At 31.4% G+C, this 110,839-nt stretch carries 149 protein-coding genes, 1 tRNA gene and 1 pseudogene (2 of these 151 running past the window's edge); 81 read left to right on the forward strand and 70 right to left on the reverse strand.

The features are described from left to right. Both EW14_RS06040 and EW14_RS06045 read left to right on the forward strand, forming a co-directional pair. A protein-coding gene (locus EW14_RS06040) for a NarK family nitrate/nitrite MFS transporter (RefSeq protein ID WP_042850610.1) crosses the window boundary here: on the forward strand, positions 1–979 show its 3' portion. 575 nt of this gene lie to the left of the window's left edge; only the last 979 of its 1,554 coding nucleotides appear in the window; its start codon lies off the left edge, out of view; the stop codon is at positions 977–979. Between the two features lie 35 nt (positions 980–1,014). Continuing rightward, on the forward strand, positions 1,015–3,126 hold the full coding sequence (locus tag EW14_RS06045) for a molybdopterin oxidoreductase family protein (RefSeq protein WP_052044735.1): 2,112 nt from the start codon (positions 1,015–1,017) through the stop codon (positions 3,124–3,126). Positions 3,127–3,135: 9 nt separating this feature from the next. On the opposite strand, the gene EW14_RS06050 is transcribed toward EW14_RS06045, so the two are convergent. Continuing rightward, on the reverse strand, positions 3,136–3,597 hold the full coding sequence (locus EW14_RS06050) for a nitrate reductase associated protein (protein ID WP_042850611.1): 462 nt from the start codon (positions 3,595–3,597) through the stop codon (positions 3,136–3,138). 107 nt (positions 3,598–3,704) lie between these two features. Between EW14_RS06050 and moaC the strand changes: the two genes are divergently transcribed. After that, positions 3,705–4,184 (forward strand): cyclic pyranopterin monophosphate synthase MoaC, encoded by a 480-nt coding sequence (gene moaC, locus EW14_RS06055; RefSeq protein ID WP_197049552.1) that lies wholly within the window; start codon positions 3,705–3,707, stop codon positions 4,182–4,184. 12 nt (positions 4,185–4,196) lie between these two features. After that, positions 4,197–5,459, forward strand: a complete 1,263-nt coding sequence (locus tag EW14_RS06060) for a molybdopterin molybdotransferase MoeA (RefSeq protein ID WP_042850614.1) — start codon at positions 4,197–4,199, stop codon at positions 5,457–5,459. On the opposite strand, the gene EW14_RS06065 is transcribed toward EW14_RS06060, so the two are convergent. Further along, complete coding sequence (locus tag EW14_RS06065) at positions 5,454–5,906, reverse strand: molybdenum cofactor biosynthesis protein MoaE (protein ID WP_052044736.1); 453 nt, start codon at positions 5,904–5,906, stop codon at positions 5,454–5,456. The genes EW14_RS06060 and EW14_RS06065 overlap by 6 nt on opposite strands. Continuing rightward, positions 5,899–6,150 carry a MoaD/ThiS family protein gene (locus EW14_RS06070; RefSeq protein WP_042850615.1) on the reverse strand — a complete coding sequence of 84 codons (252 nt, stop codon included), beginning with the start codon at positions 6,148–6,150 and terminating at the stop codon, positions 5,899–5,901. The genes EW14_RS06065 and EW14_RS06070 overlap by 8 nt, the downstream gene beginning before the upstream one ends. A 50-nt stretch (positions 6,151–6,200) precedes the next feature. Here EW14_RS06070 and moaB point away from each other — a divergent pair, with 50 nt between their 5' ends. Then, positions 6,201–6,680, forward strand: coding sequence for a molybdenum cofactor biosynthesis protein B (gene moaB / locus EW14_RS06075; protein ID WP_255347388.1), 480 nt, complete (start codon positions 6,201–6,203; stop codon positions 6,678–6,680). Positions 6,681–6,689: 9 nt separating this feature from the next. Here moaB and EW14_RS06080 read toward each other — a convergent pair whose 3' ends face one another. From EW14_RS06080 to EW14_RS06095, 4 genes are all read right to left on the reverse strand, one after another. Further along, positions 6,690–7,418 (reverse strand): hypothetical protein, encoded by a 729-nt coding sequence (locus EW14_RS06080; RefSeq protein WP_042850617.1) that lies wholly within the window; start codon positions 7,416–7,418, stop codon positions 6,690–6,692. A 10-nt stretch (positions 7,419–7,428) separates the two neighbouring features. Further along, positions 7,429–8,952, reverse strand: a complete 1,524-nt coding sequence (locus EW14_RS06085; protein ID WP_042850618.1) for a ferredoxin--nitrite reductase — start codon at positions 8,950–8,952, stop codon at positions 7,429–7,431. A 152-nt stretch (positions 8,953–9,104) separates the two neighbouring features. Then, positions 9,105–10,379, reverse strand: a complete 1,275-nt coding sequence (locus EW14_RS06090) for a hypothetical protein (protein WP_052044737.1) — start codon at positions 10,377–10,379, stop codon at positions 9,105–9,107. Between the two features lie 477 nt (positions 10,380–10,856). Beyond that, positions 10,857–11,174 carry a helix-turn-helix transcriptional regulator gene (locus EW14_RS06095; RefSeq protein ID WP_042850619.1) on the reverse strand — a complete coding sequence of 106 codons (318 nt, stop codon included), beginning with the start codon at positions 11,172–11,174 and terminating at the stop codon, positions 10,857–10,859. A 114-nt stretch (positions 11,175–11,288) separates the two neighbouring features. On the opposite strand from EW14_RS06095, the gene EW14_RS06100 reads away from it, so the two are divergent. Both EW14_RS06100 and arsJ read left to right on the forward strand, forming a co-directional pair. Next, positions 11,289–12,317, forward strand: coding sequence for an ArsJ-associated glyceraldehyde-3-phosphate dehydrogenase (locus tag EW14_RS06100; RefSeq protein WP_042850620.1), 1,029 nt, complete (start codon positions 11,289–11,291; stop codon positions 12,315–12,317). A gap of 5 nt (positions 12,318–12,322) precedes the next feature. Next, positions 12,323–13,579 (forward strand): organoarsenical effux MFS transporter ArsJ, encoded by a 1,257-nt coding sequence (gene arsJ, locus EW14_RS06105; protein ID WP_042850621.1) that lies wholly within the window; start codon positions 12,323–12,325, stop codon positions 13,577–13,579. On the opposite strand, the gene pstS is transcribed toward arsJ, so the two are convergent. Further along, complete coding sequence (gene pstS, locus EW14_RS06110) at positions 13,547–14,518, reverse strand: phosphate ABC transporter substrate-binding protein PstS (RefSeq protein ID WP_042850622.1); 972 nt, start codon at positions 14,516–14,518, stop codon at positions 13,547–13,549. The genes arsJ and pstS overlap by 33 nt on opposite strands. 719 nt (positions 14,519–15,237) lie before the next feature. On the opposite strand from pstS, the gene EW14_RS06115 reads away from it, so the two are divergent. From EW14_RS06115 to EW14_RS10085, 4 genes are all read left to right on the forward strand, one after another. Beyond that, complete coding sequence (locus EW14_RS06115; RefSeq protein ID WP_225866623.1) at positions 15,238–15,504, forward strand: hypothetical protein; 267 nt, start codon at positions 15,238–15,240, stop codon at positions 15,502–15,504. Between the two features lie 387 nt (positions 15,505–15,891). Further along, entirely contained in the window at positions 15,892–16,140 is a 249-nt protein-coding gene (locus tag EW14_RS06120) for a hypothetical protein (protein ID WP_042850623.1), read from the forward strand. Positions 16,141–16,291: 151 nt separating this feature from the next. Next, positions 16,292–16,432, forward strand: coding sequence for a hypothetical protein (locus EW14_RS10080; RefSeq protein ID WP_156095669.1), 141 nt, complete (start codon positions 16,292–16,294; stop codon positions 16,430–16,432). Positions 16,433–16,505: 73 nt separating this feature from the next. Continuing rightward, positions 16,506–16,655: a hypothetical protein gene (locus tag EW14_RS10085; protein ID WP_156095670.1), complete on the forward strand. Its 150-nt coding sequence runs from the start codon at positions 16,506–16,508 to the stop codon at positions 16,653–16,655. A gap of 886 nt (positions 16,656–17,541) precedes the next feature. On the opposite strand, the gene EW14_RS09740 is transcribed toward EW14_RS10085, so the two are convergent. Both EW14_RS09740 and EW14_RS06130 read right to left on the reverse strand, forming a co-directional pair. Next, on the reverse strand, positions 17,542–18,402 hold the full coding sequence (locus tag EW14_RS09740) for a hypothetical protein (RefSeq protein ID WP_052044738.1): 861 nt from the start codon (positions 18,400–18,402) through the stop codon (positions 17,542–17,544). Between the two features lie 261 nt (positions 18,403–18,663). Next, a complete protein-coding gene (locus tag EW14_RS06130; RefSeq protein WP_042850624.1) occupies positions 18,664–19,128 on the reverse strand; it encodes a hypothetical protein in 465 nt (154 codons plus the stop codon). Positions 19,129–19,574: 446 nt separating this feature from the next. Between EW14_RS06130 and EW14_RS10615 the strand changes: the two genes are divergently transcribed. Next, positions 19,575–19,697, forward strand: coding sequence for a hypothetical protein (locus tag EW14_RS10615; RefSeq protein WP_255347389.1), 123 nt, complete (start codon positions 19,575–19,577; stop codon positions 19,695–19,697). 44 nt (positions 19,698–19,741) lie between these two features. Here EW14_RS10615 and EW14_RS06135 read toward each other — a convergent pair whose 3' ends face one another. Next, a complete protein-coding gene (locus tag EW14_RS06135; protein WP_042850625.1) occupies positions 19,742–20,119 on the reverse strand; it encodes a DsrE family protein in 378 nt (125 codons plus the stop codon). Between the two features lie 150 nt (positions 20,120–20,269). Between EW14_RS06135 and EW14_RS06140 the strand changes: the two genes are divergently transcribed. Beyond that, a complete protein-coding gene (locus EW14_RS06140; protein WP_042850626.1) occupies positions 20,270–20,635 on the forward strand; it encodes a DUF1330 domain-containing protein in 366 nt (121 codons plus the stop codon). A 395-nt stretch (positions 20,636–21,030) separates the two neighbouring features. Next, on the forward strand, positions 21,031–21,348 hold the full coding sequence (locus tag EW14_RS06145; RefSeq protein ID WP_042850627.1) for a hypothetical protein: 318 nt from the start codon (positions 21,031–21,033) through the stop codon (positions 21,346–21,348). Between the two features lie 225 nt (positions 21,349–21,573). Here EW14_RS06145 and EW14_RS06150 read toward each other — a convergent pair whose 3' ends face one another. From EW14_RS06150 to psbF, 4 genes are all read right to left on the reverse strand, one after another. Then, positions 21,574–21,789, reverse strand: a complete 216-nt coding sequence (locus tag EW14_RS06150; RefSeq protein WP_042850628.1) for a hypothetical protein — start codon at positions 21,787–21,789, stop codon at positions 21,574–21,576. Positions 21,790–22,067: 278 nt separating this feature from the next. Further along, on the reverse strand, positions 22,068–22,481 hold the full coding sequence (locus EW14_RS06155) for a hypothetical protein (RefSeq protein ID WP_042850629.1): 414 nt from the start codon (positions 22,479–22,481) through the stop codon (positions 22,068–22,070). 601 nt (positions 22,482–23,082) lie between these two features. Further along, positions 23,083–23,268, reverse strand: coding sequence for a hypothetical protein (locus EW14_RS06160; protein ID WP_042850630.1), 186 nt, complete (start codon positions 23,266–23,268; stop codon positions 23,083–23,085). Between the two features lie 12 nt (positions 23,269–23,280). Next, complete coding sequence (gene psbF / locus EW14_RS09875; protein ID WP_071840804.1) at positions 23,281–23,577, reverse strand: cytochrome b559 subunit beta, long form; 297 nt, start codon at positions 23,575–23,577, stop codon at positions 23,281–23,283. A gap of 220 nt (positions 23,578–23,797) precedes the next feature. Between psbF and EW14_RS06170 the strand changes: the two genes are divergently transcribed. Next, on the forward strand, positions 23,798–24,166 hold the full coding sequence (locus EW14_RS06170) for a hypothetical protein (protein WP_042850631.1): 369 nt from the start codon (positions 23,798–23,800) through the stop codon (positions 24,164–24,166). A 413-nt stretch (positions 24,167–24,579) separates the two neighbouring features. Here EW14_RS06170 and EW14_RS06175 read toward each other — a convergent pair whose 3' ends face one another. From EW14_RS06175 to EW14_RS06185, 5 genes are all read right to left on the reverse strand, one after another. Then, entirely contained in the window at positions 24,580–24,747 is a 168-nt protein-coding gene (locus tag EW14_RS06175; RefSeq protein WP_042850632.1) for a hypothetical protein, read from the reverse strand. 230 nt (positions 24,748–24,977) lie between these two features. Further along, the gene (locus tag EW14_RS10335; protein WP_197049553.1) at positions 24,978–25,154 is read right to left on the reverse strand and encodes a hypothetical protein; all 177 of its coding nucleotides are present in this window, start codon (positions 25,152–25,154) and stop codon (positions 24,978–24,980) included. Next, positions 25,155–25,304: a hypothetical protein gene (locus tag EW14_RS10340; protein WP_197049554.1), complete on the reverse strand. Its 150-nt coding sequence runs from the start codon at positions 25,302–25,304 to the stop codon at positions 25,155–25,157. 141 nt (positions 25,305–25,445) lie between these two features. Then, positions 25,446–25,709, reverse strand: a complete 264-nt coding sequence (locus EW14_RS06180; RefSeq protein ID WP_042850633.1) for a hypothetical protein — start codon at positions 25,707–25,709, stop codon at positions 25,446–25,448. A 51-nt stretch (positions 25,710–25,760) separates the two neighbouring features. Next, on the reverse strand, positions 25,761–26,033 hold the full coding sequence (locus EW14_RS06185) for a DUF3303 domain-containing protein (protein WP_019480434.1): 273 nt from the start codon (positions 26,031–26,033) through the stop codon (positions 25,761–25,763). A gap of 439 nt (positions 26,034–26,472) precedes the next feature. On the opposite strand from EW14_RS06185, the gene EW14_RS10345 reads away from it, so the two are divergent. The 3 genes from EW14_RS10345 (at position 26,473) to EW14_RS10350 (ending at position 27,276) form a co-directional block, all read left to right on the forward strand. Further along, on the forward strand, positions 26,473–26,727 hold the full coding sequence (locus tag EW14_RS10345; RefSeq protein ID WP_042850635.1) for a high light inducible protein: 255 nt from the start codon (positions 26,473–26,475) through the stop codon (positions 26,725–26,727). Further along, positions 26,728–26,955 (forward strand): hypothetical protein, encoded by a 228-nt coding sequence (locus tag EW14_RS06195; RefSeq protein ID WP_042850636.1) that lies wholly within the window; start codon positions 26,728–26,730, stop codon positions 26,953–26,955. It abuts the gene before it with no gap. Positions 26,956–27,057: 102 nt separating this feature from the next. Next, a complete protein-coding gene (locus EW14_RS10350; RefSeq protein ID WP_042850637.1) occupies positions 27,058–27,276 on the forward strand; it encodes a hypothetical protein in 219 nt (72 codons plus the stop codon). 60 nt (positions 27,277–27,336) lie between these two features. Here the strand turns inward: EW14_RS10350 and EW14_RS06205 are convergent, their stop codons facing one another. The 3 genes from EW14_RS06205 to EW14_RS06215 all read right to left on the reverse strand — a co-directional run bounded on the left by EW14_RS06205 (position 27,337) and on the right by EW14_RS06215 (position 29,127). Further along, positions 27,337–28,059 (reverse strand): pseudouridine synthase, encoded by a 723-nt coding sequence (locus EW14_RS06205; protein WP_042850638.1) that lies wholly within the window; start codon positions 28,057–28,059, stop codon positions 27,337–27,339. A 139-nt stretch (positions 28,060–28,198) separates the two neighbouring features. After that, positions 28,199–28,456, reverse strand: a complete 258-nt coding sequence (locus EW14_RS06210; RefSeq protein ID WP_042851332.1) for a DUF1651 domain-containing protein — start codon at positions 28,454–28,456, stop codon at positions 28,199–28,201. 32 nt (positions 28,457–28,488) lie between these two features. Next, positions 28,489–29,127 (reverse strand): SOS response-associated peptidase, encoded by a 639-nt coding sequence (locus EW14_RS06215; RefSeq protein WP_042850640.1) that lies wholly within the window; start codon positions 29,125–29,127, stop codon positions 28,489–28,491. Between the two features lie 191 nt (positions 29,128–29,318). Here EW14_RS06215 and EW14_RS10355 point away from each other — a divergent pair, with 191 nt between their 5' ends. The 3 genes from EW14_RS10355 (at position 29,319) to EW14_RS10360 (ending at position 30,076) form a co-directional block, all read left to right on the forward strand. Next, positions 29,319–29,462, forward strand: coding sequence for a hypothetical protein (locus EW14_RS10355; protein ID WP_197049555.1), 144 nt, complete (start codon positions 29,319–29,321; stop codon positions 29,460–29,462). Positions 29,463–29,714: 252 nt separating this feature from the next. Further along, positions 29,715–29,900: a hypothetical protein gene (locus tag EW14_RS09880; protein WP_071840805.1), complete on the forward strand. Its 186-nt coding sequence runs from the start codon at positions 29,715–29,717 to the stop codon at positions 29,898–29,900. Between the two features lie 11 nt (positions 29,901–29,911). Then, the gene (locus tag EW14_RS10360; RefSeq protein ID WP_197049556.1) at positions 29,912–30,076 is read left to right on the forward strand and encodes a hypothetical protein; all 165 of its coding nucleotides are present in this window, start codon (positions 29,912–29,914) and stop codon (positions 30,074–30,076) included. Between the two features lie 283 nt (positions 30,077–30,359). On the opposite strand, the gene EW14_RS06220 is transcribed toward EW14_RS10360, so the two are convergent. Beyond that, positions 30,360–30,674, reverse strand: a complete 315-nt coding sequence (locus tag EW14_RS06220) for a DUF3303 domain-containing protein (protein WP_042850641.1) — start codon at positions 30,672–30,674, stop codon at positions 30,360–30,362. Between the two features lie 294 nt (positions 30,675–30,968). Here EW14_RS06220 and EW14_RS06225 point away from each other — a divergent pair, with 294 nt between their 5' ends. The 6 genes from EW14_RS06225 (at position 30,969) to EW14_RS06240 (ending at position 33,151) form a co-directional block, all read left to right on the forward strand. Further along, on the forward strand, positions 30,969–31,244 hold the full coding sequence (locus EW14_RS06225) for a DUF1651 domain-containing protein (RefSeq protein ID WP_042850642.1): 276 nt from the start codon (positions 30,969–30,971) through the stop codon (positions 31,242–31,244). Positions 31,245–31,317: 73 nt separating this feature from the next. Further along, on the forward strand, positions 31,318–31,485 hold the full coding sequence (locus EW14_RS10365) for a hypothetical protein (RefSeq protein ID WP_197049557.1): 168 nt from the start codon (positions 31,318–31,320) through the stop codon (positions 31,483–31,485). Between the two features lie 694 nt (positions 31,486–32,179). Further along, the gene (locus EW14_RS10370) at positions 32,180–32,323 is read left to right on the forward strand and encodes a hypothetical protein (RefSeq protein WP_197049558.1); all 144 of its coding nucleotides are present in this window, start codon (positions 32,180–32,182) and stop codon (positions 32,321–32,323) included. Between the two features lie 112 nt (positions 32,324–32,435). Continuing rightward, entirely contained in the window at positions 32,436–32,666 is a 231-nt protein-coding gene (locus tag EW14_RS06230; protein WP_042850643.1) for a hypothetical protein, read from the forward strand. 2 nt (positions 32,667–32,668) lie between these two features. Then, on the forward strand, positions 32,669–32,890 hold the full coding sequence (locus EW14_RS10560; RefSeq protein ID WP_225866624.1) for a DUF3721 domain-containing protein: 222 nt from the start codon (positions 32,669–32,671) through the stop codon (positions 32,888–32,890). Next, a complete protein-coding gene (locus tag EW14_RS06240) occupies positions 32,891–33,151 on the forward strand; it encodes a hypothetical protein (protein ID WP_025979844.1) in 261 nt (86 codons plus the stop codon). Positions 33,152–33,179: 28 nt separating this feature from the next. Here the strand turns inward: EW14_RS06240 and EW14_RS06245 are convergent, their stop codons facing one another. From EW14_RS06245 to EW14_RS06265, 8 genes are all read right to left on the reverse strand, one after another. Continuing rightward, positions 33,180–33,377 (reverse strand): DUF2839 family protein, encoded by a 198-nt coding sequence (locus tag EW14_RS06245; RefSeq protein WP_042850646.1) that lies wholly within the window; start codon positions 33,375–33,377, stop codon positions 33,180–33,182. A gap of 106 nt (positions 33,378–33,483) precedes the next feature. Next, positions 33,484–33,630 carry a hypothetical protein gene (locus EW14_RS10375; RefSeq protein WP_197049559.1) on the reverse strand — a complete coding sequence of 49 codons (147 nt, stop codon included), beginning with the start codon at positions 33,628–33,630 and terminating at the stop codon, positions 33,484–33,486. A gap of 155 nt (positions 33,631–33,785) precedes the next feature. Further along, positions 33,786–34,076 (reverse strand): hypothetical protein, encoded by a 291-nt coding sequence (locus EW14_RS06250; RefSeq protein WP_042850647.1) that lies wholly within the window; start codon positions 34,074–34,076, stop codon positions 33,786–33,788. A gap of 193 nt (positions 34,077–34,269) precedes the next feature. Further along, complete coding sequence (locus EW14_RS10380) at positions 34,270–34,440, reverse strand: hypothetical protein (RefSeq protein WP_197049560.1); 171 nt, start codon at positions 34,438–34,440, stop codon at positions 34,270–34,272. Between the two features lie 189 nt (positions 34,441–34,629). Further along, the gene (locus EW14_RS06255; protein ID WP_042850648.1) at positions 34,630–34,905 is read right to left on the reverse strand and encodes a hypothetical protein; all 276 of its coding nucleotides are present in this window, start codon (positions 34,903–34,905) and stop codon (positions 34,630–34,632) included. 367 nt (positions 34,906–35,272) lie between these two features. Continuing rightward, entirely contained in the window at positions 35,273–35,407 is a 135-nt protein-coding gene (locus EW14_RS10620; protein WP_255347390.1) for a hypothetical protein, read from the reverse strand. 183 nt (positions 35,408–35,590) lie between these two features. Next, positions 35,591–35,833, reverse strand: coding sequence for a DUF2839 family protein (locus tag EW14_RS06260; RefSeq protein WP_081925743.1), 243 nt, complete (start codon positions 35,831–35,833; stop codon positions 35,591–35,593). Then, on the reverse strand, positions 35,809–36,039 hold the full coding sequence (locus EW14_RS06265; RefSeq protein ID WP_042850650.1) for a hypothetical protein: 231 nt from the start codon (positions 36,037–36,039) through the stop codon (positions 35,809–35,811). The genes EW14_RS06260 and EW14_RS06265 overlap by 25 nt, the downstream gene beginning before the upstream one ends. Positions 36,040–36,189: 150 nt before the next feature. Between EW14_RS06265 and EW14_RS10625 the strand changes: the two genes are divergently transcribed. Then, positions 36,190–36,315, forward strand: a complete 126-nt coding sequence (locus EW14_RS10625) for a hypothetical protein (protein WP_011863239.1) — start codon at positions 36,190–36,192, stop codon at positions 36,313–36,315. 224 nt (positions 36,316–36,539) lie between these two features. Here EW14_RS10625 and EW14_RS06275 read toward each other — a convergent pair whose 3' ends face one another. The 4 genes from EW14_RS06275 to EW14_RS06290 form a co-directional block, all read right to left on the reverse strand. Continuing rightward, complete coding sequence (locus EW14_RS06275) at positions 36,540–37,844, reverse strand: NRAMP family divalent metal transporter (protein WP_042850652.1); 1,305 nt, start codon at positions 37,842–37,844, stop codon at positions 36,540–36,542. Positions 37,845–38,213: 369 nt separating this feature from the next. After that, positions 38,214–38,570: a hypothetical protein gene (locus EW14_RS06280; RefSeq protein ID WP_042851335.1), complete on the reverse strand. Its 357-nt coding sequence runs from the start codon at positions 38,568–38,570 to the stop codon at positions 38,214–38,216. A gap of 75 nt (positions 38,571–38,645) precedes the next feature. Beyond that, on the reverse strand, positions 38,646–38,945 hold the full coding sequence (locus tag EW14_RS06285) for a hypothetical protein (RefSeq protein ID WP_042850653.1): 300 nt from the start codon (positions 38,943–38,945) through the stop codon (positions 38,646–38,648). Positions 38,946–38,961: 16 nt separating this feature from the next. Further along, a complete protein-coding gene (locus EW14_RS06290) occupies positions 38,962–39,243 on the reverse strand; it encodes a DUF3764 family protein (RefSeq protein ID WP_042850654.1) in 282 nt (93 codons plus the stop codon). Positions 39,244–39,378: 135 nt separating this feature from the next. On the opposite strand from EW14_RS06290, the gene EW14_RS06295 reads away from it, so the two are divergent. Continuing rightward, positions 39,379–40,722, forward strand: coding sequence for a sodium-dependent transporter (locus EW14_RS06295; RefSeq protein WP_011818723.1), 1,344 nt, complete (start codon positions 39,379–39,381; stop codon positions 40,720–40,722). Positions 40,723–40,887: 165 nt separating this feature from the next. Continuing rightward, entirely contained in the window at positions 40,888–42,591 is a 1,704-nt protein-coding gene (locus EW14_RS06300) for a protein adenylyltransferase SelO family protein (RefSeq protein ID WP_042850655.1), read from the forward strand. A gap of 42 nt (positions 42,592–42,633) precedes the next feature. On the opposite strand, the gene EW14_RS06305 is transcribed toward EW14_RS06300, so the two are convergent. The 3 genes from EW14_RS06305 to EW14_RS06310 form a co-directional block, all read right to left on the reverse strand. After that, entirely contained in the window at positions 42,634–43,056 is a 423-nt protein-coding gene (locus EW14_RS06305) for a cupin domain-containing protein (RefSeq protein WP_042850656.1), read from the reverse strand. 53 nt (positions 43,057–43,109) lie between these two features. Beyond that, positions 43,110–43,271 carry a hypothetical protein gene (locus EW14_RS10385; RefSeq protein WP_197049561.1) on the reverse strand — a complete coding sequence of 54 codons (162 nt, stop codon included), beginning with the start codon at positions 43,269–43,271 and terminating at the stop codon, positions 43,110–43,112. A 73-nt stretch (positions 43,272–43,344) separates the two neighbouring features. After that, the gene (locus tag EW14_RS06310; RefSeq protein ID WP_042850657.1) at positions 43,345–43,527 is read right to left on the reverse strand and encodes a hypothetical protein; all 183 of its coding nucleotides are present in this window, start codon (positions 43,525–43,527) and stop codon (positions 43,345–43,347) included. Between the two features lie 149 nt (positions 43,528–43,676). Here EW14_RS06310 and EW14_RS06315 point away from each other — a divergent pair, with 149 nt between their 5' ends. The 4 genes from EW14_RS06315 to EW14_RS06330 all read left to right on the forward strand — a co-directional run bounded on the left by EW14_RS06315 (position 43,677) and on the right by EW14_RS06330 (position 45,395). Continuing rightward, positions 43,677–43,946 carry a DUF1651 domain-containing protein gene (locus EW14_RS06315; protein ID WP_042850658.1) on the forward strand — a complete coding sequence of 90 codons (270 nt, stop codon included), beginning with the start codon at positions 43,677–43,679 and terminating at the stop codon, positions 43,944–43,946. 117 nt (positions 43,947–44,063) lie between these two features. After that, positions 44,064–44,354, forward strand: a complete 291-nt coding sequence (locus EW14_RS06320; protein WP_042850659.1) for a hypothetical protein — start codon at positions 44,064–44,066, stop codon at positions 44,352–44,354. Beyond that, entirely contained in the window at positions 44,335–44,661 is a 327-nt protein-coding gene (locus EW14_RS06325; protein WP_225866625.1) for a heat-labile enterotoxin alpha chain, read from the forward strand. The genes EW14_RS06320 and EW14_RS06325 overlap by 20 nt, the downstream gene beginning before the upstream one ends. Further along, on the forward strand, positions 44,658–45,395 hold the full coding sequence (locus tag EW14_RS06330) for a type 1 glutamine amidotransferase (RefSeq protein WP_081925745.1): 738 nt from the start codon (positions 44,658–44,660) through the stop codon (positions 45,393–45,395). Before EW14_RS06325 ends, EW14_RS06330 begins: the two co-directional genes overlap by 4 nt. Positions 45,396–45,468: 73 nt before the next feature. Here EW14_RS06330 and EW14_RS06335 read toward each other — a convergent pair whose 3' ends face one another. Further along, entirely contained in the window at positions 45,469–45,597 is a 129-nt protein-coding gene (locus EW14_RS06335; protein WP_011863249.1) for a high light inducible protein, read from the reverse strand. A gap of 304 nt (positions 45,598–45,901) precedes the next feature. Here EW14_RS06335 and EW14_RS06340 point away from each other — a divergent pair, with 304 nt between their 5' ends. The 4 genes and pseudogenes from EW14_RS06340 (at position 45,902) to EW14_RS06355 (ending at position 46,713) form a co-directional block, all read left to right on the forward strand. After that, positions 45,902–46,108: a high light inducible protein gene (locus EW14_RS06340; RefSeq protein ID WP_011376777.1), complete on the forward strand. Its 207-nt coding sequence runs from the start codon at positions 45,902–45,904 to the stop codon at positions 46,106–46,108. Next, on the forward strand, positions 46,108–46,368 hold the full coding sequence (locus EW14_RS06345; RefSeq protein ID WP_002805301.1) for a chlorophyll a/b-binding protein: 261 nt from the start codon (positions 46,108–46,110) through the stop codon (positions 46,366–46,368). Before EW14_RS06340 ends, EW14_RS06345 begins: the two co-directional genes overlap by 1 nt. A gap of 56 nt (positions 46,369–46,424) precedes the next feature. Beyond that, positions 46,425–46,532 (forward strand): annotated as a pseudogene (locus EW14_RS06350) (chlorophyll a/b-binding protein); the annotation flags it as partial. 1 nt (position 46,533) lies between these two features. Continuing rightward, positions 46,534–46,713, forward strand: coding sequence for a hypothetical protein (locus EW14_RS06355; RefSeq protein ID WP_025961322.1), 180 nt, complete (start codon positions 46,534–46,536; stop codon positions 46,711–46,713). A 786-nt stretch (positions 46,714–47,499) separates the two neighbouring features. On the opposite strand, the gene EW14_RS06370 is transcribed toward EW14_RS06355, so the two are convergent. Beyond that, positions 47,500–47,784 (reverse strand): hypothetical protein, encoded by a 285-nt coding sequence (locus EW14_RS06370; protein WP_042850662.1) that lies wholly within the window; start codon positions 47,782–47,784, stop codon positions 47,500–47,502. A 161-nt stretch (positions 47,785–47,945) separates the two neighbouring features. Here EW14_RS06370 and EW14_RS10100 point away from each other — a divergent pair, with 161 nt between their 5' ends. Continuing rightward, positions 47,946–48,089, forward strand: coding sequence for a hypothetical protein (locus EW14_RS10100; protein ID WP_011863263.1), 144 nt, complete (start codon positions 47,946–47,948; stop codon positions 48,087–48,089). A gap of 166 nt (positions 48,090–48,255) precedes the next feature. Here EW14_RS10100 and ychF read toward each other — a convergent pair whose 3' ends face one another. Beyond that, on the reverse strand, positions 48,256–49,347 hold the full coding sequence (gene ychF, locus EW14_RS06375) for a redox-regulated ATPase YchF (protein ID WP_042850663.1): 1,092 nt from the start codon (positions 49,345–49,347) through the stop codon (positions 48,256–48,258). 144 nt (positions 49,348–49,491) lie between these two features. Here ychF and EW14_RS06380 point away from each other — a divergent pair, with 144 nt between their 5' ends. The 5 genes from EW14_RS06380 (at position 49,492) to EW14_RS06400 (ending at position 56,639) form a co-directional block, all read left to right on the forward strand. Next, complete coding sequence (locus EW14_RS06380; RefSeq protein WP_042850664.1) at positions 49,492–50,553, forward strand: efflux RND transporter periplasmic adaptor subunit; 1,062 nt, start codon at positions 49,492–49,494, stop codon at positions 50,551–50,553. After that, complete coding sequence (gene polA / locus EW14_RS06385) at positions 50,550–53,486, forward strand: DNA polymerase I (protein ID WP_042850665.1); 2,937 nt, start codon at positions 50,550–50,552, stop codon at positions 53,484–53,486. Before EW14_RS06380 ends, polA begins: the two co-directional genes overlap by 4 nt. A gap of 24 nt (positions 53,487–53,510) precedes the next feature. After that, complete coding sequence (gene cysS / locus EW14_RS06390; protein WP_042850666.1) at positions 53,511–54,980, forward strand: cysteine--tRNA ligase; 1,470 nt, start codon at positions 53,511–53,513, stop codon at positions 54,978–54,980. Positions 54,981–55,062: 82 nt separating this feature from the next. Next, entirely contained in the window at positions 55,063–56,292 is a 1,230-nt protein-coding gene (locus EW14_RS06395; RefSeq protein WP_042850667.1) for a 1-deoxy-D-xylulose-5-phosphate reductoisomerase, read from the forward strand. Between the two features lie 2 nt (positions 56,293–56,294). Further along, positions 56,295–56,639 (forward strand): ferredoxin, encoded by a 345-nt coding sequence (locus tag EW14_RS06400; protein ID WP_042850668.1) that lies wholly within the window; start codon positions 56,295–56,297, stop codon positions 56,637–56,639. Here EW14_RS06400 and EW14_RS06405 read toward each other — a convergent pair. From EW14_RS06405 to EW14_RS06420, 4 genes are read right to left on the reverse strand one after another with little or no spacing between them, the layout of a single operon-like run. Next, complete coding sequence (locus tag EW14_RS06405) at positions 56,626–57,714, reverse strand: alpha/beta fold hydrolase (RefSeq protein WP_042850670.1); 1,089 nt, start codon at positions 57,712–57,714, stop codon at positions 56,626–56,628. The two genes, EW14_RS06400 and EW14_RS06405, sit on opposite strands and share 14 nt — an antisense overlap. Beyond that, positions 57,695–59,134, reverse strand: a complete 1,440-nt coding sequence (locus EW14_RS06410; protein WP_042850671.1) for an NAD(P)(+) transhydrogenase (Re/Si-specific) subunit beta — start codon at positions 59,132–59,134, stop codon at positions 57,695–57,697. Before EW14_RS06410 ends, EW14_RS06405 begins: the two co-directional genes overlap by 20 nt. 8 nt (positions 59,135–59,142) lie before the next feature. After that, positions 59,143–59,436, reverse strand: a complete 294-nt coding sequence (locus EW14_RS06415) for an NAD(P) transhydrogenase subunit alpha (RefSeq protein WP_011863273.1) — start codon at positions 59,434–59,436, stop codon at positions 59,143–59,145. Between the two features lie 12 nt (positions 59,437–59,448). Further along, positions 59,449–60,579, reverse strand: coding sequence for a Re/Si-specific NAD(P)(+) transhydrogenase subunit alpha (locus EW14_RS06420; protein WP_042850672.1), 1,131 nt, complete (start codon positions 60,577–60,579; stop codon positions 59,449–59,451). Positions 60,580–60,706: 127 nt separating this feature from the next. On the opposite strand from EW14_RS06420, the gene EW14_RS06425 reads away from it, so the two are divergent. The 3 genes from EW14_RS06425 to trxB all read left to right on the forward strand — a co-directional run bounded on the left by EW14_RS06425 (position 60,707) and on the right by trxB (position 63,120). Continuing rightward, positions 60,707–61,285 carry a hypothetical protein gene (locus tag EW14_RS06425; RefSeq protein ID WP_025894761.1) on the forward strand — a complete coding sequence of 193 codons (579 nt, stop codon included), beginning with the start codon at positions 60,707–60,709 and terminating at the stop codon, positions 61,283–61,285. A 154-nt stretch (positions 61,286–61,439) separates the two neighbouring features. Continuing rightward, positions 61,440–61,664 carry a hypothetical protein gene (locus tag EW14_RS06430; protein WP_025888753.1) on the forward strand — a complete coding sequence of 75 codons (225 nt, stop codon included), beginning with the start codon at positions 61,440–61,442 and terminating at the stop codon, positions 61,662–61,664. 79 nt (positions 61,665–61,743) lie between these two features. Then, the gene (trxB, locus tag EW14_RS06435; RefSeq protein ID WP_042850673.1) at positions 61,744–63,120 is read left to right on the forward strand and encodes a thioredoxin-disulfide reductase; all 1,377 of its coding nucleotides are present in this window, start codon (positions 61,744–61,746) and stop codon (positions 63,118–63,120) included. A 9-nt stretch (positions 63,121–63,129) separates the two neighbouring features. Here the strand turns inward: trxB and infA are convergent, their stop codons facing one another. The 4 genes from infA to petM form a co-directional block, all read right to left on the reverse strand. Then, on the reverse strand, positions 63,130–63,396 hold the full coding sequence (gene infA, locus EW14_RS06440; protein WP_042850674.1) for a translation initiation factor IF-1: 267 nt from the start codon (positions 63,394–63,396) through the stop codon (positions 63,130–63,132). Positions 63,397–63,487: 91 nt separating this feature from the next. Beyond that, entirely contained in the window at positions 63,488–63,700 is a 213-nt protein-coding gene (locus EW14_RS06445; protein WP_042850676.1) for a hypothetical protein, read from the reverse strand. Between the two features lie 54 nt (positions 63,701–63,754). Beyond that, positions 63,755–64,717, reverse strand: coding sequence for an NAD(P)H-binding protein (locus EW14_RS06450; protein ID WP_042850677.1), 963 nt, complete (start codon positions 64,715–64,717; stop codon positions 63,755–63,757). A 58-nt stretch (positions 64,718–64,775) separates the two neighbouring features. After that, the gene (gene petM / locus EW14_RS06455; protein ID WP_011132786.1) at positions 64,776–64,874 is read right to left on the reverse strand and encodes a cytochrome b6-f complex subunit PetM; all 99 of its coding nucleotides are present in this window, start codon (positions 64,872–64,874) and stop codon (positions 64,776–64,778) included. 93 nt (positions 64,875–64,967) lie between these two features. Between petM and EW14_RS06460 the strand changes: the two genes are divergently transcribed. Continuing rightward, entirely contained in the window at positions 64,968–65,912 is a 945-nt protein-coding gene (locus EW14_RS06460) for an alpha/beta fold hydrolase (protein WP_042850678.1), read from the forward strand. Positions 65,913–65,915: 3 nt separating this feature from the next. Continuing rightward, on the forward strand, positions 65,916–66,440 hold the full coding sequence (gene ilvN / locus EW14_RS06465; RefSeq protein ID WP_011818754.1) for an acetolactate synthase small subunit: 525 nt from the start codon (positions 65,916–65,918) through the stop codon (positions 66,438–66,440). Here ilvN and EW14_RS06470 read toward each other — a convergent pair. Both EW14_RS06470 and EW14_RS06475 read right to left on the reverse strand, forming a co-directional pair. Next, positions 66,437–67,048: a peptidylprolyl isomerase gene (locus tag EW14_RS06470; protein ID WP_369794265.1), complete on the reverse strand. Its 612-nt coding sequence runs from the start codon at positions 67,046–67,048 to the stop codon at positions 66,437–66,439. The genes ilvN and EW14_RS06470 overlap by 4 nt on opposite strands. Before the next feature lie 41 nt (positions 67,049–67,089). After that, positions 67,090–67,647 (reverse strand): photosystem I assembly protein Ycf4, encoded by a 558-nt coding sequence (locus EW14_RS06475; RefSeq protein WP_042850680.1) that lies wholly within the window; start codon positions 67,645–67,647, stop codon positions 67,090–67,092. 183 nt (positions 67,648–67,830) lie between these two features. Between EW14_RS06475 and psbD the strand changes: the two genes are divergently transcribed. Then, on the forward strand, positions 67,831–68,907 hold the full coding sequence (psbD, locus tag EW14_RS06480; protein ID WP_002807316.1) for a photosystem II D2 protein (photosystem q(a) protein): 1,077 nt from the start codon (positions 67,831–67,833) through the stop codon (positions 68,905–68,907). Continuing rightward, entirely contained in the window at positions 68,891–70,273 is a 1,383-nt protein-coding gene (psbC, locus tag EW14_RS06485) for a photosystem II reaction center protein CP43 (protein ID WP_011818757.1), read from the forward strand. The genes psbD and psbC overlap by 17 nt, the downstream gene beginning before the upstream one ends. A 60-nt stretch (positions 70,274–70,333) precedes the next feature. Here the strand turns inward: psbC and EW14_RS06490 are convergent, their stop codons facing one another. After that, the gene (locus tag EW14_RS06490) at positions 70,334–70,945 is read right to left on the reverse strand and encodes a nucleoside triphosphate pyrophosphatase (protein ID WP_042850681.1); all 612 of its coding nucleotides are present in this window, start codon (positions 70,943–70,945) and stop codon (positions 70,334–70,336) included. Between the two features lie 66 nt (positions 70,946–71,011). Between EW14_RS06490 and EW14_RS06495 the strand changes: the two genes are divergently transcribed. Together EW14_RS06495 and EW14_RS06500 are read left to right on the forward strand one after the other, a co-directional pair. Beyond that, positions 71,012–72,541 (forward strand): cobyric acid synthase, encoded by a 1,530-nt coding sequence (locus tag EW14_RS06495; protein WP_042850682.1) that lies wholly within the window; start codon positions 71,012–71,014, stop codon positions 72,539–72,541. Beyond that, positions 72,538–72,789 carry a 2Fe-2S iron-sulfur cluster binding domain-containing protein gene (locus tag EW14_RS06500; RefSeq protein WP_042850683.1) on the forward strand — a complete coding sequence of 84 codons (252 nt, stop codon included), beginning with the start codon at positions 72,538–72,540 and terminating at the stop codon, positions 72,787–72,789. Before EW14_RS06495 ends, EW14_RS06500 begins: the two co-directional genes overlap by 4 nt. Before the next feature lie 5 nt (positions 72,790–72,794). On the opposite strand, the gene EW14_RS06505 is transcribed toward EW14_RS06500, so the two are convergent. Next, the gene (locus tag EW14_RS06505; protein ID WP_225866626.1) at positions 72,795–74,570 is read right to left on the reverse strand and encodes a hypothetical protein; all 1,776 of its coding nucleotides are present in this window, start codon (positions 74,568–74,570) and stop codon (positions 72,795–72,797) included. A gap of 337 nt (positions 74,571–74,907) precedes the next feature. Further along, positions 74,908–75,093, reverse strand: coding sequence for a hypothetical protein (locus tag EW14_RS06510; protein WP_042850685.1), 186 nt, complete (start codon positions 75,091–75,093; stop codon positions 74,908–74,910). A 307-nt stretch (positions 75,094–75,400) separates the two neighbouring features. Between EW14_RS06510 and EW14_RS06515 the strand changes: the two genes are divergently transcribed. After that, entirely contained in the window at positions 75,401–75,580 is a 180-nt protein-coding gene (locus EW14_RS06515) for a hypothetical protein (RefSeq protein ID WP_042850686.1), read from the forward strand. Continuing rightward, the gene (locus tag EW14_RS10390) at positions 75,577–75,747 is read left to right on the forward strand and encodes a hypothetical protein (RefSeq protein WP_197049562.1); all 171 of its coding nucleotides are present in this window, start codon (positions 75,577–75,579) and stop codon (positions 75,745–75,747) included. The genes EW14_RS06515 and EW14_RS10390 overlap by 4 nt, the downstream gene beginning before the upstream one ends. Before the next feature lie 70 nt (positions 75,748–75,817). On the opposite strand, the gene EW14_RS09745 is transcribed toward EW14_RS10390, so the two are convergent. Beyond that, positions 75,818–76,444, reverse strand: a complete 627-nt coding sequence (locus EW14_RS09745; protein WP_052044739.1) for a TIGR02466 family protein — start codon at positions 76,442–76,444, stop codon at positions 75,818–75,820. Positions 76,445–77,009: 565 nt separating this feature from the next. Continuing rightward, positions 77,010–79,340, reverse strand: coding sequence for a DEAD/DEAH box helicase family protein (locus EW14_RS06530; RefSeq protein ID WP_042850687.1), 2,331 nt, complete (start codon positions 79,338–79,340; stop codon positions 77,010–77,012). Positions 79,341–79,765: 425 nt separating this feature from the next. Between EW14_RS06530 and EW14_RS06535 the strand changes: the two genes are divergently transcribed. The 7 genes from EW14_RS06535 (at position 79,766) to EW14_RS06565 (ending at position 86,635) form a co-directional block, all read left to right on the forward strand. Beyond that, positions 79,766–80,116 (forward strand): hypothetical protein, encoded by a 351-nt coding sequence (locus EW14_RS06535; protein ID WP_042850688.1) that lies wholly within the window; start codon positions 79,766–79,768, stop codon positions 80,114–80,116. Further along, the gene (locus EW14_RS06540; RefSeq protein ID WP_042850689.1) at positions 80,116–80,667 is read left to right on the forward strand and encodes a hypothetical protein; all 552 of its coding nucleotides are present in this window, start codon (positions 80,116–80,118) and stop codon (positions 80,665–80,667) included. The genes EW14_RS06535 and EW14_RS06540 overlap by 1 nt, the downstream gene beginning before the upstream one ends. After that, complete coding sequence (locus EW14_RS06545) at positions 80,667–81,059, forward strand: hypothetical protein (protein ID WP_156095671.1); 393 nt, start codon at positions 80,667–80,669, stop codon at positions 81,057–81,059. Before EW14_RS06540 ends, EW14_RS06545 begins: the two co-directional genes overlap by 1 nt. Before the next feature lie 133 nt (positions 81,060–81,192). Further along, complete coding sequence (locus EW14_RS10630) at positions 81,193–83,445, forward strand: site-specific DNA-methyltransferase (protein WP_042850691.1); 2,253 nt, start codon at positions 81,193–81,195, stop codon at positions 83,443–83,445. Further along, on the forward strand, positions 83,445–86,087 hold the full coding sequence (locus tag EW14_RS06555; protein ID WP_042850692.1) for a DEAD/DEAH box helicase family protein: 2,643 nt from the start codon (positions 83,445–83,447) through the stop codon (positions 86,085–86,087). Before EW14_RS10630 ends, EW14_RS06555 begins: the two co-directional genes overlap by 1 nt. Positions 86,088–86,274: 187 nt before the next feature. Next, positions 86,275–86,436: a hypothetical protein gene (locus EW14_RS06560; protein WP_156095672.1), complete on the forward strand. Its 162-nt coding sequence runs from the start codon at positions 86,275–86,277 to the stop codon at positions 86,434–86,436. A gap of 7 nt (positions 86,437–86,443) precedes the next feature. Then, complete coding sequence (locus EW14_RS06565; protein ID WP_042850694.1) at positions 86,444–86,635, forward strand: hypothetical protein; 192 nt, start codon at positions 86,444–86,446, stop codon at positions 86,633–86,635. Between the two features lie 201 nt (positions 86,636–86,836). On the opposite strand, the gene EW14_RS06570 is transcribed toward EW14_RS06565, so the two are convergent. Further along, positions 86,837–86,921, reverse strand: a tRNA-Ser gene (locus EW14_RS06570). Positions 86,922–86,984: 63 nt separating this feature from the next. Beyond that, on the reverse strand, positions 86,985–88,007 hold the full coding sequence (locus EW14_RS06575) for an extracellular solute-binding protein (RefSeq protein ID WP_042850695.1): 1,023 nt from the start codon (positions 88,005–88,007) through the stop codon (positions 86,985–86,987). A 102-nt stretch (positions 88,008–88,109) separates the two neighbouring features. On the opposite strand from EW14_RS06575, the gene EW14_RS06580 reads away from it, so the two are divergent. Next, the gene (locus EW14_RS06580; RefSeq protein WP_042850696.1) at positions 88,110–88,775 is read left to right on the forward strand and encodes a Fe2+-dependent dioxygenase; all 666 of its coding nucleotides are present in this window, start codon (positions 88,110–88,112) and stop codon (positions 88,773–88,775) included. A gap of 73 nt (positions 88,776–88,848) precedes the next feature. Next, on the forward strand, positions 88,849–89,088 hold the full coding sequence (locus tag EW14_RS06585) for a hypothetical protein (protein ID WP_042850697.1): 240 nt from the start codon (positions 88,849–88,851) through the stop codon (positions 89,086–89,088). 63 nt (positions 89,089–89,151) lie between these two features. Here the strand turns inward: EW14_RS06585 and EW14_RS06590 are convergent, their stop codons facing one another. The 5 genes from EW14_RS06590 to EW14_RS10105 form a co-directional block, all read right to left on the reverse strand. After that, on the reverse strand, positions 89,152–90,471 hold the full coding sequence (locus EW14_RS06590) for an iron uptake porin (RefSeq protein WP_042850699.1): 1,320 nt from the start codon (positions 90,469–90,471) through the stop codon (positions 89,152–89,154). Positions 90,472–90,612: 141 nt separating this feature from the next. Continuing rightward, positions 90,613–91,482 (reverse strand): glycine--tRNA ligase subunit alpha, encoded by an 870-nt coding sequence (glyQ, locus tag EW14_RS06595; RefSeq protein ID WP_042850700.1) that lies wholly within the window; start codon positions 91,480–91,482, stop codon positions 90,613–90,615. 157 nt (positions 91,483–91,639) lie between these two features. Next, complete coding sequence (locus EW14_RS06600) at positions 91,640–92,026, reverse strand: DUF1824 family protein (RefSeq protein WP_042851340.1); 387 nt, start codon at positions 92,024–92,026, stop codon at positions 91,640–91,642. Between the two features lie 22 nt (positions 92,027–92,048). Further along, on the reverse strand, positions 92,049–92,381 hold the full coding sequence (locus EW14_RS06605; protein ID WP_042850701.1) for a phenylpyruvate tautomerase MIF-related protein: 333 nt from the start codon (positions 92,379–92,381) through the stop codon (positions 92,049–92,051). A gap of 2 nt (positions 92,382–92,383) precedes the next feature. Continuing rightward, positions 92,384–92,557: a hypothetical protein gene (locus EW14_RS10105; RefSeq protein ID WP_156095673.1), complete on the reverse strand. Its 174-nt coding sequence runs from the start codon at positions 92,555–92,557 to the stop codon at positions 92,384–92,386. Positions 92,558–92,707: 150 nt separating this feature from the next. Between EW14_RS10105 and EW14_RS06610 the strand changes: the two genes are divergently transcribed. After that, complete coding sequence (locus EW14_RS06610; protein ID WP_042850703.1) at positions 92,708–93,346, forward strand: methyltransferase domain-containing protein; 639 nt, start codon at positions 92,708–92,710, stop codon at positions 93,344–93,346. A 109-nt stretch (positions 93,347–93,455) separates the two neighbouring features. Then, entirely contained in the window at positions 93,456–93,701 is a 246-nt protein-coding gene (locus EW14_RS06615; RefSeq protein ID WP_002807817.1) for a hypothetical protein, read from the forward strand. Positions 93,702–93,705: 4 nt separating this feature from the next. Here the strand turns inward: EW14_RS06615 and EW14_RS06620 are convergent, their stop codons facing one another. The 3 genes from EW14_RS06620 to fldA all read right to left on the reverse strand — a co-directional run bounded on the left by EW14_RS06620 (position 93,706) and on the right by fldA (position 96,167). Next, positions 93,706–94,362, reverse strand: coding sequence for a DUF3386 family protein (locus EW14_RS06620; protein WP_042850704.1), 657 nt, complete (start codon positions 94,360–94,362; stop codon positions 93,706–93,708). 78 nt (positions 94,363–94,440) lie between these two features. Then, positions 94,441–95,499, reverse strand: coding sequence for a chlorophyll a/b binding light-harvesting protein (locus EW14_RS06625; RefSeq protein WP_025935256.1), 1,059 nt, complete (start codon positions 95,497–95,499; stop codon positions 94,441–94,443). Positions 95,500–95,642: 143 nt separating this feature from the next. Next, on the reverse strand, positions 95,643–96,167 hold the full coding sequence (gene fldA / locus EW14_RS06630; protein WP_042850707.1) for a flavodoxin FldA: 525 nt from the start codon (positions 96,165–96,167) through the stop codon (positions 95,643–95,645). 140 nt (positions 96,168–96,307) lie between these two features. Between fldA and EW14_RS06635 the strand changes: the two genes are divergently transcribed. From EW14_RS06635 to EW14_RS06655, 5 genes are all read left to right on the forward strand, one after another. Then, positions 96,308–97,042, forward strand: a complete 735-nt coding sequence (locus EW14_RS06635) for an AhpC/TSA family protein (RefSeq protein ID WP_042850708.1) — start codon at positions 96,308–96,310, stop codon at positions 97,040–97,042. A gap of 14 nt (positions 97,043–97,056) precedes the next feature. Next, positions 97,057–97,314, forward strand: a complete 258-nt coding sequence (locus EW14_RS06640; RefSeq protein ID WP_042850710.1) for a SemiSWEET family sugar transporter — start codon at positions 97,057–97,059, stop codon at positions 97,312–97,314. Between the two features lie 85 nt (positions 97,315–97,399). Further along, positions 97,400–97,624 carry a hypothetical protein gene (locus tag EW14_RS06645; RefSeq protein ID WP_042850711.1) on the forward strand — a complete coding sequence of 75 codons (225 nt, stop codon included), beginning with the start codon at positions 97,400–97,402 and terminating at the stop codon, positions 97,622–97,624. 204 nt (positions 97,625–97,828) lie between these two features. Then, positions 97,829–98,614: an AEC family transporter gene (locus EW14_RS06650; RefSeq protein ID WP_042850712.1), complete on the forward strand. Its 786-nt coding sequence runs from the start codon at positions 97,829–97,831 to the stop codon at positions 98,612–98,614. 90 nt (positions 98,615–98,704) lie between these two features. Continuing rightward, on the forward strand, positions 98,705–98,956 hold the full coding sequence (locus EW14_RS06655) for a hypothetical protein (RefSeq protein ID WP_042850713.1): 252 nt from the start codon (positions 98,705–98,707) through the stop codon (positions 98,954–98,956). Here EW14_RS06655 and EW14_RS06660 read toward each other — a convergent pair. The 3 genes from EW14_RS06660 to EW14_RS06670 are packed head-to-tail and all read right to left on the reverse strand — an operon-like array spanning position 98,953 to position 102,819. After that, a complete protein-coding gene (locus EW14_RS06660) occupies positions 98,953–100,758 on the reverse strand; it encodes a glycosyltransferase family 39 protein (RefSeq protein ID WP_042850714.1) in 1,806 nt (601 codons plus the stop codon). The two genes, EW14_RS06655 and EW14_RS06660, sit on opposite strands and share 4 nt — an antisense overlap. Positions 100,759–100,772: 14 nt before the next feature. Beyond that, a complete protein-coding gene (locus tag EW14_RS06665; RefSeq protein WP_042851342.1) occupies positions 100,773–101,849 on the reverse strand; it encodes a glycosyltransferase family 4 protein in 1,077 nt (358 codons plus the stop codon). 28 nt (positions 101,850–101,877) lie between these two features. Beyond that, a complete protein-coding gene (locus tag EW14_RS06670) occupies positions 101,878–102,819 on the reverse strand; it encodes a DMT family transporter (protein WP_042850715.1) in 942 nt (313 codons plus the stop codon). Positions 102,820–102,871: 52 nt separating this feature from the next. On the opposite strand from EW14_RS06670, the gene sppA reads away from it, so the two are divergent. From sppA to rseP, 10 genes are all read left to right on the forward strand, one after another. After that, positions 102,872–103,681, forward strand: coding sequence for a signal peptide peptidase SppA (gene sppA, locus EW14_RS06675; protein ID WP_042850716.1), 810 nt, complete (start codon positions 102,872–102,874; stop codon positions 103,679–103,681). 6 nt (positions 103,682–103,687) lie between these two features. Then, on the forward strand, positions 103,688–104,071 hold the full coding sequence (aroH, locus tag EW14_RS06680) for a chorismate mutase (protein ID WP_081925747.1): 384 nt from the start codon (positions 103,688–103,690) through the stop codon (positions 104,069–104,071). Positions 104,072–104,140: 69 nt separating this feature from the next. Then, a complete protein-coding gene (locus EW14_RS06685) occupies positions 104,141–104,719 on the forward strand; it encodes a DUF2808 domain-containing protein (protein WP_042850717.1) in 579 nt (192 codons plus the stop codon). A gap of 30 nt (positions 104,720–104,749) precedes the next feature. After that, on the forward strand, positions 104,750–104,887 hold the full coding sequence (rpmH, locus tag EW14_RS06690; protein ID WP_042850718.1) for a 50S ribosomal protein L34: 138 nt from the start codon (positions 104,750–104,752) through the stop codon (positions 104,885–104,887). Between the two features lie 12 nt (positions 104,888–104,899). Next, positions 104,900–105,286, forward strand: coding sequence for a ribonuclease P protein component (gene rnpA, locus EW14_RS06695; protein ID WP_042850720.1), 387 nt, complete (start codon positions 104,900–104,902; stop codon positions 105,284–105,286). Continuing rightward, positions 105,283–105,696 carry a PH domain-containing protein gene (locus EW14_RS06700; protein ID WP_042850721.1) on the forward strand — a complete coding sequence of 138 codons (414 nt, stop codon included), beginning with the start codon at positions 105,283–105,285 and terminating at the stop codon, positions 105,694–105,696. Before rnpA ends, EW14_RS06700 begins: the two co-directional genes overlap by 4 nt. 72 nt (positions 105,697–105,768) lie before the next feature. Continuing rightward, positions 105,769–106,911, forward strand: coding sequence for a membrane protein insertase YidC (yidC, locus tag EW14_RS06705; RefSeq protein WP_042850722.1), 1,143 nt, complete (start codon positions 105,769–105,771; stop codon positions 106,909–106,911). A 16-nt stretch (positions 106,912–106,927) separates the two neighbouring features. Next, positions 106,928–108,394, forward strand: coding sequence for an AAA family ATPase (locus EW14_RS06710; protein WP_042850723.1), 1,467 nt, complete (start codon positions 106,928–106,930; stop codon positions 108,392–108,394). Positions 108,395–108,510: 116 nt separating this feature from the next. Beyond that, positions 108,511–109,788, forward strand: coding sequence for a serine--tRNA ligase (serS, locus tag EW14_RS06715; protein WP_042850724.1), 1,278 nt, complete (start codon positions 108,511–108,513; stop codon positions 109,786–109,788). 9 nt (positions 109,789–109,797) lie between these two features. Next, positions 109,798–110,839, forward strand: partial view of an RIP metalloprotease RseP gene (gene rseP / locus EW14_RS06720; RefSeq protein WP_042850725.1) — the 5' portion only. 38 nt of this gene lie beyond the right edge of the window; 1,042 of the gene's 1,080 nt are visible here — the first part of the coding sequence; the start codon lies at positions 109,798–109,800; its stop codon lies off the right edge, out of view.

Consider the following 110,839-nt stretch of genomic DNA (forward strand, 5'->3'; position numbering starts at 1 on the left):
TTATGGAATTATTTATTTCTTTAGTGTGACTGACACACCTCCAGGAAAACCCTACCAAAGGCCTGCAAAAACAGCTGGTTTAGAAGTAACGAGTATAAGAGATTTCTGGGGTTTAATTGGAATGAATGTTCCATTCGCAGCAATTCTTTCAGTACTATGTTGGAGACTTCAGAAGGTAGGTTTTCTAACTTCTTCTACTTATCCAATAGCTTTGCTTGCAGTATTGGCTTGGTTTGTTTTTCAGACTTGGGGAATTGTAAGGACAAATATTGAATTGTTGAAAGGAACTAAAATTTACCCTAAAGAAGATAGATATGAATTCAAACAAGTAGCTATTTTGGAATTAACTTACATAGTAAATTTTGGTTCTGAATTGGCAGTAGTTTCTATGCTTCCTAGTTTCTTTGAATTTACTTTTGATTTACCTAAAGCTGTAGCTGGAATTTTGGCATCATGTTATGCATTTGTGAATTTAATAGCTAGACCTGCAGGAGGATTAATATCTGACAGAACAGGTAATAGAAAAAATACAATGGGATTCCTGACAATGGGATTAGGTTTTGGATATCTATTGATGTCTTTAATAAAACCTGGAACTTTTACAGGATCAGCAGGAATTCTTATGGCTGTATTTTTAACTATGCTCTGTTCATTTTTCGTTCAATCAGGAGAAGGTTCAACTTTTGCTTTAGTTCCCTTAGTTAAAAAAAGAGTAACAGGACAAATAGCTGGATTGGTTGGGGCTTATGGAAATGTTGGTGCGGTAACTTATCTAAATATTTATAGCCTTTTACCTTTATGGATGGGTGGAGGTAAAGATCCTTCTCCAGAAATAATTGCGGCTTCAAATAGTGCCTTCTTCCAAGTCTTAGGTATAGCAGGATTAATAGTTGGATTCTTCTGTTATTTCTTTTTAAAGGAACCTCAAGGATCATTCGCGGATGCTTATGAAGGCGAAAAAGCTGAAAATTACGTTTAACCAATAACTATTGAGATATTTATAAAAGAAATTTTATGAATTTTACTAAAAGTCAATGCCCATATTGCGGTGTTGGCTGTGGTTTAAAAATGAAGCCTAAAAGTTCTGTTTCTGATGATAAATGGTTAGTAAGTGGAGATAGGGATAGTCCTTCAACTCAAGGTAAATTGTGCGTAAAAGGAGCAACAGTTTGTGAGACCCTAAAAGATGGGAGATTAAAAGTACCACTTTACAGGGAAAATTTAAATAAAGAATTTAAAGAAATTTCCTGGGACGAATCATACGAAATTCTGAAAGAGAATATTTTGAGTTCTATAAAGAATTATGGACCTGATTCAATAGCTATGTATGGCTCAGGTCAATTTCATACTGAAGATTATTACGTAGCCCAAAAGCTTCTCAAGGGAGCAATAGGCACAAATAATTTTGATGCTAATTCAAGACTATGCATGAGCTCAGCAGTAGCTGGATATAACAGAAGTTTTGGCTCTGATGGCCCTCCTTGTTGTTATGAAGATATTGATCATTGCTCTTTAATTTTATTAATAGGGACAAATACTGCAGAATGTCATCCCGTTCTTTTTGATCGAATTAAAAAACGTAAAAGAAACGTAAATGATAATTTAAAAGTAATAGTAATCGATCCAAGAGAAACAGAAACTTCATCCATAGCAGATTTTTACTTACAAATTTCTTCTGGAACAGATCTTTTTTTATTAATTGGGATTGCGAATTATCTTTATAAGAATCAATTAACTGATCAAAATTTCATTGATAAGTCGACCGAAAGCTATTTTGATTTTGTAAAACATATACAAAAATGGGATTTAATAAAAATAAGTGAAATTTGCAATATATCCGAGAAAACAATTATTGATATTGCAAAATTATGGGGAGAAAGTAAAAATGTTTTAAGTCTCTGGTCGATGGGTTTGAATCAAAGGCAAGAGGGTACAGCAGCAGTAAATGGGCTAATAAATCTTCATCTAATGACAGGCCAAATAGGCAAAGAAGGTTCTGGTCCTTTTTCCTTGACTGGCCAACCAAACGCTATGGGGGGGAGAGAAGCTGGTGGACTATCGCACCTTCTTCCAGGATATAGGTTTGTAAAAAATAAAATAGATAGGAATGAAATTGAAAAAATATGGGGGTTCCCTGAGGGAAAGATATCTGCAAAACAGGGTCTATCTGCATTTGAACAAATAGAAGCTATAAAAAAAGGATCTGTGAAAATTTGGTGGATTGCAGCTACAAACCCTTTGGTTAGCATGCCTAATTTAAACTTTGTAAAAAAAGCACTTTCAAAATGTCCTTTAATTATCCTCAACGAATCTTATGAACAAAGTGAATCAATTAAATATGCTCATCTAGTATTGCCCGCGGCTCAATGGAGCGAAAAAGATGGTGTTATGACAAATTCAGAAAGAAGAGTAACCCTTTGCCCATCTTTCAGAGAATCGAATAAAAATTCAAAACCAGATTGGCAAATATTTGCTGAATTAGGACAGAAGATAGGCTATTTCAAACAATTTGAATATGAATCTTCATCTGAAGTTTATGATGAATTTTTAAAAACGACTACAAAAAGATTATGCGATATGAGCGGATTATCATATCAATTATTAAAAAATCATGGTCCTCAACAATGGCCTTATCCTAAAGGCAGCGTACCTAGTAAATCTTCAAAAAGATTATATGAAGATGGTCATTTCCCAACTGAGACTGGCAAAGCAAATTTTTGTATTGATGATCCTATAGGGTTGGCTGAACCCCCTTCAGATGAGTACCCACTAATTTTGACAATTGGAAGATATCTAAGTCAATGGCATACAATGACAAGAACTTCTAAAGTTCAAAAACTTACAAAAAAGAATCCAGAACCGTTATTGGAAATTAATTCTAAAGATGCTTTATCTTTAAAAATCAAAAATGATGAAATAGTAAAAATTAAATCCAAAAGAGGGGAAGTTCAAGCAAAAGTTCAGATTACTGACAAAATTAAAGCAGGTACAGTTTTTTTACCAATGCATTGGGGTTTTAGTCAAAAAAATATGTGTGAAGTAAACTCTTTGATGCATGAGAAGTCATGCCCGATATCAAAACAACCAGAATTAAAAGCATGTGCAGTAATAATTGTTCCAAACTAGGCAAGAATCTTATTTTAGAATCTCATCAAATGCTCTATCCAAATTGTTGTGTTCATGACTGGGTCTAACTAATTTGCAAAAAGCAAATCTATCTAGTTCGTTTAAATTGCTCCATTTTTCAACAGAAATATTAATTCCCCTTGCTAGTGCCGATTTTAGAACTTGGTCAGGAACTTTATTTTTATTTTGCCAAGGTTGATTAATTGAAATTTCTATTTCTTTTGCTTCTCCATATTTTGAATTGGATGTAATTTCTTTCAAAAAAATTTTTAAATCAAAAAGATCGTTTTTTGAATCTGGCCAATCAACTATCTTATTTTTTTCAATTAAATTAAAATCTTGCCAATGAGTAAGTTTTAATTTAATTCCAATTAAATCAAGTTTCCTTCTTACACATAAAGGAATGCATCTTAAATCTTTAATAAAATCATCCTCGAAATTAAAATAATGATTTGATTGACTGTTAACCAAAATTAAATTGATATTTTATTAATAAATTAATGCTAAGTATAAAAAATTGATATTAGCTTTATTAAAAATTTTATTTTTTGTATTATTGAATAAATTGCTTAATGGAAATGGATAAATCTTTAACTCATATTAATGAAAGGGGAGAAATGAACATAGTTGATATTTCAGATAAAGTAGAAACTAAAAGAGAGGCTTTAGCAGAAGGATATATTAATTTAAACAAAGAAATATTAGAAAAAATAAAAAATGAAAAAATTAAAAAAGGTGATATTTTTGCAGCGGCTAGATTTTCTGCAATAAATGGTGCAAAAAAAACCTCAGAACTTATTCCTCTCTGTCATAATTTATCATTGAATAAAATCACAATTGATTTTGAAATTTGTGAATCAATGAAAGCAATTAAAATTATTGCTTTTTGCAAATCTCATTCGAAAACAGGTGTTGAGATGGAGGCTCTTACATCAGTTTCAATTGGTCTTCTCACTCTATATGACATGCTTAAAGCTTTAGATCCTTTTATGACTATTGATAATATTCGCCTTTTAGAAAAAAAAGGTGGTAAGAATGGAATATTAAAAAGAAGTTAAGTACTCACAATAATGGGAATTGATATAAATAATCAGGGTCTTTATTTAAATGACGCTATTAAAAAAATCTTGGAAGAGATAGATACTTTAATAGTGAATAATGAAATTTTACATAAGGAAGAGATCAATTTAGACGAAGCACTTGGAAAAGTTTCTATGGAGGAAATCTTATCTGAGGAAGATATACCAGGTTATAGATCATCAGTTATGGATGGATATGCGCTAGGAGAATCAACTAAAGGGAATAAATGGAAAATTGTCGGAGAGTCTTTTCCCGGGAAGCCATTTAATGAACTTCTTAAAAAAGGTGAAGCTGTAACGATTAGTACAGGTTCATTTGTGCCAGATAATTGTTTTTATGTGATACCTCAAGAACAAGTTTCTTTAGAACTTTTAAACGGAAATGAGTATATTCTTAAAAAAGAAAAATCATTTAATAACTCTTGGATTAGAGAAAAAAATGATCAAGTATTTAAAGGTGAAATATTAATCAAGAAAGGGGTAAAGATTACACCTGGGATTTTAAGCAAATTAGCAAGTTGTGGGATAAAAACTATAAAAGTGAGCAAAATTTCTAAATTAGGTTTACTAATTACTGGAGATGAACTTATCAAATCAGGGACTGCAAGAAAGAAAGGAGAAATATGGGAAAGTAATAGCATTTTGATAAAATCAATCTCAAAAAATCTTGGATTTGAAATTAATGAAATTCATATAGAAAAAGATAATTATCAAAATATTAAAAATTCTCTTAGAAATATTTCTGAATTTAACGATGTGGTTATTTCAGTTGGTGGGATATCAGTTGGTAAAAAAGATTTTTTAAAAGATATTATTAACGAGATAGGAGAAATTAAATTTTGGAAACTATTTTTAAAGCCAGGAAAACCCTTTGCTTTTGGATTGATAAATAAAAAAATTCCTTATTTTGGATTACCGGGGAATCCCGTTTCGGCAGCTATTACGTTTATCCAACTTGTGTGGCCCGCGCTTCAGAAACTTGAAGGCATTACTAATATTGAATTCCCTCTTAGGATTAAGGTTAAGCTGAATTCTGATTTGAAAAGAAGAAAAGGGAGACCAGAATTACTTAGAGGAAAACTTATTGTTAATGAAGAAGGTGAATTGATTGCAGATATTTCTGAAGAACAATCCTCATCAAAGATTAGTTCAATATCTAATTCGGATTTATTAATAGAAATACCTTCTGAAATTGATTTTTGTCAAAAAGGAAATTTATTATGGGCACAACTTTTAAAAAATAATTTTTTATAATTTAAATCCTAATTCAGTATTCTTTTTTACCCATGAGGATCCTTTTAAAGTCCATTCTTTTTTCCAAAAAGGAACTTTGTATTTTGTAAATTCAAGTATTTCTTGGAGATATTTATTTGCAATGCCTCTATGATTTGCACTTACTGCTATTAAAATAATAGGTTCGTTAGGGTAAATGAAACCTATTCTGTGTAAGAGAAAAATACATAAATCGTCCTGTTTTTCTGAAATTTTCATTAAATATCTTTTAATATAATTTTCGGTCATTCCTTTATAATGAACAATTTCTAGTTTCTTTAAATCATTTCCAAATTGATCAAAAGGCCTTACTCTTCCAATAAAAAGTGAGTTTGCTGAATTTTTATTGACCTTCTCCCAAAGTTCGAATTCTTTATAAGGATTAAAAGTTTCTTCTAGGATTCTAAATTTTATTCTTAAATTATCCACCGGTAAACATTGGCATAAATGCCACCTCATCATTTGGATTAATCTTCGCATCCATATCTGTAATTTCTTGATTAATAGAAACGATAATATTATCTTGAGGTAATTTAGAATTAATTAACTTCCATACAGAAAAAACCTTCATTTGAGAGCCTTCAATTGTAAGAAATTTTTCATTCCAACCTAGATCTTCAGCGATACTAGATAATAAAACCACCTTAATTTTGTTAGATTTTTCACTTTCCATCTATAGTGATCTAGTAACTAATGGTTTAATTTTAAGTGGTTTCTATAGCTTTGCTTACTGTTTCTGATACTCGTAACACAAAAAATGATGAGAGTGGAAATTATCTACTTCAAGAGGCTGAGAAATCAGGACACAATATCGTTGATAAGAAAATTTGCAAAGATGATATTTATTTAATTAGAAAATATATAAGCGATTGGATCTCAGATCCAAATATTGATGTAATTATCACAACAGGTGGTACAGGAATTACAGCTAGGGACGTTACTCCTGAAGCTATTAGACCTTTATTAGATAAAGAGATTGATGGTTTTGGGGAAACTTTTAGATTTTTATCATTTAAAAAGATAGGAACTAGTACTTTACAAAGTAGGTGTATTGCAGGATCTGCAAATGATAAGTTTTTATTCGTTTTACCTGGATCTAAGGATGCTGTGATGACAGGTTGGCAAGATATAATTTCTTATCAACTTAATGAAAATACAAAACCTTGTAATTTAATAAATCTCATTGATAAGTTAAAAAAATAATTCTCTAGTTTATTTATTTATTAGAAATTGATTTGAGATCAATTTTTGATTTTTTATGCATTTAAGTAGAGAAGGATCTTTTATTTCATTTTCTAATTTTGATAATTTTTCAAAACTATTATCATTCCAAATACTCCCTAAAGAAAAAATTGCATATTTAGCGATTTCTAATTCTTTATTTAGAGAATATTTATAGAGCAATTTACAAACTATTTCGCTTTCTCTTCTTTTTAAGATTGAGATTATCTTGTAGTTGATTTTGAAATTATCGTAAATTTTTATTTGATCAATAAAAGATAATAATTTTTCATCAGTTAATTGATGAGCTTTGAAATGAAGAATATTAAGACCTGCAATCCAAAAATCTGTTTCGCAAATATCGAATATTTCTCTAATTAATTGAAGTTCAATTTCTCCTCCCCAGGGCTCTAAAGCATTAATTATATGAATATTTAACTTATTATTTTGATAAAGATTTTTTAGTAAAAGATCTTTTGCATTTTTTTTATTTGTTAATTTAAGGGCCTCAATTAATTCAACTTTAAGGCCAAATTTTTTTATCATCTTTTCAAGTAAAAAATATCCTTTCTTTTCTTGCATACCTATCTTTTCCGCAATAACTTTACGAATCTCAAAAGATAATTCCAATGAATAGTAGGAAAATAGAATATCAAGATCTAATTTTTTTGAACCTAATCCATTTAAAACTTCTAATATTTCAGATTCACTTTTGCTCATTAATATATTTTTAGGTTTTTAACTTTGCATTAAATTTGTTGATTAAAATTTCTTTGATTAAATTATAAATTTCATGTTTACTAACTTTTTTAAATTCGGTTTCACCTAAAGTTTGCAGGTGATCTTGTCTTCCTCCAATACTGACATTATATCCATCCTCAGTTCCACCTCCCTCTTTTTTTACCTTTGTGCCGGTCATGCCAATACCACCCATATGAGCTTGTCCACAATTATTTGGACATCCTGTCCAATGGATTTTAACCTCCTCTGATAATTCAAGTTCTCGATCTAATTTTTCAGAAATATTTCTTGCTATATCTTTGGTATTTGCAAGAGCAAAACTACAATAACTACTCCCTGTGCATGAAACAGTACTCGCTGAAAAATGGGATGGATTTAATTTGAATTTTTTAATAATTTCTTCATTAGCAAATTCTTCTAAAATGTTATCTTTCAGGCCAACAATAATTAGATTTTGATCTTCGGTTAGTCTTACTTCACTTTGTCCATATTTTTCACTTAATCTTGCAATTTCTTGTATATCTTCTACACATAATCTTCCTACAGGAATATGTAATCCAGCAAAGTAAAGATTGTTTTGTTTTTGTTTATTAATCCCAAATAAACTTCTTTGTTTTTCGTTGAAAATTGAGCCTGGATCGTTCGACAAAGTTCCAAATTTTTCTTCTACAAGTTTTCTAAATTTTTCAATACCTATAGAGTTTAAATAATATCTGAATCTTCCTTTATTTCTGAGAAATCTATCTCCATTATCTCGCCAAAGGGAAGTAATAATTCCAGTTATTTTACATATATCTTTTTCTTCTACCCAGACATCTAGAGGTATAGCATAAGCATTTAAAGTTGCTGATAAAATTCCTCCTACCCAGACACCAAAGCCTAATATTCCATTTTTAAAAACAGGATGAAAGATAAGATCATTATGTAGAAGAAAATTATCTTTTGCTCCGGCAACTGCAGTATTCCACTTCCTGGGTAAATTGGAGAATTCGGGGTTGCCATTACCAGAATTTGTTAAGTAATCTTCTAATTCAGAAGTATATTTTCTTGTATCAATAATTTCTTCAGGATCAATTCCCGCTAGTGGATTGCCAGTTACATTTCTTGGATTATCCATTCCAGACTGAACGGATGTAATATCAACCTCTCTAAGTCTTTTAATAATATCTGGTAGATCATTTATCAAAACTCCCCTTAATTGAATATTTTGCCTAGTTGTTATATCTGCAGAACCGTCTTCTCCGTATCTAGCAACTATTGAAGCGATTACTCTCAACTGATTAGAGTTTAAAATTCCATTGGGAACTCTAAGCCTCATCATAAATCTTCCAGGAGTTTTTGGTCTCCAAAAAAGGCCATACCACTTTAAGCGCATTTGCAAATCTACTTCATCCATCTCTTCCCACCCTTTAAGAGCATAATCATCTAATTCTTCAAAAATTTTCAGACCATCTTTTTCCGCCTTTTGCTTTTCAATCTTATTTAATTTTTTATCATTTAAATAATATTGCATATTTATTTTTTAATCAGATTATTTTCCCTAGATTTGGGGGGATAAAATGTATCCTATTATACGAATTTCTATAAATATTTTTTATTTTTAAAAATCTATTTCTTTCATAAACAATTTAGTTCATTTACTCTAATAATTGTAATGTTCTAGAATTAATTTTTAACTTTTCCCACCTTGTTTTCTGATTTCCTGATAACAGAATCAAAAGCGTTCTCTAAATCTTTTGTATTAAATCTTGAATAACTTTTTAAATGAGTTTCAAGATCATGTCCCATTGCATCTGCTATTTGTTTTGGTGATCTATAAGTGCCATTTTTATTGATCCTATTATGAGCAACATAGGCGTATCTATGCCGGAAAGAATAAGGTGTGCATTCTTGCCCCTCAACTTCAGCTTCCTTGCAAATTGACAACCAAACATTCTTAGGACTTCTATCTCTTAACTGTTTGCCTAACCTATCTGCGCCTTGTCCTTTGGATATTTGAGGAAGAAGTTCTCCAGCAGCAAACCTTTGCTGCAAAGTAAGGCACCATTCAAAAGGATTTCCATCTATATCCAAAACAAATAAAGGAAATAATCTTCTTCCATTTATCTTTGAATTCGATTTCTTATAAGTAGTCCAAAGTTCTGTTTTATTATTTTTTAGAACTAAATATCTAAGTTCCTCAGGCCTCAATCCATATACGGCACAAAGCTGAGTTGCAAATTGCCATTTTGCTGCATGCTCATTATCTGCAAACGCATCAACCAATCTTCCAATTTGGGAATCTGTTAATGGATAACCTACTCTCTTTTCTGTAGTTACTTCTTCTTCAGCTTTATTAAAAACTGGTGGTCTCCAATATGATGGAAAATCTTCTCTTTCTACGCACCAATTTAAGAATCTATTAAAAGCTAATCTCATATGTCTTCGCATGGTTGTGCCTTTAGCCCAACCTCTTTTTTCTAAATTTTTACCATGTTGATATTCATTACTGACTTTATCCCATAATCTTTTCCCATTTTGAGGTCTTGCTTTTGATCTCTTTACGTAAAAGAGAATTGCTGTAATTACAGGAAGGTGCTTCCTTTTCCATGTATTTTCTTGGATGGTATGTTTATTAGAGTTTCTGTAATTTTCGAGAGCCGTATCCCAGTTCAGCTCGAATTTAGATGATGATTTCTGTGAAATATCAAAAGCAGCTTTTAAAGAAATATTGGATTTATAGTTTTCATAAGTATCAGCAGCATTTTGTATGAGCTTAAGAGCCTCAACCCATTGATCTTCTTGCCATTTGTATGGAAGGTTTATTGATAAAAATCCTGATGCTTTTTTCCCATATAAAACACGAATATTTCCTCTATCAGGTTGAACAGTCCATCCAGTTCCAACAGAGACTTTAATTGCTCTTCTAAATACTTTTATCCAAGAGTTAGTTTCTACCACAAAGCGTCCGAGTGCTCCTCTTTTATTCTACGCAAATCCGTAGAAATATAACCTTACTTAGGCAAAAGTGTGCAGTCTCGTGCAGTCTTATGCAGTACATGATTGAAGTTATAGCTGAGATAACAGAGTCTCACTAATTGCGTGTTAGTGCTTTGGGAGCACTAGGTCGCAGGTTCGAATCCTGTCGCCCCGACCATTTAAAAACCAAGTCATACTAGCGAGTCTCCCAACTCGCTTTTTTATTTCTCATTTGTCTTAAAAACACAAATAGCGATTAAATAGCGATTATTTGTATAGCCTTGTATAACTTTGTCCAGTTAATCGCTAACCATCACTAGGTTTATTAAACCTTTAAATAAATAAAATAATCAATAAAGTACCAATACTGAAAATTAAACTCCAACCCTGAGAATTAATTTTCAATTTAAAAATTATTTATATGTAATGAGTAAAAAACCTAAATAGGTTAAAAACCATTTATTCACAAGACCTTTTACTTGATGATGACTGAATTAAATTACCCATCCAATTTTTAATATCTGATAATACTTCCAAATCTAATTTATAGTAAACCCATCTACCTTCTTGTCTATCAGAGATAAGACCTGAATCCTTAAGGATTTTTATATGATAGGAAATTTTAGATTGAGATAATCCAGTTACTTTAACTATGTCGCAAACACATATCTCTCCACCCATCATTAATTCAAGAATATTTATTCTAATCGGATCTGAGAGGGACTCCATTATCCCAATAAATTGATCACTATCAATCTTTTTAAGTTGTTCTAACAAAATCAAAAGATCATTAACTTTTTAAATACTAACCTAAAAAATTTAATTACACATATCAAGAATTATTGATATATCAATTATTTTTGATATATTATATTAGGTTTTGAAATATCTATGAAAATTGGAATTAACGGATTTGGAAGAATTGGTAGGTTAGTTTTAAGAATTTTATGGGAAAGAAAAGATATTGAAATAACTCATATAAATGAAATTAATGGGGATTCTTTAACTGCATCTCATTTACTAGAGTTTGATTCTGTTCATGGTAAATGGAATAAAAAAATAGCTTCGAATGACAACGAAATAATAATTGAAGATAAAAAAATTTCCTTTACATCAATAAAGAACTATCTTGATGTTCCATGGAATAAATCTTCGGTTGATCTTGTTTTGGAATGTACGGGTAAAAACAAAGCTCCTAAAGAATTAAATCCATACTTTGATTCTCTTGGAATAAAAAAAGTAATAGTTGCTTGTCCTGTGAAAGGAATTGTGGGAGGGGAACAAGCACTTAATATTGTTTATGGAATTAATCAAGCCCTTTATAAACCTGAAAAACATAAATTAATTACAGCAGCATCCTGTACTACAAATTGCTTGGCTCCCATCGTAAAAGTTGTTAATGAAAATTTCTCAATTAAACATGGGGTTATAACAACTATTCATGACGTTACAAATACACAATCTCCAGTAGATTTTTACAAAAGTGACTTAAGAAGAGCAAGAGGATGCATGCAAAGCTTAATACCTACTACAACTGGATCAGCTAATGCGATTGCTGAAATTTTCCCTGAATTAGAAGGAAAACTAAATGGTCATGCAGTAAGGGTTCCACTTCTAAACGCCTCATTAACCGATATAGTTTTTGAATTAAATAAGGAAGTAACTGAAGAGCAAGTAAATAATGAATTTAAAAAAGCATCTGAAACATACTTAAAAGGTATTCTTGGATACGAGGAGAGACCCTTAGTATCCGCTGATTACTTAAATGACTGTAGAAGTTCAATAATTGATGGACTTTCAACCATGGTTGTAAATTCTAATTTATTAAAGATTTATGCCTGGTATGACAATGAGTGGGGTTATAGTTGCAGGCTTGCAGATCTTACTTCTTATGTAATTGAGAAAGAAAATAAATTTTAGTTTTTATGAAGTTATCTAGCCTTCAACAATATAGTGTCGTTACCGCAAACTATTGGGCATTTACGCTTACTGACGGTGCATTGAGAATACTAGTTGTTGGTCATTTTCATGAACTTGGTTATTCAACTCTGCAAATAGCTTTACTTTTTCTTTTCTATGAATTTTTTGGAATAATTACAAATCTTTTTGGAGGATGGATAGGGGCAAGATATGGCTTGAGACTTACTTTATGGATAGGAACGATTCTGCAAATTCTTGCTCTTTTCATGCTGATTCCAGTCAAAGAGAATTGGTCAATAATCTTTAGCGTCTCATACGTTATGTTAGCCCAAGCACTTAGTGGGGTAGCAAAAGATTTAAATAAAATGAGTGCAAAAAGTGCAGTTAAATCAATAGTTCCAGATTCAGAAGAGAATAATCAAAATAGTCAAAAACAATTATTTAAGTGGGTTTCAATTTTAACAGGATCTAAAAATGCACTTAAGGGTGTTGGTTTCTTCCTAGGGGGTCTCTTATACAAGCTATTGGGCTTTAATAATGCAGTTGGAATAATGGGTTTAGGTCTATGCTTCGCATTCTTTTTAACTTTATGTCTTCCTAAAGATTCAGGGAAAATGAAAAGAAAGCCAATTTTTAAAGACCTTTATTCAAAGTCTAAAGGTATTAATATTCTTTCAAGTGCAAGGTTTTTTTTATTTGGAGCAAGAGATGTCTGGTTTGTAGTAGCTCTTCCAGTATTTTTAGACATTTCTTTTGGATGGGATTATTTAAAAATAGGGCTGTTCTTGGGTGGATGGATAATAATCTATGGTTTCTTTCAAGTATTAGCTCCATTACTTAGAAAAGTATGGGGGAAAAATAATAGCCCAACAAAAACTACCGTTCAATTTTGGGGACTTATCTTGACGGTTATACCTTTATTTATTGCAGGAGCATTAAACGGTGATAAATCATTAGGTCCTGTAATTGTTATTGGATTAATAATATTCGGCTTTATTTTTGCAATGAATTCATCTACTCATTCCTACTTGATTTTGGCTTATTCAGATAATGAGAAAGTAAGTTTAAATGTTGGTTATTACTATATGGCTAATGCAGCAGGAAGATTATTTGGAACCCTACTATCGGGCTTATTATTTATGCTCGGTAAAAATGCCACTATTGGTATGCAGTATTGTTTATATACTTCATCAATTTTGATTTTTATTGCTTGGCTTACTAGTTCTAAATTACCTTCCTATTCTTCCAACAGCTTCAATTGATTTTTTTAAAATTTCACCTTTTAAGGGAACGAAACCCAAGGCAGGAGCTTTATCTTGGTATTCATCGCTGAGCAATTTATAGAATGTATCTTGAATTGCCTTAGTATTCCTTCCATTACCTGTTTCATAAGCAAGTATCCAAGTTAAGGTTGCTATTGGATAAGCTCCTTTAGCAGTGGGGTTTGGATTTTTACCAGCCAAGTTCTTATCAAGAGTTATTCCATTTAAAGCTATCGCGCCTGATTCAGTATTTGGAGTAACAAATTCACCAGAAAGATTTTGAAGTGCAGCAGCCTTAACCTTACCTTTAATGTATGACTGGTTTACATAACCAATTGCACCTGGAGTATTTTGAATAACACCTGCAACACCAGAATTTCCTTTTGCGCCAACTCCCGAAGGCCATTTAACAGATTTACCAGTACCTAAATTCCAGGTCTTAGAGAAAGCCTCCATAGAATTTGTAAAAGCTTTAGTCGTGCCTGAGCCATCAGAACGATGGGCCCAAGTTAATTTACCTGACTTACATCCTAATTCCTTCCAATTTTTAATCATTCCCATTGCTACTTGAACAGCTTGTTCTTGTGTTAGTTTCAAGTCGCAATCATAGTTATATCCAAACGCAATTGTTCCACCCACCATCGGTATTTGAACAAGTCCTCTTTTAACTTTCTCTATATCAGAAACTTTCATTGGATCGTCAGAGGCTCCAAAATTAACAGTTTCGTCTATGAAAGCTTTTCTTCCAGATCCAGAACCTACTGCTTGATAATTAACTCTAGGGCCTCCAGATTTAGCTAAGTCAAAAAACCACCTGGTATAAATTTTCGAAGGAAATGATGCACCAGCTCCACTCAATCTTTTTGAAGCCATCGCAGATGGAGAAAGTATTAATGAAATTGCAGAAGATAAAATGAGAGTTTTTTTGAAAATACTCATTAGCCAATTAGATTGAAAACAATTTATTTATAGCATCAAACAAAAAGCGAAATACAAACATTAAGAAATACATCAAAATATTTTGATATAATCAATAATTATTGATATATACGACCTGTTCGCTCTTTTTAAACGCTTATTACTTGCATAAAAAAGAGGGTTTTATCCCTCTATATTGGATCGACTGTCAATCAATGATATTTTACAGCTCCTAAAGCACTAGGTCTTTGGTTAGCGATTATTTAGCGATTAATTGTATACCTAAGGATAATTTTGTATAACTTTGGCCTATTTTTAAGACTCGTAATTTTGTAGATATAGCAACTAACAAGCTATAGCCTGACTTGTTTATTTAACCCACTGTCTCAAATTGGAGGGCGGGTGCTTTGGGAGCACTAGGTCGCAGGTTCGAATCCTGTCGCCCCGATCAGTTATAGCAGTAGTTCTTGGATATTTGTTAGTAATCTCAAATGAGAAAGGAGCGCTAGAAGGAGCGCTAGTATCTTCGAAGATTTTGAAAAGGTGCTTAATTTCTTACTTATAAGTATTGAGTAATGCAATATAAATTCCCAACAATACTAATATTGCTACACCTAAACCAATAACTGTATTTGGTTGATTATTCCAAAGCCCCTGAAAATATTCCATGAAAAATTTACTCTTTACCTAAGAAGACTATAGAAAATAATTGTGGAGAAATTGAAAAGGATGACGAAGCAATGGGAAAGTCAATAAAAGATTTAACTTTGTCTTATATGGACAAACTAGGTGTGCTTTGGGATGATAAAAAAAAGGAAAAAAATTTGATTACTAAATTGGATGATACCTCTTGGCAGAAAGAGTTCTTGGAGATGAAGTCACATTCAACTTCAGATGTAAGACTTCTAATGCAAGGTGCAAAAGGATTCAGAGATGCTTGGCATTTAGGTTCTCTGCATGAGGAATACAAAATCATGAAACGTCGAGAGCACCAACAACAGCAGTAACTAAATAACGAAGACCAAAACACAAAAAATCAAATTAAGAATAAAGCTTAAGGTTTTAGAAGTAAATTTTATAAACAAAAAAAGGGCGTTAGATTCGCCCTCAATAAAAAAGCGTGATAATCCCCATCACCCAACCTTTTAAAGATACTAGAACTACATATAGTGTTTGTAAGTAACAAAAATTACCTATCGATGGGGTTGTTTGTTCCTTTTTAATTTGTCATGATAGAAATCCCCATCATCCAGGCTCGCAAGGGTCTTTTTTTTTTGCCTGTCATAACAAATATGTGAAGGATTCAAAAAGTAACATAATAACAGTCTCAGTAGATACACAAAAATTCCATCACAAAGTATTAGGATAGCTTTACTTAAGTTACGGTATTCAATATGTCACTAAAAAATCAAACTAATGGTATTTATCCTTGGGATTATCAAATAGGAGATGATAATTTCCAATTAGAGCCTTGGATTCTAGAGAAAGGAAAAGAATATGTGTCTATTGAGAAAAATATAGATAACAAAGGGTTTTTTTATTTACAAAAGAATGCTGAGAAACGTCTTTCTCTCAACGCCATACAAATAAAATCGACGTATAACCATTTGATGAATTTTGGATATAAGTTGCGAATTAGCTAGTTCTGATTTTTAAAACTAAATTTTAGCGGTATTTAACTTTGGTTTTACAAAATCAAATAAGAATAAGAAATGATTTATAGGTGTTGAATCAAAAACTAATAATTTGTTTTAAATAATAAAAATCTATTATTAAGTTATTAATTTACAAAAAATGGAAATAACTTTTAAAGAAGATACCTCATTAGGCTTAGAGTCCTACGATGATTTAGGTTTTAATTCTGAAGAAGAGCTTCAATTAGAAATTTCAAAACTTATTAAAATTAGACCTGAATTTGAAAATAATCTAAATTAAATTTCATAATCGAGTGTAATTCAATAAAAAGTTAAAAGGAAAATTAATAGCTATTAATAAATAAAGGATATTAATGCACCTAAAAATAAATATAAATTTTTTAGAAAAATATTTAGCAAATTTTGTAAATGATATTGAATATAAGAGGATTACAAAAAAATTAAAAGAATATGATTTAATGGCGGACGTTGATGATCAAAGATTTCATCATTTTTGTTCTTAAATTTTAGTGTATGGTCGAGATTGAAAAATATCATTTTTACTACCTAGTTAATATTAGGAACTAGGTCGTTGAGGGGAGCGCTAGGGGGAGCGCTAAGTTCTATAAACATCTTGTATGATCTTCGAAGATTTAGCAATAAGCTGTCTCAAACTCGTTCCACTCTCTACAATTAGTTAAGACTATAACTAAAGTCTCAAGGTTTTCTTAAAAATAACGCCCAGTGCTTTGGGAGCACTAGGTCGCAGGTTCGAATCCTATCGCCCCGATTCAGTTATAGCAGTAAGTCTCAGCTAATAATAATTTTCCCTCAAAAAAGCGTTCCCTCATATTTCCCTCAAATGGGTTATTGGTATCACTAGCTTTGTAAGGTTCCCTCAAATAATACAGTTGTTTTCTAAATATATATATGTAGTATTAAGTCAGTTAAGTCTGTCATGGACTTAATCTTCCCCTAGAAGAATCTCTATCCAGTTCGGCCTGTGGTCAGAAAAAGAGCAGTGATGGTTGAGAGCCTGAAACTAATCGAGTACTGGAAACGTGGTTGTGAGTCTCTACTCAGAAGAGACAATAAGGATAAGTTAACGTAGCTTGTCAGACCACATTCTGAGAATCAAATTATTGATTCAAAAACAGAGATTGGAAGCGTACTAAATGACCTGTTCACGCTCTTACGGAGTTGGTCATACGAGTTGTCGGGCTAGGGGAATTGGTGAACCACAATCTGCAAACTGTGTTCATCAAAGAAATGACAGAACTTTTTTCGGAGTGGGCTACAACTCGACAATTAGAGCCAATTATAGGAATTAGGGAAAAAACTTTATATCGTTCGAGACAATTAGGTGTATAGGAGTTAGATAGACATTACCGCATACAAAATCCTCTGATTTTAAAGTTTATTGATTGTATACTGACACTGCAATATTACCCTATACTTTTTAGGTAGAGTTCCTTTATGGTATCCATAAGTATCCTCAAAAAATCCTGTACCTTTTTTGCCAGTTAATACTTCTTCCTTATTAGGATACCTTTTGTGAACATTTTTATAGCTTAACCTACGTCTTATAGATTTATATATGCTTTTGTCATTAAGACTTTTTTTTATATAGCTATGGGGACCAGAATTTTCATCTACATCATTCAAGTATACAAATAGTTTTAAAAATTTATAGTCATCTATATCATAATGATAACCATAGAGATTTTCTCCAGAAGTATCCTTATCCGTAGGCAATGAAATCCAAATCACACAATTTTCAATTTTTGGCTCAACCCCCAAATATGCTTTTGCTATTTCTAGAATCTGTTCGTCAAAGATAATTTCTTCAACCTCTTTAATAAACTTATTTGGCGAAAATAATCGATATTGTAAAACATCTTTTAAATAATTCCCAGACATTATTTCATTATAGGTAAATTCCTGATTTCCTATATTTGGTTTAAATTTTAAAGTTGATAACTTTTCTAATATTTTGTTTATATGATCTTCACTAATTAAGAATTTATTAGATAAACCATCATTAATAAGGTTGTTTAGAATTTCTTTTTTTGAAATAGAATTATCATTTAATTTACAATAAGAAAAATTTCTAATATTAGAAGTCAAACATCTTTTTGCATATTTTTTGGCTAAATAGTTTTTAACTGGCAAAATTCTTCCTAGGAAACGTAACTTAAGATTTTTAGAATATCTTATTTCATCAAAAAAAATTTCTTTTAGACCTCTTATTAAATCAGATTTTATTTCCATATAAAAAAAACTAAAATTAAATTCAATAATTAATTAAAAATAGAAATCAATAAATTCTGAGGTAAATAAATTAATTACTTCTAATTCAAATCATATCACACATAAATTAGGCCACTTTTTCCCTTAAAAGTCCTGATATAGCAATAAGTCTCAATTATAGCCTTGTTATTGCGGGTTCTTTGGGAGCACTAGGTCGCAGGTTCGAATCCTGCCGCCCGGATTTAGTTATAGCAGTAAGTCTCAGCTAATAATAATTTTCCCTCAAAAAGCAAATTCATTGAATTTAGTTGCTTTAAATTGCTTATCTTTCCAAAACTGTCTTGATTTACTTTTTAGTGTCATTTCACTGAGAATATTACCTTCTATCTTGTAAGCATCTTCACGTCTGCCATATATTTTATCCTTATGAATAAATTTTGTTTTTAGAAAATTACCTTCATCATCTATTGATCCTGATATTGAGGCATTTTGCCAATTATTACATTGTTCATGAGTATTTTCTATTGATCCTGATAGTTGATTACCAACTATCCTAAGTATTATTTTTATTGGAACTTCTCTTGGACACACATAATTTCCTTGATATACAACCATATTCATCCTCATCATAAATTCTGATTTATAACTTCCATCTAATGTACTTTCCGCAGAAGCAGGGTTGCCGGAGTAGAAGTATAAAACCAAAACTAATTTGTAAAAAATACTTTTTAACGCTAAAAAAGACATTTCTTGATAAACCTATATAAATTATTTTACTTTTAACGGGAAAACAATCAATTAAATATTGATGTTTAGGAATTCTAAGTAAATATCCTTTCCCTCAAATTTCCCTAAAATTTTTAATAGTCCTAATTAGTCGATACTATTTTATCTAAATTAATTGCTATATCAATAAGTCTCAGTAATTATCCTATTTAAGCTGCTTCTTTGGGAGCACTAGGTCGCAGGTTCGAATCCTGTCGCCCCGACTCAATCAAAACCAATTCATACTAACGAGTTACCCAGACTCACTTTTTTATTGCAAAAATATGACCACTCGAAATGTGTTCAAATAGTGGTCAAATTTGATTGACAGTAGATCTAACCTCGACTCTACTTTTTTTAGATAAAGTACCTATATTTTGTTATTCATTTAAAGGTTATTATTTTGAGCAAATAACAGGATCAAAAAAATGATGAAACTTGCAATCATTTTCTTACCAATTGTCTTTGCACTTATATGGGCTCTATTTATTGGGTTAAGAATAAATAGAGTAGAAAATAGAGATGGAAAAAGAAAATTAATTAATTATTAATTGATTGACAGTCGATCTAAGATAAGGGGCAATAAGCTCATTTCTTAATAGCAAAGTACGCTATCCGCTTTAATTGATTCTTCAACTAGAACATCTGGCATAACAAACTCTGCAGTGTATCCATCTAGAAGCTTCTCATCGTAACCCCTAGATTTAGCTGACATTCCTGAGACATATATGGTAATTTTTGAATTCTTTAATTTTTGAAGATGTTCGTATAAATCTCCAGTACCTTGGCCAACTATTTCACCAGCTTTTTTGCAATTTAATATTTTTACTCCGTCTCCTGCAAGAAAAAGTGTTACTTTATGATCGTTTTTTTCTGCAGTAAGGGCAACCAATAAACCTAAAGTTATTTTATTTTTGGATTCTAAACCGCTGTAAATATGTACTAACACTGTATTGTCCGTAATGATAGACATTTAATCCTCTCCAATTTTTTATATCCTAAATAAAATCTATTTTCATTAGCTGTTTTTTTATGAAACGCTTACTACTTGCACTGCTGATAGTTAAAAATGACAGCCAACTTAGAGATAAACGTATACCATTTATAAAAATCAAAATCTTTAATGAAAAAAACTATTTTAACTGGTTTAATTGCTTGCATTGCTGGGCTTGCAATTGGTTATAAAGTCCCAAAAGACAAGAATGCTGGTTATGTAATGATTTCTGGCAGGATTACAAATCCAGAACAAGCAGGTAAATACTTTGAAGCAGTAAATGATGTTGTTGTTAAAGGTTGCGGAGCAAAAACACTATCAGTTGACTTCGAGACTGATATTAGAGAGGGATATGATGGTCCGTTTTCTGTGCTTTCAAAATTTCCAAGTAAACAAGCAGTTATTGATTGTTATGAAGGACCATATCAAGAATTAATTCCTTTAAGAAAAGGAGCTATAGATATGAATTTTAGAATAGTTGAAAGAAATAGATAAAAAAGAGCTAGGGATCCTTATCCTAAAAAAAGTGGTCAAAGAGTGGTCAAAAAGTGGTCAAATGTTGCTTAAATAGCCAGGACAAACAACGCAACACCACGCAAGAATCCAGATAATGCTTAAAACCTAGTGCTGGACTAGAGCTTTTAAGTGCTTTGGGAGCACTAGGTAGCAGGTTCGATTCCTTTCGCCCAACTTGCTTTTCAGCGATTAACTATTTTGAATTAGGGGAAAATTAAGGGCAATGACTTCCTTTTTAGTGGGTTTTCTTATGGTTTTTCCCTAGACTTTATAGAATTTCTTGAATTCTTTAAGATATAAAAACTGCCTTATGTAGATAATATAGAGATGGTTGCTATCCTTATTGGCAGATGGCTATTAAATATTGATATTTAATGTTGCGACTTCTTCCGTTACCGATTTTTATTTGCATTTTTCTATTCTCTTGGTGGAGATGTAAAAAAAATATTATCGCTAGTGATAAGCAACTAAAGCCTTGCATTGATTGGGCATATATAAAAAATTTAAATCTCCCACCAAAACCTTCATTTGTCGAATTTTATATTGTTTATGTTTCTTCTTTTTTTAAATTTCCCTTTGAGATAATTATTCAAAAACTACCTTTTGCAAAGAAAGTAAGATACTACGAAAGAGAAATGAAATTAATTTTTGATAAATGGAATTTAGAAAAAATTAAAAAAATAATTAACTAAATTATGGATAAAAAGAAAAATTATATGGAAGAAAAACTAGACGAAGCTCTAGATTAAGATTTTGATATTGATTGGGAAGTTTAAAACAAGAAACCCTTCCAGAAATTCCAACTACTGAAAGGGTTATTAAATCGACTCGCAACTATATAGAATCAATTTATGTCTTGCAGCAAACGTAGAGTGTGCTGACGAGGTTTGGCCTCAATTAATTTATAGCAAAAATTTTTAAACTCCCGCTACTTTTCCTTTCGCTTGTCTTTTTTTTAGAATTGCATAAGTTTGTGAAGCCCACTTTCGAGAAATATCAAATTCAGTATCTAAGTTTTCTTTAAGTAATTTGCCAAATTTAAATGCTTCTACGAAGCCTAGATAAATTATTACCAGCACCCCAGTTATTTTTACTGCAACAGCTGCTATCTTTTCAATTCTTTGATCTTGCATTTGAACTTATCCAAGTCCACTAAAAATACCAGTTGTAAGAAATTATGCAAATGTTTTTTTAAATTAAAAATAACTTCTAAAAATACTGGTTTTCTCACTAGCTAAGACCCACATCATATAGACCAAATTTTAAAACCTTATGGATAACTAGGTCGCAGGTTCGAATCCTGTCGCCCTGGCTCTTATCACCCAAGTAATAAAAAGGTATCCAAGCCTTTCTTTTTTATTATTTAAATTCTGCCGTCAATGATTGCGAACAAATTGCGGACAAAAGATGTCTAATTGAAAGGTGAGGTGTTATTAGCAGGTGCTATTAGCAGGATTTCAAAAACTATCCCAGTTAGGGCAATTGGGAGAACCCAAATACCAATAAATCTATGATCAAAGAATCTTAAATGATCTTCCCCCCTGAAAACACTTCGTAAAGAAGTAAATAGGGTTTCAGGTTGCTTATAAGATGGCACATTTTTAGAAGGAGAATATGGCCTAACAAAGGCGGAAGAAGCAGAAAACTTTGCAATTTTTCTTAGAAAATAAATAGGTAAAACCCATATAGCAACGAATCTTCCACCAAGCCACTGACGAGCATTAGGCAGAGCATACTCTTTTATAGATTTATTCTCTGGCATTCCAGATTCCAAATTCTTATAAATTTTTTCTAATGTAGATTCATTACTTGATTTATTGATCATTTGATTTTCAGAAAATTTTTTTACAAGAGGTGTAATAAATAAAAATATTCCTAACTACTAAAATAACTAAAACGTAGTTAGGAATATTTTCTTTGGCTAGGTTCATAAAGACGGAATCTATACCGTTGCAGATTCGCCAAATATCTACATATTATTTATAAATAAAAAACTCTTTTTTAAAAAGTAAATAATATACATAAGAAGGAATAATATTTAATAATTTAGAGTTTTAATTAAGAATTTAATTTACTATTCATGAATATTAAAAAAAATATTTAAACCTCATTTTCTAAGATTGCGAAAAAGAAAATGAGGTCAAAGGGAGGTTCTCATTACGAACCGCTTTATCAAAGCTAGCGGTTAGTAGATTGCCCTAATATCTACTTATATATTTATATAATGAGTTTTAAAATACAGGAAGATTAATTTTATACAAATAAGTGTTTAATATTTTATGTGATTATTGCTTAGGAAAAATTTATTAATGCACTGACTATAGTTATTGAAAGATAAAAAAATGCATAAAGAGAAAGTGCAAAAAATAAATATTGTTCTATTGGAATCATGAGAAGGTATTAATTTAATGGTAAGAAAAATTTGATTAATTTTTTGTTAAAAAGATATTCTCTAAAAAATAACTTTGTTCTATCGATTCATTTTTAAGAGAAATATTTTTTGGCAAATTATTATTCATAGAATTAAAAGCACCCCATTTTTTTAGCCAGAATAAAGCATAAAAAAATGCGATTAAAAATGGTGCTCCAACAATTAAAAATCTAATATCCATCAAAATTTCCTATTAATAAGATTTAAACTGCATTGCTAATATTGCTCCAAGGAAGAAAACGGTTGGAATCCCTAGGGCATTAACTGCTGCGGTTCTTACAGTAAATACTGGATAACCTTCTGCTGGTCTGCCAGTATCAGGAATTAATGCTGAATCTTCCCATACTTGATAATTTTTAAAAGGAACTACTCCCTTCTTTGGTAAACCTAGTGGCGTTAACCTAAATACATCCCACCTGCCTAACCAAAAGACTGTAAATATCCATGAAAATATTATTGGTGTAATAACAAGTAAAATCCTATAATCCATTTCAAAAAGTAAAAATAAACTTGATTATTATTTTGTCTTTTTTAATTAAATAAAAGAGTTGATCATTAACTAATATTTAGAAAAAAGCTCTTAATAACATTGTTTCTAATCATTAGTAACATCATGAAATGATTAATTGATTTAATTAAAGTATATTTTTTTGGATTGCGATATTTAGATATTTTTTTTGATGTAGATTTTAATTAATTAAAAAACAAATATGGAAACCTTTAGATTCTTACTTTTTGGTTTTGCAGGAGTTAGTGTAGTTTTTTGGGTTGCAATAATAGCTTTATGGCATGCATACATGTTCCCAAGATTCTTCAATGAAGATAAAGGTTTAAATTCTGTTATGAATCAAGAAATAAAAGTTTCAACAGACACAATTTTAGGCGGTTTGATTAACAGCAATAATTTCAGAAATAGAGATAAATATTCAATGAAAAGCTTGGTTATTGCAGACTTTTCATCTGCAAGTAATAATTTCAAACTAAATAAACTCTACACAACGGTGATGATTGGGGTTACTTTTGCAAGTTTCATTTTTCTCACTTATGGATTAAGCAGTTCAATAACAACGGTCAGTTAAATGGAATCTATATATGTAATTATTTTTATTACTTGTTTTGTTTATTTAATTTTTGACTCATTCAAAAATATAAATACAGAATAGATTGCTAATGTTTTTTGCCAGCTAATAAAATTTTTCTTCTTATATAAAAGAATACTAATGTAGTTATTATCATTATTGGTGGATGAAATGATATTGAATTTAGATATTCAAAGTAATCAAATGATTCCAAAATTTTTAATGGTAATTTACTAAAACTATATTTCATCTCTCAAATTCTTATTGATTTAAATAGATCAATATCTTGTATAAAATGCTAGTTAAATTTTTCTTAACTGATATTTTTCGGACAAACTTTATAACAAGTAATATGCGTTTAATTTATTATTCTCCTAATTCTGCATCAAAATCAATAGTAGTAATTGTTTCATTTAAAAGATAATATTTTCTTCTTCAAGTTTTTTCTTAAGTTCCATAGGCATATAAGCAATATCTTTCCTAATTGCATCAATGGCATCTTTATACTTTTTAGGTTCAGCTAAAAGCATTTTGATCAAATTGTATTGACTTTCGATTTCTTGTGAAGAAAATTTTCCCATAAAAAAAGAGGGTTAATTCCTCTATGTTAGATCGACTGTCAATCGTTAATAAATATAGACTGACAAAAAAACAAGAACCACCTCCAGAAATTCCAACTACCAAAGAGGAAATTAAATTGACACATATATAAAGTCAATCTATAACTTCAAGTAAACGAGGGGTTTACTCATTAAGGTTTGGCCTCATTTAATTTAAGCAAAAGAATATTAAATAAACTTATTTAAACTTTCTAATCAATGTCATAATCGTCATCAATATCTTTTTCATAAACCCTCGCAAGTTCTCTAAGTAAAATTTTTACTTCCATATCTGTAGCTCCAGATTCGTCTTGGAACTTGGTGCAAATTACCTTAAGTTCTTCATAAGCTTGCTCAATCAATATTGTTTTTTGATTTGGAATAGTCATTTAGTTTTTATTTACTACTTCTCCTCCATATTCTCTTGCTATTACATCTAAACATCTAAGAATATCTTTGTTATTCAATAGATCTGTTTGCTCTAAATAATTAAGAAGAGTTCTGATTTGTTCAATAGTATTTTCTTCTAATTCCTTCATTTATTTTCCTCCTCATTACTGATATTTATTTAGTAATTGATTATAAATTATAAACAATACTATTACTCCACTAATACCATAAATTACATGGGATGGGTCATGATGATTCTGCCAAAGCTCCTGTAAAAATACCATTAATAGTTAACTAACAAGCTCAATAGAATATACGGTATCCTTACAATTATTTTTTTTATCCCATTCCTTTGCAAAAGGAGATTCCATCTCTACTCCTAATTTTTCTAAGTCAGTACAATTCATTAACAAATGAGATTTGTGTTCATTGACTTTTACAAACTCATAATCAGTTACAAACTCCTTGCACATTTCTTCAAGAAATAATGTCGTTACATCATTTTTAAATTCTTCATATGTACAGCTAAAGGTTGAAATAATAAGAGTGTTCATAGAAAAAGGAGCTGATTGCCCCTTTATTTTAGATAGACTGTCAATCTCTTTCTATGAGTAGACTTTGGCAACTATTGGACCAGCTTCTTCATCAGTAAATACAGGTGTGGTTTCCCAATTGAGAAATTCACCCCATTCAGCGGCATGTTGATATATCGCTTTTGGATCATCAGTCTTTAAAACTATCCAACCCTCTAAAGAACCGGGTGCGTGATATCTTCCAATCATCTCAACTCCAGGATAATCTCCCCCACCACCAAGAAATTTTTCTGCACCTTTTTGATGATATCCGGCCTTAAATGACCAATGCTGAACATAAAGCATTTTATTTTTTAATTTTTATTGGCTTTCTATTACTAGCAAAAAAAATAATTACTGAAAATAAATAGTTATAGTTGCCCATTATTTTAAATCTACTTTCCAAAAACTATCCATGTCCGACCTAGTTAAAGGAGAGCACCATGCCGTATGGGGGGGGGTAGCTAAGATTATGTATAACTATATAGAAGTACGTACTTTATGCAATATGCAGTCTCAAACTTGTTCTACTAACGTCAATAAACTCTTGTTTTAGAAGTATTGGTTAATCTCAAATCAACAAAGGAGTGCTTTGGAAGCACTAGCTGGCAGGTTCGAATCCTTCTGCCCCGATTGACTTCTCAGTATTCTCAATGTTCCATTCAGCGATTAAAGAAAAAAATGCTTATTTAACCTATTTAGCCTTTTTATTTTTTAATATAGGTAAATTAAATTACTAATAATAATGAGTAAGTTTCAAGATAACTTTTCAAGCGAAAGTTTTTACCCAGATAGCAATTATTATCTTGACCAAGATAATACTCCTAAAAAGGACTCAATTTTAGAAGATCAAAAATCCAATATGGGTGGCAATTTTGAATGGCCAAATACCTATTGGTTTATTGCAGAAAGAACAAATGGAAGGCTTGCAATGATAGGTTTCATGGCTGTCATTATTAACTACACCTTATTTGGATGGATAGCTTATCCAATCCTTTAAATGAGTAATTTTAATTTTAACAATAATGGTGTAGATAAGTCTGGAACACATTGGCTTCAATATGCTGCGTTTGTTGTAACTGCATTTGCTATTTATTTTTTCTGGGCATTTTTCAATGATGCCAATTTCCATCAATTCTCTGTAAAAATATTCAAGTTCTGGAATTGTAATGGATATAACCCTTTGAGTTATTGCGTGATGCGTTGGAAAGTAGACTTTATTCCTTAAAAAAGTAATAGCTACTGGGTCTTACTAGTTGGTTAATTCAAATAAACCAAGAGTAAAAAGGTTTATTGAAAATACAAAAAACAAAGATCAATTTTTCAATTTATGTTTGTTGATTCTGTAAAAGTTACTTATATTTGTAGCAAAAAACCGCCTGTAATAACAACCAGAAAAGAAACGAGGAAGATTGGACAACAAAAAAGAGAGCTAGGGCTTCTAATCCTTAATAGGTTGTCAAATAATAGTCAATTACTAATTAATGGCGGTGCAAGTATAAAGCGTTTTATACTATTTAAGTTTTTTCTACCAAAGTTCAAAGTATAAATCTTACGTTTTTACTAGCAAATTTCTTTTAACTTCCCAGTTAATTTTATTAGTTTTTGATTAGTCATATGTTTTTGAGGAGTTTTCGAGTAATCCATTTAATTCTAGGATTTCTTCTTTACTAAGTTCTCTATATTCTCCTGTTGGCACGTCTAACTTAATATTCATAATTCTTACACGCTTTAATGATCGTACTTTATATCCTAAGGCCTCACACATTCTTCTAATCTGACGGTTAAGTCCCTGAGTCAGTATTATTTTGAAATTTCTTGGACCCAATTGTTTTACAAAACAACTTTTAGTTATTGTGTCTAATATTTCAACTCCATTACTCATGCTTGTAATAAAGTCGCTATTAATCGGACGATTAACTTTTACAATATATTCTTTTTCATGATTATTTCTTGCCCTGAGTATTTTATTTACGATATCTCCATCATTAGTTAAAAAAATCAATCCTTCACTTAGCTTATCTAATCTTCCGATGGGGAAAATTCTTTTAGGGTATTTAATGAAATCTATGACATTATTGGGTTCTACTTTTCTATCTGTTGTGCAAACAATTCCTAGAGGTTTATTAAAGGCTAAATATATGTTTTTTTGTCCCTTAAATTTTTCTATTTTTTGACCTTTAACTTCTACTCGATCACTAACTTGTACTTTAGTTCCAATTTCTGAAATTTTGCCATTAATGGTTACCTTTCCTTCTAGGATTAATCTATCAGCTTGTCTTCTAGAACAATAACCAACTTCACTTAAATATTTATTTATTCTGGTAGCCATTTTGGATGTTTCATTTTTATCTGCACTAAATAAAATAATTTACTAATCTCCTCATATTCTAGATCGGCTGTCAATTTTAGTTAGTATTCTCATCATTGAATTTCAGATTATTTTCATCAGTAATTTATACCGCGCAGATCTAACTCTTTTTTAAATTCCAATTTTTTTCAATTTTCCTCCATCCCTTAGAAAGTAATCTTTCATAAATTTCTCTAGCTAAATCTATTTCAACAGAAACTGTACTTGTCATTACTGGTTGTTTGTTTTCTAATCCCCCCACTATTTTTCCAGTATCTATAAACATATACTCAAAAACTCCATCAATACTCTTATCGTTTTTAATAAATCTTTTAACTTCTGACCTATTTGAATTAATCAACCAAAAAGATTTAGCCATTAATCTAACCTTGGAATTAGTAAGAGTTCCATTTAAAACAAACTCATTTGATCTGTTTCTTTTTTCTTTACATCCTCTACTAGCCAACCATCATGGGGCCAACTCATCGTAATTGCAAATAATCCTTTTAATTCATCTGCATTTTTAACTTGCTCTGTCCATTGTTCCTCATATCCATCAGGAACGATCACAGGCATGCGGTGATGTAAAGGCTTAATTAAATCATTTGGAATAGTAGTTAAAATGCAGCAACTCTCAAGTTCTGCTCCATCTGGGGAGATCCATTTACTCCAAATTCCTCCCAGCCAAAAAGTCTCATAATTCGCTTTTCGAACACGATATTTTTTTTCAAAAAAACCGCTCGCAGGTATTAGGCACCTTTTATGTTTCCAACTTCCTCTAAATAATTTTTTTTCTTCTACAGTTTCTGATCTTGCATTAAATGGTCTTGGTCTCTCTTTATCAAATGGGTCTCTCGCCCAAGGAGAAATAAAGCCCCATGTCATAAAAGTAGTTTTAATTCTTCCTTCGTTTTTAATTACAAGAACAGGATCATTAGGTCTTATTAGTTTTTGAGTCTCATATTTAGAATCAAGTCCACTTGGATAGTCTTGTTTCAAAACCGTTGGCAATTTTTCAAATTTAGTTTTCAGCTCAAATCTTCCGCACATTGGTTTTTAAAAAATTTTTTAAAACTCACTTACAAAAAAGAGCAAATTTACCTTATTTTAGATCTACTTTCAGTTTCTTCAAATAAAAATCAATTTTTTGATCTTAGAAATTTTTTATCTAAATAATTAAAAGAAAATATAGATATTGAAAAGCTTCCTCAAAATTAATTTGAATGTTTCAAAATTAAGTTATGACAGATCCTATTCTATATCTATCAATGTTATTGGGATTTGGAGGAGTTTATGTATTAATCTCTTCCTTCCATGATGATGACGATGATGATGATGGAGAAAAATATTTTTATAATCTCGAACACACCAATTTAGCAAGATAATTGATGTTTTTATTAAGCATTAGTTCTTAAGATAAAATTATTAACAAAATCAGTTTTCAATCAAAGATTATTTTACAGGAAGTAACTGAAATATTATGCCTCTTACAAGAAATACACTTGGTCATTATATTCATTTTTAAATTTAGTTGTAGGTCCTTTATCCGTATATATTTGTGCCTTAAACCGTACATTTTTATTAGTCGGTTGATGAGCATGCTTAGTTAGAACTAAGTGGTAACAGAAATAAATTAAATGCCTTCAACACCGATTAAATCTTGTAATAAATATGTGTTGAGTTACAAAGATTCATCAAATAATACACAACAGATTGGCTTTTATGCGCGAGATGCATATGATTGCCTGATGCTTGCGAGAGAATTCAACTCTTACGTACATGACAATCCAGGATCTGTAATGAGAATCCAACAAAAATTTTGAGGTAATTAATTATGAATTTAAAAAGAACACCATTTGCAGTTCAAGATAAAAATATAAGAGATCTTGATAATGCAAAAGATTTTCCAACAATCGCAGATTTAATGAGAGACCAAAAGGTTCCACAAGATAACGGAAATACGGTGCACCATAGAAGAGATTTAGACTCTCTAGGTTAGTTTAAGATAATAGCTAGTTGCTGATTTTCAAAAATTAACGATCATGACGAATATCATTTGCGTTTCATTCATAAGATTATATTTTTCTAAAGTTTTTTGAAGTTCTATAGGCATGTATGCAATATCTTTCTTTATTGCAATAAATACTCTATATACTTTTAAGGTTCAGCTAAAAGCATTTTATTGAATTATATTGGCTTTCAATTTCTTCAAAAGAATTTTTCCCAAAGAGCAGGTATTACCCTTTTATTTTAGACCAACAGTCATGCACTTAAAATATTAGCTATTTGTTATGGGCTGCTGCAATTTCTTTATGTACAGAAAGAAATTCTTTATCTGTTAGAACTGGAGTAACTTCAATTTCAACGCCAAAATTATCAACCCAGATACTACTCCATTTCCAAATGTTCTGATGGTTTGAAGATTCAACTATTGCCCAACCATTAGCTCCCTCAGGATTTACTACTCGATTAAGAACTTTAAACCCATCAAATTCATCACCTTCGCATCCTCCTTCTACAAAAACCGCAAAAGCTTCGGCTCCTTGTATATGACTTTCTTGATCTGGAAATTGCCAGTGAACGATGTAAGTTTGCATGAATAAAACTATTTTTTTAATTATTAATTATCGATTTTAAAAATTAAATAAAAAGTCTTTAAACACTAATTTAAAAAGGCCTAAGCCTAGAAGGAAAAAAAGCAAAAAAAAAGACTCTTACGAGCCTAGGTGATGGGGACTCCTATAATGACAAATTAAACAGAATCAAACAACCCCATCAATAGGTAATTTTAAATACTTACAAACACCATATGTAGTGCTAAGATTTTAAAAAGGCTGGGTGATGGGGATTATCCCGCTTTTTGATTGGGGCGAAGCTAACGCCCTTTTTTTATGGAAAAATTTACTTTAATCAATAAAGCCAAATCTAGGATAAAAGTATTTGAACCTTTTGAAGATAGTTCTAAGAACTCTTCTTCTAAGAACTCTTCTATGATTAATGCAATTTTAATCTCTTATGGGTGTGTTTTCAAACGATCTAGTAAGCCAGTCATGAAAGGCTCTAGAGTTGAATCTCTTGAAGAAGCAAGAAACGAATATAAAAAACTATTAGAGGAAGGGTGGTTAAAAACTTATAGATTCAATAGTTTTTTTAAAAAAAAATGGTGAATAGGTACTTTACCTAGAGTTTGACATTATTACAATTTAATTGCTAGATAAGCTTCAGAATGGAAGATTGAACATGAAAAAAAACATTTATTCAAATATCAAAGATTCAGATGCTTTGGAAAGTTTTTTTGAATGCATAACTTCTTGTAGCCTCAATAGTGAGGGAGTAGATTGCACAACAGCATGTTATGTAAAACATTTAGAACCAAACAATGTCGATTATCCTTTAAATTTTGCATAAGCAAAGCTTATTAATAATTGTTATATTTCATAAATGTTATTTCCTCCTCCTCAAGTTATTTTTGGTCTATTGTTTTTATCTATAGCAGTAGTTCTCATCTGGGATATAAGATATAATCCTTTTGGAGAAGACGAAGACGGTATTTAATCTTCAACTAGGAAGCTGATTTGTAGGTGGTGCTTGAAATCGCCGTTTCTTTCTTTTGAGTATTTTATAAGCAACTAAAGAGCCTAATAATAACAATGTAATGGCTATTGAATTAATCATATCAAGTAGTTTTATATATATAAAAACAAATATGTCCTAAAAATCAATGATAAATTTATTTTTCAAAAGTTAATAAATATGGACTAATTTTTAATATTTAGCTTTGACATTAGGGGGCCAAAACAACCAAGAAAAAATGCTTATTTGACCAAAAGTAATTTCTATGGAATAAGAATAAGTCACTTTTTCTTATTTCTCATTTGATATTGCAGAACAGCTTTTAGGTGTTGTACTTCTTTTTCTAAAGTCTCAATTCTTTTTTCTAGTTCTTCATTAGTTGCCATATTTTATAAAGATAATTAATTCATATTTATACTATTAAAAAAAGACTTTTTATTCATAGTAAATGTCTAATAAGTAATAGAACCTATTGATGTGAATAATCTCTCTAGATAAATTATGCAGAGTATAAATTTAGGGGTAATTTATGAGTGGAGATTATGAGACACTAGAAATAAATCAACCTAAAATTACATATCTTAAGAAAAGATCCGAAAATAATACAGAATGGTTAGATGAATTAATCAACCAAATTGAAGATATGAAAAACAATATATCCAAATCTGCTTAATGACAGAAAAAGAGTTGAAGGAATTAGAGAAATTTGCAAAAGAAAATGGATACAATGACGAGCTAAAAGATATATATTTAAGGGAAGTTATTGACAGAGATAAAGAATACGAATGAAATCTAATTTTCGACCAAACATTCGACTTGCTACAAACATTCTTTTAGTTATTGGTACTTTTGCAATTGCTTTAAAGATTACTCCAATAGCAAAGGTATATAAGGAAAAAAATTTATGTATTAAATATTTAAAACATCAAATAGATCGAGACAAACTTATCAAAAGACTAAAAATAGTTAAACAAGCAAACCCATCTAGTATTTGTGAATCTATCCTCAAAAGTTAAAAATGCGTATTATTCTTAAAAATTTTAAATTTTTTATTTTTTTATTTTTCTTATCTCTAAATTTAAATAATTATTCTCTTGCACATATGAGGGGTACATTTCTTTCTGAGGAGGAAGCTGAAAAAAGGGCTTTAGAAATTGGTTGCGAAGGAATACATAAGAATCAAGATAAATGGATGCCATGCAAAAACGAAAAAGAATTACATATCTATTTGAGGAAATAGATGGAAAAATTAAAAACAAATCAAAGAAAAATTCACAGAAAAATAACCGCAATTTCAGCAATCCCCTTACTAATTACTATTGTATCTGGGACTATTTATAGTATTCTTCAACCATTAGGAGTAGATGCTTTTTGGTTAATAAAATGGCATACCGGTAATTTTGGCATTATTAATTTGCAACCTTTTTACTCGATATTTCTTGGTATAGCTTCAATAATCTCAATAATATCTGGCGTTAAACTATTACAAAAAAAATCTTAGATATATTCAAAGCCAAGCCAAAATCTAACTAATTAATACTATTTGCGACCCCACTTACTAAGAAAATTATCGCTCCTAGCGCCATTGTTGCTACACCCATATAAGGGTATTTCTTAATTCTTGATTTAGTAATTGGAAGCCATGAAAGGTATCTATCAGATTTATTTAATTCATTTTTTTGACTAGGAGGTAATCCTAATTCTTCTCTTCTTTTAGCTTCGCCCATAATCTTAAATTTGTTTATGTTTCAATATTAAAAATTATGTTCTACACCTGCGAGTTAACTTTATTAAAAACAGAGGTCCTTTGTAGATAAACAAATTATTTTAAATTTATTTAACCTTCTTTAAATATAGATTCTTTGTATTTGCCTGATCTGATGTAAATAACAAAATTAATATAGTTCCAACTAGAAATGAAAAAATCATTGTCAAACCAACAACTTCAACCATTTCACTAGGAAGATAATTTAGAAACATTAATGAATAGATCTCTTATCTTAAACTTAGCAATTGTATTTTTTATGTAAAGTAAATATTACTCCTTAAATTTCGAAAAGAACTTTCAGAGACTTTTTAATCTTTATTTGTTTTTATTTGCAGGATAAATCTAGTTCTAACCGATCACAATTTTCTTACTTAGCTATTCCTATTTTCTTAAGCAATTTCAGGTAAGGCAACGCCCAATCACCAAAGGTAAAAGAGATTGTCGTATTTTTCGTAGTTGGAAATAATGTTTTAGAACGTGTAGAGACTAATTTAGAAAATATCTTAATAGTCTCTACTTCTAGATTATCCATATACAATTTTTTTTGAACAAATCGATCTTTCTTTTGGGGCAAAAAATTTTCTATAAACCATAAAACTTGATCTAAATTTGATTTATTGGGTACGGTTTTAATTTGTTTATTTTCCTTTTTAAACATATTTATTAACCTCTTAATTGCTGAATTAAATTTGCCATTTATATAATTTAAATCAATAGTAAAAGCATTAAAATTATGTTCTTTTTAATAATCGGTAAACGAAAAATAAATTAATAATTACGTTATTTTTATAAAAAAAAAAAAAAGAGAGGGATAAAACCCACTCTTAATTGATCAGTTTAAAAAAAAGAATTTAATTTTTTGATTCTTTCAATTGCATTTCTTTTTGTGTTTTCCTGATTCTTTCTTCAAAGACGGATCTTCTGTATGGAGTAACTTCACCACTTTTAGTAGCCAAAAGTTGGGCTTCATATAGCCTATTGGCTCTTATGATTTTTTCTCTTATTTGTAAGAGGTTATTCATGGTCTTTTGCAGTTAATGAGAATCCCGTTCCCTACTCCCATTTCATGCGTCCAGAGATATAAACTTGGATGAACGTAAATGAACAATAACATCTTTAAAAAAATTCTGCGAGAGTAATTTTTACTAAATTTTTCTCAAAAAAATAAATATTGCATAGATAGTATAAATAAGGTTTTAATATTTCCTAAATTAGGATAAGAAAATTGTTTGCGACCCATCATTATTATCCTGAATCACTATTTTTTTATTAGGGAAAATATCTGATAATATTCTCTTCAAATTTGAACTATCTGAATGAATTATATTACTCATATTTTTTGAATTAATTTTCCAATTTTCATCTACAAATAGTTCTTTATCATCGCCTTTTTCATTCTGAAGTGATGTTTTATTTAGAATCTTAAGTAACAGTTCTGAATCATAATTTTTAAATTCTTCAGGGCCCTCTTTAAAATTTTTAATCATTATTTAGAAATCTAATTTTCCTAAATCTTGCATAAGAAATTTGAAGAATACAAGGTATTAATTACCTAAAAATCTCTCTTAAGATAAAAAAATCTAGATGCAATTAAAATAATTTTCTTTAGAAAATTTAATTCCAAAATAGCTAAAGAATGATATTTAAAAAGATTAATTAATCATTTACACCATTTATTTACTTGTTAGGTTGCAATTAAGGGAATCAGAAAAGATGCCAAGAGTAATTAACAAAAAAATTAGACTTTTAAGATGGTTAAACTCAGGCATGATACTACCATTTATCATTATGGCTGCATCTTCATCAATCATTCTTTATGGTGTTTTATTTATCCTAATAAAATAGTTTTTTAATTTAAGCAGCTAATTTTTCCTCAGATTTAGACATAATTATTGCAGCTTTTTTTAATAAACTAACTACTTCTTTTCTTCCAACTGCATTATCAGCTTGACGCATTATTTCATAATAATTTTTATTTATTTTCTTCATAAATAGTTTTAATTTAATCTAAAATTACAACACCATATCATTGTGTCAACTGTAAATAATTCTCATATATTATTTCTTTGATTATTTTTTGCACAATAAAAAATTTCTCATTTATTATCCTTCAAGTTTTTTTAATTGATGATGCCAAAAAATCATAAATATCAAAATTAATAATCCTTTTAATTAAGCTATATTGAAGGATTTGAAAACATAAAATAAACCTCCGATTAGGATCAGTATCGCAGCTCCATAAAAAAGAAAAGGGATAATTGGATACTTATACAATGTAGTCCTTACTTTTTGTTGTATGGCTTTTTTATCAAGTTGAGGTAACTTTATATCTTCTGTTTTTTCTCTAGGCGGAATACCTAAATTTGTTCTTCTCTTTGCCTCTCCCATAATTAATACTGAGGAATTCCCATACATTTTAAATAATTTTTATCCGCTAAATCTAAAATTTGATTCCATTCTTCATGAGATGTTTCCAAATTATTTTTAAAATCTTTTTCGAATTTAAGAATACATCTTTTTTCTATATTTTCTGGAGAATTATAGTTTCTCAAAAAAGTAAAACTCAAATACGATAATGATGAAAAAACTATAAGTACTTTAGCGATTCTAAAATTATTCATATCTTAGATCCTATTTCCTTATAAATAAATTACTTTTTGGTTTTATAATTAATTGAATCTATTAAAAAAAATTATCAAATGATAAATTCGGTAAATTTTAACCTTTTGCCTATTCAGGATTTGGTTGTTTCAGGGTTAATAATCTTTATAATGTCCACGATTATTGCCAATATTTATGACCCATTATTGGGAATAACTTATGCATTTGGGAATATACTTACTCTTACTTTTTTGAGTTGGTTATACAAAGAGACTTGGAGTGATCCAAAGAAATAAATCAAATTCAAAAAAGATAAATAAAAAAACTACTTCTGTATTTTTAACTTTGAAGAATACTTTAAATTAACAATGAAAGTTGCAACAAGAGATAGTATCAAAAAAAATAATAAGCTCTCTAGAGTAGATTGAGGCATCACCATAATAAGTACCAAAAATAATACATTTCTACAAAAACGAATTCTGAAGAAAAATCAACCCTTTAATTATTTTTTATTTTCAAATTAATAAATCCCAATCCCAAAAAATGAATGTGCAATAAACAATAAACTAAATAATGTTAAGAAAATTAATCCTATCCAGCTTATTGTTTTTAGAAAAAATCCATATCTATTTTTAATTGGTACTAATTTGCTATTTATAGTATCCATTGCCATCCATGCAAATAAAGGTGCGGTTAGAAAGCTTCCAGTCATTGCAGCAAATACAAAATCTTTTACTCCTATACCTCCAGACCTTGCAATCAGCAAAGCTATTAATGATGCAAAGATATGTATAATCATCCAAATTTGAAATCTATTTCGCTCTGCATTGGAATCCATACGTCCAAAATCAGTCCCTCTCAATAAGCCTTGAATAGCAGAAATACTTCTTGGATATGCATCTAGACAAGTAATTGTAGTACTAAACATTGCGGCAAATGCTGCAGGTATTATGATCCATTTAGCCCAATTACCAATAGATTTAGTGTAAAGGAGTATTAACTTTTGAGCAAAGGAGACTCCACTTCCGGAAAGCATTCCATCGCCAGTACCATACATCGTTATTGCTCCAAGAGTAAGGAAGAAAATAGCCGTAACAACAGTTATTATGTAACCGAGATTAAAATCAAATTCTGCTTCACTGATATTTGGCCTATAATTTGAATCTTTCGCTCGAGAAAACATCCATAAAGAAGGCCAAACACATAACTCTACTGGGCAAGGCATCCATCCCATTAAAGGGATCAAAAAAGCTAAATTTTTTAACTTCCATGGGCTGATTTCTGGTTCAAAAAAACTCATATTTAATGACTCATTTATTGAACCTTTGAACAAAAGCGATAAAACTGCAAATAATGTTAATAAAGTTAGTAGAGATACTAAAATTTTTGAAATCCTATCAAGGGCTTTATATTTACCAAGAATTAATATCATTCCAGAAACAATCAGGATTCCTATAGACAAATCCATGGCTGGAAAAGCTGAGAAAAAGGGAATATTAGTTAAAAGGACACCAGAAACAAAACTTACAGCGGCTACAGTAAAAGTACCTGTAATTAGACTAACTATTAGAAATAAAGGAAGATATAAAGAATTCTGCTCTTTGAAACCTTCTAATAATGATTTACCAGTAGATGCTGTAAATCTAGTCCCAACCAATAAGAATGGATATTTTAAAAGATTAGTAAGAAGGATTAGGCCAACTAATGAAAATCCAAACCTTGCACCAGCAGTAGTTGATGACAATAAATGAGAACCCCCAATAGCCGCTCCAGCAAGCAAAATTCCTGGACCTAAACTTTTTTGTATTCCTTTTGTTAAATTCATGTCTTTAATCAAATGATTTAATTTAATTTTTGAGCCCTTCTAAACTTATTTTTTAATACTCTTTTTTTAAACACAAAATCAGATAATGAGTGAAAAATAAAAAGAATAATTAGTAATCCTATTCGAACTTTCATAAGATTTCTCCTTCAAATATGCTTTTATCAGATATTTATTTTGTATTCAACCTCTTTTCTCCATAAGATCCTCAAAAACCTATCTAAAACATCTAATTCCTTTTTATCAAAACTTTTTATTTTCTTTTTATTTTGTTTTTGCATAAATTATTACTTAAGTATTTCAACTTTAAACTGAGCTAAAAAACACACAATAAGCAAAACTTCTTAAAACTCAAGGTAGTTTGGATTGTTTTTAATTTGATATATATTTTTCTGCTCTTCTTAATGCTTTTATTGCACCTCTATAATCAAGATTTTTTAATTTTTCCTGACTTTTACGTTCCAACATTTTCACTATTTCATTTATCTTTATTGCATTAATTTTAAGTTTATGATCGAATATAAGATCAAATTTTGAGCAATACAAACTAGATAATTCTTTTCTATATTCTTGAATCATTTTTTCATCACAAGAATTAGATTTCAATATTGCATTAGCTTTAATTTTGTCTTCTAAAGCGCCTTTAAAATTTCCTCCTTTAAATTTATTTTCACTTGATCTAGTCAGCTTAATAAGATTTTCCAATATCAATCGCCCAGAATCTTCCATTTTTTTTTTTTCTAAATTCAAGACAATCCTATCAGCATAAAGAAAAAACAACTTAATTTTTTAATACTAAAAAAATTAACCAATAACAAGTCCTTTTTCAAGAAGTAAATCGAAAACCTCCACACTTTTCGTTTTTCCAAATTGGGTGGGCTTATGTAAATCTAATAATTGAGCAAGGCACATAATCCAATAAGTATCTTTTTTTAAATTTAGACCTTCGCAAATATGGGAGGGTGCCAATTTAAAACAGCCAAAATCTGTAGATATATTAATATTCATTATTTGAGTTTCAAGTTCCAGATTTAAGAGTTCTATTTCTTGCTCAGAAAGGGATGACCCAAGAGAATATGATTCAATTAAAAGTTGGTAATTCATAAAAAAAATTATTTTTTTAGGAAATCCAGCGAGTGATTTTTGTCCCCTCGTAAATATGTCCTGAAGCTTCTACTATAGGTTTTGTTTCAGGATTCATAAAAATATCATATAAAACATTTTCTGGTCCTTGAAAAATTACAGTCGCCCTTTGAGGATCATCTAATGATTTACCAATATAAAATGTTTTAACTCCCATTTCTTTAAACATTGTCTGCTGTTCTTTTGCATTCATATGTGATTCATACTCCTCATAGGTATTACTTAGTTGAAAATCTAAAATAGTCGTTTCAGTAGTCATAAGAATAATTAAAGTTTTTTAATTCTAAAATCTTTATCAAAAAATTAATCTAAAAAAAATTAGTTTTTATTAAGCAAAGTGTTAACTAATTTTCATTTATGAGTTATAAATCAACTATAAAAAAAGATTTTAATTTTGGACTCAAAAATTTCTCAGAGAGAACAATGGACTAGTAAGCTAGGATTCATTCTCGCAGCTGCTGGTAGTGCAGTAGGTCTAGGCAACCTTTGGGGTTTTGCTTACAGAGCATCTCAAGGTGGAGGTGCGGCTTTTGTACTTTTATATATATTGATCGTTTTAATTGTATGTCTTCCGGTATTTGTTGCTGAAATGGCTCTAGGAAGAAACGCAATGGCAAGCACATTGCTTGCGCCTGTTAAGCTGGCTGGTAAGAATTGGTATCCATTAGGAATTCTTTTCTTCATAGCTCCTTTAGGAATAGCATCATATTATTCAGTGATAATGGGATGGACTGCAGATACCTTGTTCCATTCTTTATTTTTTGGATTACCAAAAAATTTAACTGAAGCAGAAACCTTCTTTGGCTCGATTAGTAGTGGCAGCAGTGTTTTATTGGGCCATCTATTAAGTCTAGTACTTACAGCAATAATAGTTTCATCAGGTATAAAAAAAGGTATAGAAAAGGTTACTAGATATTTCATGCCAATCCTTTTCATAATTATTGTAATTCTTGCTATTTGGGCTACTTCACTTTCAGGAGCATGGGAAGGATATAAAACATTTCTACTTAAGTTTGACTTTAATGAATTGAGAAATCCTCAAACAATAAGAAACGCTTTTACACAAGCATTCTTTTCATTAAGCTTAGGGATTGGAATTATGGTTACCTACGCATCCTATTTAAATAAAAAAAGTAATCTTCCAAAACTAAGTGTTGGAGTTGCATCATTAGATACTTTGGTTGGACTAATGGCTGGATTTATAACTTTCCCAATAGTTTTAACATTCGGTTTAAGTGACGCTATTTCTGAATCCACTGTTGGTGCTTTATTTATCTCAATTCCAACAGGTCTAGGTTCATATGGTGCGGCAGGTAGAATTGTAGCTGTTGCATTTTTTGCATTAGCTTATATCGCAGCCATAACTTCATCTGTTTCATTATTAGAGGTTCCAGTTTCCTCTTTAATGGATAAATTCGGCTTTAAAAGAGAAAAATCAGTTTGGCTGATAACTCTTTTCCTATTTTTAGCAGGCATCCCTTCTGCATTAAATTTAAATATTCTTGGAACAATTGATTCGATTTTTGGTGGCGTATTACTTATCTTTGGTGGATTCTTGGTTACTTTCTTTATGGGATGGGTGGTCCCTGGAAAATTCAATGAAGAGCTTAGTGATTCAAAAGTTGGAATCAAAACGACACGTTATTTGAAATTCATGACAAGATGGGTTGCCCCTCCAATTATTGGTTTTGGACTATTTATTAGTGTTTTTGATTTGCTGAAAGGCTGGGTAAGTTAGGCAATACTTTGCTGCGGAACTTTTTTAAGTAAATATTAAATTTTAAGTTCTATTAAATTTTAAAAGTAAAAGCATAAACCATCCCTGATAAGAAAATATATAAGATATATCTAGATGTTGAATTTAAAGAAATTACAACGCAATCAACAATAGATTACAAATTTAATGTCAACCACGTCTAATTCATTTAAAGAAAAGCTTACGAAAAATTTTTCTGAATTTTCTCAATTATCTGACTATTCTTTTATGAATTGTCTCAAAGCAGATCCTCAATCAACAAAAGATGGAAATGATCATAAGCCGCGTTCAGTATATTCAGGCCATTACGTACCAGTTCTCCCAACTGCTATTCAAGATCCAGAATATATTTCTCATAGCAACAAACTTTTTAAAGAACTAAGGCTAAGCTCAGATCTTACTAAAGACCAAAATTTTTGTCGTTTTTTCTCAGGTGATATTTCTGTTGCTAAATATCCAATGAGCCCTTTTGGTTGGGCAACAGGTTATGCATTATCAATTTACGGGACTGAATATACCCAACAATGTCCTTTTGGAACTGGCAATGGTTATGGCGATGGCAGAGCAATTTCTGTTTTTGAAGGTTTATTCAATGGGAAAAGAATGGAAATGCAACTTAAAGGAGGAGGTCCAACTCCCTATTGTCGCGGAGCAGATGGTAGAGCTGTCTTAAGGTCTAGCGTACGAGAATTTCTCGCACAGGAATTAATGAATGCCTTGGGAATCCCCACCTCAAGATCTTTAACACTTTATGTCTCACGTTCAGAAATAGTAAGAAGACCGTGGTATTCCAAAGGGTCCAGATATTTTGAACCTGATATCATGATTGATAATCAAGCGGCAATTACTACGAGAGTCGCTCCATCTTTTTTACGTGTAGGCCAGATTGAACTTTTTGCAAGACGAGTTCGTAATAATGCGCATGATGAGGCCCTCAATGAACTAAAGATGATAGTTCAACATCTAATTGATAGAAATTATAAAGATGAAATTGAATATGAGATTTCAATTGAAAGTAAAGTAATAAAACTGGCTTCTTTATATAGATCAAGACTTATGTCACTTATAGCCAACTGGATGAGAGTTGGTTATTGCCAGGGTAATTTCAATAGTGATAATTGTGCTGCTGGAGGTTATACCTTGGATTATGGCCCCTTTGGATTCTGTGAATTATTTGATCCAAGATTTCAGCCATGGACAGGTGGAGGTGAACATTTCTCATTTTTTAACCAGCCTTCTGCAGCGGCAATCAACTTTAAAACATTCTGTTCATCTCTTAGTCCGTTACTTTCACAAAGCAAACAAGATCAAGAAAAGTTAGATCAAATCGAAAAAGAATTTTCTGAATTAATGAATAAGGAATTGATGAAAATGTGGGCAAACAAGCTTGGTTTAGAACATTACAACGAAACTATAATAAATGAATTTTTTAATCTCATGGTCATTTCAAAAGCAGACTATACAATTTTGTTCCGTAAACTGTCTGAAATACCTGATAACTTAGATTCTTTAAAAGACTGTTTCTATTTACCAATTAATGACGAGCTCAATAATAGTTGGGAAGTATGGCTTGAAAACTGGCAATCAGTCTTGAAGAAAGAGGGAAATATTAAAGCAAAATCGGCATCAATGAAATCCCTTAATCCAGTCTATACTTGGCGCGAATGGATGGTCGTTCCCGCATATGAAGAAGCTGAAAAGGGAAATTACAAAAAAATAAAAGAGTTACAGGATGTCTTTAGCAATCCATATGTAGAACAACCCCCAGAAATAGATCAAAAATATAATCGACTAAAGCCAAGCCAGTATTTTAACTATGGAGGAGTATCTCATTACAGTTGTTCTTCATAAAAGTTAAATCCTCATACTGATAGAACAACTCTGAGAAAAATCTTATTTATTTATGGCCGTAGGCATTCCAACTACTGATACAACTCCCACATGAAGTATGGCCGGCTTCTTTCCAACATTTTTCACATAGTGTGGGGCACCATTATTACTCTCAATAAATGCATCACCTGCTTTAAAGAAATTAATTTCTTCACCCCTCACATGCTTTAATCTTCCTCTGGTGACATGAATCAACATTGGGGAAGGATGAGTATGAATTGGAGTTTTCAACCCAACTGGAATTTTTACTTTTAAGAGTCTCAATTCAGGCTTACCCTCGAGATAATTAAAATTTTTACCACTTAGTCCTTTTGAACTTTGAATAATAGGTATAACTTCAATCTTTTCTTCAGCAAGAGAAGGTTGTGGTAAAGCTAAAGTCCCAATAAAAAGGAAACAAAATGGAATAAATGTTTTTATTTTCATTAGATAAATGAGATTCACTAATAATAGGTAGTTTGCAAAAATAATAAACTAATTTATTTTTTATATAACTTTTCTAATTGCTTAATTTCCTCTCTTAAATCCTTACCTCTCTTATTTAATTTATTATTTTTAATAACTATTGGGATAATCCACCAGGATTGAAGACCTAAAAAGATAAATACTAAGATCAATAATTCAAAAGTACCTGGCTGCATTTGATAAATAACCCTTCTTTCTTAATAACATTATTCTAAAAGTTATTAAACATTCATGAGATTTGGAATTTTCCTAGGCTGCCTCTAATTCAATATTAAGTTCAACTCCCTTTGAAATGATTGCTTCTTTAAATTCAATAAGTTTGGAAATTATTCTTTGCTTCTCAGGATCAGTTTTGTGAATATCATCTACAACTTCCTGCATTGCAAGTGTTACTTTTTGTAGTTTGATTTCTAGATCTTCCCTGTAATTCATAAGCTTAAAGAAATTATCTTATTTATTAAAAAACAAAATAATTATTAGTAAATAAGTACTTAACCTTAAAAGGATTGACAGCAAAACAAGGAGGATATAATTTATAGTACAAACGTATTAATAGTCAGTCGGCCGATTAAAGGTAAAGTATGGAGCCTAAGTACTCATTTGGTTGTAGCACTAGCAAACCCAACGGATGCCTACTAAATCCCGAAGGCAGCAGAATCATATTTTTCGAAGAATGCAAAAATTCTCCTAAACCTAATTTAAAAATTCATACTCATCTTTTCTACACAAATCACCTCGGAGAACCTGGAGGGTACAAATCCTCTGAAAAATTCAACATAGATTCAGCCTGGGAAAAGTGGCACGAACTGCACCAAAAAGGATGGACAGAAGTATCTCATAATTACGGATAAGTGATCCGGCCAAGAAAAAGCCTTTATAGATGAAAGGTGTAAACTAGCTCCTTTTTTTTTATCTTGCTATAAAAATAATAAAAGATGATTTAACTTCTTCTGCTTCAATGAAATATTGTGGAATTAACTGAGCTAATTAGGGATTACGTTGCTACAGAATTATTATCAAGTATTGAACTTGACTTTCTTGAAGGAGAATTATGGGAAACTACACAACATATCGCAGAAATAAATACACTAATCAAAGCCCCTAAAAACATATGCAAGAAATTAGGACTAGATGAAAAATCTTGTTGGCATTTATGCAGTGCAGCAGTTCTTGACACCTCAAGACCATTAAAAAATAGACAAAATAGAGTTGATGATTTTAAAAAACTAATTAATCTAAATGAAATCAGCTACATATAAAAAAGACTCAATTATACGTTTACTTATTGCATCAATTCTTTTTTTTATACCACTAGAAGGTTTTGCTGATGAAAAGCAAAGAGAAATTGAGAATGAAGCTATAAATCTTGTCATTAAAAAATATGGAAAAGGCCTAGAAAATAGATTAAAAGGAACTGGAGTAACCCCCAGTTATCGAAGTTGGTATGAAAATGATTGTTTTGTAAGTATTGCAGCAGGTACATACCAGGAAGATACTTGGTCGGCAATAAAGTGGTTTAGCGTTAATGTCTGTTCTGAATCAGCTGAAATAATGGAAAGTGAATGAAGGGAATTAGACGCCTATTAGTTTTGCAGCATTTAGAAATAGAGGGGCCAGGTCTTTTTGAACAATTTGCTAAAGAAAGAAATTTAAAAATTGAAATAATTCGTTTAGATAATAAAAATGCTCTGCCAAAAACAAAAAATGGTGACTTAATTTTAATTATGGGTGGACCAATGGGAGTTAAAGATATTGGAAGTGACAGATATCCATGGCTTAAGTTAGAAAGAGATTTTATAAAAAAAGAATTAGAAAATGAGAGACCTATGATCGGTGTTTGCTTAGGTGCTCAGTTGCTTGCGAGTGCTGCTGGCGGAGATGTAGAAATTCTTAAATATGGATCACCTCCAAAATCATTACCAGAAATTGGATGGTCTCAGATTTTTATAGACAAATCGAATAAAGACTTTAAAGCACTATTTGAAGACCCTTTTCATGTACTGCATTGGCATGGAGATAGGATTTTATTACCTAATAAAGCAGTACTCATTGCTAGTAGTGCACGTTGTAAGGAACAGTTTTTTAGGATTGGTAATTTTGCTTACGGATTACAATTCCATATAGAGACAACGGGAGGAATGATAAATAAGTGGATTAAAGAAGATAAAGAATTTGTCTTTAAAGGATTGGGCTCAAATGGTCAGAAAATTTTAAAAGAAGAGAATAAAAAATATATTGATAAAACTTTTTACAAAAGAAAGCTTTTAATAAATAAATTATTTGAATTATTAGATAATTAAAAAGGGAATAATATAATCGTCCAGTAAAAAAGGGCTTGATAAAGCCCTGAAAAAAAATTAAAAAGGATTTCTACTAGAAAATTCCTGGAAGAATTTGACCAGTAAAATAATAAGCTCCTACAAGAGCAAACATTCCAAGCATTGCAGCTTTACCATTAAGCTTTTCAGCTTTTTCGGTCATGATTTTTTTTGCGAATTCCATAATAAAGTTAAATATATTATGTCTAAAAATTAATTATTATAATTTCAGAATGATGTAGTTTTTTCTACCAAATTGATATCTTTCTAAAGATTTAAAAATAAATACTTAAACAACGAAATGAACTCTTAATAGTTTTCGAGCCAATCTGTAAAGCGGAGCAAGCCTAAAAAACAACTATTTAAAAGTATATGTCACGTATTTGTGACAGTTATGTAGTAATTATCTTGAAAATAACTTAATTTTGGCTTAATACTTTACATTTGTTAATAGTAGTGTTACATTAGTTAACAATTACACAACTTCAATGGCTAATTCAAACGTTACTACTGAATCAGGTGGCAGACAGAATATGTTTCCTACTGAGACACGTCCTTACATAGATGAGTCTGTTTCTTACGACAGCTACCCACAAAATGCAGAAAAAGTTAACGGTCGTTGGGCAATGATTGGGCTTGTTGCGTTAGTAGGTGCTTACGTTTCAACCGGACAAATTATTCCTGGCATTTTTTAATGAGTCCACTTTCAGGTTTCCTAGCCGTAATTGTATTCTTTACAGCCATCCTCGTTGCTTATTTAACCAAACAATTTCAAAACGAAAATTTAAACTATTCATCTTCTAATCAAATGAAAAACACAAACACAAAAGTCAAAACAATCGAAAAAGAAAAAGTTGTTGCTGAAACTCTTAACGGCAGATTCGCAATGCTTGGATTAATTGCTGCTGTTGGAGCATATCTAACAACTGGTCAAATAATTCCTGGTTTCGTTTAAAAACCTACTATTTAACATTTCTACAAATCAGAAAAATGGAAAATTCAAAAACAACTTATTGGCAAAACGCCGAGAGAACTAATGGAAGAATGGCAATGATGGGCTTATTTGCATTAGTTGTAAATTATGGCTTATTCGGATGGATAATCCCAGGAATTTTTTAAAATGAATTTAGGCTTACTTTTTCTTAAAGTAAATACTTTAGGAGTTATAACTCTTTCTGAACTTGATTGGGTAACTAACCATCAATCTGAATTTTCAAGGCTGGATATGGCTTTAGTTATTAAAATCGGCCGTCTTATGGATTCTGGAGTAGTGGAAATTGATAATAGATTGCCTGTTTAATTTTTAAAAAGTGATTGTCATGAGTGTTTGTCAATAGGGATACTGACAAACACTTTTTTATGAGAAAAAATATTAAAAAAAAAAGAGATTGTTTCTTAGCTAAAAACAATCTCTCAATTACCTAATTCTTACATGAAAATTTCAAGTAAGCATTCAGATCTTAACTGATTTGTTTTTATAGTAAATCCGTAAAAATGCTTTTGTAATTTATCTTTTTAAACCACCTCTTTTTATCCAAAGGAACCATGTAACCCAAATAGGAGGAAGGAATCTGATTAAAAAAGAAATTTTATATATATAAAATGGGGCATTTTCACTTTGAAATAAATTCATCAAAAAGGAAGATATAGTTACCCAAAGTAAAATTATTAATATATTTGCTCCCAACAAAGCGAACTTATTTTGTTTGAATATTTTTGGCATAAAATAGATTTTTTATATTCTTAATTTTAAATAATCTCGGGAAATAAATTATACATTTTCAAAAAAACTTCAAATTTAAAATCCATATCCAAATAAAAAAAGTACTAAATTTCAATCCCTCTCCAAATAACAATCCAAAAGCGATAGGAGGAGAAAATATTAAAAAAAGAATAGAGAATAAACTAAATAACGCAAATGATCCTCTTTGAAAAAAATTCTTTCTTTTTGTTCTCCTTAGATTTTTTAAAGTATTCCACTCCCATTCGATAAACTTATAGAACTTTTCTGATAATAAAAAAAAATACTTCATTAATATATTTAATTTCTATCGGCTTTTCTTATTTATAAAATTAATTTCACCTGTTAGCAATAAACCTTATCCCCTTCTTCAGAAAGATAGTAAATTTTATTTTCTGAACTTACGAAGAAAGTTAATCCCTTATATTGTGATCTTTTAAATTTATCTAATCTAAGTTTGTGTAAATCCCAATTATCAGTACTTATGTCAGGATTAAATTCTTGTTCTTTTAAGAAAGGTACATAAGTTGGACTAATTGTTGTTTTTTGGGCTAACCCTCTATTTCGTTTTGAATAAAAAAGTAATAAAAATAAAAGTACCAAAAAAAGAATTAATAATATATTTGTCATTGTCAATTTTTCTAATTTGAAAAAACTTTATTTGGAGAATCAAGAACTTTTCACAATAAATTTCTTAGTAAGTAAAAAATCCTATTTTTATATTCTTGTATTTTTGAATACTTATCAAGGGGTTACCTAAATCAGATTATAAAATGAGTCGCATTTTCAACATGACTCAAAATTCCATGAATACTCCTTATGCAAAAAGAGTAGCTGAAAAATTTAGAGAGGCTCAAAACTATTTAAAAACTAATGGTTTTAGTAGATCAACTAAACATTTACTGGAAGATATTGAAAATTCTGTTGAAAAATAATGCCTATACCCCCTCACTTACCTCAACTACAATATGGCTACAATGATGGCTTTACAACCATTGTTTTTGGGTTGATAGGAAGTTGCTTAGGATGTATCTTAATTTTATTAATTTCTTTTTTTGAATTTAAATTCAAAAAGCATAATAGTAAGCCTTAAGATACTTACTAAACGTTAAATAAGAACTCCATTACATCACCTTCGTTAACAATATATTCCTTACCTTCACTTCTTAAAAGACCTTTAGTTTTTGCATTAGCAATTGAACCTGAATCAATTAAATTTTGATACGAAATAGTCTGAGCTCTTATAAATCCTTTTTCAAAATCAGTATGAATTACTCCTGCTGCCTGAGGCGCAGTCATCCCATCTTTTATTGTCCAAGCTTTTGTCTCCTTTTCTCCGGTAGTGAAATAAGTTTTTAATCCCAATAATTTATATGTTGATCTAATTAAAGAACTTAATCCCCCTTCATCTACTCCTAAGCCAATAAGGTAGTCTTTTTTATCTTCTGGTTCTAACTCTATTAATTCAGATTCAACTTGCGCTGATATTTTTATACATTCTGTATTTTCATTGCTTGCAAAACTCTGAACTGTTGATGAAAAATCATTACCTTCAGCTAAATCATTTTCATTCAAATTAGTTGCGTAAATAATTGGTTTAGCAGTGAGGAAGCCTAATTGCTTAATTATTAAATTTTCTTCTTCATTCAAAGATATTGATCTAACTGAAAGACCTTTCTCTAGCTCTTCTTCAATTTTTTCTAGTAAGGAATCTTCTTTTGCTGCCTCTTTACTAGTTCTAACCTGTTTTTTAATTCTTTCTCTTCTTTTTTGGAGTTGAGATAAATCAGCTAAATTCAATTCTAGATTAATTATCTCAATGTCATCCAAGGGATCTACCTTTCCGGAAACATGAATTACATCACTATCTTCAAAGCACCTTACAACATGAACTATTGCATCAACCTCCCTAATATTTGATAAAAATTTATTTCCCAAACCTTCGCCTTTACTAGCTCCTTTTACTAGTCCTGCGATATCTACAAATTCAATTTTTGTTGGGATAATATTTTGGCTACAACTTAAATTACCTAACTCTTGCAATCTTTGATCTGGGACTGAAACTATACCTTTATTAGGTTCTATAGTACAAAAGGGAAAATTAGCCGCTTGGGCCTTAGCATTTTCTACAAGTGCATTAAATAGAGTTGATTTTCCAACATTTGGTAATCCAATAATACCTGCTTTTAACATTTGAAAAAACTTATGGAAAAATTATCAAGAAAACATCTTCTAGTAATATAGTATTTACTTAACCAATCTTGGATAAGTTAATTATAATCGTCTTGATTATTTATTTAGTTCCTAAATATTATCTACTTCTGCTTTTAAAAAGAAATGTTTGATTTAATAAAAAAAAATATTAATTTAAGAAGTGGAGTTATACTGCTTTCTCTAGCTATATTTTTCGTTTTTATAACTAATTCCTTCAAGAAAAATAAGTCAAAAGATATTTCTGATTTTGTAGTTCAAGTTGAAAAAGGAATCCTCTCAGATTCAATTAATACTAGTGGTGAAGTAAAAGCAATAAGGGCAAGCAATATTGGGCCTCGGAAGCAAGGCGTAATAAAAGAAATCAAAGTAGATGAGGGCGATCTTGTAAAAAAAGATCAGATTTTAGCCTCTCTTGATGATGAAGACTTTATCTATAAAATTGAAGAACTTGAATTAAATGTAAAAAAACAAAAATCTGAATTTTTAAGAAGGGAATATTTATATCAAGAAGGCGCGGTAAGTAAAGAAGACTATGAAAGTTATAAAAATAACTACAACATTAGTAGCGCAAAACTTAATGATGCAAAAGCTGAAAAAAGTTTCTATCAAATTAAAGCTCCTTATGGAGGGAAAATAACTGCAAAATATGCTGAGATAGGATCTTATGTCACACCAAGTACAAACTTAAGTTCAGACCCTAAAACCAAAAACTTTATTTTTGAACTATCAGAGGGCTTAGAAATTGTTGCTAAAGTTCCTGAGAGTGACATTGGCAGAATAAAAATAGGTCAAGAAGCCTCAGTAAGAATTGAGGCTTATCCCTCACAAAAATATAGTGCCATAGTTAAAAAAATAGCTACAAGAGCTGTAAAAGATAATAATGTAACCTCATTCGAAGTAACTTTAAATTTTAAAGATATTTCTGAAGAAATTAAAATTGGAATGACTGCAGATCTTGAATTTAGAGTCGAAGGTAAAGAAGAAAAAATCCTAGTGCCAACAGTTTCTATTGTTACAGAAAAAGGTGAGAAAGGAATTTTGAAAGTTGATAAAAACAATTCTCCCAAATTTGAAAAAATCGAAATTGGTATTAGTAGTGGAAATAAAACTTCAGTCATTGATGGATTAGAACCTGGAGAGCAAATCTTTATTGATATTCCACCTTGGGCTAAGAAGAGAAAATGAGTTTAAAATCTGAAAACTCTAAAAAACCAATTTTACTTTTAGTCGATGGCCACTCACTTGCTTTTAGAAGCTTCTATGCATTTAGCAAAGGGATTGATGGAGGTTTAACTACCAAAGAGGGATTTCCAACAAGTGTTACTTATGGATTCCTAAAAAGTCTTCTGGATAATTGCAAAAATATTAGTCCTGAGGGTGTTTGTATTACGTTTGATACCGAAAAACCAACTTTCAGACATGAATTAGATCCAAATTATAAGGCCAATAGAGATGTGGCTCCAGATGTTTTTTTTCAGGATATTGAACAACTAGAAATCATTTTAGAAGAAAGCCTTAATTTACCAATTTTTAAATCTCCAGGATACGAAGCAGATGATCTCCTAGGCACAATTGCGAATGATGCTTCTTCTAAAGGATGGTGCGTGAATATTCTTTCTGGAGATAGGGACTTATTTCAATTAGTAGATGATCAAAAAGATATTTATGTACTTTATATGGGTGGTGGTCCATATGCGAAAAGTGGAAATCCAACTCTTATGAATGAAAATGGAGTAAAAGAAAAATTAGGTGTTGCGCCAGAAAGAGTAGTTGATCTTAAAGCCCTAACTGGTGATAGTTCTGATAATATTCCGGGTATTAAAGGGGTAGGTCCAAAAACTGCAATTAATCTACTAAAAGAGAACGACACGCTTGATGGAATCTATCAGGCTTTGGACAAGATTCAGCAGAACAACGATAAGAAATATAAAGGATTCATCAAAGGTTCAGTTATAGAAAAGCTAAGAAACGATAAACATAATGCTTTTCTTTCTAGGGATTTAGCAAAAATAAATACTGAGGTGCCTTTAATTTTAAGTAACGGTTATGAATTAAAAAATATAAATCAAGAACTACTTTCAGAGTCACTGCAAAAACTAGAACTATCAACACTACTTAGACAAATTGATATTTTCAATTCAACTTTCAGTAAAGGTGGTTTTGACAAAAATAATGCAGCTAAAGAGGAGGAGAAGGAGAAGGCACCAAAAGTTTCAAGTTCTAATGAATTAGAAAATAGTGAGAATAAAATACCTAAAATCAATGTAACTGTTGTAAATGATTTCGAATTACTTGATAAATTAATCCAAAGATTAGATAAGACCAATCAAATAGTTTCTTTAGATACGGAGACCAATAGTTTGAATCCAATCGATGCAGAACTTGTTGGGATAGGGTTATGTCTTGGAGAAGAAAATGATGATTTATTTTATATTCCTCTTGGTCATCAAACAAAAAAAGAGACTTCCAATCAATTATCAATTGAAGATGTTTTCTCAAAGCTAAGATATTGGATAGAAGATCCAAACAAAGAAAAGGCACTCCAAAATTCTAAATTTGATAGGCAAATATTTTTTAATCATGGACTTGATCTTAAAGGCGTAACCTTTGACACCTTGTTAGCAGACTACCTTCTTAATAATCAGGAGAAACATGGGTTAAGTGAAATTAGTTTTAGATTATTTGGATTTAAGCCCCCCTCATTTAAGGAAACCGTTGGGAAAAATAAAGACTTTTCATTTGTTGATATTGATGAAGCAAGTATTTACTGCGGTTATGATGTTTTTCTAACTTTTAAGATTGTCAAAATTTTTAAAGAAAGTTTTTCAAAGGAAAAAGATGAATTAATCAAATTGTTCGAAGAAATCGAGCTGCCTTTAGAGCCGGTATTGTCCCAAATGGAAATGAATGGCATAACCATCGACATCCCTTATTTGGATAAACTCTCAAAAGAATTAAAAAGTACCTTAGAAGATATTGAAAGTAAAGTTTATGAGTTAGCAGAGGAGAGTTTCAATCTATCTTCACCAAAACAACTTGGTGAGATCTTGTTTGAAAAATTAAATTTGGATAAGAAAAAATCACGGAAAACAAAAACAGGATGGAGTACAGATGCAGTAGTTCTGGAACGATTAGTCGACGAACATGAAATAATCCAACATTTAATCAAACATAGAACTCTTAGCAAATTACTTAGCACCTATATTGATGCTCTTCCAAATCTTATTAACGAAAAGACAGGAAGAGTTCATACAAACTTTAATCAAGCTGCTACAGCGACTGGGAGACTAAGCAGTAGCAATCCTAATCTTCAAAATATCCCGGTTAGGACTGAATTTAGTAGGAGAATCAGAAAAGCATTCTTGCCTGAAAAAAATTGGAAACTTTTGTCAGCTGATTATTCTCAGATCGAATTAAGAATACTCGCTCACTTAGCGGATGAAGAAATACTAATAAATGCATTTCATAAAAATGATGACATTCATTCTTTGACTGCAAGATTAATTTTTGAAAAAGAAGAAATTTCTTCTGATGAGAGGAGAGTTGGGAAAACAATAAATTTCGGAGTTATCTATGGTATGGGAATTAAAAAGTTTGCACGTTCTACAGGAGTAAGTACTCCAGAAGCAAAAGAATTCCTAATAAAATACAAAGAAAGATATTCAAAAATTTTCAAATTTCTTGAACTTCAAGAAAGGCTTGCCTTATCAAAAGGTTATGTAAAAACAATTTTTGGTAGAAAGAGAGAATTTAAGTTTGATAAAAATGGACTTGGAAGACTAATAGGAAAAGATCCTTACGAAATTGATTTACAATCCGCAAGAAGAGCTGGCATGGAAGCACAGTCACTAAGAGCCGCAGCCAATGCCCCAATTCAGGGTTCAAGTGCAGATATTATTAAAATTGCAATGGTTCAACTAAATAAAAAATTCATAGAAATGAATGTTCCAGCAAAAATGCTTTTACAAGTACATGATGAATTATTGTTTGAAGTTGAACCAGAATCTTTGGAAATTACGACGAAATTAGTAAAGAAGACTATGGAAGATTGTGTAAAATTAAATGTGCCTCTTTTAGTTGATATTGGAATTGGAGACAATTGGATGGAGACAAAATAAACCTTATGAAATACTTATTTTAAGATGATCAAACTTTTTAATACTTTAAGCAAAAAAGTTGAGGTTTTTAAGCCTATTGATGATGTAGTAAAAATTTATTGTTGTGGGGTAACTGTTTATGATTTATGTCATCTTGGTCATGCCAGAAGTTATATCGCTTGGGATGTATTGAGAAGATTTTTAATTTACAGTGATTTCAAAGTGAAGTATGTTCAAAATTTTACAGATATTGATGACAAGATTTTAAAAAGAGCGAAAGAAGAAAGCAGTTCAATGAAGGAAGTATCTGAAAAAAATATCATTGAATTTCATAAAGATATGGATTCTTTAGGGATAATGCGTCCTGATAGCATGCCAAGGGCAACGAATCATATATGCAATATCTGCTCCTTCATAACAATCCTTGAGGACAAAGGTTATGCATACTCTAGAGATGGAGACGTTTATTATTCTGTTTTCAAAAATAAAAATTATGGAAAGCTAAGTAATCAAAATTTACAAGAACAAAATATCAATCAGCAAGGAAGAATGGTTAATGAAGAAAATAGTAAAAAACTTAATCCGCAAGATTTTGCGCTATGGAAAAAAGCCAAAGATGATGAACCATTTTTTGATTCGCCATGGGGGAAAGGTAGGCCAGGATGGCATATTGAATGTTCGGCGATGGTTAAAGATGAATTAGGAGATACTATCGATATCCATTTAGGTGGTTCTGATTTGATTTTTCCACATCATGAGAATGAAATCGCCCAATCAGAAGCAGCCAATGGCAAAAAGCTAGCGAACTATTGGTTACACAATGGGATGGTCAATGTAAATGGACAAAAGATGAGTAAATCCCTTAAAAATTTTAAAACTATCAGAGAGCTAATTAAGTCAGGTATAAGCCCTATGACTTTGCGATATTTTGTTATGACTGTGAATTATAGAAAACCACTTGATTTTACTGAAGAAGCTTTAAGGAGTGCTTCAGAAGCTTGGAAAAATATTAATGTAGCCCTTTCTTTTATGGATCTTACAAAAGGTATTTTTAGATCTATTGATAAAAATGAATCTATCGAAGAAGAATATAAAGAGAAAATAAGTTTTGAATTATCTCAAAAAAAACTTAAATTTTCTGAGGCTCTGGGGAATGACCTCAATACAGCAGGTGCTATTGCAATTATTTACGATTTAGCGAAACCATTAAAAAACTTTTTAAACCAATTTCAAAGGGTTGAAGGTTTTAAAATAGACCTAAATCAAAAATTCTTTCTACTTGAAAATTTTAAAACTCTTGAAAAGTTGACAGAGGTACTTGGTCTTAAAAAAGAAGTTTTAGTAAAAGAAAGTAAAATAACAGAAGAAGAAATATCATCTCTTATACATGAAAGATTGAAAGCAAAAATAGAAAAGAATTATGCGAAGGCCGATGAAATAAGAAATTTGTTAAAAGAAAAAGGTATCGAACTTATTGATCAATCAAAGGAAATAACAACATGGATAAGGGTCTAAATTTTAAGAAAAAAACCAATTTGAAATTTTTGTTTTTTAAATACACCATTAAATGGGAAGATATTAGAAATATCAGAGAAAATTGAAATACATTACTGTGCTCGGTTCTACTGGTTCAATAGGGACTCAAACTCTCGAAATAGCTAGTGAGCAGCCTGATAAGTTTAAAGCCGTAGCTCTTTCTGCAGGAAGAAATATTAATTTATTAACTGAACAAGTTAAAGAACATAAACCAGAGGTTGTTGCTATTGAGGATGAAAGTCTTATAGAAGATTTAAAAGAAAATATTAATAACTTAGATTTGGATGATGCTCCCTTGGTTTTAGGTGGAAAGCTGGGGATTAACGCAGTTGCAGCATGGGATAAAGCAGATACTGTGGTAACAGGGATAGTAGGCTGTGCAGGCTTAATTCCAACAATGTCAGCAATTAATGCGGGGAAAAATATTGCACTTGCTAACAAAGAAACTTTAATTGCGGCAGGACCAATTGTTATTCCTGCATTAAAGAAAAATAATAGTAGGCTTTTACCTGCTGATTCAGAACACTCTGCTATCTTTCAATGTTTACAAGGATTACCTAATTATGAAAATGCAGATTTTTCAACAGGAGAGATGCCTAAAGGTTTAAAAGCCATACACTTAACAGCTTCTGGTGGTGCTTTCAGAGATTGGGATGTTGAGGATTTAAAGCATGTCACTGTAGAAGATGCGACTTCGCATCCTAATTGGGATATGGGGAAAAAAATAACTGTAGATTCTGCAACTCTTATGAATAAAGGATTAGAAGTTATAGAAGCTCATTATTTATTTGGGACCTCTTACGAAAATATCGAAATAGTTATCCACCCTCAAAGTATTATTCATTCAATGATTGAGATGGAAGATTCTTCAGTATTAGCTCAATTAGGTTGGCCAGATATGAAACTACCCATTTTATATGCGATGAGTTGGCCTGAAAGATTTAAAACAAATTGGAAAAGATTAAACCTAAGTGAAATTGGAAAATTAACTTTTAAAGAGCCAGACGAGTTTAAATATCCATGCATGGGACTTGCCTATGCTGCAGGAAAATCTTCTGGGACTATGCCTGCAGTCCTAAATGCTGCTAATGAAATGGCTGTTGAACAATTCCTCAAAGAAAAAATTTCTTTTCAGGAAATTCCAACATTTATAAGTAAAGCTTGTGAATCACATATGGAGAATTTGAATTTGAGTCCCGAATTGGAGGATATTCTTGAAGTAGACGATTGGGCCAGACTTTTTGTTAAGCAAGAAATTAAAAAAGGGAAAAAATACGTAAGTATTGGATAAAAGTGAATATTAAAAAGCATCTTCTACTATGCGCAACCCCCACAAAACAGAAATGCTTTAAAGGTAATGAAGGGCAAAAAACATGGGAATGTCTGAAAAAGACTTTAAAAAAATTTGAGAATGATCCATCTACAAAAAACGTTCATATATTAAGATCAAAAGCTGACTGTTTAAGGGTATGTAAAAACGGCCCAATTCTTCTTGTTTGGCCTGATGGTATTTGGTACGAAAAAGTTTCTCCAGAAAAAATTTCAGAAATTTTTACCTCACATATTATTAACGGTAAGCCAATAGAAAAATGGATTTTTAAAAAAACACCATTTTTAAATAATCCTAGATACTCATAAACCAGTTCTTTACCACTTCGTCTGACCAGCAGCCATTGATCGAGTGAAAACCATTATGACCGCCTTTTTCTGTTATAAAAATAGTAAATTTATCAATAGATTCTTTTCTTAAATTCAAAGTATCCTTATATGGAACCCAAGGATCATCCTTAGAATGAATAAAAAGCATTTGAGGTAATTTTTTTATTGAGTTTTGGATTCTAAATATTGGAGAAGCTTTAACATAATAATCTTCTAAAGAATTAAATCCCCAACTAGGAGCTGTAAATTTATGATCAAATTCCCTTATACTTTTTAAACTTCTGATTTTTTTTCTTAATTTCTCATTATTAAGAATTTTGCCTTCATCATTTAATCCTTCCCATAGCTGGTTTTTTAAGCGGTTAAGTAACCATCTTTGGTAGATATAATTTCGAGGTTTTTCAATACAGAGACTACATGATGATAAATCTAAAGGGCTACTCACGCAGGCTAGGCCATATAAAAGTTTTTCTCCTTTGTTTTCATCGTAATCTAAGCAGGCATTTAAGAGAATTGTTCCGCCTAAAGATAATCCAACTCCGTAAATTGGAATATTGTTATTCCTTTTAATAAGATCTTTGAACTCTAAATTAATTAATTTTTTAAAATATTTTATTGCTGAAATAACATCACTGGAGCATCTAGCACAATAATTTCCTTTAGCTAAATATCTAGCAGATCCAGATCCTCTTAGATTTAATTTAAGAACTCCAAAACCATTATTTGCTAATTTCCTAGAAATTCTTCTTAAACCAAACCGTTTAGTTGAGCCCCCTAAACCATGCGTAACGATTACAAAACCCCTAAGTGAGTTTAAGTTTTCAGGTAATTCTAAAAACCCTAGAAGATAATCAAATTCAAATTTTTTAGAAAGAATTTTATTAATCGGAAAGAGTATTTTTTTATTTTTTTTTGATTTACCAAAATCAATAACAAAAGTATCTCTCAAAGTTTGTAAGTCGCCACCTATCCAAGGTAAGACTTCTCGAAATGGCTTATTTTTTAAGTAATCTGACAAACCAAAAGATATACTATTATTTCTCCCCAACTCCAAGATCCTTTAATTCTCCAATCAAATCATTCAGTACCTTTTTTGCATCACCAAAGACCATTGAGGTATTTGGCAAATCAAATAAATCATTTTTTATTCCGGAGTAACCTGCACTCATACCACGTTTAATTACGAATACCGTTCTAGCTTCCTGCACATCAAGAACTGGCATGCCATATAAAGGAGAAGAGCTATCATTTTTAGCTTGAGGATTGACCACATCATTTGCTCCTAAAACTAAAACAACATCCGTTGCTGGAAAATCAGGATTTACAACGTCCATCTCTTTTAGTTGTTCGTAAGGAACATCTGCTTCTGCTAAAAGTACATTCATATGTCCAGGCATCCTCCCTGCTACAGGATGAATTGCGTAAACAACTTCAATACCATTTTGCTCTAGTTTTTTTGTCACTTCCCTTAAAGTATGTTGAGCTTGAGCTACTGCTAGACCATAACCAGGAACAATAATTACCTTGTTGGCTGCCTCTAAAGTCAATGCACATTCTTCAACACTGCAAGAAGTTATATTTGTATATTCCCCTGAACCAGAAGAGGCTGTACTTTGTGCAGATAAAGATCCTCCAAAAAGAACTGATACCAATGATCTATTCATACCCTTGCACATTACTTGAGTAAGTATTAGTCCTGCCGCTCCAACCATTGCGCCTGCTACTATCAAAAGCTGACTATCTACAACGAAACCTGCTGCTGCTGCTGCAATCCCTGAATAGCTATTTAATAAAGATATAACGACTGGCATATCAGCTCCACCAATTGGCAAAGTAACTCCAATACCTAATAAAGAAGAAACTATCACTAAAAGCCAAATAGAACTTGTATTGCCGTTTATCAAATCAAAAAAGGCTATCAAGGAAGCAACTGCAAAAACAATATTTACAAAATGTCTAACTTTGCTCTGAGTCCATCCTGGAGTTGACAACCAACCCTGTAGCTTTGCCATCGCCACAATTGAACCAGTGAAAGTTATGGCCCCAACAAATATAGAAACAGATATTGAAACTTCGTTAATCAGTGACTTAAAAAAATCAAAATTTTCTTGGCCACCAGATATAGGGAAAATAGCTACTCCTAAGGCCACTAAAAGAGATGACATTCCCCCACAACCATTGAACAACGCCACTGTTTCAGGCATGGAGGTCATAGGTACTTTTTTTGCAAGAATTGCTCCCAATAAACTACCTATGATTGAACCAATTATTATCCAAATCCAAGACTGAATAGCAATTCCGGAAGTGCCTAAATAATAAGAAAGTAATCCTACTACTGATAGCGACATTGCAAATGCAGCTAATCTATTGGCATCCCTTGCTGATTTTACTTTTGACAATCCTTTTATTCCCAAAGCCAGTAAAAGTACTGCTAGAAGGTCAATAACGAATTTAATGATTACAGGAAGATTCATGTTAAAAATTACTTCTTATTTGATGGTTTTCGACTAAACATTGCGAGCATTCGATCAGTTACAAAGAAACCGCCTACAACGTTGAAAAGAGCAAATCCAAGAGAAACTGAACCAATGATTAAAAGTGGTACGTTACCTTCTGCTTTTACAATTAAAGTCAAGGCTGCAAGCATTGTTATTCCTGAAATTGCATTTGCTCCACTCATTAGTGGTGTGTGAAGAGTAGGAGGAACTTTTCCAATTAACTCGAGGCCCAATAAACTACCAAGTAAAAGAACCCAAAGAAGACTTATAAAAGACATAATTTTAAAACCTCAATTTTCAAAAACTTTATTTTGAAGAACAACTCCTTCATCGCTTAATAAACATCCAGAAATGAGTTCATCCTCTTTATCTAATTTAATTACACCATCTTTTATAAATGGTGTAATCAATGATGTTAAGTTCTTAGCATAAAGTGAACTTGCATCATAAGGAACCGAAGAGGGTAATTCGCCCGCTCCTATGAGTTTTACCCCATCTTTAATAGTAGTTTCGTTTGATTTTGTACCTTCGCAGTTCCCTCCCTGAGAAACTGCTAAATCAATAACTACTGCACCAGGCCTCATTTTTTCAATCATGGGAGAGTCTATTAAAACAGGGGCCTTTTTACCTAGAACTTGCGCAGTACATATAGCAACATCAGCTTCAGATAAATATTTAGTTAAAGTTGCCTTCTGTTTTGAGAGGAATTCGGGTGTTACAGCTTTTGCATAACCTCCTGCCTCTCCAGGCTTTTCCTCAACTTCAGGAAGTTCTATAAACCTTGCTCCGAGGGACTCTACTTGTTCTTTAACAGCAGGTCTAATATCTGATACAAATACTATTGCTCCAAGTCTTTTTGCTGTCGCAACTGCCTGTAATCCAGCAACGCCTCCACCAAGAACCACTACTTTGGCAGGTTGTACTGTCCCTGCTGCAGTCATAAGCATTGGGAAATATCTATCTAATTCACTTGCAGCCAAAAGAACTGCTTTATATCCAGCAATATTAGCCTGTGAAGAAAGAACATCAGAAGATTGAGCTCTACTAATCCTCGGAAGCAACTCTAGTGATAAAGCTGAAATCTTATTACTATTTATAATCCTGAGAAGCTTCTTATTACCATATGGGTTAAGAAGACCAAGCAGAACTGCGCCTTTCTTTAATTTGGTTAAATTATCCTCTGATGGAGTTTGAACACAAAAAATTAAGTCCGCTTCACCCCAAATTTTTTGATCTAAGTTATTTATTATTCTTCCTCCCGATTCTTCATATGATAAGTCACTAAATCCTGATAATTTTCCTGCTGAGCTTTCAATATAAACATCACATCCAAGACTTTTTAATTTCTTTACCGCTTCTGGTGTAGCTGAAACTCTCCTTTCACCAGAGCTTGTTTCGGAAGGAATAAGTATTTTTGTCAATTTATTTATTTTTCTAACATACTAAATATAAATTGAAGAAAGTCAAAAGTCTTAGATTTTTGTTAAAAATATATTTTCTTTTCTAAAAAAAATAGCTATCTAGAATATATAAGTACTAAATAATCCAATGAGTATAAAAGCAATCGAATGTCCAGATGGAGTATGCCACAGTCATCATGGTGGTCATGCTGTTCCAAGGCAGGCTATGCAGAAAAATCTAGAAAAGCATGGTAAAGACTGGTGCGAGAAATTAGCAGAGAGAATTTATGAAATGTCAGTTGATACTTATTCACAGACAGTCATGCCCAGTCTCCACTCGGCAGGTTGGCAAAGAAGACATTTAGATTGGGAATTTAAGCTGGCAGAAAATGATTCTGAACCTGATGAAGCTCTTGTTGAAGGAATTATTAATGCCACAGAAAGCTTTCTAAGGAGTAGTGAGGTTCATCGATTATTTATTCAAGAATTAGTTCAGGGCACATTCGAGGAAGCAAATGACAAAAAAATAATTTCTAAAGCAATAAAATCTATCATTGAAGAAGAAATTGTTAGTTCACTAAGAGAAAAGAAAGAAACTCTTTTAAAGAAAATATCCGCAAAATTAATATCAGAAGAAAAAGTTAGTGAGGAACTTGCAATTAATTCCGCTAAAGAGGGTTTTGAGGAAGTTGAAAGGCTACTTGCGAATCACAGCGAGGCAGTCTAACTCTAATTCTTTATATTTTCTTTATAATTTATCAAAAAATCAGCTCAAATATAAATTAAAGATTAAATTATTGTTTGGAAGTACAAAGTTGTAACTTATTAGACAATACATAGGTTCTCTGATGTGTTTATCTATATACAAATTAAAATTTTCAATGGACAATTTCATTAGAAAAAGGATCGACATAGCGACTTGTTGGGCTACCAACAGAATTTCTGCAATGGACACTTTAGAAAGGTATGAAGACAGCTATGCAATCGCAGAAGAATTTAGAGAGTGGATATTACATATTGGAGAAAAGAACGAAAATTTAAAAGATTCTGTTTTAAATTTCCCAAAAGAATTAAAAAAGTTATTAGACCAAAAAGTCAACGATTGAGTAATAAATCTATCGAGTGAAATCCGCCTTACATTATTTTGGTTTGTTTATTATTATAAGTAGTGAAATTAGCAAATAAATGGAAAATAAAGAGAAGATTTCAAACGTAGAAAATGTTGTAATTATTGGCTCGGGACCTGCAGGTTATACTGCCGCAATATATGCCGCACGAGCAAATCTTCAACCATTACTTATAACAGGATTTAATTCTGGCGGAATTCCTGGTGGGCAATTAATGACTACAACATTTGTTGAAAATTATCCAGGTTTCCCAGATGGAGTACTAGGTCCTGAATTGATGGATCTAATGAAGGCTCAAGCAGAAAGATGGGGCACTAATTTATACGAAAGTGATGTAGTCTCAATTAATACCGATTCACATCCCTTTGAAATAAAAACTTTAGAAGGTACTATAAAATCTAACTCAATTATTATTGCAACTGGAGCAAGTGCAAATAGATTAGGCGTGATAAATGAAGATAAATTCTGGAGTAAAGGAATAAGTGCTTGTGCAATATGTGATGGAGCCACCCCACAATTTAGAGATGAAGAATTAGCTGTTATTGGAGGGGGCGACTCTGCATGTGAAGAAGCAGCATATCTCACAAAGTACGGAAGCAAAGTGCATTTGATTGTTCGATCAGAGAAATTAAGGGCTAGCGCAGCAATGGTTGATAGAGTAAAAGCTAATCCAAAAATAAAAATTCATTGGAACACAAAAGTTTATAAAGCGGATGGTTCTGAATGGCTTGAGAGAATAGAAACTATTCACTCTCAAGAAGGTAAAGGGGAAATCAATATAAAAGGTCTTTTTTACGCGATAGGGCACACACCTAATACGAAATTCTTAGACAACAAAATTGATTTAGATAATAAAGGCTATATTGCTTGCAAATCAGGAAGACCAGAAACATCTATTGAAGGCATATTTGCAGCAGGTGACGTTGTTGATTCTGAGTGGAGACAAGGAGTTACCGCTGCAGGAACTGGATGCATGGCAGCATTAGCTACTGAAAGATGGTTAGCCGAGAAAAACTTAGCGAAGACTATAGTCAGAGAGACTCCCGAACCTGAAAAAAAACTTAATTCATCAGGGTTTAATGAAGAAGAAGTTAATGAAGATACTTTCGATTCAAACTCTGAATGGCAAAAAGGCAGCTATGCATTGAGGAAACTTTATCACGAGAGTAAAAAACCTATCTTAGTAATTTTTAGTTCCCCAAGCTGCGGCCCGTGTCATGTTTTGAAACCTCAGTTAAAAAGAGTAATTAAAGAACTTGATGGTGCAGTTCTTGGCGTTGAAATAGATATTGATAAAGATCAAGATATTGCAAAACAAGCTGGTATTAACGGTACACCAACAGTTCAACTTTTCAAAGAAAAATTATTAAAAAATCAATGGCAAGGTGTTAAACAAAGAAGTGAGTTTAAAGAAGCCATTAAAAATATTATCTAAAGTAACTTTTTACTTATTATTCCTCTTAGGATTATTTTTATTAGTAGTAGGTCTAGCACCACCTGAATTCCTTTCTCTATAAGTTATCCTCCCTCTAGAAAGATCATAGGGGCTTATCTCAACCAACACTTTGTCGCCAGCCAATAATTTAATTCTAAATTTAGTCAATTTGCCTGCAGCTCTACATAAACATTGATGCCCTTCAGGTTGTTCTAAGGTAACCAAATAAAATCCATTTCCCTGCTCTTTTTCTATAACACCTGAGGTTTCAATCATTAATTAATCTTTTACTATGATCATATTATCAGAAAAAGATTGGCCAAAATTGATTTAAGAAAAATTACATAAGTAAAATATGAAATTCAATTCAAATTAAAAATTTAATTTCATTAATTATTTGAAGTTGACCATAGTAAAAATTTGCTTTCGCAATTTTTTCAGAATCTTCTAATTGATCAAAAAAAACAAACCCAAGGCTTTCCCATAATGAAGATCCGCATACATTATTCAATTCATTTTTTGCTTCTTTTGCGAAATTATCTAGTTTTCGTTCAAGATTTTTAGACTTAGAAACAGACATAATCCATAATATTTATATAGTACAAATATACTATAAAAGTCTAAAATTGCAATATTAAAAAGGTAATCTCTTTTTTTCCTCAATATTCAGGTCTGCTTCCATTTCCCTTAATCTTTTAAGTATTTGTTGGTAGTACTCTTTTAAATAACTTTCTAGTGAGGTCATATCTTCTTTTCTAAGTTCCAATATTTCGTAAGTTTTGCTCATGTCAGCATCCAATGATTCACCACTACTAGTTACTTCAGCGAAAGCCAATCTCTCAGCAACATTTAAAGAGTCTTGGAAAAAAGAAACTACTTTCTGAGTGATACTAATCAGAAAAGGTGAAACTCTAAAAATTTTAGCCTTCTTTTCGCTAAATTTTTCACATAAGGATATGACTTCGGTTGAATCCCATGCTTTTGGACCAACCAATGGCAATGATACTCTATGGGTTTTTGGATTATTAACTGCTGCGACAATAATTTTTGCCATGTCTTGAGTATTCATGTATGCGATCTTAGTTGGAGTTCCACTCATCCATACTGCTTGACTATCTAAAATTGGGATAGCAAATTGACCTATAACTCCTTGCATAAAAGCTGCGCATTTGAAAATTGTATATTCTAGATCAGATTTCTCAAGAAGTTTTTCAGTACAATGTTTAATGTCCATTAATGGAACATTTCTAAATTTTTCTGTTAAAAGAATTGAAAGGAATATTACTCTTTTTACATTTAAAGATTCACAAGCGTTGAACAAGTTAACTTTTCCATCCCAATCTATTTCATAAATACTTTTAGGATCATCTGGTTTACTTGTAGCAGCATCAATAACAACTTCAATATCTTGCAATGCATATTCAATATCAGAAGAATTCAATAAGTTTCCTTTTGTCAGCTCACAACCCCACTCTTGAAGAAAGGAAGCTTTTCTTGGGTTTCTTACAAAGCATCTAACATCATGTCCATCCTCTATAGCTTGCTTAGCTATTTGTCTCCCAAGTGTCCCTGTTGCTCCTACTAAAAGAATCTTCATATTTTAAGATTTACTTAATTTGTAGACAATAACTCAAATTGTGATGTGTTCGTGAGAATCAATCTCCCTGAAACTTTAATAATAGTGCTCCACCAACCAATCCTATTGGTATCAGTATCCAAAAAACTGCCGCAATACTAAAAATTTCTTTTGCCATAGTAAAATTGAATGATTACTATAATCTACATTCAATATACATTTATTTGTTAAAAAAGTAGATAATGCAAATATCTTGAAAATTTTTAAATATATGAATAATAATTTTGAAGAAGAAAATATTAATCTTCCTAATTTCTGGAATTGGAATGGTTTTAAAGTTTGTTGGAGTGTTTCAGGAGAAGATAATGAAATTCCAATTATCTTTCTTCACGGATTTGGCGCCAGTCGAAAACATTGGAGGAAAAATATAGAATATTTCACGAAAAGGAATTGTGCCTCATATTCCTTAGATTTAATAGGATTTGGAGATTCAGATCAACCAGGGATAAGACAAATTGGAGAATTAAATAATAAGATTTGGTGTAATCAAGTAAAAGACTTTATCTCACAGGTAATTAGACCAAAGAACTCTTCGAAAGTAATTCTCATTGGCAATTCCCTCGGATCATTGATAGCTTTAACATGTGCTGTTTCATTTAATGATCAGATTGCAACAGTTATTGCATCGCCTCTGCCAGATCAAATCCAAGAGAATAAACAGTCAAAAACAAAAAAATCATCACTTATAAAATTTAAAGATAAATTCATAAGAATATTTTTTATATTTTTCCCTTTAGAGATTATTTTATTTTTAATAACAAAATTAGGGGTTATAAAACTGGGATTAAATTCTGCCTATTTCAAAAAAGACAATATTGATTGCGAACTTATAAATTTGGTGACAAAACCAGTTTTAAGAAAAACTTCAGCGAGATCATTAAGAGCAATGTGCATTGGAATGTCTACAAGAGATGAAAAATTTAAAGCTTCTTACCTTTTGAGAAAACTATGCGCCTCAAAAAAAGTTCCTTTTTTATTGATTTGGGGGGAAAAAGATAATTTCATACCTTTATTTGTTGGTAAAAAGATTGCAAATTTCCATAGATGGGTAAAATTAAAAATAGTATCTAATTCAGGGCATTGTATCCATGATGAAGATCCATCAGTATTCAATAGAATCTCTTATGAATGGATTAGAGATTTAAAAATCTTTTAAAATATGAAACATACATTATCAGTTCTCGTAGAAGACGAATCTGGAGCCTTGAGTAGAATCTCAGGTCTCTTTGCTAGAAGGGGATTCAACATAGATAGTCTTGCGGTAGGGCCTGCAGAATCCAAAGGGATTTCGAGATTAACAATGGTAGTAGAAGGTGATGATGAAACTCTTCAACAAATGACTAAACAGCTTAATAAGTTATTTAATGTTCTGGGAGTTGTAGATTTTACTAATCTCGCAGCTGTTGAGAGGGAATTGATGTTACTAAAAGTTTCATCAAAAGAAGATACCAGGAGTAATATCCTTGATATAGTTCAGATTTTCCGTGCAAAAGTTGTTGATGTATCAGATATGGCCTTAACTCTCGAGGTGGTTGGAGATCCTGGGAAGTTAGTTGCTCTAGAGAAATTACTCGAGCCATACGGCATCCTTGAAATAGCGAGAACTGGTAAGGTAGCTCTTAAACGCTCTTCAGGGGTTAATACAGAAATGTTGAAAATAAACAAATATTCTCTAGAAATTTAATTAATTATCTTGACTGCCTTGATGTAGTCTTCTTTATTAATTTTTTTGAGTACATCTAATCCTTTTATAATTTTTCCAAAAATTGAATATCTTCCATCTAATTCTGGGATATTAGTAGTTACAAAGAAGAATTCAGTTGATGAAGACTTATTGTTAGAGCTCTTAACCATAGCAATTGAACCATTATCAAAAGTATTAACTAAATTTTCAGTTTCGTTAGGATTTTTTATTTGATAGTTATATCTTGGGTTACTTTCTTCTTTGAATTTTATTTCTAAAGGTATTGATAGACTTGTCTTATTCGGGTTTTGATTTCTTTCAAAATAATTTTTATTTTTTGGATTAACACCACCATGTATAAATCTTATTTGGCTAAAGTTTATTATTTTATAAAATTTTTGATTTAAGTAAATATCATTGTCTATGTTTTCCAGAAAGTTTGATACTGTTACTGGGTTATCTTTACCAAATAATTCAACCTCAAAATCACCTTTTGTAGTTTTAAAATTAACTATTTTATTACTCTGAATACAACTAAAACCAAGTTTTTGGCAGTAATAATTTGTATCAATCTTATTTTTATAACTACAAGCTTGAAACAAAAACAAAACCTGTAAAAAAGATAATGTACTTATAAAAAAATTTTTTTTTATTTTAAGCCCTCCAAATTAACATCCAAAAATTTAGCCAGACGAGCTCCTTCTTCTTCAACTTGAAGCAGTGGTTTAAGTTCACCTGCTCCGCTTAAAGGGAGAGGTTTTTTTCTTCCTTTCAATACTAATGCAATTCTTCTTCTAGGATTAAATCCCTCACTTATATCTAACTTGACCGATTTAATTTCATCGAAATTTAATTTAACTTCAATATCTTTGAATAATCCTTTCCTTCTTATTTCTACAGATTTTGATGATTTATCAAAATAATTACTTCCTGAACCAAAATTTATGTAAACCAAATACCACAAGTAAAAATTTAATAAATTGGCTATTACTCCATATGCTCCCATTATTATTCCTTGAGGGATAAACAATAAACTTGAAGGATTTCCTAAAGGTAATAAATCCCTTCCTGTGTAGCTAGATATAGAGGCCAAAACAAAACCAATACCTCCTATTGTTAGCATTCCTCCAATAATGTAATTTGAAATTTTTCTTGATCCACCAATTTTTTGTTCGATTTTATCGAAAGACTTAAGGTCTGATTTCATTTTTATTCCTTTTTTAGATCCTAATTCAGATAATTTAACAAATTAAGGGAGTATTCTTACCTAATTTTTAATAAAAAAGTCAGGAAAGCTTTACAAGGCATTTCAGATATACAAATATTTCCCCACATTACTCTCAATCTTTGTTACAGTCACTGCGTATCCCGAAGCTAAAAACGATTTCTCATGACGATCGCAGTTGGTAGCGCCCCACAAAGAGGATGGTTTGATGTCCTCGATGATTGGTTGAAGCGCGACCGCTTTGTATTTATTGGTTGGTCCGGACTACTTCTACTTCCTTGTGCATATCTTGCTATAGGTGGTTGGTTTGTCGGAACAACATTTGTTACCTCATGGTACACACACGGAGTTGCAAGCTCATACCTTGAAGGTTGTAACTTCTTAACAGCAGCTGTAAGCACCCCTGGTGATGCCATGGGACACAGTCTTCTATTTTTATGGGGTCCTGAAGCCCAAGGTAGTTTCGTAAGATGGCTACAACTTGGAGGTCTTTGGAACTTCGTTGCATTACATGGAGTATTTGGCCTTATTGGTTTTATGCTTCGTCAGTTTGAAATTGCTGGCCTTGTTGGAATTAGACCATACAACGCACTAGCTTTCTCAGCAGTAATTGCAGTATTCACAAGTATTTTCCTTATTTACCCTTTAGGACAGCATAGTTGGTTCTTCGCACCTTCATTCGGTGTTGCAGCAATCTTCCGTTACATTCTGTTCATTCAAGGTTTCCACAATATCACTTTAAATCCATTCCATATGATGGGAGTTGCTGGAATTCTTGGTGGTGCTCTACTTTGCGCTATCCATGGAGCTACAGTACAAAATACTTTGTATGAAGATACAAGTATTTACACAGATGGTAAGGTCCAAAGTTCAACATTTAGAGCTTTTGATCCAACTCAAGAAGAAGAAACTTATTCAATGATTACAGCGAATAGATTCTGGAGTCAAATTTTCGGTATTGCTTTTTCAAACAAGCGTTTCTTACATTTCTTGATGCTATTTGTACCTGTTATGGGTATGTGGACATCTTCAATAGGTATTGTCGGCTTAGCACTAAATTTAAGAGCTTATGATTTTGTAAGCCAAGAAATCCGTGCAGCAGAAGATCCAGAATTTGAAACTTTCTATACAAAGAATATACTTTTGAACGAAGGTATGCGAGCATGGATGTCTTCTGTGGATCAACCACACGAAAACTTTGTATTCCCTGAGGAGGTTCTTCCACGTGGAAACGCCCTTTAATAATTTATTAAGAGCTCCAAACCAAAGTATTGAGGAAACTGGTTATGCCTGGTATGTAGGTAACGCTAGATTAATCAATTTATCTGGACGTTTATTAGGAGCTCACATTGCTCACTCTGGACTAATAGTCTTTTGGGCGGGAGCAATGATGCTCTTTGAGGTTAATCATTTTACTTTTGATAAACCAATGTGGGAGCAAGGTTTAATCTGTATGCCACACGTTGCAATGTTTGGCTATGGGATAGGCCCAGGTGGTGAAGTTACTGATATCATGCCTTTCTTCCAAGCAGGCGTGGTTCATTTGATAGCTTCCGCTGTACTTGGTTTTGGTGGTATTTACCATTCATTAGCAGGTCCAGAGAAACTTGAAGAAGATTTTCCATTTTTCTCAACTGATTGGAGAGATAAAAATCAAATGACAAATATCCTTGGATATCATTTGATTGTTCTAGGTGTTGGTGCATTAGCATGGTCAGTAAACTGGTGTTTTATTGGCGGTGCATATGACACATGGGCACCTGGTGGTGGTGAAGTCAGACTTGTAAACCCAACTCTAGATCCAAGAGTTATTCTTGGTTATCTATTCAGATCTCCATGGGGAGGAGCTGGTTCAATAATCGGTGTTAACTCCATTGAAGATATTGTTGGTGGACATGTTTATGTTGGTATTACTGCAATTATTGGAGGAATATTCCACATCTTTACTAAACCTTTTGGATGGGCGAGAAGAGCATTCATTTGGAACGGTGAAGGACTATTAAGTTATGCACTTGGTGGAATTTGTGTAGCAAGTTTTATTGCTTCAACATTCATCTGGTTCAACAACACTGCTTACCCTTCAGAGTTTTATGGCCCAACAAATGCTGAAGCTTCACAAGCCCAAAGCTTTACTTTCCTAGTGAGAGATCAAAGAATTGGAGCTAACGTAGGTTCAACAATGGGACCAACAGGTCTAGGTAAGTATCTCATGAGATCTCCTACTGGTGAAATTATATTTGGTGGTGAAACAATGAGATTTTGGGATTTCAGAGGGCCATGGTTAGAGCCTTTAAGAGGACCTAACGGATTGAGCCTCGAGAAAATCCAAAATGATATTCAGCCTTGGCAGGTAAGAAGAGCAGCTGAATATATGACTCATGCTCCTAACGCTTCTATCAACTCTGTTGGTGGAATCATTACAGAGCCTAATGCTGTTAACTTCGTCAACTTAAGACAATGGTTAGCTGCAGCTCAATTCTTCCTAGGATGGTTTACATTCATCGGTCACCTTTGGCATGCTGGACGTGCTAGAGCGGCCGCTGCAGGTTTCGAAAAAGGAATCGACAGAAAGAGTGAACCAGCTCTAGAAATGCCTGATTTAGATTAATTTCTATCTCAACTAAAAAAATCCCTATCTTCGGATAGGTTTTTTTTTGGCTCAATTTTATTATCTATATAAATTTTCTCTAAGCCATGGCAAACTTAATCCCATTACATTACTGAAGCAACCCTCTATTTTTTCTATATATTTACCGCCTATACCTTCCAAAGCAAATCCTCCGGCGCAATATAGAGGTTCATTTGTATCTACATAACTCTTGATTTCCCAATCTTCCAACTTAGAAAAATAAACTTTTGAACTTACTGTTTCTTTTATTATTTCAGTGATTTTAAAATTTTTGGAAGTTGAGTCAAAACTTCCAACTATTAGAGTATGACCAGTATGTAAAAATCCAAATTCTCCAGACATTTTTTTCCATCTAATAATTGCCTCTTCTTTATTAGATGGTTTTCCATAAGCTTCTCCCTTAAATTCAAAAATCGAATCACACCCAAGTATTTCCAAAGAACCGAAATTAAACTCTACAGGCAATGATATTGTTTGAATTTTTTCAGATAAACTATTAGCCTTTTGAAAAGATAATTCTAAAGCTAAATTAAATATGTTCTTTTCTTGAATAGTAGTTTCATCAAAGTCACTTGATATTTGGATAAATTCAATTTGACAATTTTCAAGTAATTTCTTTCTAGATTTGGATGCAGAGGCTAGAATTAACACAAATTTTTTACTAAATTATAATTCAATTTTCTAATTAATAAATTTTAAAATTAATTTAAATTACTAATGGATTTAGAAGGAAAATTACATGAAATAAAAAAGCCAATAATGGTCCTAGGAACTTCCAGTGGAGCAGGAAAATCTCTAACGGTTACTGCTATTTGTAGGATTCTTAAAAATTTAGGAGAACAACCAATCCCTTTTAAAGGACAAAATATGAGTAATAACGCTTGGGTTGACTGGGAAGGTGGAGAGATGGCATATTCACAAGCACTCCAAGCTTTTGCTTGTGGTATTAAACCCTCTACAGAGATGAATCCCATTTTATTAAAACCACAAGGAAATTCAATAAGTGAGGTGATTCACCTTGGCAAAAGTATAGGAATAACAACCGCCAAAAATTACTACCAAGACTGGTTTGTTCCAGGTTGGGAAGTAATTAAAAAAAGTCTAAATTCTATTTATAAAAAAAAACCAAATTGCCGTTTAATTATCGAAGGAGCTGGAAGTCCAGTAGAGATGAATTTAATTCATAGAGATCTCACTAATTTAAAAGTTGCTAAGTATTTAAATGCAAATTGCATTTTAGTTACTGATATTGAAAGGGGAGGGGTATTTGCACAAATAATCGGAACCCTTGAATTAATGAAACCAGAAGAAAAAAAACTTATTAAGGGAATTATTATTAATAGATTCAGAGGAGACATCTCATTATTTGAAGAAGGGAAGAAATGGATAGAAAGTAAAACTAAAATCCCTGTTATTGGAATTATTCCATGGTTAAATGATTCTTTCCCCCCCGAAGATTCTTTAGATTTATTAGAAAAAAAATCTCATTTTAGGAATCCTGAAATTAAAGTTGGGATAATAAAATTACCATCTATAAGTAACTTCTCAGATTTTGATCCATTAGAAAATGAGGATTCAATATTAATTGAATGGATTGAAGAATCTCAGAACTTAAAGAGGTATGACTTTATTATTCTTCCTGGCAGCAAACAAACTATTAAAGATCAAATATTTCTTGAAAATTCTGGCTTATCTCAGAACTTAAGGGAATATGCAAATAATCAAGGAAATATTATTGGCATTTGTGGAGGATTACAAATGCTAGGCACAACACTTGAAGATCCTTATTTGAAAGAAGGTTCCAAAAATTATTCTGAACAAAAAATTAAAGGCATTGGATTACTACCATTAAAAACGACTTTCTTTAATAAAAAATTAACACGTCAAATCAACTCTGAATCATTATGGCCATGCCAATCAAAAATTAATGGCTTTGAAATTCATAATGGCCAAACTGAATTAGATAAACAGCAAGGCTCATTAAAGATTAAAACTATTTTCAAAGACTTAGATCTAGGTTGGTATAAAGAAAATAAAGAAGGTGGAATAATTGCCGGTACATATATTCATGGGATATTTGAAAATGATAAGTGGAGAGATCAATATATAAATTTGATAAGAAAGAGAAAAAAATTACCGCCATTAAAGAAAAAAACAAGGTCTTATAGAGTTAAGAGGGAATTAATAATTGAAAATCTCGCAAATGAATTTGAAAAGCATTTAAATCTCTCATCATTATTAATTTGAAAAACTCAAAAATTAAAATTCGATGGCCAAATGATAATGAGACCTTTGCTTCAGAGGGTGATGATTGGTTCTTATCTGCACAAAAAGCTGGTTTAGCAATTCCCTCAGGCTGTCTTACAGGAAGTTGCGGTGCATGCGAAATAGATGTAAATGGTGAAACTATAAGAGCTTGTATAAGTGATATTAAAAATAATAAAAAAGGCTTATTAAAAGTTTCATTAACTACAGATCCTTTTTGGGAAACCTAAATTTTTTAAAGTAAAAAATTCATCTTAATTCCTAATCTATATTCTTTATCTTTAAGGAGTTGTCCAATGTCTTGAACCCCTGCAGCATTAGAATAATATAAATCTAATGACTTTTCAGGTGAGAGAGAATATCTCAATGCGATAGTAGTATTAAAATTCGAATCGTTTTTAATTGAAGTATTTATTTCTGGAATAAGCATTAAACTTTCTGACAAATTCAAGTAACTTGAGAAGCCTATCCCTCCAAAACTTTCCACTCCACTAAAAAAATATTTGGGACTTATATTAAATGTTAATCTATTATTTAACCTAAAAGTATTGATTAATTCTGTGAATAAATATCCTTGATTAGTATTGTCATTTCTACCAAACGATGATCTTAATGAAGCCCAATAAAGGTCATCTTTTTGGGGACTAAATAATAAAAGTTTCCCGCCTAACCTAAAATTAAGATTATTTTCAGCTAAGTAGGTTGAATATAAATTTGATTTTTTATTTCCACTAAGGTTTAAATCATTAAAACTACCAATATTTAGAAGCTCTAATTGGAATATATTTGATAAAGAATAACCATAAAAACCAAACAAATTTCCTCTGTTATCATAGTTAAAGTTAAATTGAGAAGTTCCAGCTCTTGGTATTAAGGCATTATTTACAGTAATTCCACCATTACTAATTAATTTGTCTCGTTCATTAAGAGGGTTAAGGTTTGTATCCTCTCCGTATGGTCTATAAGATATGTTAGCTGAATAAAGTGGAAGATTATCTGATGGAATAGTAAGTAATCCCGTAGAGGGTGAAGCCCCATATGAATTGGTTATTTTTCCTTCAATTCCAATCTTTGGATTAATATCCCATCCCAAACCAAAGCTATATATAGACTTTCTAGAGTAATTTAAATCACGGTCAAAAGAATTATTGCCTGGACCTAAAGGGGTTGTATATGAGAAAAGAAGATTAAGATTATCAGCCACATCATAGACAAGGCCACTTCCAATATAAAAATTATTGCCATACGCATTTTTGCCAATTCCTTTGGATCCTAATTTCTCAGGTAAAAATGTAATGCCAGGGACAATTAAAGCAGTAAATTTGTCATTAAAATTTTTTGATATAGGAAAAGATATAGCCCCAACTAATTCTTCAAATTTGTCTTTACCGAATGAATTATCTTTTTGATTATAGATGCTTTTCGCTGTTTCAGATCCACTAGCGAGCCTCCAATATTCAAGAGTGGATACCCATGACAATCCAAAATTAAAATTTTTCTCATCTATAAATTTTTTCTTAAATGAAATTGCGTAATTTTGCCAATAATAGTTAATTGTCTGACCACCAACTAAGTTATATAAGTCATCATCAGCTCCAGTTATATAAATAGAAAGAAGGGAGGAATCTGAGATTCCATAATCCAAAATAAATGAAGGGTTTTGTTGCCCAGTTCCGCCCGATATACCTCCGTCAAAAGATGATTTCCACCTAACAGATGTTTGAAAATTTCCATATTCAAGGTAATTATTGAGTGGTAAAAAAGGTTCAATTTCGGTGAGAAAAAAAGCTGATTTATTTAAAGGTTCATATATTATCTCTTTACTTAAAGGATCAAACTTAGTTTTAGAAGCTTCGTTTACATTTACATTCTCAAAGATGTTTTCATCATTATTGTAGGATTTCCATATAATCTTTTTCAAAGGAATAGATTTTGTTTCGGAAACCTTTTTCCAATTAATTTTATTTAATTCGGGCTGATCTTCGTTTACTTTCTCTGCAATAACCCCCATAAAATTGAAGATTTGACTCAACAAATATATATATAAAATCAACCTCATATTAAAACCTTCTTACGTCTGGGAATTTTATAATAATACTCTATAAAAAATCGAAAAATCAATTTTAAAAATTTTCAAGCATATAATTTCCAAGGTCATAAGAGAATTTCTGAAGTAGATTTTGTATTTTAGAGAGTGACTGATATTATCCAGCACCAAAAATCCAGTTACGAAAAACTACCAATCATATATATATTGAATTATTAAAAGGCATTTTTTAGTTTTAAATTAAAAATATCTTCTTAAATAAAAGAAAATATCTTGACAAGGGTCTTAATTTATATTGCCTTTAGTAAACTTTGCAATGAGAACTTGTTGGGTGGTCTATACATTCTTTTTCCCAATAATCTTGTCTTTGATTTTTAGGTAGTTGATAATTAAAATCATGCATTCCCCACATATCTGAAGTTGCATTTCTTAGAAAGGTGAATGGAGAAGTTAGTTTCATAAAACCTCCTTTATCTCTACGTTTCAATTATCCTACTTTTAGCTTGAAATACATAGAGTATTATTACCCGAATATTATTGCTTTGTGGTTGTCACGACTATCTTTTCTAATGCAGTAGGAATAGAAATAGTACAGGATTCAAAAGCACTTCATCGACTTTGTGGACAGAGAGGTGAATACGACTTCAAGAGAGCAAACAAATGCTCTCTTATTTTTTTCAATTTTAATAATGTTTTTTCAATAATTAAACCTATGAGGAAATCTTACTTTTTCTTATTAGAAGTATAATAATTAAAATCTCTTTGAAAAAGTTCAAAAAGTATTTAGAGAATGTATGAGCACCAAGCGGGATGACAAATCATGGCAGAAAGATTTCTTAAACATGAAGTCACATTCTCTTTCAGATGCGAAACTCTTAATGGGAGGTATAAAAGGATTAAAAGATGCATGGCGTCTTGGTGTTCTGCATGTTGAATACGAAAGACTAAAGAAATTACAGGAGCAACAGCAATGACAGAGAAAATAAACTGGCAGAAAGAATTATTAGAAAGTAGAAAATTTAATAATAAATTTTCAAAAAATCTTATAGAGCATGGAGCAAAAAACTTTATGCAAGGAATCTATCTTGGATATATGTATTCCAGATGGAGAGAAATAAGAGGTTTAGATAAATATGAATAATTAGAAAATACAGTTCAAATGCAATCATCATTCAAAGAATTTGAAAATAATTAACAGAATTAATCGTCCCTTAGAAAGTTCTATTTAATTTAAAATTAAACGAAAGACTTATTCTTTCCTCATCAGATAAATTAATCTCAACCGCGTGAGGAACCCAGGAAGGAAAAACAACTAGCAAATTTTCCTTTGGTGAAATTGTATTAATGGGATAGTCATATCCTTGCATTTGGTAGCCTTCTTTAAAAAGACCCATATATTCTGAGGAAATGAAGTCAGCTTCATTAAAATTCCTATAGAAAAGAAATCTTCCTCCTTTCATTTCTTTTGGTACTTTAATGAAAAATACACCTGAATAAGTTAAGCCTGAATGAGTATGAGGCGTATTAGAAGAACCTTTTCCACTTATATTTATCCAAAAATTTGTTAATTGTAGGTCACCTTTTCTGCTGATTTGATGAATTGTATTAACAGCATTAATAATTTGCTTTAATAAATGATTGGTTCCTGGAAGATTATTTAAATCTCTAATGTCTTTTGAATGATATGATTGAAAACCAGAATTACTTTTAACAACACCATCTTTATCATTTTTTCTGATCAAATAAGCCTCTTTTTGTAATTGCTCTATATTTTCATTTAGTTCAGCAGTCCAAAACTGTGTTGGGAATAAAAAACCAGGTTTAATTTGAATTTTCATTTATAAAAAATTTATAAATCATTTCATCAGTGTAAATATAAAAATTATTTAAAAACATCCATTTTAAAAGATTGCTATCTCCTCTTTTTGAAATGCGTAAGGTACAAATTAGAATAGTTAGCTAGAACTAAAAGCAATAATAAAAAAAGTATTTAAATAATTCAAATTGATTTTTGATATTTTATTACTCTTAAATCTATCGTCAAATAACTAAAGTGGGAACTCTTGTTTTTAACTTTTGTGATTAACCCGTCAACAGCTTTTTAAATTCCCGCCAACAAAACCGCCAAAATCAATTATTCTTTCAGGTTAAATTTAAGAAGTACTTTAAAATTTTAATCATACAAGATTGATTTATAACTATAAAATCAGAGAAATTTTAATAAATTTATCGTCCGTGAAATTAGATAATTTAAAAACGTACGGAGAGTCTAGAAGTTGAGTTCAGTCCATATGTGCTTTTATGGGAACAATAGGGAAGGGTAAACCAACTCATAGTTGATAATCCCACAACACATCCCACAACACATCCAACAACACAGAAGCCAGACTTAGTTTTTGGGAACTATGAATTATGACTCCTAAAAAAAGAAATTAATTTATTGAAGCCTGCACTATACATACTTTTACCTCTAACGTCTAAAGCTTTGTTCTCAGGCACAGATAACCATTCATTTTTTAATTCTTCTAAATCCTCATTTCTTACTAATTCATCAACAGTTGAATATTGAGGTTTCATTTTTAAAATCTCATTGGTAATTTTATAAACCGCACTGACATATTTCCCAACAGAACTGTCACTCAAATTTGTTTCTTTTCTCATCCAATCTGAAAATGGAGCATCATACATAAAGGTTTTTGCAAAACTCAACCTATTCCATATTTTTAAGTCAATATTTGAATAAAACTCTTTTAGATTAATTGAACTAAATACTTCCTCATCTTCAATGAATTTAAAAATTCTTTCTTTTGGAACTTTTCCTTGTGCGATTTGTTGAAACTCAGCAATAATTCTCTCATCACTCATTCCTAAGGCAGATAACACTGTAATTATTTGTTTGAAAGCATTCTCCTGAACGGAACTATTATCTTCCCCCTCAAGTACTATCGGCAAAATAATATATCCAAATTCTTTATTTTGGGAAACTCTCATTGCCCTTCCAGCTGCCTGCACTATATCTACCTTGCTATGCTTTGGATCCGCAAAAAGTACTGCATCAACTTCTGGGATATCAACCCCCTCAGTAAGGCATCTTGCATTAGTTATTAAACTTGGATCTTCATAAATAAATCTATTAAGTGCTTCTGATCTTTTCCCGGTACTATCTTTTCCAGAAATATGAAAAGAATGAACATATCCAAATTCTCCTCCTAATTTATTTACTTCCTCATTTAATTCTCTAAATTCCTTAGCCCTTTTTATATTCCTATGAAATGAGATTATATGTTTTACTTTATGTTCTTTGATAATCTTCCTTAAAGTAATTAATGCTGCGAATGTAGAGGCATCAGCTTCAAAAGACCACAACTTATTACCAGCAGTAAGAAATTCATTATTATCAATTAATTCTTTTATCTGATCTTTATAAATCACTGTGGAGAAAATTTTATAATCGGAAAGAATTGGAGGTTTTTGTTCTAGAGCAGATTTAAATGAGATTTGATCAACAACTTTTCCATAAATTTGCTCATCATCCATTGAGACAATCTCCTCAGAATCTCCTTTAAAAACTCTTTCAGTAGCTGTCATAAATAATCTTTTTGTGATTTGAATATTTTCATCGTAAAGAAGTTGTGCGAAAGGTTTTTTCTTATTACCTACAGTTTTATGTGCCTCGTCAAATATTCCAATATCGAAAATTAAACCTGAATCTTTCCCAGCTTCTATTATTTTTTTTCCACTTTGATAAGTAGTAATTACAATTTTTATTTTGTCAGAATCTTTTTCTAAGAACGAGGAAATTATTTGATTATCAGTATTAACCTCGATACCAATTTCAAAAGTATTTAAAGCTGGATCATCAAGATTTTTGACATCATCATCACTACAAACGGCAATCCAATCAATTTCTATCCCTTCACATAGAAATTCTCTAGCCCAAGTTTTAAGAGTTTGTTTTACAAGCTGTAAGCTAGGAACAATGATTATCGCATTTCGACCATTCATATATCTGAAAAACCAGTACCCAGTTAAACTTTTTCCAGAACCACAAGGATGTATTAGTTTGCCTCTAGATTCTCTAGAGAAATAATCAAGACAATTTCTCAGGGCTATCTTTTGATGTTCCCTTGGCTCATATTTACTAAGTATTATTTTTTGATTATCTAAAATTGAATGAAAATTTTTAAAATCTTCATTATTGAGTTGGGAGAAATCTGAATATGTTAAAAAACCTAATTTTTCTCTATGAACATTTGAAATTTTCTTACTAACTTCTAACGCTGATGAACTTATAATCCGATGTCTTATTTTGCTATAAGTTATTTCTCTTTCTGTAATCCCAAAAAAAGTACTGACCTCATCATAAGAAACGTTTTTGTTTATATCCTCGTGATATTTGCATTGAATTGCCCAAAGATTCCCATCATTTGATTCAGCTATAAGATCAACACCAACTTCTGGTTTCTGCAAATCTAAACAATCAAATATTTGATTTGGAACATTGGTATGGTGCCAAAGATTTACTAATTTACTAGAAAAAATAGGATTATTTACGAAATAAAGGGAAGTTAATAATTCGAATACATCCCCCTTTTTTTTATTATTTTCTGGACTTGATCCAAGTTGAGTTATATTTTTGGAAAACTCATCCCAATTATTTGAGGCAAAAACTAAATCTTTTGTTTCTGGTTTCTTAAAAAGATCTATAACTTGAATTGATCTTTCTGAAAGCATTTTTAAAAAAAAGTTAAAACAAATATACTCCCAACAAAATTATAAAACTAAATCGAAATTTACAACTTTAATAAAAAGTGAGCTCAATCCCACAACACCGCACTCAAATACCACAACAAATCCCACAACACAAAATAAGAAATTGAAAAGTTAAGACCAAATTTCTGGAAAATCTTCAAGTCTATGACTAATACCTAAGTTAAAATTTTCGGCTAAAAAATATTTTACGGAGAGGGTGTACATAGAATTCAATCTAGAATTCCAGTATAGACCTACTCTGACCACAGTTTAGTTTAGTAATTCATATAAAACCAAGAGACAACCTAGAGACATTTTAGTTTTTATTACCTAAGAGACCTAATTTACACCCTCTTTAATTTTTTGATATTGACACGGTATTTAAAATTAGTTGAAGGATAATAATTTTGAAAAAACTACTTCTTTTATTTTTACTATTTGGTTTTAATACTCCTGTAAATGCGGAACAGTATCCCAGGCATAAATTGACCTGCCCAGAATCGCAAGGTGAATGCTCTGAGGGAGAAAGAGCAGCAATTAAATTAGTTAACGACACCTATTGGAAAATGCTTACAAAAAGGATTGAACGTAATACTCATTACAAATATCCTTGGTATTGGGTTTATAAAAGGGGAGAGTGTAAATATTCAGTCGGTGCAAAAGAGGATATGCCTACTCATACAGTCACTATGGAATGGATAGAAGTTGATATTTGCGAGAAGACCACTAAGTTAATAGATCTTAGTCGTCGTAGGTAATGAAACTCTTCCTCCTTTTGCCACTTTTATTAGGTGTTATTCCTTCAGTTAAGGCAGACTCGATTTGCACTCTTACAAGTGAAGTAGAACCAGATGTAACTATAACTTTAAAATATATTGGTTCCGCTGGTGGTATTGGGACTTTAAATTATAAAAATAAACCTTCATTAGGTTTCTATGTAGGTATCTGGAATGGATACGGAGGTCAATATTACACTGCGATGACATATTCACCTGAATTATTAAACGAAGAAAAAACCTATCAGGAAAGAACAAAAAATACAGAAAAGATAAGAACAGGACATTTTATGAATTTTGTTGGAAATCAATTAGGAAGAGCGACTTCAATAGAAGATAGGAAATCTGGGAAGTTAAGAGCATTAATGCCATCACTGTCACAAGGTTATTATTATTCGATTCCTTTCACTAAAGATGGTGAATTTGGAAGACAAAAATTATCAAAAGAAATGAAAACCATTATTGATGCTACCGAAGGTTTTTTTGTTAATTCAGGTGGGTGTAGAAAGTTCTTTCCTTATGGATGGGATTAATGAAAAAACTTTTATTTGGTATCTTATTTTTAAGTTTTTTATCTCCCATTAATTCTGAAACAAAGGATAAAAAAGAATATGACAAATATGATTTCTATTCAAAATGTTTAGATGATGCTTTGCCTAAAAAAATGAATAATGCATTAGTCTGGGAATGCTCAACAAAAGCATCAAAAAAACTTGATTCTTTAATTCAAAAGCAAATATCCTCTAGAGGTGATTGCGATAAAGAGGGATTTGAATCACATGCTTGCCAATTAAAGAGAAGTCAAACTGCGTTTAAGACTTATTATCAAACCGAATGCACTTGGAATAAATATGGTCCTCATTATGAGTATTGTGAAATGATTCTCAAAAAAGATCGATTAAAATGGTTAGATAAAACTCTTTGAAGATGCAATAAACAAAAAATAAATTTATGCTAATTTAAAATTGATGAGGGTTGGTTACCTCATTGATAAACGAGAAAACAATCTTTTCAATTTGTCTACAATAACTCTCTAAAAAATTTCATAATAAACTTTAATGAAGTTATCAGATAACGAAAAAAGAAATATCATCAATATGATCCAAGCGGGGAAAAATTTACCCGAAAAATATAGATTTCTACTTTTTGAAGACTCTAGAGAAATTGAATTAAAATGGAACGGGAAATCTAATGAGATTACGAATATTGCTTTACCTTTTCAAATAATTGAACAAATAGATGAACCAAGAAAAGAGGATCAAATTCTTGAGCAGCAATTACTTGATTTCAGAAAAACTTCTGCAGGTAACACTTGGAATAATAAGTTAATTTGGGGCGATAACAAATTTATTCTTTCCTCTTTAAAAAATGGTCCTATGAGGGATGAAATTGAAAAGCAGGGTGGTATAAAACTTGTCTATATAGATCCTCCCTTTGATGTTGGAGCAGATTTTTCTATGAACTTAGAAATTGGAGACTATACCTATGAAAAACAACCTAATGTTCTTGAACATATTGCTTACAGAGACACTTGGGGTAAGGGTAATGATTCTTTTCTATCCATGATTTATGAGAGATTAAAATTGATTAAAGATTTACTAGCAGATGATGGAAGCATTTTTGTTCAATGTGATTGGCGAGTAAATAGTTCAATTAGAAAAATTCTTGATGAAATTTTTGGTGAAGAAAATTTTTGCAATGAAATTATTTGGAAAAGGAAAACTGGCAGTACTAGTCAAATAGGAACAAAAACAAAAAGATTTGGACATGGGACTGATTCGATTTTTTACTACAGAAAAAGTCAAGAAAATATTTTTAATCCGCAATACGGGGAGCAAGACCCAAACTATATTAAAGAACTTTTTAGACACAAAGATCCTGATGGGAGACTTTATCAAAGTGATAATTTAGCGAATCCTGCTTTCAGACCAACCTTACGATACGAATATAAGGGTTATAAACCTCCAAAAAATGGATGGGCAATTTCACTTGAGAAAATGAAAGAATTTGATAAGGATGGAAGACTTGTATTCCCAAAATCAATTGATGGTCGAATTAGAAGAAAACGTTATTTAGATGAACTTAAAGGGAAACCAATTTCCAATCTGTGGGACGACATCGGGCAATTATCATCGCAATCTTCACAAAGAATGAATTATCCCACTCAGAAACCAGAAGAGTTATTGGAAAGGGTAATTTTAACTTCTTCAAATCCTGGAGATTTGATCTGTGATTTTTTTGTTGGTTCAGGTACTACATCTGCAGTTGCAGAAAAATTAGGAAGAAAATGGATTTGTGCAGATCTTGGCAAATTTGCTATTCATACTACTAGAAAGAGAATGATAAGCATTCAGAGGGAATTAAAAAAGAATGAGAAACCCTGGATGGCATTTCAAGTATTAAATTTAGGTAAATATCAAAGGCAACATTTTCTTGACGATAAACCTTTTGCTAAAGATGAAATATCTCTAAAGAATAGAAATATAAAATTTCAAGAATTTGAAAATCTCATATTTGAAGCATATAAGGCAAATAAAGTTGAAGGATTTAAGACTTTACATGCTAAAAAAGGTGATAGTTTCGTATCCCTTGGTCCTGTAAACCAACCTCTATCAAGAAATCATATCGAAGAAGTAATTAATGAATGTATTGAGAATAATATTATTGCTGTTGATGTATTGGGTTTTGAATATGAAATGGGTTTATTCCCAACAATACAAGAGGAAGCAAAGAAGAAAGGTTTACGATTAAATTATAAACAAATCCCAATAGAAATTTTTGATAAAAGGGCAGTAGAAAAAGGGCAAGTTATTTTCCATGACGTTGCATACATAGACTTTAAATGTAACGTAGTTAATAATAAAATTTCTGTTGAACTTAGTGATTTTGCGGTATTTTATAATGAAGAATCATTTGAATTCAGTCAGGATACTAAGAACAATAGGACAAAAGTAGTTGTTGAAAATGGTCAAATAATTGAGAAAAAAAGAGATAAAGATGGTGTTATAAAAGAAAAATTATTAACTAAAAAATGGCATGATTGGATTGATTATTGGGCAGTAGATTTTGATTTTGAATCTAGAAAAGAAATTATAAAAATTGAGGATGAGAACAAACAATTTCTAGACAAATGGACCGGAAATTATATTTTTGAAAATGAATGGCAATCTTTCAGAACAAAACAAACTGACTTTCAATTAGAATTAAGAACTTCCGAAAGAGAATGTTTTAAGAAAAGTACAAAAGTTGCTGTAAAAGTTATTGATATTTTTGGTAATGACACAATGAAAGTTATCGAGGTTGATCTTTAATGCCAATACCTCCAGGTCTTTCAAAATCTCCGTTTGAGATAAATATACCCAGCGAAAGATGGAAACCAGATATTGATCTAGTTAAAAAACCAATTCAACAATTTAATGCACCCTTTGTCGAGAAAATCCGAGAAGAAGTGCATGAATGGAGACAGTTTGGATATGATGGCGTTTCAGATACATCAAAATACTTACTTAATTTCTGGTTTAATTATCAACATAAGAATGATTTTCAGTATTATTTTGCTCAAAGAGAATCAGTAGAATCTATTATTTATCTTTTTGAATACAAGAAGGTCAGATCTAATAGAGATTTGCTTACTCTAGACTCTTGGGGTATCACAGAGGATTTTCTCCAAGATGATTGGTTAAGGTTAATTATTAAACAGGCAACAGGTAGTGGCAAAACAAAAGTATTGTCTTTATTAATTGCTTGGTCATATTTTCATTCTTTATACGAAAGCGATTCTATCCTTTCCAAAAATTTTTTAGTAATGGCACCTAATACTATTGTGTTGGACAGATTAAGGACTGACATAGAAGGATTAAATATATTTAATAATGATCCAATTATTCCTCTCAACGGGTACGAAAACAGATCATGGAGTTTTTCTCCTAAAGTTCATATCCAAGACGATATCAAAAGTATATCTGATCTGGGCAATATTTTTTTAACTAACGTGCAGAGATTTGCAGAGAGGAATAAACAAAACAATGAATATGATTTAAAAAGTAAATTCTTAGGACCTGAACCTAATATTAAAAAAGGTGGGATAAAGAATACTGTAAAAGAAACAGTTAAAAAACTAGATAACCTTATCGTATTAAATGATGAAGCACATCACGTTTACGAAAATACTGCCTGGAAAAGATCAATAGAGGATATTCATAACTCTTTAAAACAAAAAGGGCAAAAACTTGTTTTGCAAATTGACGTGACAGCAACCCCAAAAAATAAAAAAGGAGAAATTTTTACTCAAACAATTTCTGATTACCCATTAGTAGAAGCAATTTATCAAGAAGTTGTTAAGAAACCTGTAATTCCTGATTTACCAAGTAGAGAAAAGTTAAAAGAATATCCTTCATCAATTTTTTCTGAAAAATATCGTGATTATCTTCATCTAGGGTATGAGACTTGGAAGAAACAATATGAAAAACATAAAAAAATGAACAAAAAAGCACTTTTGTTCATAATGGTTGACGATACAAAAAATTGTGATGACGTAGAAAATTACTTAAAGTCTACTTTCCCACTCTTAAAAAACGGTATTTTTGTAATTCATACAAAAGATAATGCGAGAGATTCAACAGGCGAAATAAATGAAAATACCTCAAAAGGGAAAGAAGAATTACAGAGATTAAGAAGATTAGTTAATACTGTTGATGATTTAGATAGTCCAATTAAAGTTATTATTTCGGTGCTTATGCTCAAGGAGGGTTGGGATGTACGGAATGTCACAACTATTGTCGGTCTAAGAGCATATGCTTCTCATATATTGCCAGAACAAACCTTAGGAAGAGGTTTGAGAAGAATGTATTTTGGGCAACAGTTAGACGAAGAATTAGATGTTATTGGAACAGATAACTTTATTGATTATGTAAAAAGTATTTCTGAAGAAGGGGTTGAACTAGAGGAAATACCGACGGGGGGAAGTAATCCATCCTCTGGACCAGTAGTTATAAATGTAGATGAGGAAAATGGATCAAAGAATATAAATGAATTAGATATTGAAATCCCCTCTATTCCAAAAAGGTATGGTAGGGATTTTCTTTCCTTACAATTATTGAATCCTAATGAATTCAAATTTAAACCTTGTAAATTAAGAAACTACTCTAAAGAAGAATCAATTAAAGAGATAATTTTTAAAGATATAATCGAAGACTCTGAACAAAAGTCAATTAAATTTGATAATCTTGAATATTTAACTTCTACTACAGTATTGAGATTTTTTACTGAGGTTATTATAAAAGATCTTGGTTTTTCAAAATTAGGAGTGAATCATTTTATATATGGAAAGTTAAAGATTTTTGTATCAGATATTTTATTTGGAAAACACGTTGATATTGATGATTTAAATATAATTAGGAATCTATCGGAACCCTTTATTACCAGTCAAATAATAGAAACTTTTAAAAAAGAAATTAATAATTTGTCCTTGAAAGATTTAGGTTTTAAGGATTCAAACCTTTCCACATTTGTATCTAATACAAAACCCTATTTGTCGTCAAGAAAAAAGATTTATTATTCTCCTAAAAAATCTATTTTTAATTTTATTGCTGGAGATAGTAAATTTGAAATTGAATTTGCTAAGCATCTAGATAGTTTTGATGATGTAGTATCTTTTTTCAAAAATGACATTCAAATGAAGCAGTATATTGAATACGTTAAACATGATGGAAGGATAGGGAGTTACTACCCTGACTTCTTCATTAAATTAAAGGATGAAAGTATTTGGATTGTTGAAACCAAAGGAGCAGAAACATTGAATGATCCTTTGAAATATAAAAGACTAGAAACCTGGTGTAAAGATGCTACTAAGACTCAAAATATTAATTGGGATTGTCTTTACTTAAGACAAGAAGTTTGGAATTCTATAAAAGTTAAACCTAATTGTTTTTTTGATTTGTTAAATATGATTTGATAAAAAATTTTTAATCTTACATTCGAACCCATTTCACCAATATTTTCAAATTCCACCAATATTTCTCAAAACACCTTTTTAGTTATTGACAGAATAAATTAATATAAAGATTATAAATCTAAAGAAATTCCATATCCAAGAAAAGTAAAACATCATGATTACTAATAAAAGATACCAAACGCTATTAATGCTTGCGACTACAGGCAAACCTTTAAATAAAGACGCTACAGAAGAAGAAAAGAAATTCTACGAAGAATGTAAACATGACTATAAAGTTATGCATGAAACCGCCAAGAAACATGGCATAAAGAATCCGATTTTAGAAATACCAATGGAAGTAGATTTTTAAAGAAAAAATGCAACCACCAAAGACTTCTGAAGAATTAGAAGAAATGTATCCCGATCTAGAACCTTGGCAAAGGGATGAACTAGAGGTTTGGCACAGAGGATGGATTACTAAATTGATGACAGGAGAATCAACATCTGAAGAATACAATGCCGCGACACCTCCTCATCCAGACCCACATCATCCTGAAGAAGATGAATAGAAAACAACCTTTAAAATTATTTGTCCCTTAAAAACCTAGAGACTTTTAAAAAATAACCTTGAGACAACATAGAGACATAAGTGGTCATTGTGGTAAATTATAAAAGTCAAACGGGTTAAAGAATACCTAAAATAACTCAGTCATAACAGTCAATCTGGACATTCTGACCAATTCTGACTACATCTTATTTGTATAGAAATACGGAGAGGGTGGGATTCGAACCCACGAATAGTTTCCTATTAAACGATTTCGAGTCGTTCGCTTTCGACCACTCAGCCACCTCTCCGCCTGTTTATTAAGTATGCACGTAATAATGAGAAAATTATGAACTACATAATTATCTTAATTTTTAATTCCAACCTGCATCTTTCATCAATTTAATAGCTAAAGAATTTTGCTCTCCAAGGTCTTCGACGGTTACACTATCAGGCGTAAACTCTCCAAAGTTCTTAACTATTTCATTCTGATTAACTTCCTTCAAAGGATGTTCAAAAGTAGGAGCAGCTAAACCTTTACTGCCTTCGGGAGAAGCCAAGAATTCAAGCAGCTGAATAGCTTCATTTTTATTTGTTGCATATTTTGCAACACCACCGGCACTAATATTTACGTGTGCAGGATTAGGAGTAAGGACCTTTGTTTTTTTTGCATACAAAGCATCTCTCCTTCCATTAACACCTGCTAACATTCTTGCGACGTAATAATGATTAACAATTCCTACCCCGCATTTTTTCTTAGAAACTGCTCTAATTATTGAAATATCACCTGGGAAAAATGGTTGGGAAACATTTGAAATCATCCCGCTTAACCAAGCTTTAGTTTCTGATTGGCCTTTGTTAATTATTTGATTGGCAACTAAAGATTGATTATATGGACTTTTTCTATTTCTCAAACATACTTTCCCTTTTAGAGAAGGATCAGCCAAATCAGTGTAATCATTAATCTTGCTAAAATCTACTACTTTTGGATTGGCTATCATAACTCTTACTCTTCTTGTTAATGCATACCATTCCTTATTTGGGTCTTTTAATCCAACTGGTACATCATTTTCTAAATTAGAAGATTTTATTGGTTGAAGTAACCCAGCTTTGGCTGCGTTAGTAATTCTTGCAGCATCTACTAACAATATTAAATCTGCTTGAGAATTCTCCCCTTCGCGTTTCAATCTTTCGATTAAAGAAATTCCTGCTGCCTCAATAAGTCTGACTTTTATTCCTGTTTCTTCTGCAAATTTTTTATAAATACTTCTATCTGTGTTGTAATGTCTACCTGAATAAACTTTGACTTCTTTTTCTGTTGAATTGGCGGGTATATTAACGTTTAGCAAAAATGTACATGTTAGTGCTGAATAAAAAAGTTTTTTGAGATTTTGCACTTTTTAAAATTAGTATCTATGGTTACTTTATACCCATCAAAAGAGTTCAAACTCTTAAAGCCATCTTCGATACATTGAAGTGTATCATTTTTTATATGCCATATGAATTATTTAACTCATCAGTTATTAAATGCTGAAGAAATAAATTTTATAGAAAAAGAATTAGAACAAGAAAATCAAGGTTGGGAAGATGGAAAAAAAACAGCTGGCAGTCACGCCTCAATCGTAAAAAATAATTTGCAATTAAAAAGAACATCAGATATTTCGAAAAAATTATCCTTGTTAATTAAACAAAAAATTTTAAATAATGATTTAATAAAAAGCTTTACTTTACCAAAAAATATTCATGGAATCATGTTTACTAAATCCTCCAAAGGGATGAAGTATGGACGACATATCGATAATGCATATATGTCATCAGGCAGGGCTGACTTATCTTTCACAATTTTTCTTACCAAAAAAAATCTATACGAGGGGGGTGAACTATTAATTGAAAATCTTACTTCAGAAAACAAATTTAAACTTAATAGTGGAGAAATTTTAATTTACCCAAGCACATTTTTACATTCAGTTCAAGAAGTTCTCAATGGAGAAAGAATAGTATGCGTTGGATGGATTGAGAGTTATATAAAAAGTATTGAAGAAAGAGAATATTTATTTGATTTAGAAGCAGGTGCAAGAAGTTTACTGGCAAAGCATGGCAGATCGGACGAACTTGATCTTATTTTCAAATCTTATTCAAATCTCTTAAGAGTTATGGGGGATTAAGAAGAATCATTTTATACAACAAAAAGAATCTAAGTCTGAAGTTGATTATTATATATAAAAAAAGAATAAACTAATGCCTAAAAAAAGTTCGATTTCAATTTTCATTGCAGCCACAAGCGCACTAGCCATTTCCACAGCAAATACCAATTATGTTAATTCAGGTGATAATGATTTAGGTGGATTAAAAGAATGGAATACTGATATGCCTTTAGATGCAGATTTCGAATTAGATGCCGAAGCTCAAAAAATAGCTGATGAAGCTGCAAAATCTAGTACTTGCATTCCAATAGGAGAGGGTGAAAATTGCTGGTAAAAAAAATTTTAAATAAAAAAAGGGCCTCAAATATGAGGCCTTTTTTGGTTTCAAATTTTAAATCTAGAATTTGAAGGTTGTAGAAAGTACTGCACCAAAGATATCATCTTCGGTTGTCTCTTCTACATCAGATCCACCAAAGATTGCTGGTGTGACTTCAATAGAATCATTTGGTCTAAATGAGTAGTATATTTCCCATAAGAATGGATCTACTTCGCTTAAAGTAGCTCCAGCAACTGCTTTAGTTGCTTTCATAGGTTGTCCAAATGCAATACCAATTTTATCACTTGGTTGGAACATATCAGCCCAGTTAAAGCCAACAAAATAACCACTACCTTCAGCTATGTCTGAACGCCCAGAAAAACTCATGGTGTCATATCCAACTGAAACTGAAGGAGTTGCTGTTCCTGTTTCATCTGGTCTCCACCATGCTCTTAAAGCAACAGAATCGGAATCAACTGTTAACGCATCAGCACCTGTATAAAGGTCTTTTGTTGCGTAATAAGACCAAGCATTCCATCCTTGCTGTCTTGAATAAGTAGCAGAAAGATGATAATTATCTTTAGTGTATGCAGTCTGGACGTTTATTTTATTATTGTCTTCGTTAGTTAGGAAACCATTAGTCCCCGCTGCGTCCTTGGAATTAACTGTTGTACTAACAGCAAAGCCATTATCCGCAACATATTTAAGACCTGCACCTGTAGAAGTACTGGCTCCGAAAGCGGCTCCATTACCACCTAGTTTGAAAGCTTTTAATGCTCCAGGTTTATAAACCGATGGAGTAGCTGCAAGCATGTAATAGTTTTCAATTGCTGGTCCAACTGTGGCAGTGAACTTATCTCCTATGGGGAATGTGTACCACATCTTGTCGACTTTAAAGTTGGTCGAACCATCAGTAAGACCAGTTTCTTTTGCTTCTATATGGTAAGTAGATGTTTTTTGGTCAAAAGCTCCGTCCCAACCATCACCAGCTTTAAGTCTTACATAGAGATTATCATCACCAGTAAAACTTGTATTCAAGTTCATTTGATAAACAAAAGCTGCTTGAACCACTTCAGTTCCGTTAGAACCAAGATTGTCACCACCATCAACTGCACCTATCGCCATAACAACTTTCCCATCAAGGGTAGTAGTGTCATTAAAGCTACCGGCTTCGAAATTATTTTGTTTAGCTTCTAGGCCATCAATACGACCTTTTATTTTTGCTAGGTCTTCACTAACTTCGTTAATGAATGTATTGCTGTCAAGTCTTGAAGAAGTTTTTTTGCTACGAGTGTAGCTATTCATTTCTTCAATATTAACTATATCGGAAGCTTGAGCAGCCATTGGAGCTATTAAGCTCAAAGTTGCTCCTGCTACCAACATTTGTTGGAAGAGTTTCATTGTACCTCACACTTTAAAAACCCAATAAAATGGGTAACTATACTGTATCGAGCGCAACAGAAAAGGAAAGGCATATAAGTTTCATTCCAATGTAACTTTTGATACCATTAACTTCTTTATTCTCTGAATATATCTTATGTATTAATTCTTTATCAAAGGGAAGTTAAGGGATTCTCTGTCGTCTACCCATGACGATGCAACTTCTCTTGCTAATTTTCGAATCTTTTCAATATATTGTGCACGATCTGTAACTGAAATTACTCCTCTAGCATCAAGAAGGTTAAATGTATGACTACATTTCAAAACAAAATCAAGCGCAGGGTAAGTTAATTTCTTTTCTATTAAAGAGATTGCCTCGGCTTGATAAATATCAAATAATTTCCTTAGATTATCAGGACTAGATTCTGTAAAATTATAAGAGCATTGATTTTTCTCAAATTGAAGCCAAATATCGCTATATTTCAAATCTTTGTTCCAATTTAAATCCCAAATACTTTCTTTATCCTGCAAAAACATTGCAATCCTCTCTAGTCCATAAGTGATTTCAATTGGAATTGGATGGCAATCTATCCCCCCGCATTGTTGGAAATAAGTAAATTGAGTGACTTCCATTCCGTCCAACCAAACTTCCCAACCTACACCCCAAGCTCCAAGTGTTGGAGACTCCCAATTATCTTCCACAAATCTTATGTCATGATTTCTAGAGTTAATTCCTAGAGATTCTAGAGAAGTCAAATATTTTTCCTGAATTCCTTCCGGGGAAGGTTTAATTATCACTTGATATTGAAAATAATGTTGCGCCCTATTTGGATTATCGCCAAATCGCCCATCAGTAGGTCTTCTACATGGCTCGGCATATGCGACACTCCAAGGCTCAGGTCCAATAGCCCTTAAAAAAGTATGCGGATTCATTGTCCCAGCACCCTTTTCGGTATCATATGGCTGCATAATCAAACAACCTTCTTTTGACCAAAAATTATTTAAATCTTTAATTATATCCTGAAAAAACATTTAATTAAAATAGTGGGAAAATTTAGATCAATGCCATTAGACATAATAACAAAGCTTTAAAGTAAAAAATATTTTGAAATCCAAGTACTCAAAAATATAATCCGATAAAAAGCTGTCATTAAATTAGATCCTTGATAAAAAATAAATGATGAATTAATTATGTAAAAAAATCTAATGGCAATGGTCCAAAAGTATTAGATTCTTTAGCATCTTCGTCATACTGACATGTTATTAAAATTCCTTCTCCAAGACCTTTCTCGGATCTGACAAAAACATTACCAGTTTTTTGATTAGCTTTTAAAAAAACACCTCCTTCAGCATTTAGGGAACCTAGATTTCCAAATTTAATTGAGGAATATTTCTTAGAGATTGATTTTAATGCTTCAATAGCTCTCTTGTTGCCAGGTGCCATTATTCCTATTGTAATCCAATCGGCATTAAAAATATTTACCTCTAGTTCCTCGAAAAGTTTTTTTGCTTGACCATTTCTTAATTGAGGGGCAGTTCTAAGATTATTTAAATCGACTAATTTATTTATTTTCATTAGCTTAGTATCCCAAAAATCCTTAACTGAATGTTCTTCCATTCCAAGCCCACAACGAAGCTGGCACATCCTCAAAAGAAATATAAATCCTATCTATTGGGACCGCCATCTTCTCATTTACAAAATCTGATATTGGCTTTGCCATTTCTGAAGGATTTATAGAACCTATTGATTTGATTTCTAAAAAGCAAGAAGGTGCCTCATCATTAAAATACATTTGGCAATTATCATCTATCTTCGCCATAACAAATCGTTTTGATTTGTTAGTTAAAGATGAAATTAGAATTGAAATTTCTTCGAGAAATTTTTCTTTATCATTTACCTTTGCTGAAGTCGAAACGTTAATATAGGGCATCTCTAGGCAGCAAAGTGATCTTCTTTAGCATCATTTTTCAGAAAAACAGTTTTATTTTTTAAATTTCTTTTTGATGAAAGATATGCCATATCGTATGAACTTATTCCGTTTTTATAAGGATTGAAAAGAGCATTTTTAGACCTATTTTTTTTGCTCCTTTTAAACTCAATCATCATTATTAGATCATTATTTAATAATTTAACTTTTTTTAAATAGATGTCTAGTTTTTTTGAGAATTTTTAATTGATTAAAATAAAATATAACTCTAATACACAATTAGAATTTCAATTTATTAGATTTGCTAGAAATATTCTAAATTAATTATTTTGGAAGTCTTAAATAATTATCAAAGGAAAAAAATTGATGAGAGTAATGATGAAGAATTTTATTCTGATCCAAAATTTGTTTATCACTTAGATGCAAACTTCAGGCAAAATCTATCAAATCTATACGAAAGAGAAATTGATAATTGTTCAACTGTCCTAGATTTAATGTCAAGCTGGGATAGTTATTTACCTAAAGGGAAAAAATATAAAAAAGTAATTGGACATGGTTTAAACAAACAAGAACTTGAAAAAAACAAAATTTTTGATTCTTATTGGATACAAAATTTTAATTTAAGTCAACAAATTCCGCTAGGTAAAGAAAGCATTGACTATTGCTTGATGGTGGCAGCATGGCAATATTTACAATATCCAGAGAATTTAACCAAAGAAATTGCAAGAATATTAAATAGTCAAGGCAAAATAATTATTGCTTTTTCAAACAGAGCATTTTGGCATAAAGCTCCTAAAATATGGACTTCATCTACTGAAGAAGAGAGGGTACAATATGTACGCAAAGTATTAATCTGCAACGGATTTAATGAGCCAAAAATTATCAAGAAGTTTACTGAACCAACAGTTAATATTTTTAATTTTTTAAATAAAGACCCATTTTATTGTTTAATCGCAACTAAGGAATAGATTTTTAATTGCATTGAACTAAACAACAATTCTGTGAAAATTTTATCAACTATTTTTCATAGCCATACTTTAAAATTTTTACTAATATTGGGTAGTTAAATTTAATCATATGGGTTCTAAAAGAGAAAAATATCCTGAAAAATGCCCTTGGGATCTAGGACCTAATCAGCATTTAGCCAAAGAAGAGAACTGGACTTTAAGATTAGGAGAGGCAAATGTATGCTTTAGCAAAAATAAATTAGATAATAATTATTTTCATGTAATTAGTAATGAAAATGAAGAGCAAATTCTAGCTTTTAGAGCGAGACTCCTATATCAAAAACTACTTGATAAAGGGTTTAGATTGGTTGAATAAAACCCTAATTTAATAAGCATATATCCTCGAAAACAAACTTTTGCGTCTCTTCTTCTTGTTTTTTGTTTAGGTATTTTATTTTTCTCGAATTTAATATCCAATAATCGTCTTTACCTATATTTGTAAATTCATCCTCGTATTCCAATTTTTGAGAATTTGCCTTAAGTGTATCTGGATCAATTTGTTGACTACAATATTCTTTACTAAGGGAACCGATTCCTGTATCTAAGAATTCTTCAACAAAAATTTCAATTATAGTTCCATGAATTTTTCTATAGACCATATTAATGCAGTCATTTTTAACTCTATATTTATCACCTTGATTCTTACCTGAAACACTCATTTCAATCCCACTTTCAGAATTTTTGAGTAAATTAAAACTATTTTCTGAATGAATAGAATTAAATTCTCTCTTTACCCGGTGTATACACACTTCAAATAACTGAGAAGCAATACTTTTAACAATTTTCTCATCTTCTATTTTTTGAATATTTGGTTTAAAGTCTTTACCTAATAAGAATTCGCCTTCATGAATATTATTATTATTAACAAAAAAAATACATTTGCCTTTGTAACCATTAAATTCATTATTCCAAGTGTACCTATTTTCATAAGCCTTTCTGAAAATCTCTTTACAATTAATTTCTCTTAGAATCTCCATTAATTTATTAAATAATTTAAATAAGTCTACAAAAAAAAACCTCCCTATTATAAGGAGAGGTTTTTTTATTAGATTAAACTAGTTTTGGGTAATTTTTGTATTTTCAATATTGTCAAATGCTTGACCAATTTTCTTAAAGTCAAATCCCATTGCTCTTAATGCATGCCAAAGATGACCTTGTAAGAAAAAGAATCCCAAATAGAAATGAGTATTAGCTAGCCAAGCTCTTGAGCTATATGCTCCTGAACCTAAATCAACCGTATCAGTAAAATAAGGTGCGAATTCAAATTGAAGCTTTAAAGGCTCTCCATAAAGATCAACTGGATATATTGTGGTATTTGAAGCACACCAAAAAGCAGCTACAAAAGCCATATAAGAAACACCAACTACTGAGTATGAAAGAATAGCCTCAGCGCCAAGTAATCCCTTTCCTTTAAATTCTGTATATTCTCCAAATTGTTTAGTACAAATATGGAAAACTCCTCCAATTATTTCAAGAAAAGCTAGGAAAGCATGACCTCCCATAACATCTTCAAGACTATCTATTTTTAGAAAATCAAATTGATGATTCCATATAGCCGCGATGTCTAAATTGTAAACAACTTGTCTTGTAGATCCTATCGCTGGGTCATAAATTCCATGAATGCGAGCCCATTCGACAAACATTATTGCTCCAAGGCCAAGAAAGATCAGATGGTGACCAAGAATAAATGTCAATTTGTCTGGATCATCCCACTCGAAATCAAATTTTTGTGGCTTACTATTCTCTGGATAATCTCCAAGATCGCCTGCAAATTTATTGGAATGTAATAATCCTCCAGCACCTAACACCGCTGAAAAAATTAGATGTAATGTGCAAATTACAACAATTCCATATGGTTCTGTAATAACACCATTTTCAATTCCACCAATTCCAATACCCGCAAGGTGAGGCAAAACAATTGCTTTCTGTGCACCCATTGGAATACTAGCGTCGTAACGAGCTAATTCGAATAATCCAAAAGCTCCTGCCCAAAACATCATTAAACCTGCATGGGCAGCATGAGCTGCTATGAATTTACCTGAACGGCCAACAACACCAGAATTCCCTGCGTACCAGTCATAGGTGACATCAGATTTTCCGTAAGTTTGTAACACTTGATTTAAGTAAACAGCAAGTTGAGCTTATTGCTTATCAGATGGTTTTTTACATGATCTTTACAGATTTAATTACTTTTGTAAAAAAAACATATTTTGAAAGAACAAATGTTACAAACTTGGGAAGTAATATCTTTGAAAGCTTACGCCAATGAAGGGATTTCACCCTTTAGCTGAGAAGCCCATGTCTCAAGACGTGAATCAGTCAAATCAGATTCACTATCCTCATCGAGAGGTAAACCACAAAAGCTCTCTCCGATAACACTTTTAGACTCATCAAATGTGTAAGAGGATTTATCTACATAACCAACCATTTCAGCGCCTGCTTTAGTGAAGTAGCTATGAAGTTCTTCCATTGCATCACAATAGTTTTCTGTATACGTAGAAGAATCGCCTAAACCAAAAATAGCAACTTTTTTTCCTGATAGACTTAGTTCACCAATGTCTTCTAGGATTGAATCCCATGCAGTTCCTGATCTTTCTTCATCAGCACCAGTATTCCAAGTAGGTATCCCACAGATAATTCCATCAAGACTTTCAAATTCCGAAAGATCATCCACATCAGACACATCTTTGGGTGCCTCTGCTGAAGAGATAAAGTTGTGAAGACGATCAGCTACGTCTTCAGTTTTTCCAGTTGTAGTTGCGTAATAAATTCCTACAGTCATAACTTCAAAATGTTTACATTAAAATAATAAAATCTAAAAACGTTAAATTAATTTCTTTAAAAACTTTTTCATGTAAAATTTTATACTAATCAAGGTAAGAAAAATTTTTTGAGAATAATTTATAAAACATTTAAATCATCGTGACTGACAAATTTCAAAATAATATCAATCATCTTGTTGAGGAATTTAACTTTAATGGGCAGAAAAAATTCAAATTAATTATTTTATTTGGTTTATTGGGAGATTTTGATAGCTTTGAATATGCAATAAATTTGAAAAGTTTTATTGATAATAATCAAGATAAAAATTTAGATATTTTTGCAATTGCTATTGGGAACCAAAATGGGAAAGAAAAATTTTGTAACTTTACTGGCTTTCGTAAAGAAAATTTAATAGTCGTTTCTGATAACAAAATTCATAATAATCTTCAAGCCTCGACAGGATTAGATATAGGTTTAGGAGGTTGGATCAATATGCTTTTGATGTTATCTGGAATAAATTCTTTAAAAACAATCAAAGAAGTTACTAGAGGTTATCTCGGAGATCGGAAAGCAAAGCAAATCTATTCAGAATTTGACAAAATTGAAGTCTTTAAATTTTTAAAATTTTCAGGTAATTCATTTAGACAGGTTTTCGGAGATGGTTATTTGAGACCATTTGAATTGGCAACATTTAGATTAAACAACATGAACGAAATAATTAAAAATTGGAGTGATTATATTCTTAACGAAAAATACCTTCCTCAAAGAGGGGCTTCTTTTTTATTGAATAATAAAAATCAAGTAATTTATAAATTTTTTTCTAATGATGTGCTTGGATATTCATCAAACATGAGGAACCCCTTAGGATTTCTAACTGATTTAATTAAAGAATAATTTTTAAACATTTTATGAATGAAGACATATTTGGATATCTTGCCGCGATTTTAACAACAGCGGCATTTTTACCTCAATTGTTAAAAACTTTAAAAACAAAAAAGGCAGAAGATGTCTCATTGACAACATTAATAATGTTTATTATCGGAGTTTTGTCTTGGATTATTTATGGTTATAAAATTTCATCTACACCAATATTGATTGCAAATTTAATAACTCTGATCTTAAATTTATTGATATTAATCTCAAAAGTATATTTTTCAAAAAACTAAATTGAGTAAAAATTTATTCTAAAAGTTTTAAGTTTTAGATCTATTACTTAAATCTTGATTAAGATAGACTAAAAATTTACTGATCTTGAAAACTTCAAAATGCTGGGTTTGGTTTAAAGGTAGTCTTAACAAGGGTGGATATTGGAAAGAAGGGTTTACTTGTACTTTTGATGAGAGCCCAGGGGTTTTAATAGAAAGTCCTGCTTACGTAACTTGTAGAGTTCCTTCATGGAGAGTTTTAACAAGAGAGCCAGAGAATTTATATAAATCTCCTCAAATCCCTGAAAAAGCGATATGGAAAATAATATAAATTTTCAATGCGAAATAAAAACTTTTTGACTGAACTACGGCAAGTTAATATTGCTTTATTAAAAACTTTATTAATACCATCTACTCTCTTTTCATAAATATTATCCCCTTTTTAATCTTTGGTTTTCTTCTGGGAAAACAAAACCCAAAGATTTCAAAATATATTGCAAGACCTCTAATAAGATTTGGCATTCCATTAAGTGTCATGGGTCTCCTACTAAAGGAAGGTATAGATATAAACCTAATTAAAAGTGCATTTTTAGCATTCTCAATAATTGGATTTTCAATAGCTTTAATAAACATAATCCCAATACTTAAAAAGAGGCTTCCAAATTACTCTTTGCAGTTGGCAGGTCTAATAGGTAATACATCATTTCTTGGGATACCCATTGCAATAGCTCTTCTACCTTCAACAACTATCAACTTTACTATTGGATTTGATTTAGGAACAACACTTTTCGCTTGGATATTTGGACCTTTTTTTCTTCAAAAAAAATCCAACAACGAGAACATACCAAATATGAAGAGATTTTTAAATGCATTGATAAATAGTCCTGCATCAAGAGGGATAATTGGCGTACTTTTTGCATATCTTTTCCAAATAGATGAAATATTAGGTAATTACCTTTGGATTCCTGCAAGAATAGTTATTGCTTTAGCAATAATAATTGTGGGCACAAGACTTGGAATAATCGCGAATCAAAATGGAAGGATATTAGATCTAGATGAAGAAATTAAATACTCAATTTTATTAAAGTTATTTATTTTCCCTTTTCTTATTTTTTTAGCTTGCAATTTCTTAAATTTTACCTTCAACCAATCAGCAGCAGTAATTCTTCAAGCAGGAACCCCAACAGCAATATCTACAATATTAATGGCAGAAGCATATAGCGTTAAGCAAAAAATCGCTTCAAAAATTCTTTTTACTACGACTTTGATTTCAATAATTACAATTCCTCTATTAAAAATCTTAATGGATGCATTTATTTAAATGACTCTAGGCAGGTGATATACATGCATGATTAATGAATATTGTAAAGATAATATCCCGATAACTATATAATGTCTTAAGATTCAGGTTATGAAGTCAGCGAACCCTGAAAATGAATATGTCCCTTTAAATTTAAGGATTTCTGTGAGAAGGGATACTCTAAGGCTAATCTCAGAGATGGCCCATGATATGGGAATAAGCATTAATGAAGTTTTTAGTTTTTTAGCCGAAGATTCAGTAATCGATCTTGAACTACTGGAAGATTTGAATGAAGTTGATATCCCCAGCAAGTGCAGCATTGATGATCTTAAAAAAGCTCTTTTAAGAAAAAGACTTTGTTAAAATTTTTCAACTTTTCTATTTTTCCAGTCAGCTTTGTAACCACTATTCACAAAAAATTCAGAATACTTATTCAAATCACTTTTCTGAATTCTCCATAAATTATAAATACCATATTTACCCAATTTCTGATGTTCAATTTTTGACCATTGCTGCTTGCTGGAAGAGTATTCATCTATCACAACCAATAAAGATTTGTAGTCATAGTCAGGTTGATCTTCATAATTTTCTCTCCTATCATTACTTAACCTATCTGACAGATTAATTAATCCTGCTATGGTATTTGGTTCATAAAAAACTATTTGTCTCGAATAAAAATGCAATGATGGTTTTCTAATACCAATCATGGCTAAAGTTTCCTTTTCCTCGCGAATATCTAAAATTAATTTTGAGATATTCCTCAAAGGTAGTTGCCTAGAAGTATCAGCCAATTTTCTTATTGGGAACATCAAAAAAGATTGTCCAATTAAAAGTAAAATTTGAAGAAAAAGAAGGATATTTTTGGATTTTACAGAAAGTAAAATTATTGCAAAAAGTGTAAATGAACAGAAAAACAATTTAGCTTTAAAAATTATCCCAGAGCTTAATAATTCGGATGCAAGATTTGGCATTTCAGGATCATTTATTGAACTTAACCAATTATTTGAGAAAAAGAATGCCATTGAGACGCCAAACAAAATGAAAATATTAAAAATCCATAAATATAGATGACTTTTACTTGAATTTTTTAAGTTAATAAAGCTATTACTAAGTAAGATTGCGGCTGCTGGAATTGCTGGCAACCAATAGCTTGGTAGTTTCGTGGCAGAAAGACTAAAGAATATTAAAACTGATGTTAACCAGCATAGAGCATATGTATAAAGGGATTCAGTGACATTTGAACTATCTTTTGAACTCTTCAAGAAATCCTTAACAGCTTTAAATATTCCGTGAAACAAAAAAGGAGTGAATGGTAATGAAGCCAATATCATTATGTAAAGAAAAAACCAGAATGGTTCTGCATGATTATTTACGACTGAGGTATATCTTTGAAAATTATGGTAACCAAAAAAATTGTCCCAAAAAGGCTTACCCTCTTTTAATAGTTCTAAAATGTACCATGGAACACTTATTAGAATTGTTAATAAAAAACCTTTCTTAGGGTTTATCTTGTAGAGAAGCGTTTTCCAGTTCTTCTGACTAAACAAGAAAGACGTAATAGTAAATATTGCCAAAACTAACGCAACAGGGCCTTTAGTTAAAATTGCAAACCCCAAACATACCCACGCTGAAATGCATTGATCATTATTATCACTTGCCATTCTCCTCCAAAACAAAAGCAGGCTAATCCCTAACGTTCCAGTTAAAAGGGCATCACTAACCGCAGTTCTACTCCAGATAATTATCAATGGAGACAAAGCAAATCCAAATGATGCAACTATTGGAGTAAGGAATTGCCTACCACCCTTCTGTGGCCAACAAAACAACGTATCTCCAATCATCAACATTAAAAACAATGATCCCAAAGCTGAAGGGAGTCTTGCTGAAAGTGTCCCGAAACTATCCCAAATCTCGTTTTTCGGCAATGAGTAAAAAAAACCCATTAGCCAATATATTAATGGAGGCTTATCAAAACGGAACATTCCATTAACTTTTGGCGTTAACCAGTCACCAGATTCACTCATAGCCCGTGCTGCGGCTGCGAATAAGGGGGGGGTCTCATCCACCAGACCTGTACTACCTAAACCCAAAATAAATATAATGATCCCAGAAATCAAAACTATTGTTGAGTTTAAAAGCCTTTTTTTTGAGTTCAGAAGAATCATTTAATATATTAATTTTATTTATATTCAACGATTACCTTATTAAGCCAGTTCACAACCTTGTTAGCAAATTTATCTGCGGAGGCATTCTTTTCTACCCACTCTCTACAATTTTTACGATTTATTTTTTCAATAATTTTTCCGTAGTAAAGCAAAGTTTCCTTATCATCAGGATTAACAAGATAGCCTGTTTGACCATGCTGAATAATTTCACTAGGTCCTCCCCTTTTATAAGCTATAACTGGCACACCACAAGCTAAAGCTTCAACAATAACGTTCCCATATGCCTCATTCCATTTCGGAGTATTTAGCAACCCCCTGCATTTACCAAGTTCTTTTTGTAATTCATCGGTTGACAAAAACCCCATCCAATCTATAGCTCCTTGAGGAAATGATTTTTCTACCTTTGATGCATATATCTCATCTTCAATAAATCCCCAAACTTTTAATTTTTCGCCAAGTTCATTTGCTACATAAACTGCATCCTCCAAACCTTTCTCAGGCGCCACTCTCCCAACCCATGCCAAGGGCCCCTTCACTGATTCTTGGAAAGTATAATTATTTAAATTAAACCCATTCCCAATTATTGTTGGTTTTTTTATGAATGGATAATCATTAGCTTGCACTTTTGAATGAAAAGCAAAATTATTTGGGTACTTAGCATATACCTTGGAAATTAAATTACTAATAACTGAACTTTCAGAACCCATACTAATAAGATGTGCAATGGGTATCTCTATATTTAAAGTCATCCAAATAGGTAACCAATCATATGACATGTTTAACAATACATCTGCATTTTTAGCTATATCTAATCCCTTTTCTAGCATTCCTGCTAAAAGAGAATTATCTGGAATGATCACGGGAGAATTGTAATCTTGATGCTGCCAACTAATTTGATTTTCACCTTCCACAAAATGTAATTTTGCTTTTACATTACTTTCATGTAAATTAGAATTTTTTGGAGCAACAATCTCAACAGAATGACCTAAGGAAATTAAACCTGACACTAAAGAATTTAGTGTTAATTCGACTCCTCCACCTTTTCCGCTCCCCAAGAATCCTATTGGAGTACTAATCAAAACTATTCGCATTATTAGACTATTTACAAAAAGACCTTTATCAAATAGTAGTATCAGAAAATTTATTTTCCCATAAACTTTTTCTCTGGCTAACAAAAAATACCGAGATAAGAACAAACACTACTCCTATCCACTGAACAATAGTGAGCCTTTCATCCAACCAAACACCTCCACTTAGAAGAGCAAAAACAGGAGTTAAAAATGCAAGAGTACTAAATCCAGTTATTTCTTTATTATTAGCAAAGTAAAAAAATAATCCATAAGCTATTGCACCTCCAAAAATACTTGCAAATGACATAAGTCCCCAATCAAATATTGACCAATCTGGGATTATTTTGAAACTTGATTGTAAACAGTGCTTAATAATTAAGGGCAAACTCCCTAAAACCATATGCCAACCAGTAACTGCAACTGGATCACTTTTAGTACATGTGAATCTAATTAAAATTGTTCCTAATGCCATAGCCAGAGAAGCTGCAAGCATCCAAAGTTCTCCAAAGTTAAAAGCAACATTATTTATAGACATATCAGACATTAACCACCAATTCCCTAAAAGTTCTTGTGGAACTCCTAAAAATATAATTCCTCCCAAGCCAAATAGTAGTCCTAACCAACCTATTGGATTAATCAAATTTCCAAAAATTGCCCTCGCTAAGATAGCTACTAAAAGTGGTTGAGAATCAATTAAAACAGACCCTAAACCTGCTCCAGTTTTTTCAATACCATAAGTTAAAAACAACTGAAAAAAAGTGGCATCGACAATCGTAAAAACAAAAAACCACTTCAAATCGCACTTATAAATTTTTAAATCTCTTTTAAGCAAATATGTTGTTATTAGGACAAGAATCCCTGCAGGAAGTAATCTTAAAGAAGCCACAAACTCTGGACCAGCACTTGATACTAAGGGAGTCATGGCCGCCATTGAAGTACCCCAAAGTGCAAAAGGGAGTATCATTAAAAACCAATTTAGTATTGAATTCATTAGGTCTGCTGATAGTCTTTTTAAAGTAGTTTTATGAATTTACCTTAAAAAAATGATTTGGCCTTTTAGACGAAAGTCAAAAAAAAGAATGGCTCGCATAGTAATTGATGAGCCTATTACAAGTTCAACAAGAATTTCTGTCCTTAAAGCTCTTAAACAAATTGAGGATAGAGAATTTCCTGCTTTAATCGTGAGAATTGATTCTCCAGGGGGTACCGTCGGGGATAGCCAAGAAATATACTCTGCTATTAAAAGACTAAAAGATAAAGGATGTAAAGTCATTGCTAGTTTTGGAAACATCTCAGCATCAGGGGGTGTTTACATTGGTGTTGCATCTGACAAAATAGTTGCCAATCCAGGCACAATTACAGGATCTATTGGTGTGATTATAAGAGGAAATAATTTATCTGAATTGTTAGATAAAATCGGGATTAAATTTGAAACTGTTAAAAGCGGTGTATTTAAAGATATACTTTCTCCAGATAAACCTTTAAGCGAGGAAGGTAGAAATCTACTTCAAGGACTAATAGATGAAAGTTATAAACAATTTACTGAAGCTGTGGCTGAAGGAAGGAATTTACCTGTTGAAGAAGTAAGAAAATTTGCTGATGGAAGAATTTTTACTGGAACACAAGCACTTGAACTTAGACTTGTTGATAAAGTTGGAGATGAATTTGTTGCAAGGGAACTTGCCGCAGAAATGGCTAATATTGATCCCAAAATTCAGCCCTTAACATTTGGAAAGAAAAAGAAGAAAATACTTGGAATAATTCCTGGAAGTAGAATAATTGAGAAAATTATCAATAATATCTTTTTTGAGTTTGACTCATCTAATAAAGTACTTTGGTTATATAAGCCTTAAATCAATATGTCTGAAATAATGAAAGATGATTATAAAATTTCATTTATTCGTGGAGCTACAACAGCATCTGGGAATTCGGTAAGGGAAATAGAAGATGCTGTAGTGGAATTAATTGATGAATTAATTTCACGAAACAATCTGATTAAGAAGAACATTTTATCCATTACATTCACCGCAACAAAGGATTTAGATGCATGTTTCCCGGCTTCAATTGCAAGAAAATTTAATGGACTCGATTCAGTCGCATTTATAGACTGCCAACAAATGTACGTATCCAATGATATTAATTTCTGTATAAGGATAATGGCTCAAGTTTTACTTCCACTCAATAATCCAATAAAACATCCTTATTTAAGAAACGCAGCAAAATTAAGGACAGATAGATGTTAATCTTAGTAAAAACTATTTTTCCTCAAATTTAATACCACGAACTCAACCTAATTAAATTTTATTTACTCAATGTTAAAAAACACAAGGAAATCTACTTTAAATCTTAAAATTTTAAGATTTTTTTTCATTCCTGCAATCTTAGTTTCAACTCCATTATTTGATAAGATCCAAGATGCTAAAGCAGGAATGGAATTCCAGTGGAATCAAGACTCTAGTTTTAAACGATTAAAGTGGTTTCAAAAAGAAAGCAAAAAGAAATTCAGAAATACAATTTATTTTTTCTTGAGGCCATCAGATAGAGCAGCTGATCTTTTAAAAATTAATCTAGCAGTACCTAAAACCTTTAAAACTACTATAAAAAATGAAAAAATTAGTTTTTGCAAAGTAAGAATAGGCGGTTTTGAGAATAGAACAAAATGTTTAGAAGATATTCCAGCTGATATCGAAATTAAAACTGATGAATCAGGCTTGCTTTCACTAGATATTTACCCCTATAGCCCAATACCCTCAAACAAGGACAGTTATGCAATTGTTTTAAAAGTCTTTAATCCCAGAAAATCAGGTTTATATCAATTTCATACATATGGGCAGCCTAAAGGAAAATCACTTTCATATTATTTAGGAAGCTCAACTATAGTGATCGATTAAATGATAAATTAAATAAGGATAATTAAACAAATGACTAAAAGAACTTTTGGCGGCACTTCAAGAAAAAGAAAACGTGTATCAGGTTTTAGAGTAAGAATGCGTTCTCATACTGGGAGAAGAGTTATTAAAAGTAGAAGACAAAAAGGTAGAGAAAGAATGGCTGTATAACCTCAAATTTAAATGGCCTTACCTAAGGATATGCGTTTAAAAGGTCATAGGACTTTTAATTATATTCATAAAAATTCCATAACATATCATGGAAAATTAATGACATTTAAAGTTGCAAGATCAAATCCAGAAATTCTCTTAACTCATAAGCTCACAAATAATTCAAACAAATTTAGAATCGCAATTGCTGTTAGCAAAAAGGTTTCAAAAAAAGCTGTAGAAAGAAATAAAATAAGAAGAATACTCCAAGAATGGTTATTAACAAACATTCAAAAAATTAATAACCACAAACCATATTGGTTACTTGTTAACCTTAGGTTTGGAGATTTCTGCAATGATAAGAGTAGACTTTTGGAGGAATTTCAAAACTTAATGTTCAAATCTCGTCTAATCAAATGATTAACATGAATGAAGAAATCTTTTATGAAGGTGGGCCTGCAAAAAGTGATTTAATAATAAATCTACTTGCGGGAATAACTATCCTTGGATTACCTTTTACTTTTGCAGCAGTTGTTAGGGCTCTTTGGTTGAGATATAAAATTACAAATAAACGAATCTCAATAGACGGTGGATGGTTTGGTAAAAATAAAACACAAGTTTCATTAAGTAACATCGAAGAAATCAGATCTATTCCAAGGGGATTCGGATCATATGGTGATATGGTTCTTATCCTAAATGACGGATCAAAGCTTGAAATGAAATCATTACCTTTATTCAGAGAGAAACAAAAGTTTATTGAAGAAAATATAAAAAAAAGATCACAAATCTCAGCCATCAACGAGGTAGAGGGATTTGCTACTAAATCCTAAATAAATTAATTACAAAAACCTTTTTTTCCTGTAAAATGAAATGTGTAGTAAAATTACACTCTTTTTAATATCGTGATAGGGTTCATTTCTGAAAAATTACTTATCCCGATTCTAGATTTTTTCTACGGTCTAGTCCCTAGTTATGGTTTAGCGATTGTTGCATTGACAGTCGTAATTAGAATTGCACTTTTCCCTTTAAGCGCTGGTTCCATTAGAAGCGCTAGAAGAATGAAGATTGCTCAACCAGTAATGCAAAAAAGGCAAGCAGAAATAAAATCTAAGTTTTCAGGTGATCCAAAGAGACAACAAGAAGAACTAGGAAAATTGATGAACGAGTTCGGAAGTCCCCTCGCCGGATGCCTTCCATTGATTGTACAAATGCCTGTATTATTTGCATTGTTCGCAACTTTAAGAGGCTCTCCATTTGCTGATGTACCTTACAACATAAACCTTAAGGTCGTTCCACAAGATCAAATAGCAGCTATTGATCCAAAACCTTATAAATCTCCAAGACATTCTATTTTTATAACAGAAAAATCACATTTTCCTGTTATAGCTACTATTCCTAATGGAACAAAATTAGGAACTGAAGAATCTATAAAAATAAATCTGCAAACTACAAATGGCAATAGCTATTCTGAAGTTTTATCTAAATATGATAATGGCTCAAGATTCCTCCCTACATGGAAGGTCTCAAAAGGTTCTGAGAATCTAAAAGTTTCCCAAGACGGTACAGTAACTGCAATTAAACCAGGTGATGCAACAATTGAAGCAAAAATACCTGGTCTTGCGGCAAAAAGTGGTTTTCTTTTTATTAAAGCTCTCGGTCAAGTTGGTTTTTATGTAGATGGGGCTATTAATTGGGATATTGCTGCATTAGTTGGTGCATTTGGATTAACTCTTCTTCTTTCTCAGGTGTTATCAAGCCAGGGGATGCCTGCTAATCCTCAGCAATCAACAGCCAATAAAATTACACCAGTAATGATTACAGGAATGTTTCTGTTTTTCCCACTACCTGCAGGAGTCTTACTATATATGGTTGTCGCCAATATATTCCAAGCATTTCAGACTTTTCTTCTTAATAAAGAATCTCTTCCTGAGAATCTTCAGAAAATTTTAGATCAACAAATGTTGGCCAAAAATGAAGTAATAAATACTCCTGCATCAACTATTTCAGACAAAAGATTACCTTTTGAACCCAATAGTAAAAAATAATTTTTTATTTTAAATAATGAATTCTTGGTGTAACAATTTAGAATTACTTATAAAATCAAGAACCTCACTAATTTGGGTAAGGACTAAAGAAGAAGAAAGATTAGAAAAATTAGTTAATTTCTCTTGTGAAAGATTAAATATTAAAAGATTTATCCGCTGGGATTGCATTAACGGTATTAAAGGATTAATAAATGAAGAAGGTAAATTTTCTAACAATCCCTTAGGAGTGCTTAATTGGCTTAAGGAACAAGGATCTGAAGTTTCAACAGTTTTATTAGTAAAAGATTTTCATAAATTTTATGATGATCCATCTATTAATAGAACTCTTAAAGAACTATCTTCAGCGCTTAAAGAAACTAGTAATAATTTAATCATTAGTTCTCATCTATTTCCATCATCAGAAGAGCTTGATGAATTGATGACAATTGAAAACTTACCTTTACCCGATCAAAAAGAATTGAAAAATCTAATAAAAAAAATTGCTAATAGTACTAATTCAAATCTTGAGGAACAAGACTTAAACCAACTTTCTATTGCTTCAAGTGGACTAACTGAAATAAAAGTCAAGCAAGTCACTGCTAAGGCTCTTGCTCAAAGAGGAAAAATAAGTAAAGAAGATATCAAAGATATACTTGAAGAGAAAAAACAAGTTATCGCCAGAAGTGAAATTTTAGAATTTTTCGAAGCTAAATCAGGTCAAGATGATATAGGTGGTTTAGATATTTTAAAAGTTTGGCTTAATCAAAGATATAGAGCCTTTTCTAAAGAAGCTAGAGATTATGGATTACCTATACCCAAAGGGGTCTTACTTGTTGGAGCGCAAGGAACAGGGAAATCACTTACTGCAAAATCGATTTCAAAGAGTTGGTCAATGCCTCTACTTAGGTTAGATGTGGGAAGATTATTTTCTAGCCTTGTTGGTTCAAGCGAGGCAAGAACAAGAGAAACAATATCAAGAGCAGAGGCTATGTCTCCCTGTATCCTTTGGATCGATGAAATTGATAAAGGCTTTGGTGGAGATGCGAGAAGTGATGGTGGTACAAGTCAAAGAGTTTTGGCAAGTTTGCTAACTTGGATGGCTGAAAAAGAATCCGCCGTATTTGTAATTGCTACCGCTAATGCTATAGATAGGCTTCCTGCCGAATTATTAAGGAAAGGTAGGTTTGATGAAATATTTTTTCTTGATTTACCAACTTCAGAAGAAAGATTAAGCATTCTTGATTTGCACTTAAAAAAAAGAAGACCAAGTTACAGTTTCCCTCTCTCCACCATCATAGATAGAACAGATGGATTCTCAGGAGCAGAGCTTGAACAAGCAGTGATAGAGGGTATGCACATTTCATTCTCAGAAAATAGGGAGCTTATGGAGAAAGATTTGATAAAGGCAGTTTCTGAATTAGTTCCTTTATCAAGAACAGCTAAAGAGCAAATTGATTTACTAAAAGAATGGTCATCTACAGGAAGAGCTCGTTCTGCATCGTAACTAAAAATGAAAAATTTCCTAAAATTAGAAATCATTAATTTAGTTAATTTTTCATCAAAATTACCTAATAATGAATTTAGATAAATTATCTTAATTAATGTATAGAAAAAAAAAGAGTGTTAGATCAAAAATTAATAAGAGAAAACCCAACATCTGTTGAAGAGAATTTATCTTTAAGAGGAAAAGTTTACAATCTATCCTACATAAATGCATTAACTATTAAAAAAAAGGATCTTGATACAGAAGTATCAAGTCTTCAATTTGAGAGTAAAAAATTAAGTAAATTAATTGGCCAAGAAATTAGCAAATCTCAAAACAATAATTCTCCAGAACTAAATAACTTGAAGAGAAAGGGAAGCGAATACAGAACCAAACTTTCTGAACTTGAAGAGGAACAAAGAATACTAGCTAAGCAAGTAGATGAGGAGATTTATAATTTGCCAAATTTACCTAGCAAAGATGCTCCTATTGGAAAAGATGAAAGTCATAATGTCCAAGTAAAAACTTGGGGAGACCCCCTTATTAAGGAGAATCTAAAATCTCACTGGGAAATAGGCGAAAGTCTTAATCTTTTTGACTTTATAAAATCAGCTAAAATATCAAAAAGTCGTTTTATTACACTTATTGGAAATGGAGCCAGATTAGAGAGGGCATTAATAAATTTCATGCTCGATATGCATACTAATAATGGTTATTCAGAATTAATGCCTCCAGCTTTAGTCAACACAGAAAGTCTTACCGGATCTGGTCAATTGCCTAAATTTTCAAATGAAAGTTTTAAGTGTTCTAACGACGACTTATGGCTTTCTCCAACAGCTGAAGTTCCACTAACCGCTTTTCATAGAAACGAGATTATTGATTCCAAGCAGTTACCTATTAAGTATGTGGCATATAGTCCATGCTTTAGAAGAGAAGCTGGTAGTTATGGAAGGGATACAAAAGGTTTAATAAGACTTCATCAATTTAATAAGGTTGAGCTTTATTGGTTTTGTGATCCAAGTCAATCTCTAGAAGCGCATAAAAAGATTACTTCTGATGCAGAAAGCATTTTAAGAAAGCTCAACTTACCTTACAGATTAGTTGATATTTGTACTGGGGACTTAGGCTTTTCTTCTAGTAGAACTTTTGATCTTGAAGTTTGGCTTCCGAGTAGTAAATGTTATAGAGAGATTTCAAGTTGCAGTAATTGCCTTGACTTTCAAGCACGTAGATCCTCAATAAGATCAAAAATTGATAAAAAAAATACATATTTACATACCTTAAATGGTAGTGGACTTGCTATTGGAAGAACAATGGCCGCGATTCTTGAGAATGGCCAGCAAACAGATGGTAGCGTTAAGATTCCAGATGCTCTGGTTCCATATTTTGGATCAAATTTTTTAAAAACTGCTTAATATAAAATAATGAATGTTTTAACCTCAATAACAGTACTTGGATTTCTCATATTTTTTCATGAAATGGGGCATTTTCTTGCTGCAACTTTACAAGGTATTTATGTTGATGGATTTTCGATTGGCTTTGGACCCTCAATTATTAAAAAAAAATTTAGAGATATTACTTATTCATTAAGAGCCTTTCCTCTTGGAGGCTTTGTATCCTTTCCTGACGAAGAATTAAATAATATTGACCCCAAAGATCCAAATCTTTTAAAAAATAGGCCAATAATTCAAAGAATTATTGTAATCTCAGCTGGAGTATTCGCAAACTTAATCCTTGCTTACACAATTTTAATTATAAATATAACTACAGTTGGTATTCCATTTGATCCAGAACCAGGCATTTTAGTTTTGGCCACTCAACCTGAGAAGGCTGCCTCACTTTCTGGTTTAAAACCTGGAGATAAAATATTAAAAATTGAAACTAGTAGTTTAGGAATTGGTGATGAAGCTGTTTCTACTTTAGTAAAAGAGATTCAAAATTCTTCAGATGAAGCAATTTCAATCCAAATTGAAAGAGATGGGAATTTCAAAGACATAACTTTGATACCAGAAAATATTAATGGTAAAGGAACTATAGGTGCTCAATTACAACCCAATATAAAGAAAGAAACTAAAAAGACAAAAAATATTTTCGAACTTTTTAAGTATACAAACAACGAGTTTTCATCACTTTTAGTAAAAACGATACAAGGCTATAAAGGACTGATAACAAACTTTTCCTCAACAGCTCAACAATTAAGTGGGCCAGTCAAAATAGTTGAAATTGGAGCTCAACTATCGCAACAGGGAGGCACGGGTATATTATTATTTGCAGCTTTAATTTCTATTAATTTAGCAGTTCTTAATTCTCTACCTCTGCCTTTGTTAGATGGAGGCCAACTTGTTTTCACTTTAATTGAGGGATTAAGGGGGAAACCTGTCCCAGTTAAGGTACAAATGGTTGTTACACAATCTAGTTTCTTTCTTCTAGTTGGACTAAGTGTATTGCTCATTATTAGAGATACTA

It is taken from the genome of Prochlorococcus sp. MIT 0604 (assembly GCF_000757845.1).
Lineage (GTDB): Bacteria > Cyanobacteriota > Cyanobacteriia > PCC-6307 > Cyanobiaceae > Prochlorococcus_A.

Bases quoted from the DNA above. Each gene is read 5' to 3' on its own strand.
- EW14_RS06045 (WP_052044735.1), top strand. From the start codon at position 1,015: ATGAATTTTACTAAAAGTCAATGCCCATATTGCGGTGTTGGCTGTGGT.
- moaC (WP_197049552.1), top strand. From the start codon at position 3,705: ATGGATAAATCTTTAACTCATATTAATGAAAGGGGAGAAATGAACATA.
- EW14_RS06060 (WP_042850614.1), top strand. From the start codon at position 4,197: ATGGGAATTGATATAAATAATCAGGGTCTTTATTTAAATGACGCTATT.
- EW14_RS06070 (WP_042850615.1), bottom strand. From the start codon at position 6,150: ATGGAAAGTGAAAAATCTAACAAAATTAAGGTGGTTTTATTATCTAGT.
- EW14_RS06080 (WP_042850617.1), bottom strand. From the start codon at position 7,418: ATGAGCAAAAGTGAATCTGAAATATTAGAAGTTTTAAATGGATTAGGT.
- EW14_RS06085 (WP_042850618.1), bottom strand. From the start codon at position 8,952: ATGCAATATTATTTAAATGATAAAAAATTAAATAAGATTGAAAAGCAA.
- EW14_RS06100 (WP_042850620.1), top strand. From the start codon at position 11,289: ATGAAAATTGGAATTAACGGATTTGGAAGAATTGGTAGGTTAGTTTTA.
- arsJ (WP_042850621.1), top strand. From the start codon at position 12,323: ATGAAGTTATCTAGCCTTCAACAATATAGTGTCGTTACCGCAAACTAT.
- pstS (WP_042850622.1), bottom strand. From the start codon at position 14,518: ATGAGTATTTTCAAAAAAACTCTCATTTTATCTTCTGCAATTTCATTA.
- EW14_RS06115 (WP_225866623.1), top strand. From the start codon at position 15,238: ATGGGAAAGTCAATAAAAGATTTAACTTTGTCTTATATGGACAAACTA.
- EW14_RS06120 (WP_042850623.1), top strand. From the start codon at position 15,892: ATGTCACTAAAAAATCAAACTAATGGTATTTATCCTTGGGATTATCAA.
- EW14_RS10080 (WP_156095669.1), top strand. From the start codon at position 16,292: ATGGAAATAACTTTTAAAGAAGATACCTCATTAGGCTTAGAGTCCTAC.
- EW14_RS10085 (WP_156095670.1), top strand. From the start codon at position 16,506: ATGCACCTAAAAATAAATATAAATTTTTTAGAAAAATATTTAGCAAAT.
- EW14_RS09740 (WP_052044738.1), bottom strand. From the start codon at position 18,402: ATGGAAATAAAATCTGATTTAATAAGAGGTCTAAAAGAAATTTTTTTT.
- EW14_RS06130 (WP_042850624.1), bottom strand. From the start codon at position 19,128: ATGTCTTTTTTAGCGTTAAAAAGTATTTTTTACAAATTAGTTTTGGTT.
- EW14_RS10615 (WP_255347389.1), top strand. From the start codon at position 19,575: ATGATGAAACTTGCAATCATTTTCTTACCAATTGTCTTTGCACTTATA.
- EW14_RS06135 (WP_042850625.1), bottom strand. From the start codon at position 20,119: ATGTCTATCATTACGGACAATACAGTGTTAGTACATATTTACAGCGGT.
- EW14_RS06140 (WP_042850626.1), top strand. From the start codon at position 20,270: ATGAAAAAAACTATTTTAACTGGTTTAATTGCTTGCATTGCTGGGCTT.
- EW14_RS06145 (WP_042850627.1), top strand. From the start codon at position 21,031: ATGTTGCGACTTCTTCCGTTACCGATTTTTATTTGCATTTTTCTATTC.
- EW14_RS06150 (WP_042850628.1), bottom strand. From the start codon at position 21,789: ATGCAAGATCAAAGAATTGAAAAGATAGCAGCTGTTGCAGTAAAAATA.
- EW14_RS06155 (WP_042850629.1), bottom strand. From the start codon at position 22,481: ATGATCAATAAATCAAGTAATGAATCTACATTAGAAAAAATTTATAAG.
- EW14_RS06160 (WP_042850630.1), bottom strand. From the start codon at position 23,268: ATGGATATTAGATTTTTAATTGTTGGAGCACCATTTTTAATCGCATTT.
- psbF (WP_071840804.1), bottom strand. From the start codon at position 23,577: ATGGATTATAGGATTTTACTTGTTATTACACCAATAATATTTTCATGG.
- EW14_RS06170 (WP_042850631.1), top strand. From the start codon at position 23,798: ATGGAAACCTTTAGATTCTTACTTTTTGGTTTTGCAGGAGTTAGTGTA.
- EW14_RS06175 (WP_042850632.1), bottom strand. From the start codon at position 24,747: ATGGGAAAATTTTCTTCACAAGAAATCGAAAGTCAATACAATTTGATC.
- EW14_RS10335 (WP_197049553.1), bottom strand. From the start codon at position 25,154: ATGACTATTCCAAATCAAAAAACAATATTGATTGAGCAAGCTTATGAA.
- EW14_RS10340 (WP_197049554.1), bottom strand. From the start codon at position 25,304: ATGAAGGAATTAGAAGAAAATACTATTGAACAAATCAGAACTCTTCTT.
- EW14_RS06180 (WP_042850633.1), bottom strand. From the start codon at position 25,709: ATGAACACTCTTATTATTTCAACCTTTAGCTGTACATATGAAGAATTT.
- EW14_RS06185 (WP_019480434.1), bottom strand. From the start codon at position 26,033: ATGCTTTATGTTCAGCATTGGTCATTTAAGGCCGGATATCATCAAAAA.
- EW14_RS10345 (WP_042850635.1), top strand. From the start codon at position 26,473: ATGAGTAAGTTTCAAGATAACTTTTCAAGCGAAAGTTTTTACCCAGAT.
- EW14_RS06195 (WP_042850636.1), top strand. From the start codon at position 26,728: ATGAGTAATTTTAATTTTAACAATAATGGTGTAGATAAGTCTGGAACA.
- EW14_RS10350 (WP_042850637.1), top strand. From the start codon at position 27,058: ATGTTTGTTGATTCTGTAAAAGTTACTTATATTTGTAGCAAAAAACCG.
- EW14_RS06205 (WP_042850638.1), bottom strand. From the start codon at position 28,059: ATGGCTACCAGAATAAATAAATATTTAAGTGAAGTTGGTTATTGTTCT.
- EW14_RS06210 (WP_042851332.1), bottom strand. From the start codon at position 28,456: ATGGCTAAATCTTTTTGGTTGATTAATTCAAATAGGTCAGAAGTTAAA.
- EW14_RS06215 (WP_042850640.1), bottom strand. From the start codon at position 29,127: ATGTGCGGAAGATTTGAGCTGAAAACTAAATTTGAAAAATTGCCAACG.
- EW14_RS10355 (WP_197049555.1), top strand. From the start codon at position 29,319: ATGACAGATCCTATTCTATATCTATCAATGTTATTGGGATTTGGAGGA.
- EW14_RS09880 (WP_071840805.1), top strand. From the start codon at position 29,715: ATGCCTTCAACACCGATTAAATCTTGTAATAAATATGTGTTGAGTTAC.
- EW14_RS10360 (WP_197049556.1), top strand. From the start codon at position 29,912: ATGAATTTAAAAAGAACACCATTTGCAGTTCAAGATAAAAATATAAGA.
- EW14_RS06220 (WP_042850641.1), bottom strand. From the start codon at position 30,674: ATGCAAACTTACATCGTTCACTGGCAATTTCCAGATCAAGAAAGTCAT.
- EW14_RS06225 (WP_042850642.1), top strand. From the start codon at position 30,969: ATGGAAAAATTTACTTTAATCAATAAAGCCAAATCTAGGATAAAAGTA.
- EW14_RS10365 (WP_197049557.1), top strand. From the start codon at position 31,318: ATGAAAAAAAACATTTATTCAAATATCAAAGATTCAGATGCTTTGGAA.
- EW14_RS10370 (WP_197049558.1), top strand. From the start codon at position 32,180: ATGAGTGGAGATTATGAGACACTAGAAATAAATCAACCTAAAATTACA.
- EW14_RS06230 (WP_042850643.1), top strand. From the start codon at position 32,436: ATGAAATCTAATTTTCGACCAAACATTCGACTTGCTACAAACATTCTT.
- EW14_RS10560 (WP_225866624.1), top strand. From the start codon at position 32,669: ATGCGTATTATTCTTAAAAATTTTAAATTTTTTATTTTTTTATTTTTC.
- EW14_RS06240 (WP_025979844.1), top strand. From the start codon at position 32,891: ATGGAAAAATTAAAAACAAATCAAAGAAAAATTCACAGAAAAATAACC.
- EW14_RS06245 (WP_042850646.1), bottom strand. From the start codon at position 33,377: ATGGGCGAAGCTAAAAGAAGAGAAGAATTAGGATTACCTCCTAGTCAA.
- EW14_RS10375 (WP_197049559.1), bottom strand. From the start codon at position 33,630: ATGTTTCTAAATTATCTTCCTAGTGAAATGGTTGAAGTTGTTGGTTTG.
- EW14_RS06250 (WP_042850647.1), bottom strand. From the start codon at position 34,076: ATGTTTAAAAAGGAAAATAAACAAATTAAAACCGTACCCAATAAATCA.
- EW14_RS10380 (WP_197049560.1), bottom strand. From the start codon at position 34,440: ATGAATAACCTCTTACAAATAAGAGAAAAAATCATAAGAGCCAATAGG.
- EW14_RS06255 (WP_042850648.1), bottom strand. From the start codon at position 34,905: ATGATTAAAAATTTTAAAGAGGGCCCTGAAGAATTTAAAAATTATGAT.
- EW14_RS10620 (WP_255347390.1), bottom strand. From the start codon at position 35,407: ATGAAGAAAATAAATAAAAATTATTATGAAATAATGCGTCAAGCTGAT.
- EW14_RS06260 (WP_081925743.1), bottom strand. From the start codon at position 35,833: ATGTATGGGAATTCCTCAGTATTAATTATGGGAGAGGCAAAGAGAAGA.
- EW14_RS06265 (WP_042850650.1), bottom strand. From the start codon at position 36,039: ATGAATAATTTTAGAATCGCTAAAGTACTTATAGTTTTTTCATCATTA.
- EW14_RS10625 (WP_011863239.1), top strand. From the start codon at position 36,190: ATGTCCACGATTATTGCCAATATTTATGACCCATTATTGGGAATAACT.
- EW14_RS06275 (WP_042850652.1), bottom strand. From the start codon at position 37,844: ATGAATTTAACAAAAGGAATACAAAAAAGTTTAGGTCCAGGAATTTTG.
- EW14_RS06280 (WP_042851335.1), bottom strand. From the start codon at position 38,570: ATGGAAGATTCTGGGCGATTGATATTGGAAAATCTTATTAAGCTGACT.
- EW14_RS06285 (WP_042850653.1), bottom strand. From the start codon at position 38,945: ATGAATTACCAACTTTTAATTGAATCATATTCTCTTGGGTCATCCCTT.
- EW14_RS06290 (WP_042850654.1), bottom strand. From the start codon at position 39,243: ATGACTACTGAAACGACTATTTTAGATTTTCAACTAAGTAATACCTAT.
- EW14_RS06300 (WP_042850655.1), top strand. From the start codon at position 40,888: ATGTCAACCACGTCTAATTCATTTAAAGAAAAGCTTACGAAAAATTTT.
- EW14_RS06305 (WP_042850656.1), bottom strand. From the start codon at position 43,056: ATGAAAATAAAAACATTTATTCCATTTTGTTTCCTTTTTATTGGGACT.
- EW14_RS10385 (WP_197049561.1), bottom strand. From the start codon at position 43,271: ATGCAGCCAGGTACTTTTGAATTATTGATCTTAGTATTTATCTTTTTA.
- EW14_RS06310 (WP_042850657.1), bottom strand. From the start codon at position 43,527: ATGAATTACAGGGAAGATCTAGAAATCAAACTACAAAAAGTAACACTT.
- EW14_RS06315 (WP_042850658.1), top strand. From the start codon at position 43,677: ATGGAGCCTAAGTACTCATTTGGTTGTAGCACTAGCAAACCCAACGGA.
- EW14_RS06325 (WP_225866625.1), top strand. From the start codon at position 44,335: ATGAAATCAGCTACATATAAAAAAGACTCAATTATACGTTTACTTATT.
- EW14_RS06330 (WP_081925745.1), top strand. From the start codon at position 44,658: ATGAAGGGAATTAGACGCCTATTAGTTTTGCAGCATTTAGAAATAGAG.
- EW14_RS06335 (WP_011863249.1), bottom strand. From the start codon at position 45,597: ATGGAATTCGCAAAAAAAATCATGACCGAAAAAGCTGAAAAGCTTAAT.
- EW14_RS06340 (WP_011376777.1), top strand. From the start codon at position 45,902: ATGGCTAATTCAAACGTTACTACTGAATCAGGTGGCAGACAGAATATG.
- EW14_RS06345 (WP_002805301.1), top strand. From the start codon at position 46,108: ATGAGTCCACTTTCAGGTTTCCTAGCCGTAATTGTATTCTTTACAGCC.
- EW14_RS06355 (WP_025961322.1), top strand. From the start codon at position 46,534: ATGAATTTAGGCTTACTTTTTCTTAAAGTAAATACTTTAGGAGTTATA.
- EW14_RS06370 (WP_042850662.1), bottom strand. From the start codon at position 47,784: ATGACAAATATATTATTAATTCTTTTTTTGGTACTTTTATTTTTATTA.
- EW14_RS10100 (WP_011863263.1), top strand. From the start codon at position 47,946: ATGACTCAAAATTCCATGAATACTCCTTATGCAAAAAGAGTAGCTGAA.
- ychF (WP_042850663.1), bottom strand. From the start codon at position 49,347: ATGTTAAAAGCAGGTATTATTGGATTACCAAATGTTGGAAAATCAACT.
- EW14_RS06380 (WP_042850664.1), top strand. From the start codon at position 49,492: ATGTTTGATTTAATAAAAAAAAATATTAATTTAAGAAGTGGAGTTATA.
- polA (WP_042850665.1), top strand. From the start codon at position 50,550: ATGAGTTTAAAATCTGAAAACTCTAAAAAACCAATTTTACTTTTAGTC.
- cysS (WP_042850666.1), top strand. From the start codon at position 53,511: ATGATCAAACTTTTTAATACTTTAAGCAAAAAAGTTGAGGTTTTTAAG.
- EW14_RS06410 (WP_042850671.1), bottom strand. From the start codon at position 59,134: ATGAATCTTCCTGTAATCATTAAATTCGTTATTGACCTTCTAGCAGTA.
- EW14_RS06415 (WP_011863273.1), bottom strand. From the start codon at position 59,436: ATGTCTTTTATAAGTCTTCTTTGGGTTCTTTTACTTGGTAGTTTATTG.
- EW14_RS06425 (WP_025894761.1), top strand. From the start codon at position 60,707: ATGAGTATAAAAGCAATCGAATGTCCAGATGGAGTATGCCACAGTCAT.
- EW14_RS06430 (WP_025888753.1), top strand. From the start codon at position 61,440: ATGGACAATTTCATTAGAAAAAGGATCGACATAGCGACTTGTTGGGCT.
- trxB (WP_042850673.1), top strand. From the start codon at position 61,744: ATGGAAAATAAAGAGAAGATTTCAAACGTAGAAAATGTTGTAATTATT.
- infA (WP_042850674.1), bottom strand. From the start codon at position 63,396: ATGATTGAAACCTCAGGTGTTATAGAAAAAGAGCAGGGAAATGGATTT.
- EW14_RS06445 (WP_042850676.1), bottom strand. From the start codon at position 63,700: ATGTCTGTTTCTAAGTCTAAAAATCTTGAACGAAAACTAGATAATTTC.
- EW14_RS06450 (WP_042850677.1), bottom strand. From the start codon at position 64,717: ATGAAGATTCTTTTAGTAGGAGCAACAGGGACACTTGGGAGACAAATA.
- petM (WP_011132786.1), bottom strand. From the start codon at position 64,874: ATGGCAAAAGAAATTTTTAGTATTGCGGCAGTTTTTTGGATACTGATA.
- EW14_RS06460 (WP_042850678.1), top strand. From the start codon at position 64,968: ATGAATAATAATTTTGAAGAAGAAAATATTAATCTTCCTAATTTCTGG.
- ilvN (WP_011818754.1), top strand. From the start codon at position 65,916: ATGAAACATACATTATCAGTTCTCGTAGAAGACGAATCTGGAGCCTTG.
- EW14_RS06475 (WP_042850680.1), bottom strand. From the start codon at position 67,647: ATGAAATCAGACCTTAAGTCTTTCGATAAAATCGAACAAAAAATTGGT.
- psbD (WP_002807316.1), top strand. From the start codon at position 67,831: ATGACGATCGCAGTTGGTAGCGCCCCACAAAGAGGATGGTTTGATGTC.
- EW14_RS06495 (WP_042850682.1), top strand. From the start codon at position 71,012: ATGGATTTAGAAGGAAAATTACATGAAATAAAAAAGCCAATAATGGTC.
- EW14_RS06505 (WP_225866626.1), bottom strand. From the start codon at position 74,570: ATGGGGGTTATTGCAGAGAAAGTAAACGAAGATCAGCCCGAATTAAAT.
- EW14_RS06515 (WP_042850686.1), top strand. From the start codon at position 75,401: ATGAGCACCAAGCGGGATGACAAATCATGGCAGAAAGATTTCTTAAAC.
- EW14_RS10390 (WP_197049562.1), top strand. From the start codon at position 75,577: ATGACAGAGAAAATAAACTGGCAGAAAGAATTATTAGAAAGTAGAAAA.
- EW14_RS09745 (WP_052044739.1), bottom strand. From the start codon at position 76,444: ATGAAAATTCAAATTAAACCTGGTTTTTTATTCCCAACACAGTTTTGG.
- EW14_RS06530 (WP_042850687.1), bottom strand. From the start codon at position 79,340: ATGCTTTCAGAAAGATCAATTCAAGTTATAGATCTTTTTAAGAAACCA.
- EW14_RS06540 (WP_042850689.1), top strand. From the start codon at position 80,116: ATGAAACTCTTCCTCCTTTTGCCACTTTTATTAGGTGTTATTCCTTCA.
- EW14_RS06545 (WP_156095671.1), top strand. From the start codon at position 80,667: ATGAAAAAACTTTTATTTGGTATCTTATTTTTAAGTTTTTTATCTCCC.
- EW14_RS10630 (WP_042850691.1), top strand. From the start codon at position 81,193: ATGAAGTTATCAGATAACGAAAAAAGAAATATCATCAATATGATCCAA.
- EW14_RS06555 (WP_042850692.1), top strand. From the start codon at position 83,445: ATGCCAATACCTCCAGGTCTTTCAAAATCTCCGTTTGAGATAAATATA.
- EW14_RS06560 (WP_156095672.1), top strand. From the start codon at position 86,275: ATGCTTGCGACTACAGGCAAACCTTTAAATAAAGACGCTACAGAAGAA.
- EW14_RS06565 (WP_042850694.1), top strand. From the start codon at position 86,444: ATGCAACCACCAAAGACTTCTGAAGAATTAGAAGAAATGTATCCCGAT.
- EW14_RS06580 (WP_042850696.1), top strand. From the start codon at position 88,110: ATGAATTATTTAACTCATCAGTTATTAAATGCTGAAGAAATAAATTTT.
- EW14_RS06585 (WP_042850697.1), top strand. From the start codon at position 88,849: ATGCCTAAAAAAAGTTCGATTTCAATTTTCATTGCAGCCACAAGCGCA.
- EW14_RS06590 (WP_042850699.1), bottom strand. From the start codon at position 90,471: ATGAAACTCTTCCAACAAATGTTGGTAGCAGGAGCAACTTTGAGCTTA.
- glyQ (WP_042850700.1), bottom strand. From the start codon at position 91,482: ATGTTTTTTCAGGATATAATTAAAGATTTAAATAATTTTTGGTCAAAA.
- EW14_RS06600 (WP_042851340.1), bottom strand. From the start codon at position 92,026: ATGAAAATAAATAAATTAGTCGATTTAAATAATCTTAGAACTGCCCCT.
- EW14_RS06605 (WP_042850701.1), bottom strand. From the start codon at position 92,381: ATGCCCTATATTAACGTTTCGACTTCAGCAAAGGTAAATGATAAAGAA.
- EW14_RS10105 (WP_156095673.1), bottom strand. From the start codon at position 92,557: ATGATGATTGAGTTTAAAAGGAGCAAAAAAAATAGGTCTAAAAATGCT.
- EW14_RS06615 (WP_002807817.1), top strand. From the start codon at position 93,456: ATGGGTTCTAAAAGAGAAAAATATCCTGAAAAATGCCCTTGGGATCTA.
- EW14_RS06620 (WP_042850704.1), bottom strand. From the start codon at position 94,362: ATGGAGATTCTAAGAGAAATTAATTGTAAAGAGATTTTCAGAAAGGCT.
- fldA (WP_042850707.1), bottom strand. From the start codon at position 96,167: ATGACTGTAGGAATTTATTACGCAACTACAACTGGAAAAACTGAAGAC.
- EW14_RS06640 (WP_042850710.1), top strand. From the start codon at position 97,057: ATGAATGAAGACATATTTGGATATCTTGCCGCGATTTTAACAACAGCG.
- EW14_RS06650 (WP_042850712.1), top strand. From the start codon at position 97,829: ATGGGTCTCCTACTAAAGGAAGGTATAGATATAAACCTAATTAAAAGT.
- EW14_RS06655 (WP_042850713.1), top strand. From the start codon at position 98,705: ATGAAGTCAGCGAACCCTGAAAATGAATATGTCCCTTTAAATTTAAGG.
- EW14_RS06660 (WP_042850714.1), bottom strand. From the start codon at position 100,758: ATGATTCTTCTGAACTCAAAAAAAAGGCTTTTAAACTCAACAATAGTT.
- EW14_RS06665 (WP_042851342.1), bottom strand. From the start codon at position 101,849: ATGCGAATAGTTTTGATTAGTACTCCAATAGGATTCTTGGGGAGCGGA.
- EW14_RS06670 (WP_042850715.1), bottom strand. From the start codon at position 102,819: ATGAATTCAATACTAAATTGGTTTTTAATGATACTCCCTTTTGCACTT.
- sppA (WP_042850716.1), top strand. From the start codon at position 102,872: ATGATTTGGCCTTTTAGACGAAAGTCAAAAAAAAGAATGGCTCGCATA.
- aroH (WP_081925747.1), top strand. From the start codon at position 103,688: ATGTCTGAAATAATGAAAGATGATTATAAAATTTCATTTATTCGTGGA.
- EW14_RS06685 (WP_042850717.1), top strand. From the start codon at position 104,141: ATGTTAAAAAACACAAGGAAATCTACTTTAAATCTTAAAATTTTAAGA.
- rpmH (WP_042850718.1), top strand. From the start codon at position 104,750: ATGACTAAAAGAACTTTTGGCGGCACTTCAAGAAAAAGAAAACGTGTA.
- rnpA (WP_042850720.1), top strand. From the start codon at position 104,900: ATGGCCTTACCTAAGGATATGCGTTTAAAAGGTCATAGGACTTTTAAT.
- EW14_RS06700 (WP_042850721.1), top strand. From the start codon at position 105,283: ATGATTAACATGAATGAAGAAATCTTTTATGAAGGTGGGCCTGCAAAA.
- EW14_RS06710 (WP_042850723.1), top strand. From the start codon at position 106,928: ATGAATTCTTGGTGTAACAATTTAGAATTACTTATAAAATCAAGAACC.